The sequence below is a fragment of the Pseudomonas sp. PB103 genome (genome assembly GCF_009764635.1).
Lineage (GTDB): Bacteria > Pseudomonadota > Gammaproteobacteria > Pseudomonadales > Pseudomonadaceae > Aquipseudomonas.
This window is the reverse complement of record NZ_RWIL01000019.1, coordinates 1-112530: the sequence shown is the minus strand read 5'-3', so window position 1 is coordinate 112530 and position 112530 is coordinate 1. Positions and strand designations below refer to the sequence as shown.

Below are 112530 nucleotides of genomic sequence, written 5' to 3'. Positions count from 1 at the left end.
CCGCCGTGTGCATGATCGAACCGAGCCTGATTCTGGTGGGCCGTGGCGAAAAGCGCTTGTGGGTCGGTGGTGAGGGTTATAGCTATGACCCTTCGCGGTTTCTGGTCACTTCGCTGGATCTGCCCGCCAACTCCGAAGTGATGCTCGCCAGCCCCACACAGCCTTGTGTCGGCCTCGTGCTGAAACTGGATGTCAGCATGCTCGCCGAGGTCATCACCAAAAGTGGCTTGCCCGCCAAGCGCCAGCAATCAACGGGGACAGGCGCCGGGATTGGCAGCCTGTCGTCCGCCCTGGAAGGCGCGCTCGATCGCCTGCTGGCATTGCTCGATGAGCCGGAAGCGATCCCGGTGCTGGCGCCGCTGATTCTGCGCGAAATCCACTATCGACTGCTCAACACCGATCAAGGCGCGCGGGTGCGGCAGATCACTGCCGTCGACGGTCAGGGGTATCGCATCGCCAAAGCCATCGACTGGCTGAAGGTCAACTACACCGCTGCCCTGCGTATCGACGATCTGGCCGCGCGGGTGCAGATGAGCGCGCCTACTTTTCACCTGCACTTTCGCCAACTGACTGGCATGAGTCCGCTGCAGTACCAGAAGTGGATGCGTCTGAACGAGGCCCGTCGGCTGATGCTGATGGAACGCCTGGACGTTTCGCGGGCGGCATTTGCCGTCGGGTATGAAAGTCCTTCGCAGTTCAGCCGCGAATACGGCCGTCTGTTCGGCACCGCGCCAAGTCGTGACATGGCGCTGCTGCGTGGGCAACCACTTGAGGCAAAAGCGCTCGGCACCACAACGATTTGAGCGAACAACCAGCTTCACCGGTGATGCGCCTCGCCGCGTGTCACCGCTAATAACAAAGCACGTCAACCGATGATCAAGCGGGTGAACCATGGAACTACGAATCAACCAGAAGACCTATCAGGTCGATGCCGACGCCGATACGCCCCTGCTGTGGGTGATCCGCGATGATCTGGGCATGACTGGCACCAAGTACGGCTGCGGTCTGGCGCAATGCGGCGCCTGCTCGGTGCTGGTGGACGGCAATGTGGTGCGCTCATGCGTCACGCCGGTGGCCGGTGTGGTCGGCCGAGAAGTCACCACCATTGAGGCCATCGAAGACGATGAAGTGGGCAAACGGGTGGTCTCGACCTGGGTCGATCTGCAGGTCGCCCAATGCGGTTACTGCCAGTCCGGGCAGGTGATGGCCGCCACCGCGCTGCTCAAGCAAAACCCCACGCCGAGTGATGCGCAGATCGAAGCGGCGATGGTCAATCTGTGCCGGTGTGGCACGTACAACGCCATCCACGCTGCGGTGCATGAGCTTGCCGGCAAGGGAGAAGCGTGATGAACGTTCGTATCGACCCTTCACAGCAAGCCTCGGCGTTTGATCTGCACGAACCGATCAATGTTTCGCGCAGACGTTTCCTGACCGGCACCGCCGTCGGCGCACTGGTCCTCGGCTTTGGCCTGCCGCTCGGCTCGACACGCGTGCAAGCAGCAGCAGTGGCCAGTGCCGAGCGCGGCACGCAGGTCCCGGCGTTTCTGGAAATCCGCCCGGACAATCGCGTGCGCCTGCTCTGCCCGTTCATGGAAGGCGGACAAGGCACGTTCACCGCGATGGCGCAGATCGTCGGTGAAGAGCTGGATGCCGACCCGGCGACCTTCCTGGTCGAAGCCGCCCCACCCGGCGAGGCTTATGTGGTGATGGACAACGGCATGCGCATCACCGGCGGCAGCATGTCGGTGCGCATGAGTTACCCGGTCATGCGCCGCCTCGGCGCCCTCGCCCGCGCCATGTTGTTGCAGGCGGGCGCGCAGCAACTCGGGGTGCCGGTGAGTGAGTTGAGCACCGAGCCCGGCAAGGTTGTGCATGCCAAGTCGGGCCGCTCGCTGGCCTACGGTGAGCTGTCCGAGCGCGCGATGGATCTGCCGGTTCCCGATCCCGCCAGCGTGACGCTGCGGGATCCGAGCACGTTCCGCTGGATCGGCAAACCGGTGAAGCGCGTCGATGCCTACGATAAATCCACGGGCAAGGCGCTCTACAGCATTGATCTGAAAGTCGACGACATGCTCCATGCCGCCGTGCAACACGCCCCGCGCCTGGGGATGACGGTGGGCAAGCTACGCAACGAAGACCAGGTCAAGGCAATGAAAGGCGTGCATTCCGTGCATCGTCTGCCGGGCGCCGTGGCGGTGGTCGCCGAACGCTGGTGGCACGCCAAGCGTGCAGTCGAGGCGATTCAGGTCGACTGGCAAGAGCCAACGGCCGACAGCAACGTGCGGCCGATGCCCGCCGACTTTTCCAGCGATGCCTGGTTCAAGCGCCTCGCTGAAGATAAAGGCCCGGCCAAAGATGATGAAAACGAAGGCGATGTGGCGTCGATCCTCAAGGAAACCAAGACCCGCATCGACGCCACTTACCACAACCAATATCTGAACCACGGACAGTTGGAGCCACCTTCGGCACTGGCCCGATTCAATCCGGACGGCTCGCTGGAGATCTGGCTGCCGAATCAGGCGCCGGACATGTTCCGTGCCGACATCGCCAAACGCACAGGGCTGGATCCGTCGCGCATCACCTTGCATTCGCCGCTGTTGGGTGGGTTCTTCGGTCGGCATTTTCTCTACGACTCCGCCAGTCCCTACCCTCAGGCGATCGCGCTGGCCAAAACGGTCGGCCGACCGGTCAAACTGATCTGGAGTCGCGAGGAAGAGTTCCTGCGTGACGTGCTCCGCCCGGTTGCCGCGGTGAATTTTCGCGCTGCGCTGGACAACGACGGCTGGCCGCTGGCAATCGAAGCGGTCAGTGCCACCGAAGGTCCGACCGAGGCCCTCGCCGGCAAGCAAGGGGAGAAACTCGACCCTACGGCGCTTGAAGGCTTGTCCGGCAAGTCCTACGCGATCCCCAACAAACGCATCGCGCAGATCTACGTCAAAGGCCCGGCGATGCTCGGTTACTGGCGTTCGGTGGGCAACTCGCTGAACGACTTCTTCTATGAATCGTTCCTAGATGAACTCGCTGACAAGGGCGGCAAAGACCCGTTCGACTTGCGTCTGCATTTGTTGCGCGACAACAAACGCCTGACCACGCTGCTGCAAGCGGTGGGTGAACTGTCGGGCGGCTGGAAGCGCGGACCGTTTACCGCCGAGGACGGCAGCCGACGGGCGCGCGGCGTGGCCATGGCTTCGCCGTTTGGTACAGAGACGGCGGTGATCGCCGAGGTGTCCATCGAGAACGGCCAGGTCAAGGTACACGACATCTGGCAGGCAATTGATCCCGGCAGCATCGTCAACCCGGCGATTGTCGAGGCTCAGGTGAACGGCGCCGTGGCGCTGGGACTGTCGCAGACGCTGGTGGAAGAAGCCGTGTGGATTGATGGCAAACCCCGGGCGCGCAACTACGACCTGTATCCGATCCTGCCGCCTGCGCGGATGGCGCGGGTACACGTGCGTGTGGTCGAGAGTGGAGAAAAAATGGGTGGCATCGGCGAACCACCGTTGCCAGCGGTCGCACCCGCCGTCGCTAACGCGGTGGCAAGGCTAACCGGTCAGCGGGTGCGCAGCCTGCCCATGAGCCGACACACTTTCACCTGATCAGCGCCGGAGCGTTCATGAATAACAGCCGATTCGCAAGAACCGCTGGCTGGCTGGCAGTGCCGTGCCTGGTCGCGGCAGGCCTGCTGGCCTGGTATGTCACTCGCGAGCCCGCCTCGCCTCTCGAAAACCATCAGACGGCGGTGGCCGACATCGACCCGGCACTGATCGCAAGGGGCGAATACGTCGCCAGGCTCAGTGATTGTGTGGCCTGCCACAGTGTGCCGGGCGGTGCGCCATTTGCCGGTGGCCTGGAAATGGCCACGCCGCTGGGCGCAATCCATGCGACCAATATCACCCCGGACACGCAAACCGGTATCGGTCACTACAGCCTCGCGGACTTCGACCGCGCCGTGCGCCATGGCGTGGCACCCGACAGTCGCCGTCTGTACCCGGCGATGCCCTACCCGTCCTATGCCAAGCTCAGCGATGACGACGTGCGGGCGCTGTATGCGTTCTTCATGAAAGGCGTGGCGCCGGTGAAACAGGCGAACATCCCGAGTGCCATTCCCTTTCCGCTGAACCTGCGCTGGCCGATCGCACTGTGGAACGGCGTATTTGTCGATGCCCAACCGTATGCCGCCAAACCGTCGCAGGATGAAACGTGGAACCGCGGCGCTTACCTCGTTCAGGGCGCCGGGCATTGCGGCAGTTGCCATACCCCGCGCGGCCTGGCGTTCAACGAGAAGGCACTGGATGAATCCGCTGCGCCGTTCCTCGCCGGCGCCTTGCTCGATGGCTGGTACGCGCCGAGCCTGCGTGATGATCACAACACCGGCCTGGGCCGCTGGAGCGAGGCGCAGATCGTGCAGTTCCTCAAGACCGGTCGCAATAAACATGCGGTGGTCTACGGTTCGATGACCGAAGCGTTCAACAACTCCACGCAGTTCATGAGCGATGACGATCTGACGGCCATTGCCCGTTATCTGAAGTCGCTGCCCGGGGATCGCGAGCGGGATGGCGCACCTTGGCAGTATCAGGCGGTTTCGGCAGCGGAACGTCTGGACGCGTCCGGTGCTCATACCTACGTGACGCGCTGTGCTTCCTGCCATGGTCTGGACGGCAAAGGCCAAGCGCAATGGATGCCACCGCTGGCCGGCGCGACTTCTGCACTGGCCAAGGAAAGCGCCTCGGCGATCAACATCACCCTCAATGGTTCGCAGCGTGTTGTCGCTGCCGGGGTGCCGGACGCCTATCGCATGCCGGCCTTCCGTGAGCAGTTGTCGGATCAGCAGATTGCCGAAGTGCTGACCTTCATGCGCAGCACCTGGGGCAATCAGAGCGGTGATGTGGATGCGCAGACGGTTGCCAAGCTGCGTGAACACACCGATCCGGCCAGCAGCAGCCCGATCATCCTGCACATGCGTTAGAGGAGAGTGTGATGGAAAGCATCGACTTGCTGGTCCTGCGCACGGCGCGGGACTGGCTCGCCGCTGGCGAGCGTGTACTGCTCGCCACCGTGGCGCGTACATGGGGTTCTTCACCGCGTCCGACAGGGTCGATGATGGCCTTGCGTAACGACGGTCGCGTGGTCGGCAGCGTGTCCGGCGGCTGCATCGAGGACGATCTGATCCATCGCTACACCACCGCCCATGGGGGCACCGGCTTAAGCGACAGCGCACCGGATGTGGTGCGTTACGGCGTCAGTGCTGATGAGGCGCATCGCTTCGGCTTGCCCTGTGGCGGTACGCTTGAACTGGTCCTCGAGTTCAACCCCTGCTGGCAATCGCTGGATCAACTGTTGGCCCATCTGGATGCCGGACAACTGGTGCGTCGCAGCCTTGCCGTGGCGTCCGGTCAAATCACATTGCAACCCACGGTGACGCCGGAGCAGTTCAGTTTCGACGGCCAGCGGATGCTCAACACGCTGGGACCGGGTTACAGGATGCTGATGATCGGAGCCGGCGCGCTGGCCGAGTACCTGGCCACCATGGCGTTGTTCAACGGGTTCAAGGTCGCGGTGTGCGATCCCCGTCCGGAATACATCGAGACGTGGGCGGTGGACGGCGTCGAGCGCATCGTTGGCATGCCCGATGACGTGGTCCGCGACTTCGCGGTCGATCTCAGAACCTGCATCGTCGCCTTGAGTCATGACCCCAAACTCGACGATCTGGCGCTGCTCGAAGCCCTCCATGGCCCGGCGTTCTACATCGGCGCTATCGGCTCGCGGCGCAACAGCCAACTGCGCCGCGAACGCCTGATCGAGCACTTTGGCCAGACCCAGGCCTCACTCGCACGACTGCACGGACCGATCGGCATTTACATCGGCAGCAAGACACCGGCGGAAATCGCCGTCAGCGTGATGGCCGAAATTCTGGCGGCGAAGAATGGGGCGAGCTTGCGGAGTGAGCTTAGCGTTGCCCAGGGCAAGCACTCCGTTGAGTCTGCGGTCTCCTGATCGCAGATCTGTCTTTGACAGACGAAGCGCTGCAAACCTCAAGTCATACGATCTCTACCGCGTTCATCGGCACCCGCGAAAACAACCAAACCCCTTAAATTAGCAGCACCACTTCAGAAACCCGCTTGCCGACCCTAAATAAATGCGGTAAAAATCGACGAGGTTGTACGACAACATAATAAAAACCCACCCGCCAAACCCAGTGGCTTGGCACCGTTTGAGAGCTGCCATGTCCCGCCCTGTCTCCGCGCCAACCCTACCGCCGCCCTTCCCCCGCCATCTCGCCGTGATCATTCTGTTGTGCATGGGCTGTGCGTTCGCCGGTAATCATGTGGCGGCGCGGGTCGCTTTTGATGATGGCGCGGGCGTGTTGCTGGCGATTTTGCTGCGTTCTGGCGGGACCTTGCTGGTGCTCGCCATCCTGGTGCTGTGGCAGAGACAAAGCCTGCGGTTGCCGGCAGGTGCCTGGCGCTGGCAATTGCTCTTGGGTCTGCTGATTACCGCGCAAAGCCTGTGCCTGTACTCTGCCGTCGCGCGCGTCCCGGTGGCGGTGGCGGTGCTGGTGGCCAACGTGTTTCCGATCCTGCTGGCCTTGCTGACCTGGGCCACGGGCGGCCCAAGACCCACCGCACGCACCGCGGCGCTGATGGCCTTGATTCTGCTGGGCTTGGTGTTTGTGCTGGATGTCCCGGGGCGTCTGTCGAACGCAACCCAGGTCGGGACGCATTGGTGGCTGGGCATTGCGCTCGCGTTTTGCGCCGCCAGCGTGTTCGCGTGCGCGCTGTGGATCACCGATCACAAGTTGTCTCAGGTACGGGGCTCGGCGCGCAGTCTCTTGACCATTTTCATCGTCTTCAGCAGCGTCAATCTGGCGGGATTGACCGGCGCCTTGCCAGGCGGACTGAACCTGCCCGCGACCGCAACCGGATGGCTGGCCCTCGCCACTTTGGTGGTGCTGTACGGCACGGGATTTATCGTACTGTTCATTTCCGTGCCGCGGCTGGACATGCCACGCAATGCGCCGGTGATGAACATCGAGCCACTGGCGACGTTGTTGATGGGCTGGATGGTGCTGGATCAAATGCTCAGTGCGGGGCAGATTCTGGGCGGAGTGATTGTGGTCACCGGCATCGTATTGCTGACGTATCGCAAAACAGCTATCAAGGCGCAGGCCAAAGCTGTGGCGTGAGAATTGCTCAACAGGATAAAGCCCAGCCAGTGGCTGGGCTTTATCATCACTGCTGGCGGACTTCGCGAATGGTTGCGCCCGGATATTTCTCGAGGATTTTGCGCTCAGCGTCTCTCTGATCGGTGCCGTTCTGCAGCACATTACTCATGCCGTTGCCGCTCTTGGTTTTCAGGCTGAAGACAAACGTTTTCACTGCCATTGTGCGATTCCTTCGCTATTGGAGGTAGAACTGTAGCATCGCTGATGTTCGCCAGCTTGCGGCCCAAGAGACTTCAAGACTTCTCTATGCGCCCTTGCGCCAACTTGGTGTATGCAAAGTAACCACCGGCAATTTCGATAATTGCCAGCACCCCGAACATTGCGCCGAACATGAAAGAAGAAGCGATAAAGGCGATGGCAACAATGGCGATAAAAACCTTGATGATCTGATGCGTCTTTTCCTCGAAGGTAAATTTTCCACTCAGAAACAGACCGGCTGCCAGGCCGATCAAAACACCGACAATGATTCGCGCAAACATGACTCAACTCCCTTTGCTGATAAAGTCCGCAGCTTAACGTAAAACGCCTTTTCACCACACCGGGTGGTTTCTGTCGTCAAGGCCTGGAATGACGCACTCGCCCACCTGTAGGAGCTGCGGCACGCTGCGATCTTTTGACGTTGATCTTTTAAAGAACAGATCAAAAGATCGCAGCCTCGTTTCACTCGACAGCTCCTACAAAGAGATGAATCTTCGCGTCGTTCGGCAATGAGCTGAAGGCGATGGGGATGATTTTTCAACCCGCAAAATCAAGTTCGACGACAACACGCCGATACCCAACGCGACTAAGCCAGCAGGACGGTAACGCCATCCTGTCCACCTCTCAAGGAAGACCCGCATGAAAAGACTACTTATCGTCCTGGCCTCGGCAGGTTTACTCACTGCGTGTTCGGATGATGCCGGCAAACAGGAAATAAAAAATATCCTCGAGTGCTCAATGTCCGCCAAGTTGGTGGGAAAGCCGCAGATGATTGACGTGATCGCTGACCACGCCAATTGGGCATCGGCCAAGAGCGGTTACAAGCCATCAGTGGCCGAAACAAAGCAGATGCACGACGAAATCAAGGCCAAGTGGAATCTGAAATCAATGTCCAGACACGATCAGGACGTGGTGCTCGTTGGCATCTACAATTCCGCCCAATGTTCTGCGTTACATAAAGGTGACCCGATCACCGTGGACGATGTGCCACCGGACGCGTAACCCGCCAGAGCAGACCTACATCAAACACGCCGGCACCGAAAGCGTGTCGGCCACCAGGGTAAAGGGCAAGTCGATAATAATCAGCGGCCCTACCAAGGGCATCATGTCTTCGAACTCGGCTTTCGTGCCGTTGAAGCAGGTAATGGGACTGAGGGCATTGGCAGCTATCCATGCGCAGCCACTCAATTGCGAGATGGCCACAATCAACAAGAACTTCCTTAGCACGTAACTTCCTTATTACTTCCAGTGTGGTGGCTGTAGACGCTATTGCAAGCGGCAAGTCACCTGACCGATCAGTTCTCGTCACGCACTTGCATAAGTGCAAACCCGAGCAAGTTCAGCCCCTTCCACCGATTAGGATCATTGGCCTGTTCATCGTCCTTGGTCAGGCCGATGCCCCAAATGCTGTCGACCGGGCTGGCCTCGACAATAATCCGTGAACCCGTGTCCTTGAGAAACGCATTCAGCTCAGGATTCTGCGCAAACTTCGCCCGATTGGCCCGTACGACAATTGCATAACGCTGCTCCAACCATGCTTGCTCGTTGAACCCACGCACCTTGCGGCCCAGTGCTTTGGCGGCATTGGGCGTCGGCGCCTGAAGTACTTGCGCGCGAATGTCCTCGTCACCAAACAGCGCGGCTTTCTCAGCCATCATGAAATGTTCGGCGGTCAGGTAGCGCTGCCCGTCGACAGTGAATTCGGCTTCGTACCATTGGCTGAAACACGAAGCGCTGACGCCTTTCTTACTGCGTTGGTGGCCCCAGAAAAAAACAAACTCCAGGGGTTCTCCCGCATTGAACCGGCTGCAAAGATCGTCCAGATATTTAGAGTCGTGCAATGATGCCTCCTCGGCGAATAGAGTTGATGTAAGAAGGATTCACGAATGACGAAGAAACAGCCCGTCAGTAAAGAGGCCGCCACGGCGGCTGACATAGAGCGCTCCATCCAGGCCTTGAACAAAATGGCCGAACGTCTTTGGGGCGACGGTCGTGAGGCCGAAGCCAAAGCACTGCTCGACGCCCTTGATGCATTGAACCGGGCGCTCGACAGAATACGCATTGGCGAAAGTCGCAGGGTTGTCACGCTGCATTAAGCCCGTGCGATGCGTTCAGAGATTGCAACTGTACTGATACTCGAACGGATAAAACAGCGTATCGACTACCAAGGAAAACGGCGCGTCGATTAGCACAAAGGGAATCACTGTGCCGTTGGAAATTTCAACTAGCCACCAATCAAAGCGAACGCCGATGTAGGGGCATCGATGGATGTAATCCATGCGCGTGGCGGTCGCGGCGCAACCGCTCAAAGTGATCAGGGCCAACAGAATGGCTGTTCGAAACACGTAATGTCCTTATTACTTCTGAACCGCAGAGTTGCATAGACGCTGGTGCCATGCGCGAGTCACCCGTGCAATCAACCCGCCGCACGGAAGGTTTGAACTGCTTGTTCACCCGCTTATACAAAAGCCCCGCTGTTTTACCGCTGCGCCAACAGCCAAGTCCTGAAAGCCACGATCTTTTTCGTCTCTGCGGTTTCGCGGGGTGTTACCAGATAGAAGCCCAGATCGTCTTGCAAGCGCAGATCAAACGGCGCCACCAGACGACCCGCGCGCAAGTCATCATCCACATAAGTCGAACGCCCGATACACACGCCCTGCCCGTCAATCGCAGCCTGCACCGCCATCATCGCCAGGTCGAAAGTCAACCGAGGTCCAGCGGCCAATTGTGCGGGCTGACCAGCTGCACTGAGCCAAGTGCCCCAGTCATCAGTGGTCACGCCGCTGACTTGCAGCAGGGTGTGATGGGCCAGATCCGCCGGCACGCTCAAGGCTTTTGAGCCATTGAGCAATGCCGGGCTGCACACCGGAAAAATCTCGTCAGACATCAGAAAATCGGCGCGCAAGCCCTTCCAGTCACCGCGCCCATAACGAATCGCCGCATCAATGCCGCCCTTGCGAAAATCCACCAGGTCAGTGGAGGCGCTGACCCGCACATCGATATCGGCAAACGCCTGCTGAAACGACGGCAGCCGCGGCAGCAACCACTTCGATGCCACCGACACCAACGTATTGATGGTCAGCACGCTGTTGTTAGACGACGCCAACAGTTGCTCCGTCGAATAGCGCAGTTCATGAAACGCCGCGCGCACGCCGGGCAAATAAGCCTGCCCGTGCTCACTGAGCGTCAGCCCATCCTTGAGCCGCAGAAACAGTTGCACGCCCAACTCATCTTCGAGTCGACGAATCTGATGACTGATGGCGGTTTGCGTGACGTTCAACTCATCGGCAGCCTTGGTAAAGCTCATGTGGCGAGCTGCCGCTTCAAAGGCTCGCAATCCATTTAACGAGGGCAGTCGATCAACCATTGGCAATCCATTACTCATGAGATTTTGTCATACGCTAGCAGCATAAATGACCTTTGCGAATCCTTCGGCGGCAATAGATTCTGGCGGCCTGCCCTCAACAAGGAAGCGCCATGAAACTGTATTTCGCCCCGATGACCTGCTCGTTGTCGCCGCACATTGTGCTGCGGGAACTGGGTCTGCCCTTCGAGTTGGTTCGCGTCAATAACCAAAGCAAACGCACCGCCGATGGTCGCGACTTTCGAGAGATCAACCCCAAGGGTTACGTCGCAGCCTTGCAGTTGGACAATGGCGAAGTATTGACGGAGGGCCCGGCGATTGTGCAGTTCCTCGTCGATCAAGTCCCCGGCAACACGCTGGCTCCGGCAAACGGCACCTGGGAGCGCGCACGCTTGCAGGAACATCTGAATTTCATCAGCACGGAAATTCATGGCGCCAGCGCCCCGCTGTTCAATGCGCAGATTCCGCCCACGGTCAAAACGATTTTCCAGGACAAGCTGTTCAAGCGCCTGGACTACCTCAACCGCACGCTCGCTGATCAGGATTACCTGATGGGCACCTTCGGGGTGGCTGACGCTTATCTGTTTACCGTGCTGACGTGGCTGCCGACGTTCAACATCGACATCGAACACTGGCCTGCGCTCGCTGCCTACATGCAGCGCCTCGCCGCCCGGCCCAGCGTCCTTGCGGCCATGGCGGCAGAAGCGGCGACGCAGCCCGTCTGATCAAGCGCTAGACCTTCTGTGCAGCCGTGGCGACTGCGTCACCCATTACGCGTAGAAACAGGATGCCGAATGGGCAAACGGGCCATGTCCGCCGGGAATCTGTAAACTGGCGCGATTCTTAGTCGCTCACACAAGGGATCACCCATGGCCAACCAAGACATCACGTTCACTCCCGATCCGGACGCGGACTCCATCTCTTCGGACGTCACCACGTTCAACGGGATCATGATGTCCACACAGATTCCGACCCATGCCGATGGCAGCCTGGAACTGGGCGATATCACCCTGCAAAGCGAATGCACGCTGCAGGCGCTGAAGGTTGCCCTGGAGCGCGCCGGCAGCTCGATGGATCGCGTGATGCACCTGACCATCTACCTTACCGACATGGCCGACCGCGCTGCGTTCAACGAAGTGTACAAGCGCTTCTTCGCCAAACCATGGCCGGTACGCGCCGCCGTTGGCGTAGCCTCCCTGGCCGTTGAAGGCATGCGCGTAGAAGTCACCGCCATGGCCGCCAAGGCCTGACCCACCACTCCAGCCCCTGTAGGAGCTGCCGAGTGAAACGAGGCTGCGATCTTTTGATCTTGATCTGAAAAGGTCAAAAGATCGCAGCGTGCCGCAGCTCCTACAGATGCTCGGTGCCATCGGGCAGCACGGGCGTGCCGAGCACGCGATTCGGCGCTAGAATGCGCGCCTAACCGTGACAGCCTGACTAAAAAAACTATGTCCTTGCCCAAGCATCATCTGGAATTGCTCAGCCCTGCCCGCGATGTCGCCATCGCCCGCGAGGCGATCCTGCACGGCGCCGATGCCGTGTACATCGGCGGCCCGAGCTTCGGTGCGCGCCACAACGCTTGCAACGAAGTCGGTGAAATCGCCGAGCTGGTCGAATTCGCGCGCCGTTACCACGCGCGCATTTTCACCACCATCAACACCATCCTGCACGACAACGAACTGGAGCCGGCGCGCAAGCTGATCCATCAGTTGTACGATGCCGGTGTCGACGCGCTGATCGTTCAGGATCTGGGCGTGATGGAGCTGGACATTCCGCCGATCGAGCTGCACGCCTCGACCCAGACCGATATCCGCACCCTTGAGCGGGCGAAGTTCCTCGATCAGGCCGGCTTCTCGCAATTGGTATTGGCCCGTGAGCTGAACCTGCAAGAAATCCGCGCAATCGCCGACGAAACCGACGCTGCCATCGAATTCTTCATCCATGGCGCCTTGTGCGTGGCCTTCTCCGGCCAGTGCAACATTTCCCATGCGCAGACCGGGCGTAGCGCCAACCGTGGCGACTGCTCGCAAGCCTGCCGTTTGCCGTACACCCTCAAAGATGAAAAGGGTGGCGTGATCGCCTACGAAAAACACCTGCTGTCGATGAAAGACAACAACCAGAGCGCCAACATCCGCGCGCTGGTCGAAGCCGGCGTGCGTTCGTTCAAGATCGAAGGTCGCTACAAGGACATGGGCTATGTGAAGAACATCACCGCCTACTACCGCCAGCGCCTCGACGACGTCCTCGAAGATCGCCCGGACCTGGCCCGCGCTTCCAGCGGCCGCACCGCACACTTCTTTCTGCCCGACCCGGAAAAAACCTTCCACCGTGGCAGCACCGACTACTTTGTCACCGATCGCAAGATCGACATCGGCGCTTTCGACTCACCGACCTTCACCGGCCTGCCGGTGGGCACGGTCGAGAAAGTCGGCAAGCGTGACATGCAGGTCGTGACCCACGAACCGCTGTCCAACGGCGACGGCTTGAACGTGCTGGTCAAACGCGAAGTGGTCGGTTTCCGCGCCAACATCGCTGAAGCCAAAGGCGAGTTCGAAGAAGATGGCGAGAAGCGCTACCGCTATCGCGTCGAGCCGAACGAAATGCCCGAAGGCCTGTTCAAGCTGCGCCCGAATCACCCGCTCAATCGCAACCTCGATCACAACTGGCAACAGGCGCTGCAAAAGACCTCGTCCGAGCGTCGCGTAGCCCTGAGCTGGGTTGCACGCTTGCGTGAAGAACAGCTGGAAGTCACCGCCACCAGCGAAGAAGGCATCAGCGCCAGCATCACCCTCAACGGCCCGTTCGGCGTCGCCAACAAGCCTGAGCAAGCGCTGGAACAGTTGCGCGATCTGCTCGGCCAACTCGGCACCACGCAGTACCACGCCACCGACATCAAGCTGGATGCGCCACAAGCGTTCTTCATCCCCAACTCGCAGCTCAAAGCCCTGCGCCGTGAAGTGATCGAGAACCTGACTGCAGCGCGTGTCGCCGCTCACCCGCGTGGCGGCCGTAAAGCCGAAACCAGCCCGCCGCCGGTGTACCCGGATTCGCACCTGACCTTCCTCGCCAACGTCTACAACCAGAAGGCGCGCGACTTCTACCACCGTCACGGCGTCAAGCTGATCGACGCGGCGTACGAAGCGCACGAAGAAGCGGGCGAAGTGCCAGTGATGATCACCAAGCACTGCCTGCGCTTCTCCTTCAACCTGTGCCCGAAACAGGCCAAAGGCGTGACCGGCGTGCGCACCAAAGTCGCGCCGATGCAGTTGATCCACGGCGATGAAGTGCTGACGCTGAAGTTCGATTGCAAGCCGTGCGAAATGCACATCATCGGCAAGATGAAAGGCCACATCCTCAACCTGCCGCAACCGGGCAGCGTGGTTGGCCACATCAGCCCCGAAGACCTGATGAAAACCATTCCGCGCGCACCGCACTGAGTGGTTGGCGTGCGCGGTGCTTCGGCGCCGCGCACGCCCATTTCGCCAAGCCTGGCCAAATCGCAGGCATAAAAAAACGCCAACTTCTCGCGAAGTTGGCGTTTTTTCGAATATGGCAGGGGCGGCTGGATTCGAACCAACGCATGGCAGGATCAAAACCTGCTGCCTTACCGCTTGGCGACGCCCCTACTGCTCTTTCCAGCTACTTCGTTAGGTTCGCTGTGAGAACGGGGCGCAATTTACCAAGGTTCTTGAGATTTGGGAAGCACGAAGTGAAATATTTTTTGTTTTAAAACAGAGACTTCCAAAACACGCCTATTTCACCAAGCGTTTTTCCTTTGAAGGGCGATAACCAAAGAACGCGCTATAGCACTTACTGAAATGGCTCGGCGAGACGAATCCGCAAGCCACCAGCACCTCAACCTGCGACAACTCGGTGTGCTGCAACAACCGCCGCGCTTCGGTAATCCGCAGCTCCAGGTAATAGCGTTGCGGCGTGGTACCGAGTTGCTCCTTGAACAATCGCTCAAGTTGCCGACGCGAGCGCCCGGCGTACACCGCCAGTTGCTCCAGCTCCAACGGCTCTTCCAGATTGGCATCCATCAGCTTCACCACTTCACGCAGCGGCGCGCTGACGCAGATGTTTTCATCCGGTTTGATCCGCCGGTAACGCGATTCTTCAAACGCCAGAATGTCTTCGATGCCCTCGACCAACGCTTTGCCGTGCAAGCTTTTGATCCAGTCCAGCGCCATGTGAAACGCCCCGGACGGACTTGATGCCGTGAGGCGGTCACGATCAATCACGTAGGGTTCGCTGCTGACGTGGGTGCTCTTGGCGATTTCAGTCAGTGCCGGGCGATGTTCCGGGTGAATGGCGCAGCGATAGCCGTCGAGCAATCCGGCGCGCCCGAGGAACCACGAACCGTTCCACAACCCGGCAAGACTGGTACCGCGCTCCGCCGCCGCTTTGAGCAAATGAATGAACTCGTCACTCGCGCGCAACTCGGTGCGATAACCACCGCACACCACCAGCAGATCCAGTTCCTCAAGCGCCGATAAATCAAGCCGCGCATCGGGCCGAATCACCAGCCCCAGGTCACTGACGACTTCGCCGTCGCCGAGCCCGAACGTGCGCGAGGCAAACAACCCCGGCCGCAGCAGATTGGTGGTGACTACAGTGTCCAGCGCCTGAGTGAAGGCCGGCAGCGAAAAGTGTTCAAGCAGCAGAAAACCGGTGCGGGTCAGGCGTGGGCTATCCGGGCTTTGCTCATTCAGATAGCGGAGGTTTTTCCCCTTCATGCCTCCGCTGAATTGGCGTCGTTCGATCAAGTTCGGGTCCATCGGTCATGTTGTTATGCGCCGATAGTTGGCTTGATCCGCGTCAGAGTCAATCACGCCTGTGGTTGATGGCTGGTGACGCAGTGAATCCCGCCGCCACCGGCGGCGATGGCATCGATGTTCAATTGGACGATGTCGCGGTCCGGGTACAGTTCGGACAACAGGTCGAAGGCCTTCTTGTCCGCGGCTTTGTCGCCAAATTCCGGGGCGATGATCGCGCCGTTGATCACGAAGTAGTTGATGTAACCGGCGGCGAAGTCCGGGTTGTTTTTGCTGAACTTGCTCTTGCGCGGATTCAGCGGCGGCGAAATCGTGTGGATCTGCAGCTTGCGCCCGTCGGCATCGGTGGCGTTCTTGAGGATGTCCAGGTGCGCCAGCGTGACCTTGTGATCATAGGATTCAGGGTCGGTGTCGAGGTTGGCGATCACCACACCAAGCTTGATGAAGCGTGCGTAGAAGTCGACGTGGGCGTCGGTGATGTCCTTGCCCTTGATCCCCGGCAGCCAGATGATTTTGCGCAGACCCAGGCGTTCTTTCAGTTCCGCTTCAACATCGGCCTTGCTCCAGTCGGGATTGCGGTTGCGGTTGATCCAGCTGCTCTCGGTCATGATTGCGGTGCCGTGGCCGTCGACTTCGATGCCCCCGCCCTCGCCCACCAGATCAGTGCGGATGTAAGTGGCTTGCGCGTCGTTGGCGACCAATCGCGCAATCTTCGCGTCCTTGCTGTGCTGCTGCTTGTTGCCCCAACCGTTGAAGTTGAAATCAACTGCGCCCAAACCGCCCTTGTCATCGATGACGAAATTGGCGCCGATGTCGCGCATCCAGATGTCGTCGAGTGCTGCGGTGACATAGGTGATATTGCTCGTCCCACAATAATCTTCAGCAATGCTGCGCTCGTTCTTGCGGCAGAACACCGTGACCGGTTCATATCGGGCGATGGCGCGAGCAACACGGCCGAGGGCTTGCTGAACGTCTTCGGTGGAGTCTTCCCAGATCGCGTCCTGCGCACCGAAGGCGATATAAGCGCGTTCGTGTTTGTCGCCTTCGTCAGGCATGAACCAGCGACCCTGTGCGCCCGCCAGCACCTTGCTCGGCGAAAGACCGAGGCCTATAAAAGCGGCGCTCACACCAGCGGCAACCGTTACTTGTTTGATGAACTCACGACGAGTCGACATGCTCTTTATTCCTGTAAAAACATGGCCGGCGAACACGCCGGCCGTGGATCATTGGCCAGTGGCAGTCTTGAATTTGGTCCAGGTGCGCATGCGTGCGCGCATGTCGGCCTGGGGGATGTCCTTGCCCGGAATCAAACGCGCATAGGTCGCTTCGTCGAGGTAGATATCCGGGTTGTCGCGCATGCTTTCATCGACACTCGCCCGCGCCTTGGCATTGGAAGTCGGGTAACCGGTGAAGTTACTGATCGCGGCCATGTTCTGCGGACGCATGACGAAGTTGATGAACGCGTAGGCGTATTCCGGGTGTCTGGCGTCGACCGGAATGGCCATGGTGTCCATCCACACCGTGGTGCCCTCGCGAGGCACACGGAACTGAAACTTCGTGTGCTTGCCGGCGCTGTCCGAGGTGCGCTGGGCCTGGGTCATGTCGCCGCTGTAACCCAGCGACAGGCACAGGTTGCCATTGACCAGATCGGTCACCGGCTGCGACTGGAATTTGCGGATGTACGGACGCAACTTCATCAGCAACTCACTGGCCGCTGCCAGATCCTCGGCTTTGCCGCTGCGTGGATCGCGACCGAGGTAATTGAGCACCACCGCCAGTGCTTCGTCCGGCGAGTCGATCATTGAGATCCCGCAGTCGGCAAACTTCGCCGCCAGCTCGGGTTTGAACAACATGTCGAGGCTGTTCACCGGCGCATCAGCCATGCGCTTTTTGATCTGTTCTTCGTTGTAGGTCAGGCCGATGGTGCCCCAGGTATACGGCACCGTAGCTTTGCTGGAGTGCTCGTAGTGGCTGCGCAGTTTCTGCAAACCGGGTTCGATGTCGGCCAGTTCCGTCAGCTTCGATTGATCCAGCGGCATCAGGCTGCCGGCGCGCATCAAGCGCTCGGCCACGGTGTCGCCGGGGAAGATCAGGTCGTACCCGCTGCCGCCGGAAAGCATCTTCGCTTCCAGCGTTTCGCTGCCGTCCATGACGTCGTAAATCACCTTGATCCCGGTTTCGGCGGTAAAGCGGCTCAGCGTGTCTTCGGCAAAATAATCGGCCCAGTTGTACAGCCGCAGGGTTTTGTCTTCGGCGTGCAGCGACGGCATCACGCAGATCAATGCCAGGCCCAGCGCGCCGAACAAACACTTGTGATTGGTAGCCATGTCAAACCCCTTGAGTGTTCCAGCGTGCATGAAGGTGGCGCCCGTCCTGACTCAGCAGCGGCCCATACATTTCCGGACGACGGTCGCGGTAGATGCCCCAGCTCAAACGCTCTTCGCGCATGGCCGTCAGATCGACGCTTTGCAGTAAAAAGCCAGTGCTGTCGCGGTCGGCAGCGGCGAGTAACTGGCCCTTGTGATCGCTGATGAACGACGAGCCGTAGAAGCTCATTTGCAGGCTCGAATCAGTGGTCGCCGTTTCGCGACCAACGCGGTTCGACGCCACCACCGGCAGCAGATTGGCAGCGGCGTGGCCGCGCATGGTCATCTGCCAATGGTCGTGCGAATCCAGCGCCGCGCAGCCCGGTTCCGAACCGATGGCGGTCGGATACAGCAGCACCTCTGCCCCCATCAACGCCAGACAACGCGCGGTTTCCGGGAACCATTGATCCCAGCAGATGCCCACGCCGAGACGACCAAACGCGGTGTCCCAGACTTTGAAACCGGTATCGCCGGGGCTGAAATATTCCTTCTCCTGATAGCCGATGGCGTTGGGGATGTGGGTCTTGCGATACACGCCCAACAAACGCCCGTCGGCATCGGCCACGCTCAGCGAATTGAAGTAGGCGTTGCCGGCCTTCTCGAACCAGCTCAGCGGCAACACCACGCCCAACTCGCGGGCCAGTGCAGCGAAGCGCGCCAGCACGCGGCTGTCGCGATACTCCTCGGCCAACGCCATGTGTTTATGGCTTTGTTCGATGCAGAAATATGGCGTGGCGAACAGCTCTTGCAAGAGGATCACTTGCGCGCCCTGCTGCGCCGCGTCACGGACGAGCTGCTCGGCGCGATCAAGGTTGCCGGGTAAATCCCAGGTGCACGGCATCTGGGTGGTGGCAATGGTCAGGGTTGTCATGATTTCAACCCTTCACCGGCCAGGCCGGCTGCTGTTGGGTGATGCAATGCACACCGCCGCCGCCATGCGCCAAATGATTGATCTGCACCGGCACCACTTCGCGACCGGGGAAGGCTTTTTCCAGCACGTTCGCCGCGACGTTATCCGCCTCAATACCGTAAGCCGGCATGATGATCGCGCCGTTGGCGATGTAGAAATTGGTGTACGAGGCGCAGAACACTTCGGCTTCGCTGTCGACCGCGTCGGTGGCTTCGAACAGTTCGATCAGCGCGAATTTGCGTCCTTGCGCATCGGTGGCCAGCTCCAGCGCACGACGGTTTTCCCGCGCCACTTCGGCGTACACCGACGATTGATCGTGCGTTGCATCCACCAGCAACACGCCGGGGCGGGCAAAGGCGCAGACACCATCGACGTGGCCATCGGTCATGTCGCCGGTGACGTAATCCGGATCGCCCGGCAGCCAGATGGTTTTCTTCACGCCGAGCAGGCGGCTGAAAATCTCTTCCATCTCGGCTTTGCTCATGCCCGGATTACGGTTGGGATTGAGCAGCACGGATTCCGTGGTGATCAACGTGCCTTGGCCATCGACATGAATCGCCCCGCCCTCATTGCTTAGCGGCGTACCGAAGCATTCCAGGCCAAGGTGATTGAGCGCGCGGCGCGCCAGGCTTTCGTCCAGATCGTGCGCCGACTTGCCGCCCCAGGCGTTGAAGCGCCAGCTCACGCCAGCCAGTCCTTGCTGCGGATGGCAGACAAACGTCGGGCCAGAGTCACGGCACCAACTGTCATTCACCGCCAGCGCAATCAGCTCGATGTTCGGCCCGCACAACGCTCTGGCGCTGGCAATGGCCGATGGATCGACCACCAGTTTCACCGGTTCAAAGCGAGCGATGGCATTGGCGACGCGAGCGAAATCGTCCTGCACTTGCGCCAATGTCACGCGCCAACCCGATTCCCACAACGTCTTGTTGTGCGGCCAGACCATCCACGTCGCGGCATGGGTCACCCACTCTGCCGGCATCATCCAGGCGCTGTTTTTATTGTCGTTGTGCTGCATGATAAGCCTCGTTAGTTAAGCCACTGTGTTCAATGCGCTTATGCTACGGGCCGTAAAATCGGCAAACAAACGATGGATTTAGCAGACAACTGATTAGCGGAGCTTATCGATATGCTTAAACACTGGCCGCCGCTCAGCTCCCTGCGCGGCTTTGAAGCGGCCGCTCGACTGGGCAGTTTTCACAAGGCCGCTGAAGAGCTGAGCCTGACGCAGTCGGCGATCAGCCAGCAGATCCGCAGCCTTGAGGCGTACCTGGAGCAACCGCTGTTTTTCCGCAGCGGGCGCAGCGTGGCGCTGACCGATGCCGGCCACGATTTGCTCAGCACCACGCAAGCGATGCTGCAGCAACTGGCCGTGGGCATTCGTCGTTTGGGCCAGTATCAGAAGCCCAATCAACTGGTGCTCAACACCACACCAGCGTTTGCCCGGCATTGGTTGCTGCCGCGACTGGCGGACTTTCGCCAGCAACACCCCGAGGTTGATCTGTGGATCTACAGCACCGATGAAGTGCCGGACATGGCCACGCAGACCATCGATCTGGCGGTGCGCGACGACATCAGTTCACAGGCCGAATGCAGCTTCAAAGTGCTGCTCGCCGATCGCCTCTACCCGGCCTGTCATCCGCGTGTTATCGCGCTACCGGCGGCACAGCGCACAACATTGCATGGCGAGCGGGAAATGGACTGGAGTCACTGGGCGGTCGAGGCCGGAATCGATGTCGGCCAGCAGGATCAGGGGCTGAATTTCTCCGATCCGGGGTTGCTGCTCGACGCCGCGTGTTCGGGGCTCGGCATTGCCTTGGTGAGCCAGCTGCTCAGCCGTCAGGCACGCGCTGATGGTCTGTTGCAGCCCTTGGTCGAAGGCACCATTCGCGGGCCGAACTGGGCGTTGCTGACCCATCGCGACAGTGAACAGGAGCCGATGGCGCGCAGCTTCAGCGAGTGGCTGATCAATAAACTCAGCGATCAATAACCGGCGCATGCAGCGCCATCACCTCGACCACCCAATCAATGAACACGCGCAGCTTGAGGCTGACATGGCGGTTCGGCGGATACGCGACGTACAGCGGCATCGGCTCCAGCTGCCAGTCGGCGAACAGCGGCAGCAATTCGCCCCGCGCCTCGTGCTCGCCGGACATGTACTTGGGCAACCACAGCACCCCCATGCCGGCCAGCCCCGCCGCGAGATAGGCGTTGCCGTCGTCGACCGCCAACACGTGGCGGCCCTTGATGTGCAGGTTTTCGCTGGCCTTGTGCAAGGCGTAAGGTAACGGTTTGCCGGTGCGCGCCCAGAGAAAACCGACCACGCGATGATGGGAATCTTCCAGTTCGCGCGGATGCTCTGGCGTGCCTGATCGAGCCAGATAAGCCGGCGCGGCGAACACACCCAACGGCAGATCGGCGACCTTGCGCGCCCTCAACGACTGATCGAGTAATTCGCCGCCACGCACCACGCAATCGACGTTTTCATCGATGATGTCGACGATGCGGTCACTGACGCCCATGTCGATCTGGATATCCGGGTAGCGTGCGTGAAACTCGGGCAGCGCGGGGATCAGGATCAAGCGCGCCAACGGGCTCGGCACATCCACGCGCAATCGGCCTCTGGGCAATGCCGCCGCGCCGGGCAGGCTGGTTTCGGCATCATCAAGGTCGGCCAGCAGCTTGATCACCCGCTCGTAATAAGCGGCGCCATCGGCGGTGACATTGACCTTGCGCGTGGTGCGGTTGAGCAACTTCACCCGCAACCGCGCCTCCAGTTGCTGCACCAGTTGAGTGACGGTGGTCTTGCTCATGAGCAGGGTTTCGGCAGCCTTGGTGAAACTCCCCGCCTCGACTACCCGGGCAAACGCCTGCATTGCGTCAAATCGATCCAAGGTGCGCGCCTCGATTGTTCGGGATTCACAAACAGTGAACGCCAAGCTTGCGCGTTTATCGCCCGCCTGCAAATACCTAAAGTGGCTTCATCAACTCACTGATGGAGACACTCCCCATGACTCAGCGCGATGTGGTTTTCCCGCCCGCCCGGCGCACACTTTATGAGCGCAATCGCTACTCGCCAGCGATTCGCTCCAACGGTTTTCTGTTTGTCTCCGGCCAGGTCGGCAGCACCGAGGACGGCACACCAGAGCCCGATCTGCAGGATCAGGTGCGGCAAGCTTTTAATAACCTCAATGCAATTCTTGATGAGGCCGGTTGCAGCTTCGACGATGTGGTCGATGTCACCGTGTTCATCGTAGATCCGCAGTCGAAGTTCGAGACGATCTGGAATGTCGTGCTGACGGAGTTCTGGGGCAATGCGCCGCATCCGACCGTGACCGCGGTTGGCGTGACCTGGCTGTATGGTTTTGATTTCGAGATCAAGGTGATTGCCAGGCTGCCCGACGCGGCCTGATCGTCAGGTGGATTTGCAACGCAGGCCGGCGGTCTTCAGACTGTCGGCCCTTCAATCTGTCCCGACACCCGTCATGTCTGATTCATTGCTCAAACCCGCCCTGCCCGGCATCGCCCTGCGTCGCTGGCGTTTGTTGCATCGCGTCAAACAAAGCCACGCGGCCCAGCTGTTCAACGTCACCCAATCGACGATTTCCCGCTGGGAGAGTGGCGTGCAGTCGATGGAGCCGGCGGCGCATTTACAGCTTGAGCAACTGCTCGCCGCTCGTCTCGACACCGCCGCCGACCAAGCCCTCGCCCGGCTGGTGTGCGATAGCGCGCGACCGGTGCATCTGGTCTGCGACCTGACCCACCGTTTGCTCGCTTGCTCCCCGGCCCGTGCCGCGCAATTTGCCAGCCCGTTGAGCCAATTGCTCGGGCAATCACTGTGGCGTTTCGTCACTGCAGAAATCGCCAGCAACGAACAGGCGCTCGACACGCTGGGCTGGCGCGAACTTCAGGCACCGCCGGCGCTGGAATTCATCACCGGCAGCAACGACTCCGACCTCGTGCCGATCCGTCAAAGCCTGTGCCGCTGGACGCGTATCCCCTTGTCTGACGGCACTGCTGCGCGGCTGGTCGAGACGCTCTGAACGCATATTTTATGCGTGGACGCTCAATCGCATCGGCTCTAGGCTTGCTGCTCGGTTCCACCACCGGGCAAATTTATGGACCTCGAAAAAATCAGCGGACGCCTTGAATTCCTGCGTGAAGCAGAAAAGCTCAAGGACGTTCTCCGAAGCGCACACACCTCAAGCGGCCGCACCGAAAGCACCGCCGAACACAGTTGGCGCCTGTGCCTGATGGCGATTGTCTTCGCCGATGAACTGGCCGGGCTCGACCTGCTAAAAGTGCTGAAGATGTGCGTGATTCACGACTTGGGCGAAGCGATCAACGGTGACATCCCCGCAGTCAACCAGGCAGCCTTTCCCGACAAGAGCGAACACGAGCGCAACGACCTCCTGCTGCTCACCCGCGCGCTCGATGACGTTCTGAGAAACGAAATTCTCGCGTTGTGGGACGACTACGAACACGCCCAGTCAGCCGAGGCCAAAGCGGTCAAGGCGCTGGACAAGCTGGAGACCCTGCTGCAACACACTCAGGGCCAGAACCCGGCGGATTTCGACTACCGCTTCAATCTGACCTACGGGCAAAAACACACCAGCGCCGAACCGATCTTCGCCGCGCTGCGAGCGCTTATCGACCACGACACCCGGGAAAAAATCAGCATGAACCTGACTCTTCGCAACGAACACAGCGACGACCTCGACACCATCACCCAACTCACCGAGGCCGCATTCCGCAACGAAGAGCACTCCAGCCATACCGAGCAGTTCATCGTCACTGCACTGCGCAACGCAGGCCAACTGAGCGTGTCGCTGGTCGCCGTGGACGACGGCAAGATCATCGGCCACGTGGCGATTTCACCGGTGACGATTTCCTCTGGCGCTACCGGTTGGTACGGCCTTGGCCCGATTTCGGTCTGGCCTGAGCGTCAGCACCAGGGCATCGGTTCGACATTGATGAAAGCTGCACTGGCGCAACTGCAAAGCCTGGGCGGCGTCGGTTGTGTGGTATTGGGCAATCCCGACTATTACGGGCGCTTCGGCTTCAAGCATCAGCCTGAACTGACGTTGCCAGGCGTTCCGCAGGAATACTTCCAGGCGCTGTCATTCGGGGCTGACTTTCCGAGGGGCGAAGTCAAATATCACGCTGCGTTTGAAGCGACCGAATAACCTTTAGCCCGCGCTGAGCGCTGGTAAATATCCGGACACACCCATTCGTTTGCCATTTCAGAGGTCGTCTGTTTGCATGCTCACCCACATCAGTCAGCAGATCAGGGAGAGGATCGATGAACATTTTGGTGGTGGGTGCCAGTAAAGGATTGGGCAGGGCTTTGATTGAAGGCTTGGGCAACGCGGGAGACACGTTGATCGGAGTTTCCCGCACCCGCCCCGAGGGTTTGCTCAGCGCTGCCGGGCGTCAGCTGCGCTGGGTGGAAGCCAACCTGATGGACCCGGTCAAAGCCGCGCACGATATCGCGCAGGCTGTTGCCGACGACGGGCTGGATACACTGATTTACAACCTGGGGATCTGGGAGGAGTTTGCCTTCGATCCGGCGTATGAGTTTCTCGAAACCGCAGACGACGAACTGCAAGCCATCATCGGTTGCAACATCACTTCAACGATCCTGTTGATCAAACGCCTGCTCCCGCTTCTGCTGAAAAGCCCTCAACCTAGAATCATCCTCACAGGCTCAACCTCTGGGTTGCCGCAAAGCGGTCGCCCGGAAGTCGCCTTCGGCGCCTCGAAATTCGCCCTGCGCGGAATCGCTGACTCATTGCGCGAAGGCTACCGGCAACAGCGGCTGGCGGTGACTTGCCTCAATCTTGGGTATCTGAACACCGAAGACGCGCTGAGCACCCCACGAGACCTGGCGCAGCAGCGTGGCGAGGGGCAGCTGATTCCCGTGCACGATGTCGTCGAGGCGGTGCGCATGATCCTCAGCTTGTCGTCGGCCAGTTACGTCAAGAAACTCACCCTGCCGGCGATCCTCGATGAACGTTTTTGACGGCGCCAGCCCCATGGCGCTGGCCTTTGCGCGTGTGAGTACGTATAACCTCGCCGATTCGTCTACCCTCACGTAGCGCCCTTTTTCAGCTATTCACCCCTTTTGATGCCTATGAAACGGAGATTTCCATGTTCAAGCGAACCCTGGCACTGACCGCCGGCCTGGCCCTGTCCTTTTCTGCGCTGGTGACTCACGCCGCCGACGTTCTGCGCGTCAGCGCGATTCCCGATGAAGCCCCGACCGAATTGCTGCGCAAGTTCGAGCCGCTGGGTGCCTATCTGGAACAGCAATTGGGCATGAAGGTGCAGTTCGTGCCCGTGGCCGATTACCCGGCCGTGGTTGAAGCGCTGGCCACCGACCGTCTGGACATGGCCTGGCTGGGCGGTTTCACCTTTGTTCAGGCGCGTCTGAAGACTGATGCCACCACCCCGGTGATCCCGCTGGTGCAGCGTGAACAGGATGCGCAGTTCACCAGTAAATTCATCACCGCTGACCCGAACGTGAAAAGCCTCGCTGACCTGAAAGGCAAGACCTTCGCCTTCGGTTCGGTGTCGTCGACCTCGGGCAGCCTGATGCCGCGTTATTTCATGCTGAAAAACGACGGCATCAAGCCGGAAGCGTATTTCAGCCGCGTCGCCTACTCCGGCGCGCACGATGCGACCGTGGCCTGGGTGCAGGCCGGCAAGGTCGACGCCGGTGTACTCAACGCCAGCGTCTGGCAGAAACTGGTGGATGCCGGCAAGGTCGACACCAACAAGGTGAAAGTCTTCGCCACCACGCCGACCTACTTCGATTACAACTGGACCGTGCGTGGCACCCTTGATCCGGCGCTCGCAGCGAAGATCAAAAAAGCCTTCCTTGACCTGGACCCGGCCAACCCTGAGCAGAAGAAGATTCTGGACTTGCAGGCCGCCAGCCGTTTCATCGACACCAAGCCTGAAAACTACAAGGGCATCGAGGAAGCCGCCCGCGCCGCCGAACTGCTGAAATGACCCTGAGCCTCAAACAGGGCAGCCTGCGCCACGCCAATGGCGTCGACGCCCTGCGCGGTGTCGACGTACAGATCGGCGCCGGCGAACAGGTCGCCATCATCGGCCCGTCCGGGGCTGGCAAATCGAGTCTGCTCAACCTGCTGGCCACCGCATTGCGGCCCAGCAGCGGCGAAATCGAAGTGCTCGGCGAGCGCGCCTGGCACTTGTCCGCCCGCCTACGCCAACGCCTGCGTGCGCGCATCGGTCTGGTGCATCAGGCGCCGCCGCTGCCGCCACGTCAGCGCGTGGTCACGGCGGTGCTGGCCGGCAAGCTCGGTCAGTGGAGTCTGGGTAAAAGCCTGTTGAACCTGTTGCATCCATTGGACGTGGCAGGTGCGCGCGCGGCGTTGGCGCGACTGGATCTGGGCGACAAGCTGTTTGCCCATTGCCAGCAACTGTCGGGTGGCCAACTGCAACGCGTGGGCATTGCGCGGGTGTTGTATCAGGCGCCGGAAGTTCTGCTGGCGGACGAGCCGGTGTCGGCGATGGACCCGGTGATGGCCGGGCACACGCTGTCGATCCTTTCGCGCCACGCCCGTGAGCACAACGTCACACTGGTGGCGAGCTTGCACGCGGTGGACCTGGCGTTGTCGCACTTCCCGCGCATCATCGGCCTGCGCGACGGGCAGATCCTCTTCGACAGCCCTTCCGCGCAAGTCAGCCATGAGATGCTCGATGCGCTGTACGCCAACGAAAAACTGCAATCGCCGACCGCAGCACCTACGCCTTTGACTGTGCAGATTCCCCGATGCTGAAAGCCGATTCACGGGACCCGGCCGCGTGGCCAAGACTGATCCTGACGTTGCTGGCGATTGCCTTGCTGTGGCCGGGCATTCAGCTCAGCGAGTTGAACCTCGGCGTCCTGCTGCCGGACAGCCAAAATGAAATGGGCCGTTTTGTTGCGCAATTCTGGCCACCGGCGCACGACGAAGCATTTCTGCAGATACTGCTCAAAGCCACTTTGCAAACCCTGGCCATCGCCACCGCTGGCATGGCATTGGCGCTGTTGCTGGCGATACCGGCGGGCCTGCTTGCCAGTCGCGCGCTGTCGCTGTCCGCCGCGTCAAGGGGTGGCGTGCCCAGCCGGTTGGGGCGGTTGTTACGCTGGCCGGTTCGCGGCTTGCTGATCTTTTTGCGCAGCGTGCCGGAAATCGTCTGGGCGCTGTTGTTTGTGCGCGCCGTAGGGCTGGGACCGGCGGCCGGTGTGCTGGCCATTGCCATCACTTATAGCGGCATGCTCGGCAAGGTCTACGCGGAGATTTTCGAATCCACCGACCAACGTCCGGCCCACGCGTTGTTGCAGGCTGGCAGCGGTCGGCTGGCGGCGTTTGCTTACGGCACGTTGCCCAATGTCGCGGCGGAATTGCTGTCGTACACGGTTTATCGCTGGGAATGTGCGATCCGCGCTTCGGTGGTGATGGGCTTTGTCGGCGCCGGGGGATTGGGTCAGCAGATCGACCTGTCGATCCGCATGTTCGCCGGCGGTGAAGTCGCCAGTATTCTGCTGTCGTTCCTGATTCTGGTATTAGGCGCTGATCAGCTCAGCCGTTTGTTGCGCTGGAGGCTGACATGAATCGTCTGATCAACTTGCTGCTGATCGCCGCGATCGGTGCGGCGGTCATCGCTTCGTTCACTTATCTGGGGCTGGACCTCGGTGAACTCGGCAGCGCCACCAGCCTCAAGCAGATGGGCGCGTATGTGCAGCGTTTTCTCAGCCCGGACTTGAGCGCGGATTACCTCAAAGCGATCCTGCACGGTTCGATGGAAACCCTGGCCATGTCGGCCCTCGGCACACTGCTCGCGGCGGTGTTCGGCATCGTCCTTGCGCTGCCGGCTGCCGGGCGTTTTGGCTGGCCGCTGCAAAGCGCTTCGCGTCTGTTGCTCAATGGCCTGCGGGCAATTCCGGAACTGGTCTGGGCGGCGTTAATGGTGCTCGCGGCCGGCCTCGGCCCCAACGCTGGCACCCTCGCCCTCGCCCTGCACACCACCGGGGTACTTGGCCGGTTGTTCGCCGAAGCACTGGAAAACACCCCGACACAACCGGCCGAAGCAATCCGCTTGCAGGGCGGCAATCCGATTCTGGCTTTCTGCTACGGCACCCTGCCGAATCTCGCGCCACAATTGCTCGCCTACATTTTGTACCGCTGGGAAAACAACATCCGCATGGCCAGCGTGCTCGGTTTTGTCGGCGCCGGCGGGTTGGGACAAATGCTCTACGTGAGCCTGAGCCTGTTTCAGGAGGCGCAGGCCAGCACGGTGATTCTGGCGATGCTGGTGCTGGTGTTTGTGGTCGACTGGTTGAGTGCGTGGAGCCGCCAACGCTGGGTCAAGGCTTAGGCCGGCTCACCCACTCAGTTCAGCGAAAGGTTGTGTTGCGTGACATTGTCCATATTGAAATGGCTCAAGCGCCCCTGATCATCAAACAGCAGAAAATCGCTACCAACACAACGTACCCGCACACCGTGTCGAGGCCATTGCAGTGTCGCAACGAGGCGGTTGCTGGTCCTGGCGATAAAGTGCCAGCGCATGTCGTGGTCGTTGACCAGATAACCGATCAGCCGGCAGTGCTCCTGCAAATGCACTTCCACCAACTCCTCATGGTCTTGCTCTAAGTCACAATCGGGCAGGCTGTAGTTGTTGCAATCAGTCCCACCACCGAACAGCAGAATCGAAACCTCGTCGTTTTCACGATCCACACGCATGAACTCCAATCGCCCATCAGCGCTGAGCAGGTACTGCTGGTCAAACCCCACCGCAGGCACCGGCATTCGCTTCATCAGTCGCCGCTCGGGCAAGCGGTAATGCCATAACTCCAGGCCCGCTTGCGCATCACTCAGCCATAAAGATTCGTTGTACGTGTCATCCTTCATGCCAATGACCTCGCCGGGCAAATCGCTCACGTGCCACAGGGTTTCGAATCCACGATCGACATCCACCACACGCAGTTGTCGCCCACGGCCGATGGTCCAGTTCGAACCGTTGAATGTGCGGCTGAACACATTGAACATCTGCACTCCGAGATCCGTTGCGATGCGCGTGACCAGGTCCACTTTGCTGATACGCCACACTTCATTGCGCCGGGCGACCAGCAATGCCACCTGCCGCCCATGGGCCAGAACGATGTATTGCGCAGGCATCGCGAATTGGTAGAGCGTGTTGCCATGCGCGTCGACCACCACTGCGCCGGCCTCGCCCAATGCCAGCAAGTAGCGCTGATCATCGAGCGGCACAGCATCCCGGATCATCCGGCTGCCCATGGCCGGCGCAGTCCATTGCAGGGGTTCGCTGCCGGTGACCTGTGTGTAGGGCGCAGGTCGCGCGGGCAGTTGCTGCGGCAGGTCGGCCTGCAAGAGTTTGTCCTTGCTCATACTGACCAGTGCCTGCAATTGCACCAACGACAGGCGCCCCCGGCCGTCCATCTGATCGGCAATGATCGCGTGGACGGTGGCACCCGCCAGCCAGGCCAGCTCGCTGGCGTGCGCCTTATGCTGCAACAGACTGTCGGCCAGCGTCGCACGCTCGGCGAAGCGTTGCGGGTCATCGCGCAATTGTTCGACCTGATCGGCGTAAGCCAGCAAGGTGTCGGGTAGCAGAATCGCCCGTTTCACCAGCGCTCCAAGGGCGAGGCTGCCGCCGGCTTTTTCAGCATTCAACAGCCATTGCGTCGCCTGTCCGCGCTCGGCCGTCAGCGGCCAGACGGCCTCGACGGCTTGCAGCCAGAGGCCCTTGCGCGCCAATGATTCGGCCCACTCCAGGCGCAGACGCGCGGCGTGCTGCGGCCATTTATCCTGGAGCATCGTCACGGTGTCGGCAAACGCGTCGTCGCGCCGCGCTACCAGCAAGGCGCGCTGCCAGTTCCCGGCCAGGCACAGCAACCGCACGATGGTCGCGGCGGGCATGTCCCAGGCCAGAGCGAGGTCAGCGGCCTGTTGCTGGCGCCCGTGTTTTTCCAGGCAGTCGAGCGCTTCCTGCTGCGCCTTGAGCAATTCGGCGAGGACAAACACCGCCTCTTCGATGCGGCCTGCACGTTCCAGCCGTTCGAAGGTCTGTCGGTAGATCTGCCGCAGGTGCGCCTCGATGTCCTGTTCGAAGACCATTGAGCGCGCCAGGCCCTGGTGTTGGCTGATCGACAGATCCTGGCGTCGCTGTGGTGTGCCGAACGACTGCTCACCGCTGTGCGGCCCACCGCGCAACGGAATCGCATGGCGCAGCGCTTCTTCCAGATCACCGTTCTCGAACATCTCGAACATGCGCTGCATGTACGCCGCCTGGCGTCTGCCGTAAAGCGCAGACAGACGTGAATGTTGAGTCATGCGCGTCACCCAGCGCCGCCACAACGCTGGTTTGTGTTTCCCCGGTTGAGCACGCGCTGCGATGCCTGCGGGCGCTCGAGCACGCGTCTCGACGCCTGCGGGCGATCGGCTCGGCACGCTTTGCAGCGGCAGTGACGCCACGCGCCGCAACAGATGCCGCAGGCCCATCAGCAACAGGGTCAACGCCACCCCGCCGATCAGCGTGCCGAGCACCACGCCACTGATTTGCACGGACAGCGGCGTTTCTCGCGCAGGTGTCAAAGCATCCACAGCGCTGTGCTGGCCCTGCGTGCCCATCCAGAACACGGCCACCAGCAACACCAACGTCACACTGAGTTTCAACCACGGCAAGGGCCTGGTATCCGGCGGCGTCCAGCCAGCGCTCGCGGGTGACATCCCAGCATCGGGCGAGGCCGTCGACGCCTGCTGCTGACGCGCCAGCAGTGCCTGCAACGTCTTTTGCTGCTCGGGGCTGACCGGTTTCAGGTTTTTGCCGAGTATCTCGCGCACATCGGTAGTCACCTCAATCGGTTCGAGCACCGGTGGCGGCAGCGCCTGGCGACAGTCATAGGTGTCGAGCAACGTGAGGTGACTGACATCCAGCCACTCATCCGGCGCCAACGCCACGGCATCGCGCAGATGCAAGGCACTGACCTGGCTGCCGCGTACCAGCCACAGGTCGGCGCTCGGCAGGTCGCGTATTTCCTGCGGGTCGAACAACGCTGAACTCAGCGTGTGACCCTGACGAATCAACGGCCAGCCGCGCAAGGCTTCGCAGTGCACCGCCATGGGCTGACGTAGACGCAATAGGTCTCCGTCTGCAAAACGATAGGCACTGGCGCCGGTCTGCCAGTGTTCGAGGATCAACTGTGCGCGCTCGTCCGGCGCAAAGCGTGCAGCAGAAAACCACAACCCTTCAATGTGCTGGTGACCGGTCAAGGCCGGGCGACGGATCAATCCTGCTGCTTGTTCAAGCATCGCTGCCGTCCCTGTTTCCCGCTTGTTCATTACAAAACACCTGCAACCGCAGCAGGCGCTGGGGCACTGCGTACACCAGTAACTCGCGGCTGCTGGTCAGCGCCGCGACCACACCGCTCAACGGGCAGAAGCTGACCTTGGCAATCACATCGCTGGTGGTGAACAGGGTTTCCTGATCGCCACCGCGGTGCAGGACGATGGCCTGTTGATTGGGGCTGAGCATCAGCAGCGCAAAGCGCTCGTTGCCCTCATACAACAAACCGATGCCTTTCCAGCCCGGGGCCAGTTCAATACGTTGTACCTCTAGCGGTGACTCCTTGAGCAACATCACGCGCCAGCTCTCACATTGGTTTTTCAGCGTGAGCAACGCGCAGCCGCCGCAACCGTCGTGCCAGTGGTAACTGGCGGCAAACAACACTTGGCTGATGCCATCGGCAATTCCCGCCAGATGAGCAGACGAAACCTGCCCCTGCGAATTGACCGAATGGGCATACAGCCGATTATCTTCACGGCGCACGTAACCCATCGCATCGCGACCCACCCTGGCCATGCCGATCACCCCCTCCGCCAGACGATGCGTCTGCCCGGTGCCCGGCGTGGCCGTGTCTTTCGCGTTTTTCACCACCCAAAACGCCAGATGCCCTTGGGTATCGAGCAGATACAAACGGCTGCAGCCATGTCCTTGCAGACCAATGGCCGGGAGAAAGTTGGCCGTGCCCGGCGGCAGCTTCAACTGTTCCAGGCTCGGTTTATCGACCGGTTTCAGACCGGGCATACTCCAGAACGTCAGCCGAAACTGATCGCTCAACACCGCGCCGATTGCGCGCCCGAAGAACAGCGCTGTCAGCGGTGTACTCCCGACACGCCAGAGTTTGCAGCGCACTTCCAAGGGTTTTTTCTGATGCTTCGCCGGCAACTTGATGACGACCAGACCAGGCTCATCAAGCATCTTCAACGCGACATGGCTGCCGGCACTCGAAATCACCGGCTGCAACGTCAGCGAAACCCGCGGCACACTGCCCTTGGCGGCGGGGGCGGCGTTGACGACTTCGCCGGCGAACTGGCCTTTAAGCAGTTGCACTGCCGGGCGTTCATCGGGCATCGGCAGCACGACTCGACGGGTGTGCGTCGACTGCAAATGCACCGACAGACTCTGGCCATCCAGGCTGCGCGCGATCTGCACGCGATGGCTGCACGTCTGCCGATCGGTGGCCGGCAAGCGTTGCCCGACCAGCCAGCACTCGCCGACCGGCATGGCCGCACTGCGCAGCCAGTCGCGCCAGGCATGCCAGTGCTCGTCGCCGGCCGTGTGAAACGTGCGTGCGTTGAGCAGGTGTTTGAGCTGCGCCGCCGAATCGACGCCATGCAACTGCGGCGCCTGCTGCAAAATGCCCCAGCGCAGTTCGGCGCCCGCCTCTTTGGCGCGACGGGCCAGCAGGATCAGCAGCGCCAGATGCACCAGGCGTGGCGCGCCCAACTGCAATGGCCCGGCGTCGAACAGCACGACCATCTGGCGACTGGCTTGCTGCGCGCGGTATTGCGGCGCAAGAAACAGATGTTCGCCGACCACCGCGCGGCGCAGAAATTCTTCGGGGACTTCATCGGCCAACAGCCATTCACTGCCCAGCAGCCGCTCATACGGCCCGCGCCGCTGCAAATCGCCCAGGCCATCCGGCTCAGGTACGCCGCCCTGTTGCAGACCGCGCAACGGCCCCAGCACCGGATTGAGCCGCCCGAGCAGATCGGCGAACAGCGGCAGTTGCTCGGGGGCAAACCATTGCAGCCATTCGCGCCACGGTTGCAGGGATTCAGGTAACTGCATCAGCGTCCCGCCCAAAAATCGTCAATGCGTTGCAAGTGCTCGGCCGTCACCGGCAATTGCCGGTCGAGGGGCACCACGGCGGGAGGGTCACGCCACAGCAACAGCGGCGCCCGCGAGAATTTCTTCGACAACGCCATGGCCAGCAGGTCTGTCGGCACTTCGGGTTGCCAATGGGTCGGCAACCACAGCCCGGGCGCACGTTCGTCCATCGCCGCATAGGCGACGCCATCGACCCACGGCAGATCCGCCGCCGCACCGCTCACCAGCAACACATCGCGATTGGCCGTGGCGTTCAGGCGCGACGCCTGTTCAGCGGGCATCGATAACAATCGCGCATGCAGGCGCCGCGCGACTTCACCCCAGGCCACGGCAGCCTGCGGTTCAACCGGCACCGGGCGCGGGCGCCATTGATTGGCGTTGACGCTCATGCAGCCGTCGTCAGCAAACGTGCGAGCTGGCCGCGCACGTCCTGCAACGTTGCCGGAATGGTCAGGTCGTCGAAGTTGGCGTCAATCTCACGCAGCAGGCCTTCGAGCAAGGCGCTGGCCGGTGGTTCGCTGCGCGCCAGATAATCCTCGGCGGTTTCCACCAGGCGGCTGACCCGCGACATCGGTTGCAGGGTCGCCTCCTCCACCGCACTGAACAAATGCCGGTTGCTCGACTGCGTGAACATCTCGCGCAGCACTTCGCGGCCATGCTGCTGGGCTTCCTTGGTCGGCAGCACATACAGCAGCGGCCACAGATCGGCGGCGCTGGCGGCGAGACGGCCACCGAGCAACGCGGCGGCGGCGATCAGGCGCTGGGACTTGACGATGCGTCGGTCGGACAACTGAATGCCGGCTTCGCGCAACCGGCGGATGGCCTGGGCCAGCGCTGGGCGAACCATGCTCAGATCGACGCTTTTCAGGGCCTGGCCCAAGGTGTCCAGTTGGCTCAGGCCAAGCAACTGCTGAACCGGACGCTGTTCCGATTGCCAGCCGCCGGCGAGCATCGCTTCGAGCTGATTGTCCGGCACCGATTCAACAAACAGGTGCAGCAGGAAGCGATCACCAAACGCCGCCAGCGCTTCATCGTCCGGCAAGCCATTGGAGGCGCCGACGCACACGCGCAGCGGACACTGAATCTGCGTGTGCCCACGACGGAAGCGCCGTTCGTTGAGCACGCCGAGCAAGGTATTGAGAATCGCCGTCGAGCCGAGGAACACTTCATCGAGGAAGACGATGTCGGCTTCTGGCAGCATGCCGCTGACGTCGGTTTCAACCGTGCCTTCGCGAAGCTTTTTCAGGTCGACCGCACCGAACAGTTCCGACGGCTCGGTAAAACGCCCCAGCAGGTATTCGAAATAGCGCCCGCCCATGGACTGCGCCACGCGCCGCACGACCGCACTTTTGGCCGTGCCTGGCGGGCCGATGACCAGAATATGCTCCTGCGCCACAGCGGCCAGAACAATCAGTTCGGCCAACTGTTCGCGCCCCACCAGACCTTCGGTGGCAACTCGGACGGCCTGACGGATTTGCGCGGCAGCGCTCTGCAATGAAGCATTCATGGGCATCTTCCCTGAAAGGTGAATTCTGATTTAGGCGGATCGGCAGTTATCGACCGCAAGCCGGTGATCTTTAATTGCCACTACGGGCAAGTACACGAGTGGATATCTGCCAGAAGCTGATTATGCTTCAGGAAACCTTGCAGCAATGCGAGGCCGCCAGACTGTGCAAGTTTCACGCGAGAGCAATTGCGGCATTAGCCCCAAGGCCAGAGTGCGATAAGCAGTATCGGGGGACTCCGGCCTTCAACAATAAGCATGACGGAGAACACCCATGGCTACAATCGACACAGCGTCTACCGGCAGTCCACCGCATAGCGGCGGCATCACCAAGGAGGAGCGCAAGGTCATCTTCGCCTCGTCCCTCGGTACGGTTTTCGAGTGGTACGACTTTTACCTCTACGGCTCACTGGCGGCGATCATCGCCAAGCACTTCTTTGCCGGCGTCAACGAAACCACAGCGTTTATCTTCGCCCTGCTCGCCTTCGCCGCCGGGTTTGCGGTGCGGCCGTTCGGCGCGATTGTGTTCGGCCGGCTGGGCGACATGATCGGGCGCAAGCACACCTTCCTGATCACCATCGTCATCATGGGGGTCTCGACCGCGATTGTCGGCCTGTTGCCGGGCTACGCGACCATTGGCGTCGCCGCGCCAGTCATTCTGATCACCCTGCGCCTGCTGCAAGGCCTGGCGTTAGGCGGTGAGTACGGCGGCGCGGCAACCTACGTGGCCGAACACGCGCCACGCAATAGACGCGGCTTTTTCACCTCATGGATTCAAACCACTGCGACCCTGGGCCTGTTCCTCTCGCTGCTGGTGATTCTTGCCTGCCGCACGGCGCTGGGCACCGAAGCGTTCGAAGCCTGGGGCTGGCGGATTCCGTTTCTGTTGTCGATTCTGCTGCTGATCGTCTCGGTGTACATCCGCCTGCAATTGAGCGAGTCGCCGGCATTCCAGAAGATGAAGGCCGAAGGCAAGACATCCAAGGCGCCGCTGACCGAGTCCTTTGCTCGCTGGGACAACCTTAAAGTGGTGATCATGTCGTTGCTCGGCGGCACTGCCGGGCAAGCGGTGGTCTGGTACACCGGGCAGTTCTACGCGCTGTTCTTTCTGTTGCAGACGCTGAAGATCGACCCGCAAACCGCCAATTTGCTGATCGCCGGATCGTTGCTGATCGGTACGCCGTTTTTCGTGATTTTCGGCAGCCTCTCCGACCGCATCGGGCGCAAGCCGATCATCATGGTCGGCTGCATACTGGCGGCGCTGACGTACTTCCCGATCTTTCATGCGCTGACTCAGTATGGCAACCCCGATGTGTTCATCGCTCAGGAAAAAAATCCGGTCAAAGTCATCGCCAACCCGGATCAGTGCTCATTCCAGTTCGACCCGGTGGGCAAGGCCAAATTCACCAGTTCCTGTGACCTGGCGAAGACCCTGCTGGCGAAACGGGCGATCCCTTATGAGAACGTGATCGCCGAGCCGGGCACCGTTGCCCAGGTGCGCATTGGTGACAAAGTCGTCGAAAGTTTCGAGGGCAGCGCTTTGCCGGCAGCGGACTTCAAAACCCGCAACGACGCCTTCACCGCGACCCTCGGCAGCGCGCTCAAGGACGCCGGTTATCCCGAGAAAGCCGATCCGGCGAAAACCAACTATCCGATGGTGCTGCTCCTGCTGACGGTGCTGGTGATCTACGTGACCATGGTGTACGGCCCGATTGCCGCATGGCTGGTCGAACTGTTCCCGACCCGCATCCGCTACACCTCGATGTCGCTGCCGTATCACATCGGCAACGGCTGGTTTGGCGGGTTCCTGCCGACGGTGGCGTTCGCCATGGTCGCCGCCACCGGAGACATCTATTACGGCTTGTGGTACCCGATCGTGATCGCCGTGATGACCGCGGTACTCGGCATATTTTTCCTGCCGGAAACCAAGGATCGCGACATCCTCAAAGACTGACCCGTCCCGTGTAGGAGCTGCCGCAGGCTGCGATCTTTTGATCTGGATCTTTAAAAACAAGATCAAAAGATCGCAGCCTGCGGCAGCTCCTACAGGGGGGGTATGGGGTGGCAGAAATATCGAACGTCCGGTGAACCCGCTCCTCCAATGGTTACACCCTGGAGGTCAACGACATGAACAGCAATGACGATAAAAACCCGAATGCCCCGCCAACCGATACTTCCGGCAAACCGGTGAATGTAGTCGAGCGTGATCTTGAGGACCGCGATGACGACACCAAAGCCGTCGACGAAGTCATCACGCCGACCTCAACCCGCGTCAAAGAGCAGGATGCCGAAACGTTGCAGCGCAAGGTCGACGAGATCGAACGCAAAGTGGCAGACGGCAACTGAGATTTGTGGTGTTTGTTGGATTCCCCCCTCCCTCTGGAGCCATGAGCTGAGCGGGTGTAGTTAAAAACCTTGGTTTTCCTCGAAATCTCAGGACGGCGTACCCCGAAAGAACACCACGGTCAGTCCCCTCTCCCTCTGGGAGAGGGCTTCGACGTATTCAGCTTCACCGCTTCACGAATCAATGCCACCAAGGCATTTTCATCAATGACCTCGTCTTCATGCACATCAATCGCCCGCCGCGTATTGCCCTCAAGGCTTGCATTGAACAATCCCGCCGGATCCGCCAGCGACGCGCCCTTGGCAAAGGTCATTTTCACCACTGACTTGTAACTCTCACCCGTGCAGATAATCCCGCTGTGCGACCACGTCGGCACACGCCATTTCCACTCTTCCACCACGTCCGGATCAGCCTTGCGCATGATCAAACGGATCTTCGCGAGCGTTTCGCCGCGCCAGTCAGCCAGCGCCTCGATGCGCTGATCGATCAGCGCCGATGCTGACTCCGTGCCCTCTTCCTGCTTGTCCTTGTTCATGACAAGTCCTCTGCGGATACGCGTGGAAGAACTCTAGACTCGAGACTTTCCTCACGCCAGTTTCCGGCCTCAGCGCACGTTGCGGTACAACATCAATCGTGCACTTTCATGCAAGCCTCGGGTCAGCTCCACCAGCCGTTGAAATTCCTGCGGATTTTGTTCGGCGACGTTGTCCAGCGGCGTTGACGAGCGCAAATCGTGCAAGGTCGGCGCGCTGCCGTCGTGTTGCATTTGCAGCAGATAATCCTCGGTCACGCCGCCGATCAGCGGGAACGTTCCTTCGCGCAACACCAGCGGCACCACACGCTCACCTTCCGGCGCCGGCTGCTGGACGTCACGGCCCATTGCCCCGTTGGTAAACGCTATGCCGGCCATCCCGGCGACAGTCGGCAGCAGATCCGCCAGGCCCACGGCTTCATCAATCACCCGAGGTTTGAGCAACCCCGGCGCGTGAATCAACATCGGCACATGGTTGCTTTCAAGGCCCAGCAGTTCGAAGGCCGGCGGCATGTGCGGGATCTGGCTGATGCGCGTGTTGTGATCGCCGAAGAACACAAAAATCGTGTTGTCGTAATAACCGCCGGCCTTGGCCATCTCCATCAGCTTGCCAATGTTGAAGTCCAGCAGGCGCACGGCGTTGTACTGCTCGACACTGCGAGATCCGGCAGCCTGCACCTGTTCCAGCGTGAGACTGCTGATCTGGAAACCATCATTGTCGTTGGGGATGGTGAACGGCCGGTGGTTGCCCGAGGTTTGCACGTAGGCAAAGAATGGCCGGTCCTTGGGCAAGTCCCGCAAGATATGGTCGCTTTCCTTGAACAGGTCCAGATCGGAAATCCCCCACACGTCCACCAGTGGCGAACGCCAATCGCTTTCCTGATACAGGCGCACGCCATCGATGCTTTGCTGGATCAGCGCATTGATGTTTGCCCACCCGGCGTTGCCGCCGATCATGTAGAGCTTCTGATAATCGCTGAACGCGTTGATCAGCGTGTGCTGACGGGTGATCAGCGGATGGCGGGTTGCGGTTTCCTGACGCGTGACGTCGGGGACGCCGGTGATGCTCGCCCAGACGGTTTTTGCCGTGCCGGTCACCGGGACGTAAAAGTGTTTGAAGAACCAGCTCTCGCTGGCCAGTCGATCAAGGTTCGGAGTCGGATTCAACGGATTGCCGTAAGCACCCACCGCACTGGTGCCGAGCGATTCGAGCATGACGAACATCACGTTCGGCGTGCCGGCAACCCGGTACGGCTGCACGCCTTGCTGACGGTCGAAGGTCAGGGTCTGCGCATCTGGCTGATCGACGCCCAGATAGCGCGCCACCGCCGGGTAATGCTCGCGCACCTTGGCTTCATCGAACTGCGTTTGCCCGGTCTTCAGCGTGTCATAAAGGAACAGCACGGGGTTGAGGCCCAGGGCGGCGATCTGGCTGTTACCGGAAAAAAACGCGTCGCTCCAGCGCAGCGGCACCGGGTTTTCCAGGTTGAGGTTGTCCACTCGACCGAGCAGTGCGAGCAACACCGCCACCATCCCGAAACCGCTTCCGAGCGCAAGCGAAGTGCGCCCGATCACCTTGGCTTCACGCGTCAGGGTCAAGCGCTCCAGGCGCACAAATGCGTAAAACCACAAACCGAGTACTGCCAGCCAGCCGAGGGCAATCGACAGCACCGGATAGGTTTCCCAGACCATCTGCTGCGATATCTGCGCGTCCTGCAGATATCGCAGCACCGTGGCGTTGATCCGCACCCCAAGGTAGGCGTAATGACCAAAGTCGATGATGTAAATCAAACCGACCACGCCCAACGTCAGCAGCCAATACAACCGTGCGACACCGCGTAGCCACGGCAACCGCGTCAGGTTCCAGCGCGGCAGCCATGCGAGCACCGCCAACGGCAACATCAGCAACACCGCCAGACGCAGGTCGAAACGCAAACCGATGCCGAGGGTCTGCAGCCATTGCGGGTTGTCGGCAAATTCATTGAGATCAACGCCGGAAAAGCCGAGGACGAACACCAGCCGGAGCGTGGCAAACAACAAAAACGCCAAACCTGCCGCGCCCACGCCATAGCGCAGACGTCGCGATTGCAACCAACCCATCGTTGCCCCCTGTGTCATTCGTTCAAATAGAAGCTGTCGCGGCAACCGGGGTACGCCGTGGGCGGCGCCCGATGGCCTGGATCAACAGCGAGCAGCCGGCCACCAGGCAGTAGCCCACCAGCAGCGGATCGATCAGATAGTCCCAGTAGTTTTCCGACGCCTTGAGGCGTAGCGCGAAGGCCAGTGTGCCGAGGGCCAACAGAGTGACGGCCAACGTATTGCCCAGCCACAACAGTGCCAAAGCCAACACACCGATGCCGACAATCATCGGCCGCGGATTGAAACCCCAACGGTAAGGATCGGCATAGGTCAGGCCCATCGTCGCCGGGTACAGAATGGCCGCCAGGACGACAAACAACACCAGCACCTGAACCCGCGTCAGCGTTGCCAACGGCTGGACCACGCCCAAGCGCAGCAGGCTCACCCAGCCGAGCAAGACCAGCGTGGTGATCGCCAGATCATCGGTAAAGCTGCGCACATACGCCGCCAGCGGCAGGTCACTGATCGGGATGAAACTGACCAGCGCCAACACTGGCAACAGCCATGGGCGCCAGCGTTGGGTGAAGTGAAATGCGCTCAGTACAACGAAACCGAGCAGGATGAAACTCAAATGGGCTTGCCAGAGAATCAGCATCACAGGCGCTCCTCCAGCCAGGCTTCATTGAAGCTGACATGTTTGATAAAGGTGTTATTCCACGAATACACCAAGTGATAGAGGCCGTCCGTGCCACGGCTGAAGTACGGGTATTCGTACTCGAAATCACAACCCTGCGGCTTGCACACGCGGTAATCCAGGTTGCTCAGAAAACGCTGTTCCAGCGGTAACCGCCGGGCACCGCTGGAGGCGCGAAAGCCTTCACTGATGATTGCCTTGTAGGCCTCAGGCGCGAACGGCTGGCCGAGCGGATCTGGCGACTGATCGAGTTCGATCACGCTGCGCCAGTCGTTGAGGTTGGCATCGGTGCCGTACAGGCTGAGCTTGAAACGACCGTCCTGCAGGTCATTCAACGCCACCAGCAGACCGTTATCGTGAGTGCCGACGGCCGCCAGCGATGAGTTCGGGTTGGCCGGTTCCAGCGGGTACGGCTCGCTCCAGGTTTGCCCGGCATCTTCGGTGCGGCTGGCCAGCACGCGATGGTGAGTGTCACCGGCATAACGCAACATCGCCACCGCGCGACGCCCGTCGAGGGGCACGATGGTCGGTTGCAACGAGTGCTTGCCCCGGCTGATACGGAATTTGTCGACCACCGCGCCGTCGGCGCTCAGGTACAAGTATTCGGCGAACTTGCCCATGAACTCGTGGTAAACCGGCAAACCGATCGAGCCGTCGGCATGGAACACCGGCGCGGCGCGTACCAGCGTGCTGATGTTGAAGAATGGCGAGGTGATCAGTTGCCGAGGCGCCGTCCAGTTACGGCCGAGGTCATCGGAGACCATCACGTTGATCGCACTGGTGGCCCAGCCGCCCACGGACACCGAGACGTAGAACATCCACAAGCGCTGATCCGGCGCGAGGGCGATCACCGGGTTGCCGAGTTTGCGGATGTACCGCCGGGTGCCGTCACGCGTCGATTCACGGGTCGCGAGCACTTGCTCGGCGCCCCACTCGGCAGTTTTCGCATCGTAGCGCGCGGTGCGAATCTGGACGTCGGCGGCGCCCTCACGCGAGCCGGCAAACCAGACCGCCATCAAGTCACCGCCGGGCAGCGAGGTGACCGATGAAGAGTGGACGAAATCGTTCAGTTCCGAGGACACGAAACGGCTGCTGTACATCGGCCCGGGGGCTTGCAGCGCAGCGTCGACCGCTGGTGTCGACAGCGCAAACGGTGACAGTACGTGGGTGGGATGACTGCGCCACGCAGCCAGAAAAACCAGGATCACGGTCAGGCTGCCGAGAATCATTTTCAAGTGGAAGGACAACGCACGCATAGTGGGCTCGTGACAGAAACAGGATGGAAGACGTACGGCAAGACATCCTTGTCAGCGCGTCGGATCGTCCGGTAATCGGCGACGGCGTCCCGTGAGCATCGACAACGGCAAGTTGTCGCGAACCTGAAAACTTTCAAACAGCGCAGCGGCGATATGGATGCAAACCAGCACCAACAGGCCATCGGCAGCGGTTTCGTGCACCTGTAACGGCCAATCGGCTCCCCACAGGGCATCGACCTCCTCCATGGCCCAACCGCTTAGCCCCACAGTCAACAACGCCAGCAACATCAGAATCATCACCAGCGCGCCAATCGGTGAGTGGCCGAGGCGGTGCTCTGGCCGTCCGGCGAGCAGTGAGCGTGCATGTGCCAACAATCGGCTCGGCGTCGGCCAGAAGTCCGACCAACGCGCGCTGCGCGGTCCTGTGAAACCCCACACCGTGCGCACCAGCAGCCAGCCCATGGCGTAGTAACCGAGCCAGACATGCCAGTCGTCGCCGGCCTCATTGAAAAAATAATTGGCAACGAAAACCCCCGCGATGGACAGATGAAACAGTCGCACCACGGGGTCCCACAGGCGCAGGGACGCGCTCGGCATCAGCCCTTGATCTCGGTTTTCACCGCTTTACCGCTGACCGGATCGTGGTAGATCTCGACCTTGCGCTTGTCCTTGTCGAAACCGTAGATCTCATAGCAGTTGCCGTCAGTGACCTTGAACTTGCTGATCTCGTAACCCTGGGCTTTCAGTTGTTCCTGAAAGGCTTTCTGGTCTTGCCATTGCGAGCGCTCGGCGGTAGTGCATTGCGGACCGGCGACGGCCAGCGGGCTGGCAACGATGAGGGACAACAGCAGCAGTTTGCGCATGGAAACACTCTCGCTAGATGAGGAAGGCCCCACTGTGCAAAAGCAACCTTAGCGAAAGCTTAGTTGGCAACGAGTGGTTACATCTTTCCCGTCGGGCGGGCTGCCACGGCGGCCTGCGCAACGGCATCATGCCGCCGACCAACCCCCTTATTACCTCTAGAGAACTTCCATGCGCCTGCTTCTGGTCGAAGATGATCGTGCCCTCGGACAAGGCATCCGCGTTGCGCTGAGCAGCGAAGGTTATGCCCTCGACTGGTTGCAGGACGGAGTCAGCGCCTTGCATGCGTTGCGCACGGAAAGCTTTGATCTGCTGCTACTCGATCTTGGCCTGCCACGCCTCGACGGTCTGGCGCTGTTGCAGCAATTGCGCGGCGAGCAACATGACTTGCCGGTGCTGATCCTCACCGCTCGCGACGGCACTGCCGAGCGCATCGCGGGGCTCGATGCCGGCGCCGACGATTACCTGATCAAACCCTTCGATGTCGATGAGCTGAAGGCACGCATCCGCGCCTTGCTGCGACGCAGTCAGGGTCGCGCGCAACCGGTGCTGGAGCATGCGGGGGTGAGCCTCGATCCGGTCAGCCAGCAAGTGACCTGGCAAGGCAGTGATGTGGTGGTGACGCCGATGGAGTATCAGTTGCTCCATCAGTTGATGGCGCGCCCCGGCAAAGTGGTGACCCGCGAACGCTTGTCCCGGGCGTTGTATGGCTGGCAGGAGCGGGTCGAAAGCAACACCCTTGAAGTGCTGATTCACAACTTGCGCAAAAAACTCTCGGGCGAGTTGATCCGCACCGTGCGCGGCGTCGGCTACGTGCTGGAGCTCAAGCCATGAACTCGATACGGACACGGATTCTGCTGCCGGTGCTGATGCTGGTGTTGCTGGGTGATGTGCTGATCAGTTGGCTGGTGCTGCGCGACAGCCACCATGAAATCGAAGAGGTTTACGACGCGCAATTGGCGCAAAGCGCACGCCTGCTGCAAGGCGTGCTGGCGCAACGTGCGCCCGGCGACGACGACTGGCAACGGCTTCATCAGGCCTTCGACCAAGCGATGAGCCGGGTGGGCGATGGCGAGGCAGCGCATCCCTATGAGACCCGTCTGACGTTTCAGGTCTGGCGCAGCGACGGCCAATTGCTGATGCGTTCCGCCGAAGCGCCGGAGCTTGCGGCGCCGCCGACCACCGTGGGCTCTCACGATATTCTCGAGAACGGTCGCGACTGGTGTGCCTTTCTGCTCAAGGATCCGCAACAGGGATTGCTGATCTGGGTCGGTGAGCGTGACGACATTCGTCAGGATCTGATCCAACGCATCGTTGGCCATACGTTGTGGCCGAGTCTGATCGGGGTGCCGGCGCTCGCGGCACTGATCTGGCTGACCATCGGTTGGGGCCTGCAACCGCTGCGCGCGATGGCGCAATCGATCCGTGGACGCACCACCGAAACGCTGAAGCCACTCAATCTCAGCCCCCTGCCCCACGACCTCGAACCGATGCAGACGGCGCTCAATCGACTTTTGCAGCAGATCGACAATTTGCTCGCGCGGGAACGGCGCTTCATCGCCGACGCGGCCCATGAATTGCGCACGCCGCTGGCGATTCTGCGCATCCATGCGCAAAACGCGCAACTGGCCAGTACCGCGCAACAGCGCGACGAAGCCCTGGAGTTTCTGCTCAGCGCGGTGGATCGCGCCACACGCATTGCCAGCCAGTTGCTGACCATGGCGCGAATTGAACCGCGCCTGGCCAACCCACAGCGAAGTCCGGTGGAACTGACCGCACTGGTGCGTGAAGAACTCGCCGAGCTGGCGCCGCTGGCCATGGCAAAAGACATCGAACTGATCCTCGACAGCGACCACCACTGCCCGGTCGAAACCGACCCGGTGGCACTGGCCATCGCCCTGCAGAACCTGGTGACCAACGCACTGAACTTCGCCCCGCCCGGCAGCGAAGTGCGCGTTCAGGTGCAACCGCAAAGTGATGGCTCGGTGTACATCAGCGTCGAGGATGCCGGCCCGGGCATCAACGAAACTGATTACGCGCGACTGTTCGAACGTTTCTACAGCCAGGGCCACGCCAATGGCGCCGGACTGGGCCTGGCGATTGTGCAAATGATCGTCAGCAAGATCGGCAGCACCCTGCAGCTGTACAACCGGCCGCAGGGTGGCTTGTGCGCTGAACTGCGGATCAATCAGGCGCAACGCTGACCATCACAGAACATACTTTGTGTGCCGAAAGGACGTGGCTTGTGGAAAGGCCCCGGATCTCAGGGATTGAGGGGAGCATGTTCAAAGCACCACAAAAGCAATTCCCCACTGCAAAAGCAGCATCAGAACGCCGACATTTCTCTGCGCTTTTGACAAAATTTTCATGTTTGCCCGCATAAGATCCGCACCCTCGTTGGGGAGTAGCCTGTTTCCGAGCCTTTCGGAAGCGTTCGTATCAACATTCTCGGCAACATGCCGTGGTGCGAACACCTTTTGGTTGGTGAGACCGACGACACATCCATGCCTAAAGTCGGGCGTGTGGTTGTGTCGTTGACTCATAGCCCGACTGGAAGTACACCACCGTGAATCCCGTTTCCCTCATCTTCCTCGCGCTGGCCATGTCCACGGATGCGTTTGCAGCCGCCATCGGCAAAGGTTCCAGCCTGCACAAACCGCGCCTGACCGAAGCCCTGCGCACGGGTCTGATCTTCGGTGTGATCGAAGCCATCACCCCGATCATCGGCTGGTTGATCGGCCAGGCTGCCACTCGCTGGGTGTCCGAATGGGACCACTGGATCGCCTTCACCCTGCTGCTGATTCTCGGCTTGCACATGATTTACAACGGCCTCAAACACGAAGACGAAGCAGAGGAAAAACCGGGGCAACATTCCTTCCTGATCCTCGCGGTGACCGCGTTCGCCACCAGCATCGATGCGCTGGCAGTCGGCGTCGGCCTGGCGTTTGTCGACGTGAACATCTGGGTGGCAGCGGCCGCGATCGGTCTGGCAACCATGACCATGGTGACCATTGGCGTGATGCTCGGTCGGGTGCTGGGTGCGGTGGTCGGCAAACGCGCCGAAATCGTTGGTGGTGTGGTGCTGATGATTGTTGGTACGACGATTTTGTATGAGCACCTGTCAGTTTGATCCGACGCTATTGATGAGCTCTCCTCATGGGTTTATGCAGCGCCAACTCTATTGTTGAGCGGATAGCCGCCATATAAGGTGCTGCATTCACTAGAGGAGAGACGCCATGCCTACCCCGTCCGAGGTTATTGTCGTCATCGGTGCCGGCTCGATCGGTCAAGCCATCGCTCGCAGAGTCAGCGTTGGCAAACACGTCGTAGTGGCGGACTTGAAGCAAGAAAATGCCGATGCCGCTGCCCGCGTCCTGCTCGACGCCGGGTTCGCCGTCACGACCGCTGTGGTCGACGTGGCTTCGCGCGAATCGATCGAGGCGCTGGTGCGCACCGCCACTGCACTGGGCCCAGTCACCGGGGTCATTCACGCCGCTGGTGTTTCACCTTCGCAAGCGCCTGTGGCAACTATTCTTCGCGTTGATCTGTATGGCACCGCCGTAGTCCTCGAAGCGTTTGGCAACGTGATTGCCCCGGGCGGCAGCGCGATCGTCATCGCCTCGCAATCCGGGCACCGTTTGCCGGCCTTGAGTGCCGAGCAAAACAAGGCGCTGGCGACGACTCCTGCGGACGATCTGTTGGCTCTGCCGATGCTTCAGGCCGATCAGATCATTGATCCCCTGCACGCCTATCAAATCTCCAAACGCGGCAATTCATTGCGCGTGATGGCCGAAGCGGTGCGCTGGGGCAAACGCGGTGCGCGGGTCAACACGATCAGTCCGGGGATTATCTTCACGCCACTGGCGCGCGACGAATTGAATGGCCCCCGCGGTGCGGGTTACCGCCGCATGATCGAACTGAGCCCGGCCGGGCGCGGCGGTACGCCTGATGAAGTCGGTGCCGTTGGCGCGCTGCTCATGGGACCTGATGGTACGTTCATTACCGGCAGCGACTTTTTGATGGATGGCGGCGTTACCGCGGCCTATTGGTACGGTGATCTGGCGCCGCAATGATGCTCTCGTGAACCAGCGTCAAGGCGTTTCCGAGCGCTGCGCCGCTGGCAGTGTTGTCGAAAATGCACCAGATGGTGGCGCCCGCCGCCACCGCGGTTTGCAAGGCTTGCGCCAGTGTTTGCAGAAAGGGCAAATCGTAGGCGCTGTGGTAAATGCGCGGTGAGCCGTGCAGTCGCCAATAGCGCAAACCAGCCCAGCCACCCGCAGTTGCATCATTGCTGATGCGTGACGGATTGACGACTGCCTGGGCGATTTGGAAAGTGACGAGTAATGGCCCGGCATTCACCCACGATTCATGCCGGGGCTCCAGCACAACGGCGCCGTTGAAACGTTGACGCAACGCCTTGAAAAAGCCTTGGGCAATTGACGCGTCGAACGCCAGTGAAGGTGGCAGTTGCACCAGCAGGCACCCCAAGCGCTGACCCAATCCGCCGCATTGCGCGAAAAACGCCTCCAGCGCGGCTTCACAATCTACCAACCGCCGTTCATGGGTGATGTGCCTGGGCACCTTTACCGAAAACCGAAACGTCTCTGGAACCGAATCGGCCCAACGCTCGTAAGTCTGTCGACGGTGCGGACGATAGAACGAACTGTTGATTTCCACGCCGTCTAAGCGTGCTGCGTAGCGTTGCAAGTGCGTGCCTTCAAGCGGAAACACTGGCCAATATTCTCGCCCGAGACTCCATCCGGCACAGCCAATAAAAATCAAAACCCACCTCCAAAAGCCACCTGCAAGCGTTGCCCAAGGCCAGGGCCGCGATCGGCGGATCTTTTGCTTCCGGTTTTAAAAAACAAGTCAAAAGATCGCAGCCTGCGGCAACTCCTGGAGGGGTCTCCGTTTAGTGCGGAATCGGGTTATTTTTTGCCTGGCAGGACTGAGCTCAGCACCTGCTTGGCGGCTTGCACGATAATGCCCGCTTCGTCCGGATCGCCCTTGAGCAGCGTCGTGGCGAGTTTCTTCGCTTGCTCAAGCTTGATGTGCGGCGGCAGCGGCGGCACGTTCGGGTCGGTTTTGAACTCGATCACCACCGGCACATCCGACGCCAGAGCCTGCTCCCAGGCGCCGGCAACGTCTTCTTCGCGATCGACGAAAATACCTTTCAGGCCGATGGAAATCGCAAACAGGTGGTAAGGCACGTCCGGAATGCTCTGCGAAGCCTCGAATTTCGGATCGCCCTCCATCACACGTTGCTCCCACGTGACCTGATTGAGGTCTTCGTTGTTGAACACCGCACAGATCCATTTCGGGCTCGCCCACTGCCGCCAATATTTGGCCACGGTGATCAGCTCGGCCATGTTGTTCATCTGCATCGCGCCGTCGCCCACCAAGGCGATGACCGAGCGCTCGGGATAAGCGAATTTTGCAGCAATCGCATAAGGCACCGCCGCGCCCATCGAGGCCAGTCCACCGGACAGTGAGCACTGCATGCCTCGGCGGATCTTCAGGTCGCGGGCGTACCAGTTGGCACAGGAACCCGAGTCGCTGGTGATGATCGCCTGCTCCGGCAGGCGTGGCGACAGCTCATACACCACCCTTTGCGGATTGATCGGGTCGGCTTTGGCCATTGCGCGTTTTTCCAGGGTTTTCTCCCAGGTGCCGCGCCAGCCTTCGACCTTCTTGCGCCATTTGCCTGAGGTCTTCTGCTCCAGCAGCGGCAACAACGCCGCCAGGGTTTCCGCCGAATCCCCGACCAGATTGACCTCCATCGGATAGCGCAAGCTGAGCATGTCGGGCTGCAAATCGATCTGCACACCACGGGCGTGGCCTTCCTTGGGTAGAAATTCGGCGTACGGGAACCCCGAACCGATCATCAGCAAGGTGTCGCATTCGTTCATCAATTTGTAGCTGGGCTCGGTGCCGAGCAGGCCGATGCTGCCAGTGACCCACGGTAGATCGTCGGGTAACGCAGCTTTCCCCAGCAGTGCTTTGGCGACCCCGGCACCGAGCTTTTCCGCCACCGCAATCACTTGATCGGTCGCCTGCAAGGCGCCGGCACCAACCAGAATGGCGACCTTTTCACCGGCGTTCAAAACGTCGGCGGCACGTTGCAGATCCGCTTCGTAGGGCAACACTTTCGGTTTCGTGTAACCGACCCCGGAGTGCGCCGTGCCATGGGCGCGGGCCGGCGCTTCGTAAGGCAGATCCTGCAAATCGTTGGGCAGAATGATCGCCGTCACGCGGCGCTCGCCAACGGCCGTACGGACTGCGCGGTCGAGGAGATGGCGCACTTGCGACGGCACTGAAGCCTGCTGCACAAAGGCGCCAGCGACGTCCTTGAACATCGAGACCAGATCAAGCTCTTGTTGGTAATGACTGCCCAACGCAGTGCGCGCCTGCTGACCGACAATGGCCAGCACCGGCATGTGATCCATTCGCGCGTCGTAGAGCCCGGTGATCAAGTGCGACGCACCAGGGCCTGAGGTGGCGATGCAGACGCCCAACTCCCCCGTGAACTTGGCATGGGCCGAGGCCATGAATGCGGCCATTTCCTCATGGCGCGCCTGGACGAATTCGATCTTGCCCTTGGCCCGACTGAGCGCGCCGAACACGCCGTTGATGCCATCGCCCGGATAGCCAAAAATCCGCGTAACGCCCCATTCACTGAGCCGCTCAACCAGAAAATCTCCCACTGTCATCGTCATTTCGATCCTCATCCTTCACCAATGCATGGAGCGTTCCCGGCAGAACATTGACCGGGAGGTGTAAGGTCTGGACAGCCGCGCTGACGGCGAAGTTTCGATTGATTTGCGCGGTGCTGGCATAAGATGCGGCCGCTTTGCGCCCCAGCGGGAGCAAGCTCCCTCGCCACACTTGCCGGCAACACCCGTTACCGAGAAGCAAACAAGCGCCGGATCGCCTTTTATCAGTTGCTCGACGAGTTTTTCTGAGGCGCACGCCCTCCTTCGCTGTCCACCGATCAATGCAGATTGGAGGGGTGACGAATGACAGAAGCACGTGCGGTGTTGGTGCAAGCCTTGCGGCTTGAGTGCAACGACTGGGTGCCCAATAACCAGCGTTTGCCGGTATTGATTTATCCCAAGGCGATTGCCATCGAAGGGGACGAGCCGGCGGCTCTGTTCGAGCACACCTTCGACGCCAACGGCTGGCCCAGCCAATGGCGCTACGGAATTTACGATTTCCATCACTATCACACCGAAGGCCACGAAGTACTGGGGGTCGCCGTGGGCCATGCGCGGCTAATGCTCGGTGGCCCGCAAGGGCATGTGCTGGACGTCAGCGCCGGCGATGTGTTGCTGCTGCCCGCCGGCACCGGCCACTGCAATCTCGGCTCCAGCGCGGACTTTCTGGTGGTTGGCGCCTACCCGCCGGGGCAGCACGGCGATATTTGCCGCGAAGCGCCGAGCAAGGAGCAATTGGAGAGTATCGATAAGCTGCCGTTTCCCGAGCGGGATCCGGTGCAAGGCGCATACGGTGCAGTGAAACAGTATTGGCTCAAATAGGCTTTCAGCGATGCGGATGTACGGTCCATGCGACCAGTTTGATCACGATGGGCCGCACGACGAGAATGCACAGAAAGGCAATCGGCATGGCCAGTTTGTAAGCGTTCAGCACATTGCGCAGGTATTCGTTATCAATCCCTGAATTGGCCGCCGTGATCACCAGCGACATCAAAAATGCCATGATCGTCGCCATGTACAGGGCAAATACATACGGTGTGGCGCGCGGCGACAGTTTGCGACGGCTGACATAAGTGGCGGCGGGATTTGTTCTTTGATTCATGGCTTTTCCATCCATTGACAGGGAGCCGGCACCTTAACAAAGCCCAATAGGGCCAACTAGACGGCCAAACGCAGGTGCTTTATAAAGCACAACTTACGAATCAGTCCTTCTCGCAGGCCACGGATGAATCTGTTAGCGGCGATTGCCAGTTTTATAAAAGTGGTCGAATCCGGCTCGATTGTCGGTGCGGCCAAGACGCTGGGCGTCAGCGCCGCCGCTGTCAGCCAGACCCTCAGTCGCCTGGAAATGCATCTTGGCGTGCGTCTGTTGCAACGCACTACGCGCAGCATGGCGCTCACCGAAAATGGCAGGGTGTATTACGAGAAGGTCAAACGCATTGCAGCAGATCTGGAGTCGGCTCAAAGCTTGATCAGCGACGACGATAGCGAGTTGCAAGGTCGCCTGTGCATCGCCTCTACCTCCGCTTTCGGGCGACATGTATTGGCGCCGCTGATCGCCGGTTTTTCGGCGCAGCACCCGCGCCTGTTGCTTGAACTCTCCACCACCGACGGCAAGATCAGTCACATCCAGGACGGCATCGACCTGAGCCTGCGAATCAAGCCGCAACTGGAAGACGGCATCGTTGCGCGCCGGATCGTTTCGCTGCCCTTCGTCCTTTGCGCCTCGTCCGCCTATCTGCAACGCGCGGGCCGGCCGCAGTCGCCTGACGACCTGCAAAACCATGCCTGTCTGGCGTTTCGATACCCTCTGGATGGACGCTTTCTGCGCTGGAGTTTTATCCGCGACGGGCAGCGCTACGACGCACCGGTCAATGCAACGGCCATCAGCGATGACATTGACGCGCTGGCGCAAATGGCAATCAACGGCGCCGGCATCACCCGTCTCGCAGAGTTCGTCGCCGCGCCTTTTCTCGCCAGCGGTCAATTGCTGCCGCTGTTTGAACAGCACGCAGGCACGGCCCAAGCGGTTGTCGAACCGATGGAGATCTACGCTTGCGTGCAGGAACGCGCGGCACTGACGCCGAAGGTCAAAGCCTTTCTGGATTATCTGACTCAGCACCTGGCCACGCGCTGGCCAATGACAGACGCCTGAAACCGCGAACCTCACATGAAGAGACAAGCCGTGACTGAATTACGCTATGTAAAGGGCTCAGGCCGCCCCCCGCTGCATCTGGCCTCGATTGACTCGTCTGGCGCTGATGCCGGCGATCTGGTGTTTACTTTGACGAATGCCGCCGTGCTGCGCATTGCCTTCGCTTGCCACACTGAACGGGTCGGCATGCTCCAGCGCTTGATCGCTGAGCGGGTGCCCTTCGCGGTCGGCGGCATGTGTCCGGGGCCGGCCGACGAGGTCGGTTTGCTGATCGACAACGGAGCATTGACTGGCCCGCACCTCGAACTGTCCTGGTCGGGGCCGCAACAATGGGTGGTGCGCGAGATCGCAAAGAATGCACACGAATGGCTGCCGCAATCTGACATCAGCCAGATCACCAATCCCAGCTTCGATCCACATTCGCTCAGCGTCGATTGATGCCAGTCAGGACACACGCTTCATCCGTAAAATCCAGGCATCCGGCCCAGACATATCAAATTGCACATAAGCAACATGTTCTCCGCGACATGGGCGCGACGGGCTCGCGTCCCTAGCATGGGTCACGCACTCGTTGTCCGTCCGGCTGACCAAGCAGCCCTCGGATCGCTCGCGGACGCACTGCACTTCAGTGCCGATCCCACCCTAAGGAGAACTGAACATGACCCTGGCCGCCATCGCCTGCAAGGACATCACCTGGAACCCGATCACCAGGTCCAGCACCTTCACTGAACACGATCGTGAAATCCTCAAACACCATTGGCATCCCGTCGCTTTCTCGGCAGACGTTGCCGATAAACCGTTTGCCGTCACGCTGCTCGACGAGCCCATCGTGCTTTATCGCACCGGCGAAAAACTCAATGCTGCCCGTGATATTTGCAGCCATCGCGGGGCGCCGCTGAGCAAGGGTTGGGTACAGGGCGAAAACATTATTTGCCCTTACCACGGCCTGCATTTCGGCACCGATGGCCGCTGCACGCGCATTCCCTCGGAGCCGAACGCCAACCTCACCGAGCGCCATCGCATCCAGATGTATTCGACCCGCGAAGACTACGGCTTGATCTGGGTCTTGATGGCGGGCAGCAGTGCTCCCTTCGCTGAAATGCCGTCGTGGCATGACGAAGAATCCCAACGAATTCTGCCGCCGTCGCTCGACATCGCTGCCTCGGCCGGGCGTCAGGTAGAGGGCTTTATCGATGTGGCGCACTTCGCCTGGATTCACCACGAAGCGTTTGCCGAGCGCGACAATCCGGTGGTGCCAACGTACAAGGCCGAGGTCACGCCGTACGGCGTCCACGCCGAGTACGTGAGCAATGTCAGCAACTTCCCCAAGAGCATGCAGCACCGCGCCCCGGAAGATTTTTTGTGGAAGCGCACGTTCGATGTGTTTGCACCGTTTACCGCGCGCTTGACCGTGAACTTTCCCGATCCGCAGCACCGTTTGGTGATCCTCAACGCCGCCAGCCCGATCTCGGCACGCAAGACGCGGATGTTCTGCGCGATCACACGCAATTTCGACCAGGAGATGCCGCTGGAGGATGTCTACGCGTTCAACCAGCAGGTGTTTGAAGAGGATCGCGACATTGTCGAACTGTGTCGCCCGGAAGATCTGCCGTTGGATCTGTCGCTGGAAATCCATATTCCCGCCGACCGCTCTTCCACTGCCTATCGCCGCGCCTTGAGCGCCCTTGGCCTGGGACGCGCGTTCACCAGCTGAGGCTCGCGTTGTTTCCCCCATCGATAGGAGTGAGCAAAATGTTCAAGTGGGAATGTCTGGTGTGCGGTTTTATTTACGATGAAGCGGCGGGCCTGCCGGAAGACGGGATTGTGGCGGGCACACGTTGGGAGGACGTGCCTGAGGATTGGTACTGTCCGGAATGCGGCGTCGGCAAGTCCGACTTCGACATGATCCGGATACCGGCCTCGGCCGAGGCCAATCGCCCGGCCGCGCAACCGGATCCGGTCGTCATTGTCGGCTCAGGGCTGGCGGGCTACACCGTGGCACGCGAGCTGCGCAAACTGAACGCCGAGACACCGATCCTGATCGTTACCCGCGATGGCGGCGAGTTCTATTCAAAACCGGCGCTCTCCAACGCCTACCAGACCGGGCGCTTGCCCGATCAACTGGTCACCTCCAGTGCTGAGCAGATGGCCGCGCAGTTGCAGGCGCAGATCAAAACGCGCACCTCGATTGAGCGTATCGACACCCACGCGCAGGTGATTTATCTCGACGGCCAGCCGCTGCGCTATGGCTCGCTGGTACTGGCGCTGGGCGCTGACGCTCGCCGCCCGGAGCTGCAAGGCGATGGCGTGGCAGCGATCATTACGGTCAACGATCTGGAAGACTACCGGCGTTTCCGTCAGCAGATCGGCGTCGAAAGCCGCATCGCCATTTTGGGCGGTGGTTTGATCGGCTGCGAGTTCGCCAATGATCTGCGCCATGCGGGGCATGAGGTTTCGGTTATCGACCGCGCGACCTGGCCGCTGAGCCGGCTATTGCCGGTGGAGGCCGGTGATGCCATGGCCAGCGCGCTGCAATCGATCGGTGTCCACCTGGAACTGGGCAATGCGCCGATGGCTGTGCGCCGCGCCGACAGCGGGTTCGAGTTACAGCTAGCCGATGGTCGTGTGCTTGCGGTGGATCATGTGCTCAGCGCAATCGGTCTGGAGCCGCGCGTCGATCTGGCGCGAGCTGCCGGCATTGCCGTGGCCAACGGCGTCATTACCGATGCCTGCCTGCGCACCAGCACGCCGAATGTTTATGCCTTGGGCGACTGCGCGCGTGTTCACGATCTGGTCTTGCCGTACGTGATGCCGATCATGTTGCAGGCCCGCGCTCTGGCCCAGACCCTCGCAGGGCGGGCAACAGCGGTCGCCTATCCGGCAATGCCGGTGACGATCAAGACCAGCGTCCTGCCGACAATCGTAGCGTCGCCGCTGGACGGCGCCGGGCTGTGGTCGACCGAGTGGGCTGAGCGCTGCGACAAAGGCATCGCCAACGTCAAATCGCTCTACCATGATCCGCAGAGCCGCATGCTCGGCTTCGTGCTGATGGGCGCGGCGACGCAAGAAAAAGCCGAATTGCTGAAATCGCTGCCCGACTGGCGCTGACTCATTCTATTCACGGCCGAGCCTTTGCATAGACGCTTCCAGGCGTATCGCTATATAGTCATTTATATAGCGATACGCTTTTCACCCTCAGCCACTCAGGGACATGGACCGATCTGCAGTTGGCCGCCCAAGAAGAGAGCTTGCCGTGTCTAACGCCGTCCCCAACTGCGATGCACAACTGATTCGCACGCTATACACCTTGCTGACTGAATGCAGCGTTTCGCGTACGGCAGAGTTGCTCGGCCAATCGCAACCGGCGATCAGCGTTGCCCTGCGCCGGCTGCGAGAGCTGACCGGTGATCAACTGTTGGTGCGCAGCGGCAGCCGCATGGTGCTGACCACCCACGGGCTGACCCTGATCGATCCCGTTGCACAGGCGCTGAATGGCATCGAACAGATTCTGCACCCGGTCGACCGGTTCGACCCTGCCACTACCCGGCAAACTTTTCGCATCAGCACGCCGGATTATCTGAGTGTGTTTTTCGTTCCGGCGATCATCGAACGTTTCAACGCGCAGGCGCCGCTGGCCACGTTGGAGCTCAAGCACTTACAAGCCGAGGGCGGCTATTCGCGCGGACTTGAGGATGGATTTCTCGATCTGGTGATCGGCAATTGGCGAGCACCGGCAGAGCACCTGCACCTGCAAATGCTCTGCGACGATGATCTGGTGTGTCTGTTGCGCGAGGAACACCCGATCCCGCCCGGTGGCCTGACGCGCGAGGCTTACATGGACGCCGACCACTTGGCCGTCATGACCCACAACTCATCCGGCCAAGGCACCATCGGCGCCGAACTGGCCAGGAACGGCCTGGCCCGGCGAGTGACCACCACGCTGCCGTACTTCTGCATCGCGCCGTATGTGCTGGTGAAATCGAATCTGCTCTTCACCACCACACGTTCTTTTGCCAAGCACTACAGTGATTTGTTGCCGCTGCGCATCGAGCCCTTCCCCGTGCCTGCGCAACCGCTGCGCTATTACCAGTTGTGGCATGCGCGCAAACATCGTTCGCAGGCCTCGAAGTGGTTACGCAGCGTGGTGCTCTCTGCGGCCAGGGCGATTGCACCTGAGCCAACGGCAGTGAATCAGCGCGAAGCCTCCGGGCAATCTGCTTAACTGACTCATTGCTGTTCTTCAACCCGGAGGCCTGCAATGAAATCCAGATATCCACTCACGGCGTTATTGATCGCAGCAGGCCTGTTCGGCTGCGCCACATCGTCCAACCCTGGCGTGAACGTCACGCTCACCGCCACCCGGCAGAATGTCGGACAGATTGGCAACGTCAGCCTCGCTGACTGGGGCAAGGACACCGGTTTCAGCTTCTTCATCAGCGGTGCGCCCAGTGGCGCCTCCCTGCCCTTGCGCCTGTATGCCTTCGTCAATCAAGGGAGTTGCGCGCAACCCGGGCCGGTGGCTTATGCGATGAACGATAAAGTCAGCACCGAACGTCAGCCTGTACGCGGCTGGGCATTTTCGCGAAGTGCGCCGGTGGCCTTGTCGACATTGCTCGCCGCCGAGCATTCCGTGGTCGTGCGGACGGCCGCGACCGATGGCAGCGTAGACATTTTCTGTGGGGACATTCGCCAGGCCAACGTGAAATAACGTCGATCGCGCTGGCACGCGAGGAGAATTTTTCATACGGTGTCGGTCTCTTATCCGTCAGCATTCGACGAGGCCCACTACATGAGCAAAGCGCCCTACGTACCGCCCAAGGTCTGGAAAAATGAAGCGCCATCCGGCGGCCAGTTCGCCAGCATCAATCGCCCGATTGCCGGGCCGACGCATGACAAAGCGCTGCCAGTGGGCAAACATCCGCTGCAGCTGTATTCGCTGGCAACCCCCAACGGCGTGAAAGTGACGATTCTGCTCGAAGAACTGCTGGCGCTGGGACACACCGGCGCCGAGTACGACGCGTGGCTGATCCGCATTGGTGAAGGCGATCAGTTCTCCAGCGGGTTTGTCGAGATCAATCCGAATTCGAAGATTCCGGCGCTGCTGGATCGTAGTGTCGAGCCGCCAATTCGGGTGTTCGAGTCGGGTTCGATTCTGCTGTATCTGGCAGAGAAATTCGGCGCCTTGCTGCCCAAGGACCTGGCGGGACGCACCGAAACGCTGAACTGGCTGTTCTGGCAAATGGGCGCGGCGCCGTATCTGGGCGGGGGCTTCGGGCATTTCTATGCTTATGCGCCGGAGAAACTCGAGTACCCGATCAACCGTTTCACCATGGAAACCAAACGGCAGCTGGATGTGCTGGATCGACGCCTGGCCGAGAGCCCTTATCTGGCCGGCGACAGCTACACCATTGCCGACATCGCGATCTGGGCCTGGTACGGGCAACTGGTGCGCAATAACGTTTACTCGGCGGCGGAGTTCTTGTCCGCGCAGGAATACACCCATGTGCAACGCTGGGCACAAGTCATCGCCGATCGACCTGCAGTGATTCGCGGAATGCGCGTCAACCGCACATGGGGCGATGAAGACACGCAAGTGCCCGAGCGCCATCAGGCCCAAGACCTCGACTGACCCCGTCATCCCCCTGTAGGAGCTGCCGCAGGCTGCGATCTTTTGATCTTGCTTTCCCAAAATTGAACTGAAGATCAAAAGATCGCAGCCTGCGGCAGCTCCTACAGGGGATCGGTGGTGGTGCAAGGCTGCCATTCGGCAAATGTGAAAATTTCGTTAACTAACTGACTCGTGAGGCTTTCTTCAGGCAATTCAATCTGACATTCTAATGCGAATACTTCTTGTATGCGCCTGCATCAGATTCGTTTTGGTATTACCTGGGGAAGCAGATTGATGTCGTTTCACACCATTCACCGTCGTTCCAACCTTTCGCCCAACCTCCTGGCCGTCGCCATTTGTATGGCCAGCATCGCACCGGTCATGGCCGATGATGCGTCGCCCGCCACGCCGGCAAACCCTGCACCGGCCACCACGCTGGAACTCGGTGCCACCGAAATCGGCGCCACGCAGATGGGCAGCACCACTGAAGGCACGAACTCCTACACCACAGGTCCGATGCAGACGGCGACCAAGTTGTCGCTGACCATGCGTGAAACGCCGCAGGCGGTGACCGTTGTCACCCGCCAGCGCATGGACGATCAGGCCATGACCAGCATCAACGACGTGGTGAAGGCCACTCCGGGTCTGTTCCTCAATCAGTCCAGCGGCCCGGGGCGACAGACTTACAGTTCCCGCGGTTTCGACATCGACACCATCATGTACGACGGCCTGCCGAGCACTTACTCGCCATTCTCGATGGCCGTGCAGCCGAACCTGGCAATGTTCGACCGCGTCGAAATCGTGCGCGGTGCAACAGGCCTCGTCACAGGCGCCGGCAACCCTTCGGCGGCGATCAACATGGTGCGCAAGCGTCCGACGGCCGATCAGCAAGTGACCCTGACCGGCGCGGCTGGCAGCTGGGATGATTACCGTGGCGAAATCGACGCCTCCAGCCCGCTCAATGAAAGCGGTACGCTGCGCGGCCGGGTGGTGAGTTCCTATCAGGGCGCGGACAGCTTCCGCGACAAAGAACAAAACGAACACGGCCTGTTCTACGCCATCGGTGAAGCCGACCTGAGCGACAGCACCACAGCCACCCTGGGCTTCTCGCGCCAGAACGAACAGACCAACTATTTCTGGGGCGGCCTGCCGCTCGGGGCCGACGGCCACCACCTTGACCTGCCCCGCTCCACCTACCCGGGCACCGACTGGGAAAACAAGAAGCTGCAGATCGACACCGTGTTCGGTGAAATCGAACATCGCTTCGACAACGACTGGAAACTGCACCTGGCCGGCTCATCCTCGACCCTCAATGGCGAGTTCTCCGGCACCTACCTGTCGCGTTACAAAGGCCCGCTGGAAACCACCGCCTATCAGTCGCATAACACCGACAAGCAGACCGCGTTCGACGCCTTCGCCAGCGGCCCGTTCGAAGCCTTCGGCCGCACCCACGAACTGGTCGTCGGCGCCAGCGACCGTGTCTACGACGCGACCTCCAAAGAGTACGACCCGTACACCACTGCATGGCCAATCGGCGCGCCAAAACCGAACTTCGTGCGCGACAGCAAAACCCGCACGGTGACCACGCAAGATGCCGTCTACCTGACCACGCGCCTGAGCCTCGCCGATCCGTTGACGCTGATCCTCGGCGGTCGTCTGGACTGGTACGACTACGATGACCGCACCGGCGATGGCGACTACAAGGTCACCCGCAACCTGACGCGCTACTCCGGCCTGATCTACAAGCTCGACGATCACCATTCGGTATACGCCAGCTACACCGACATCTTCACCCCGCAGACCTCCAAAGACCTCTCCGGCAAAGTGCTCGACCCGATCGTCGGCGAGAACTACGAGGTCGGCATCAAGGGCGAATACTTCAATGGCGCGCTCAATGCCAGTCTGGCCGTGTTCCAGATGGACCAGACCAACCGCGCCGCCCTTGCCGCCACCCAACTCGGTTGCCCGGTCATGACCTGCTACCAGGCTTCCGGCAAGGTGCGCAGCCAAGGCGTGGACATGGAACTGCAAGGTGCCCTGACCGAAAACTGGCAAGTCGGCGCCGGCTACACCTTCACCCGCGCGCATTACATCAAGGATGAAAATCCCGACAACGATAACCAGCGCTTCAAAACCGACATCCCCGAGCACCTGTTCAAGGTTTCGACGATGTATCGCCTGCAAGGCCCACTGGAGAAATTCCGTATCGGTGGCAACGTCTACTGGCAGAGCCGCCTGTACAACGACGTTCCGGTCGCCAACAGCACCTACCGCGTCGAACAGGGCAGCTACGCCGTCACCGACTTGATGGCCGGTTATGAAGTCAACAAACACTTGGATCTGCAGGTCAACGCGAACAACATCTTCGACCGCGTCTACTACTCCTCCATTGGCTATAACACCACCTGGGGCTCCACCGACAACTACGGCAATCCACGCAGCTACATGCTGACGGCCAAATACAAGTTCTAAGTCCGACGCATTAGTCATGGCTGGCAATAAGGGATAGTCTCTGCCTCGATACCCACTCGAAGCGCCAGCCCATGACCAACCCAGCGTTCTTCTCCGACATTGAAGCCATCCGCAACATTGACTCGGTGCCCGTGATCCTGAGCATGGTCAAGCACCTCACGGGCATGCGCTTTGCAGCGGTGGCGCGGGTCACCGAGAAAAACTGGGTGGCCTGCGCGGTCGACGACTCGATCGATTTCGGGCTCAAGCCCGGTGGCGAATTGGTGCTCGAATCGACCATCTGCCATGAAATCCGCCAACACCAGCAGCCGGTCATCTTCGGCCATGCCAGCACCCACCCGATTTTTTCGCTGCACCACACGCCGAAAACCTATGGCCTGGAAAGCTACATCTCCATTCCCATCGTCAAAGCCAATGGCGACTTTTTCGGCACGCTGTGCGCCATCGACTCAATCCCGGCGAACCTCGACGAGCCGGCCATCGCGAAAACCCTGACCCTGTTCGCCCAACTGATTGCGATGAGCCTCGACACGCAAAGTCATCTCGAAGCGACCAAAGCCGAACTGAGCAATGCCAATGAGCTGGGCCGGCTGCGCGAACAGTTCATCGCGGTCCTCGGGCATGACCTGCGTACACCGTTGAGCGCGATTCGCATGAGCGCCGATCTGCTGGAAACCAGGACCGAAGAGAAACGCTCGCTCAATCTGCTGTCGGCGATCCGCAAAAGCTCGGTGCGCATGGGCGTATTGATCGAAAACATCCTCGACTTTGCCCGTGGACGCCTGGGCGACGGGATTCCGGTCCGGCGCAAACTGGTGGATGACCTGCAGCAGACGCTGCAGCAAACCCTTGAAGAGGTGCAGATTTCGCACCCGCGAGCGACGTTCACGCACTCGCTGAACGTGCCGAGCGGCGTCTATTGCGATGCGCTGCGCATCAGCCAGTTGCTGTCCAATCTGCTGGGCAACGCGGCCACCCATGGCTCGACCAGCGCGCCGATCATCCTCAACGCTTTCGCTGAGAACGACGAAATCGTGATTTCGCTGACCAATCAAGGCACACCGATTTCAGCGCAATTAATGCCACTGCTGTTCGAACCGTTTTCCCGGTCCGAAGCCGGGCAGCGTAACGAGGGATTGGGACTGGGGCTTTATATCGCCGCGCAGATTGCGGCGGCGCACAACGGCACGTTGAGCGTCACCTCAACCGCTGAATCGGGAACCTGCTTTGTCGCGCGGTTCCCGGCGCAGTTCAAGTGGGTATGAGTTGGCGCTGACGGTTACACCGTCTGCCGGCGCATGGTCAGAATCGCCGCGCCGAAACCAATGAACGTTGTGCCCACCACCCGGCTGACCCAACGCGACAGCGCCGGGCGGGTCAACACGCCCTTGGCGCGAGACGCCAATGCGGCATAGATACTCAACGACGACACCGACAACGCCATGAAGATCGAGGTCAGAATCAGGAACTGCGGCAGCAACGCGGCGCCCTGATCAATGAACTGCGGAAACAATGCAGTGAAAAACATCGTGGCCTTGGGGTTGGTCACCGCCGTCAAAAAAGCCGACTTGTAGAGTTTGCCGCGCGTTGGCCGGGCCTTGGTCGCCTCACCTTCGAGCCCCTCTGGCAGCATCGGGCCCTTTTTGGACAGCTGCTTGACCCCGAGATAAAACAGGTACCCGGCGCCGATGATCTTCACCGCGTTGAAAAGAATCTCCGAACTGGCCAGCAGCGCGCCCAACCCCAGCATCGCCGCCGCCGACAGGCAGAACAAACCGCTGGCATTGCCCAGCGAAGACCAAATCGTGCTGCGCTGCCCGTGCGCCAGACTGTTGTTGATCGCCATCAAGGTTGCCGGCCCGGGGCTGGCAATGGCAATCGCGCCAACCAGGGTGAATGCCAGTATCGAGTGAGAATCCATTTTCGCTGCTCGTGGTCAAAGTGGTGCTGCATGTTACAGCAGCCAGGCGGTTTATTGCTTGGGCGGCTATACCTTCTTGCGTAGCGAAGCCATCGCCCTGAGGACATCATGACCGACCGCCAACACCTGCATCGCGAGGGTTTTGCCCTGCTCCGCCAGGCTATCCCGTGGCAATGGCTGAATGAGTTGCGTGCGGTGTTCGAGGCCGGTGTAAAACCGTCGACGCAATGGCCGACACCTCGCGGGGTGGACTGGCGCCATTCACAGTTGGACCTCGACGTGCGAATTCAGGCGACGTGCCGCCTACCGCAGTTACTGGCAGTGGTCGGCGAACTGATTGGCGAGCGATTTTTTCTGGCGCAAGTGGAGGGTCGCGAGCCGCTCGGCGGTGGCGGCCATCAGCCGCTGCATCGCGACCTGTCGGCGCAACGCCCCGGCGACAGGGTCAACGCCCTGGCGTATCTCGACGATTACGGCCCCGCTAACGGGGCGACACGCATTGTGCCCGGCAGCCATCGCCCCGAGCCACAAGCAGCGCCGCTGGATATCAATGACACCGGCGAGTGTGTGCAGCTATCGGGCTGTGCCGGGGACATTCTGGTTTTTGATGTCGACCTGGTGCATGCGGGCAGTTCGAACCTGAGCGGCGCACGTCGACGCACCCTGCTGATCAGTTATTGCGCGCAGACGCTCTATGCCTCAGAGGTGCAAACGGCGCCCTTGCGCGGGGTACGCATGGACACCCGCGAGCACTTTCAACCGTCGGATTTTGCCTACAGCCTGCGTCCCGTTTCAGGGGTCGACAAACCGCCCAGCCGCTACCAACATAGCGGCTTCTCTGAAAATGACAGCGAGGCAAGGTAATGAGCCAACCGACTATTCGTGCGTTGATCCTCGATGACTACGCCGACAAGGTCTTCCGTGAAGCGCACATCGACCGTCCTCAGCCGCAAGCCCATGAAGTGTTGGTGCGGGTCATCGCCAGTGGCGTCAACCCGATCGACTACAAGATCCGCTCCGGCAACGCGCCGTACGCCACGCCCGAGCTGCCGGCGATACTCGGCACGGACATGGCCGGGGTGATCGAAGCCGTGGGCAGCGACGTCACGCATTTTGCCGTCGGCGATGAAGTCTACGGCATGGTCGGTGGCGTACGCGGCTTGCCGGGCTCGCTGGCCGAATACCTCGCGGTGGATGCCGATCTGGTCTCGCGCAAGCCGAAAAACCTCGGGTTTCGTGAAGCCGCAGCGATTCCGCTGGTATTCCTCACCGCCTGGGAAGGTCTGGTCGATCGCGCCCACGTCCACGCCGGTCAGAAAGTGCTGGTGCATGGCGGCGCGGGCGGTGTCGGCCACATGGCCGTGCAAATTGCCAAGGCGCTGGGCGCTGAAGTGTTCGCCACGGTGTCGCCGGGCAAGCGCGCGATTGTCGAAGGTTACGGCGCCACGGCGATCGACTATCGCAACGAGTCGGTCGAGCACTACGTAAACCAGTACACCGGCGGCAAAGGTTTCGACGTGATCTACGACACCGTCGGCGGCAAGAGCCTCGACGATTCGTTTGCCGCGATTGCTCTTTATGGTCACGTCAGCAGTTGCGCCGCGTTTGGCACCCACAACCTGGCCACCGGCTCACTGCGCAGTGCGACGCTGTCGGGGATTTTCGTGCTGTTGCCGATGCTCACCGGCACAGGCCGCAAGCACCACGCCGAAATTCTCGGTTATGCCACGCGGCTGATCGAAGAAGGCAAGGTCAAGCCATTGATGCATCCGCAGCGCTTCCCCCTCAGCGAAGCCCGCCAGGCCCACGATGCGGTCGAGCAAGGCACCGGCGTCGGCAAGGTCGTGATCGACATCGCCTGACCTGCGCAATCCCGAGGCAAAAAAAACCCCGCGACCGAATGAAGGCGCGGGGCAAAAAATTGGTTGGTTGCGGCCAACCAAAGGAGCTCTTTCACAGATGTGTACGGGGTTTAATCAGATGCAATCCTGAGCGGCGCGTTCAAAACTCGAAGGCAGGTAGTTCGAAGCCAGCAAGTGACGCTCATAGAGGAACACCTTGCCGCCAGTACCGGCCTTGTAGGCTTCCAGCACGTTGTCGGCGGAAATCTTGCTCGGCACGACAATCCGGTAGCTGCGCTGGGTTTGCGAGACGGTCGGATTCAGCGCGCTGCCCTGCAGCTTCGGCACCACACAATCGGCGTATTGCGCCGGGGTCTTGCTGGTCTGCAAGGTCAGGGTCGGGTTGTTCGGCGCAGAGGCACAACCGGCGAGCAACAAGGAAGCAACAGCCATGGCAGGCACAAATAAAGGACGCATCGGCGTAATCCTGAATATAAAGGTTCGGTTCAACCGGCAACGGTTCAGCCTCACGGAGCCGCCGTTGCCATTTATGTTTTAAGTGTTCAGCTCGACGCCACCAGCGCCTTGAGCGACACATCGAATTGCTTCAACGCGGCAAATTGCAGGTCACGCTGCTTGTCGATCTGTGCAGCGATCGCCGGTGCGGCCTGGTTGTGCACCCAGACCGAAGGCAACTGCTGTTCCACCGCGCCTTCGGCCTTGCCGATGTATTGCAGGTCAGCGTCGTAGAACCGCGCAGTAAATCGCGCTTCCACCAGGCTGTTGCGTCGGGTCAGCAAGCGGTTGAAAGTATCGAGCTTGACCACGATGTCAGGGTGGGCCTGGACCAGCGCATCAAGGCTGTCGTAGACGGTCACCGACAAAAATTGTTGCTGCAGCGAACTCATCAACCAATCGATGGCCAGTTCCGGATCGGAACTGCCGACGAAGGCTTCACGGATACGCGAGTCGAGCGCATCTTTTGCGCCGTTGGCGGCCATCGCGTGGTAACGCTCAAGGTATTGCAGGTTCTCCAGGGTGTTCTCGCTGTACACCACACCCACCGTTTGCGAATGCCGCAAGGTTGCACTGCTGCCTTCGATGGGTTGCAAATGACACGACCGGGCATCGTCTGCGTAGGCCGGTGCAGCGGCAACCGCTCCGCCCATCAGCAGGGCGACCAGAGCCAGTCGGGTCAAAGTGTTCATCGCGCAAATTCCTTGAGCTGCGTGTTCGATGGGGGCGATTTTCCGCCCATTGCCAACAAAGCAGAACTTGCGTTTATTGATGGTCACTATTACTTCTAGCAATAGTTGCGCGACGTACAGACTGATACACACTCACTACAACTAGAAAAACATGAATGAGGGCCCCCTCTTTGAGAACGTTCGACCTGATCCGAGACGCTGTCCTGCCCGACTTTCGCGAGCGAGTGGCGGAGTACCTGGTCCAGTACGAAAGCGTATTGCTGGACAAAAACCCCCAAGACCCGCAACTGATCCGCGACACCGCCCATCAGTTGCGCGGTTATCTGCGCGGTCTGAACACCACCCGGGTGTTGGGCATGGCGTACTGGGAAGAGCTGGATCGTCGGGTAGTGGACACCTGGCTCGCGCCGCAGCAATGACCGACTAGACTTGCCGGGCTGTCCCCGACTGTCGAACCGGAGGTGTCCCGATGAGCAACACCGAACTCACTACATTCAACGGCTGGGCCGCCACGGCTGCTGGCGCCCCACTTGAGCGTTATAGCTACGATCCCGGCGCATTGGGCGATGAAGACATCGAAATCGCCGTGGAGTACTGCGGCGTCTGCCACTCCGATCAATCGCTGATCGACAACGACTGGGGCATCAGTCGCTACCCGTTCGTACCCGGCCACGAGGCGGTCGGCAAAATCGTGCGCATGGGCGCGCAAGTGCGCGGGCTGAAAATGGGCCAGCGCGTGGGCATCGGCTGGTACAAGGGCAGTTGCATGCACTGCTCCTCCTGTATCTCGGGCTCGCAACAACTGTGCGGCACGGCGCAACCGACCATCATTGGCAGCAACGGCGGCTTTGCCGACCGTTTGCGTTCGCACTGGGCGTGGGCGATTCCGGTTCCGGACAATCTCGATCCAGCGATGGTCGGGCCACTGTTCTGCGCCGGTTCGACGGTGTTCAACCCGCTGCTGCAATTCGGCGTCAAACCCACTGATCGGGTCGGTGTGGTCGGCATTGGCGGCCTTGGCCATCTGGCGCTGCGGTTCCTCAATGCCTGGGGCTGTGAAGTCACCGCCTTCACCTCATCGCTGAACAAACAGGATGAAGCCAAGCGTCTTGGCGCGCACAACGTCGTCGCCTCGACCGACAGCAGCGCGCTGAAAGCGATTGCCGGCACCCTCGATTTTCTGTTGATCAGTGCCAACGCCGACCTCGATTGGCCTGCCATGCTCGGCACGCTGCGGGCCAATGGACGGCTGCATTTCGTCGGCATCGTGCCCAATGCGATTCCGGTGCACGTGTTTGATCTGATCCCTCAGCAAAAATCCTTGTCCGCCTCCCCCGTCGGCTCGCCGGGCACCATGGCGACCATGCTCGAATTTTGCGCGCGGCATCAGATTCTGCCGCAAGTGGAGATGTTTCCCATGAGCAAGGTCAACGAAGCAGTCGACCACTTGCGCAGCGGCAAGGCGCGTTATCGCGTGGTGCTCGACGCCAGTCAGTAAGCCATCGGCGCGGCGGCGCATGCCGTTCGCGCCCGCCTCGATGCCAGTGGTCTGCGCGGCAATACCGCCTCTGCGAAAAAACCCTGCAAACGCTTACAATCGCCCGTCTCACTGCCCCTCAGACAGGCTCGCCCAGAAATGCCGCTCGACCCGCCAACGATGCTGACCCTTTCCATCGCTCTCGCAGCCGCTGCCGCGCTGTACCTGGCGATCGAATGGCGGAGCATCCGTGAACCTTCGCTGCTGTTCTGGAGCGCCGGTTTCGCCACCATTACCGTCGGTTCCACCCTCGCCCTGCTGCGCAGCAGTGGCTTTTTGCTGATCGGCATCTGGTTCGCCAACGGCCTGCTGGTCACCGCGCACTTTCTGTTTCTGCTGGGCGTTGCGCGCTTCACCCAGATACGTCTGTCCCGCGGCTGGTACCTGATCTTCCTCACCTGGCTGGTGATGTTGTTATTGCCCGACGGGCCACTGTGGTCAAAAGTCATGCTCGCGGCCAACTCGCTGCTGGTGGCGCTGGCAACGCTCAAGGCGAGCACGCTGCTGCGCCCGCATGGCAAATCGCTGAGCGTGGGCGCGGTGCAACTGCGCTATGTGCTGCTGATTCACGGAAGCTTCTATGTCGCCAAGGCCCTGACGGTGGTCATCCCCGGCACGCTGATCGATCTGGCGGCATTTCGCGGCGAGATCATCCAGATTTCGCTGGTTGAAGGTGCCATGGCGATCATGTTGATCGCGCTGTCGATGACCGGCACCGAACGCTACCGCCGGGAAAAAGAGATCGCGCGCCTCGCCGAACGTGACCCGCTGACCGCCCTCTACAACCGCCGCGCCCTGGAGAAACGCGCCGCGCGCCTGCTCGCCGACGTCTGCGCAGAACGCCCCGGCGCCCTGCTGCTGATCGATATTGATAACTTCAAACTGGTCAATGACCAATATGGCCATACCGCGGGCGATCGTCTGCTGATTGCATTGAGCGAAATGATCCGCTCGCTGCTGCCGCGCAATGCATTGACCGCACGCCTGGGCGGCGACGAGTTTGTCATTCTGCTGGGCGGCGCCTCAAACGAGCGCATCGTCGAGCTGGGCAACAGCCTGCGCGAACAGTTTCTGCGCACCACCTCACAGACATTCCCCACGCCCGAAGCCGTCACGTTGAGCATCGGCGCCAGTCTGTTCGAACAACCGCCCAGCAGCCTCACGGCGTTGATCGAACAAGGCGATGTCGCGCTCTACGAGTCCAAACGCGGCGGTCGCAACCGCCTGCGCCTGACCGGGCTCCCCACACAAGGATGACCACCACCATGTCCAGCCTCGACACTTCCCTGCAAGACAGCGCCGCGCCAGAAGGCGTTTGCTATGGCTGCGGCAGCAGCAACCCCCATGGCCTGCACATCAAAAGCCACTGGCATGAAGATGGCGTGCACGTCCTCGCCGAGCACGTGCCAGACGCCAAATACTGCGGCTGGCCCGACCTGGTCTACGGCGGGCTGATCGCGATGCTGGTCGATTGCCACTCCAACTGGACGGCGATGGCCTACCACTACCGCGCCGAACAGCGCGAACCCGGCAGCCTGCCGCGCATCGATTGCGTGACCGGTAACCTGGGCATCAAATTCATCAAACCGACACCTATGGGCGTACCGTTGACCTTGCGGGCCAGGGTCGAGGGCGACATCGGGCGCAAGACTCGGGTGATCTGCGAGGTGTATGCGGGAGAGGTGCTGACAGCGGTGGGCGATTCAATCTTCGTGCGCGTGGACACCGGGCAACTGGCGGCGGCTGCGCACGGGCGCTGAAACCGGCGCGATGGCATCTGGCACCCGCCAGCCAAACAAAAACGCTCGCGATCAGCGAGCGTTTTTGAATACGGATAATTACAGACCGACTTGCTTCAAGCCGTGGCGCATGCCTTCGTCCGCCTGTTCGCACCATTGCTTGAGACTCAGCGACGCTGGCAGGCCGGTTTCAAGCTTCTGGTATTCACCCTCGACCAACACTTCGCCCTTACGGCCCTGCGCTTCGTTCTTGTCGCCGTCCTTCTTGTCTACTGGCCCCGGCATGCCCTCAACGAATGCGGCCATCTTGTCGGCATTCGCAGTGCTGTCAGCTTTGAGGAAACCCTTGTCGACGCAATGCTTGATCAGTCCGGTGGTGTTACGGCCCGAGTCGTAAACGCTTTTCAGCGTGGCGGCGTCGATTTCTTCGGCATGGGCAAGACTGGAAAAGCCGAAAGCGGCGGTCATGGCGAGGATCAAAGCGGTGTATTTCATATTTATTCCCTTAAATGTACAGCCACGGTTTCATTGATGAATTCGAGTGCGAGCGAATATCCAATCGCTCAAGCAAAAAAACAAGCGGTATTGCGCGATAACCCTCACGTTGAACGCACTGGCGACACCAACCGCTGCGTACGACAATCTTGCCGCCGCCAGCGCGCTTGCCGCAGACTCTGCGTCGCTCGCGACTCAACGCACAAGCGCATTAAGGACAATGAATGTCACTGATTTCACAACGTGTAGCACTGGCGCGCAATGGCGCCAACGACAAAGTGATCTGTCGGATGCCATCGGGCTGGGCCGTGATGGGGGATGTGCAGTTTTTGCCGGGCTACTGCCTGTTGCTGCCTGATCCGGTGGTACCGAGCCTCAACGATCTCGACGCCGAGGCCAGGGCGGCCTACCTGCTCGACATGGGCCGCCTCGGCGATGCGGTCTTGCAGGCCACCGACGCGCTGCGCATGAACTACGAAATCCTCGGCAATTCGGAACCGGAGCTGCACTGCCACCTGTTCCCCCGCTACGCCTCGGAACCGCAAGAGAAACGCAAAATGCCCGCGTGGTTCTACGACTGGAAAAACGCAGTGCCTTACGCCGAGGACGTGCATGGCCAACTGCGCATCCGCATTGCGCATTTGCTGAACGCCGTGAACCCATAGCCGAACACCTGCGCCACAGGTTTTCAGTTGATGTTCGGCTGGGCATTTCAGCCAGGCAAACCAGCCACTTTGGCCCGCGCCGTGTGCAGTTTCTGGTAGCTCTCGATCAAGCGCAAATGCCGGTCGAGGCCTTCCAGTTTCATGCTCGTCGGGGTCAGGCCGTAGAAGCGCACGCTGCCGTTGACCGAACCGATCGCCGCGTCCATGCGCTCGTTGCCGAACATGCGGCGGAAGTTGGCTTCGTAGTCTTCCAGTTGCAGATCCTCGTCCAGTTCCATCTCCAGCACCACGTTCACCGCTTGATAGAACAAGCCGCGCTCGACGGTGTTGTCGTTGTACTGCAGGAACGCTTCGACCAGATCCTTGGCCTGATCGTACTTCTGCAGTGCGAGGCAGATCAGCAGGCGCAGTTCCAGAATGGTCAGCTTGCCCCACGGCGTGTTGTCGTCGAACTCGACGCCGATCAGCGTGGTGATTTCGGTGTAATCGTCCAGCTCGCTGTTTTCCAGGCCTTGGGCGAGGTTGCGCAGGCCGACCTTGCTGAGGCTGTGCAGGTTGAGGATGTCGGCACGGAATTGCAGGGCTTTGTTGGTGTTGTCCCAGATCAGGTCTTCGACCGGGTAGATCTCCGAGTAATCCGGCACCAGAATCCGGCAGGCCTTGGCACCGATGTGCTCGTAGACCGCCATGTAGACTTCTTTACCCATGTCTTCAAGGATGGCGAACAGCGTCGCGGCTTCTTCGGCATTGGAGTTTTCACCCTGGCCCGAGAAGTCCCACTCGACGAATTCGAAATCAGGCTTGTCGCTGAAGAAACGCCACGACACCACACCGCTGGAATCGATGAAGTGCTCGACAAAGTTGTTCGGCTCGGTGACGGCCTGACCCGAGAACGTCGGCTGCGGCAAGTCATTCAAGCCTTCAAAACTGCGACCCTGGAGCAATTCAGTCAGGCTGCGTTCCAGCGCCACTTCAAGGCTCGGGTGCGCGCCGAACGAGGCGAATACGCCGCCGGTGCGCGGGTTCATCAGGGTCACGCACATCACCGGGAATTCACCGCCCAGCGAGGCGTCCTTGACCAGCACCGGGAAGCCCTGCTCTTCCAGGCCTTTGATGCCGGCGAGGATGCTTGGGTATTTTTCCAGGACTTCCTGCGGCACGTCCGGCAGGGCCATTTCGCCTTCAAGGATTTCGCGTTTGACCGCGCGTTCGAAGATTTCCGACAGGCACTGCACCTGCGCTTCGGCGAGCGTGTTGCCGGCGCTCATGCCGTTACTGAGGTAGAGGTTTTCGATCAGGTTGGACGGGAAGTACACCACTTCATTGTCCGACTGGCGCACAAACGGCAGCGAGCAGATGCCGCGCTGGGTGTTGCCGGAGTTGGTGTCGAACAGGTTCGAGCCACGCAGCTCACCGTCGCGGTTGTAAATCTTCAGGGTGTATTCATCGAGGATTTCGCTCGGCAACTCGTCTTTCGGCCCCGGCTTGAACCATTGTTCGTCCGGGTAATGGACGAACTCGGCGTTGGCGATCTCTTCGCCCCAGAACTGATCGTTATAGAAGAAGTTGCAGTTCAGACGCTCGATGAATTCGCCCAGCGCCGAGGCCAACGCGCCTTCTTTGGTCGCACCCTTGCCGTTGGTAAAGCACATCGGCGAATGCGCATCGCGAATGTGCAGCGACCAGACGTTGGGCACGATGTTGCGCCACGAAGCGATTTCGATCTTCATCCCGAGGTCGGCAAGGATGCCCGACATGTTGGCGATGGTCTGCTCCAGCGGCAGGTCCTTGCCGGCAATGTAAGTGCCCGCGTCGGAACTTGAAGCTGGCATCAACAAGGCCTGCGCATCGGCATCGAGGTTGTCGACTTCTTCGATGATGAACTCGGGGCCGGTCTGCACCACCTTCTTCACCGTGCAGCGGTCGATGGAGCGCAGGATGCCTTGGCGATCCTTGTCGGAGATGTCTGCCGGCAACTCGACCTGGATCTTGAAGATCTGGTTGTAGCGGTTTTCCGGGTCGACGATGTTGTTCTGCGACAGACGAATGTTCTCTGTCGGAATATTGCGGGTGTCGCAGTACAACTTCACGAAGTAAGCCGCGCACAAGGCCGACGACGCCAGGAAGTAGTCGAACGGCCCCGGTGCCGAGCCATCGCCCTTGTAGCGAATGGGCTGATCGGCGATCACCGTGAAGTCGTCGAACTTGGCTTCAAGTCGAAGGTTGTCGAGAAAGTTGACCTTGATTTCCATGCGGGATTACCAGAATACGGCTAAACGAATGGCGGCATTATCCGGTTTTTCAGCGGGAAGTCTTGTGCTTTCGGGTTTCGCCGCTGATCGGCAACCCAGCCTTTAACGGGCAAATTGCAGCGGGTTCACTACGCTTTTCAGGGAGTCGCGCAGAAGAATCTGAACATTGCGTGCGCGCCACGGTTCTAGATTCAACAGACAGCGGATCAAGGACGAGCACATGGACATTTCCAGCTATGCGGCGCCCCTTCCACCCCGGCAAAGCGCCGTCACCCGGCGTCTGGCCGTCGCTGTCGGCGCGCTGTTCGTCGCGGGTGTGGTGGCAGCGACCATCGCCCTCCTCGGCATCACCAACCGCCTCGACCGTGAGGACATCGACAAAACCCGGTTTTACTCGGCCCGCGCCTTGGAAAACCGCATCACCGCGTCGAAAAACTACATCACCAGCTACGCCAACTGGACCACGGCTTACGAACACTTGAGCGGTGAGGTCGACACAGACTGGGCCTACACCGAGCAAAATATCGGCAAGACCCTGTTCACTACCGACGGCTACGACGGCGTCTTCGTGCTTGATCGCGAGCGCAGCAAATATGCCGTGGTGCGCGGGCAAATGGTCGATGCCGCCCTGTCCACATTCCTGCAACTGTCCACCACCGAACTGGTGGATCAGGTTCAGGGGCAAAGTGACCTGAGCCAGCCCGTCAGCCGCTACTCACTGTTCGAGGGCTGGCCAGCGCTGGTCTCGGCCGCCGCGATCATCCCCAATGATGAACGGCCGCTCGGTGACCCAAGGCAAACCTCGGTACTGGTGTTCATCGACAAACTGACGCCGACCAAACTGCGCCTGATCGGCAGCGGTTATGGCCTCAAAAACCTGACCCTGGCCCCGGATGAAACCCTCGCTCCCGACCGTCCCAGGGTGGCGCTGGACAGCACCGGATACAGCCTGATCGCCGACCTGGAGCGGCCGGGGCAAAACCTGTTGTGGTCATTGTTGCCAACTCTGGGCGCGACGATGCTCGTGCTGATGCTGCTGACCGCGTATTTCTTGCGCCATGCCCTGCGCTCCTCGCAATACGTCGACCAGAGTTTTCAAGTGATGCAGGCCTCGAATCAGGCGCTGGAAACCGCCAACCGTGGACTTGAGGCCAGTGAAGAGCGCTTTCGCGCAGTGGCTGAAGCGGCCTCGGACTGGATCTGGGAAGTCGACCGCGACCTCTCGCTGACGTATTTGTCGGCACGCTTCAGCGAGGTCACCGGTTACCCGCAAACCCTGTGGCTGGGGCAAGACATCGGCCAACTGCTGTTCTGCGACACCACGCCGCTGGAGTTGTGGCTGCGCAAGCTCGCCGAAGAAAGCAATGCCAGCGACTTGCGCTGCACCTACCGCGATGACTCCGGCCAGCCACGGCATTGTCGTCTGTCCGCCCGTCCGATCTACGATAAACACAGCGTGACAGGCTATCGCGGCACGGCCAGCGACATCACCGACGAAGTCGCCGCCCACGCGCAAATCCAGCACCTGTCGATGCACGACGCGCTGACCGGCCTGCCCAACCGCAACAAGCTCGCGCGCTATCTGGATGACGCCCTGCTGCTCAAGGAACACGCGCCGGCGCTGGCGCTGTTGATGATCGATCTGGACAATTTCAAACCGATCAACGATTCACTCGGCCATCCGGCCGGCGACGCGGTGTTGCAGGAAGTCGCCGCGCGCCTGCGCGAATGCACCCGCGAACATGACATCGTCGCCCGGCTCGGCGGCGATGAGTTTGTCGTGGTGCTCAACGGCATGGACAGCCGCCACGAGATCGACAAGTTCTGCACGCGCCTGATCGGCAGCCTGCACCAGCCGATCGTCTTCGAGCATCACCCGCTGTACGTCGGCGCCAGCATCGGCATCGCCCTCAGCCGTCGCCACGGTTACGTGCCCAGTGAACTGATCCGCTACGCCGACATCGCGCTGTACCAGGCCAAGTCCGAAGGCAAAAACACCTGGTGCTATTTCGAAGCGCACATGAGCGACCAGATCCAGACGCGCCGGCAAATGGAAGATGACTTGCGCCATGCGCTGCAGCACGACGAATTCGTCCTGCACTATCAGCCGCGCTACAAGGTCGATGGCAAGCAGATTGTCTCGGTCGAAGCGCTGGTGCGCTGGCAGCATCCGAGCAAGGGCCTGCTCGGCCCGGACCTGTTCATTCCGCTGGCAGAGCAGACCGACCTGATTGTTCCGCTGGGCCGCTGGGTCTTGCGCGAAGCCTGCGAAACCGCACTTGCATGGCCGGAAGACATTCTGCTGTCGGTCAACCTGTCCCCCGCGCAATTTGCCGCCAGCGACGTGGTCGAAGAAGTCCGCGAAGTGCTGATCCAGACGCGCTTCCCGGCCAGTCGGCTGGAACTGGAGATCACCGAAAACGTCATGCTCAACGACACCGACGGCGCGCTGACCACCATGAATGCCCTCAAGGAACTGGGCGTGCGCCTGAACATGGATGACTTCGGCACTGGTTATTCATCCCTCGGCTACCTGCGTGCCTATCCGTTTGACGGGATCAAGATCGACAAGCGTTTCATCGCCTCGATCAGCAGCGGCACCAACGACCGCGCGGTGGTGCAAGCGATCATCGGATTGGGCAAAGCCATGGGCCTGACCGTTACCGCCGAAGGCGTCGAGACCGAAGAACAACTGGCGATTCTCGGCAAGGATCAGTGCAACGAAGTACAGGGTTACTTCATGAGCCGGCCGATCGACAAGGCCGCTTTCGCCGATCTGCTCAATGCCTCCAGAGACCCGCATTCGTCGGGCTCGGCCACCAGCCGAAAAGGTCGCGTGACCTGAATGGCCGCTGTCCGCAAAAACGCTTTCGGCCACCTTCGCCACGGTTATTTGCAACCTCCTCCGGCCCCCTTTCATGCAGGCTGCATGACGGCCAATGGCCCCGTGCGCGCGGCACTACCGACCTAGACACCTGCAACGAGCAGCCAGGGTTGGCATGACAAATGCGCAGGTTTACCAGCGTTAGCGTGTCGAAAACGACCGCCCGTGTTTATGCCATGACAGCAGAGGAATACCCCATGAATGCCATCGACCTGCTCAAAGCCGATCATGAAAAAGTCAAAGCGCTCCTCACTCAGCTCAGCGAATCGACTGAGCGGGCCCTGAAAAAACGCATGGAGCTGTTGGGCAAACTGGAGATGGAGATTTCAATTCACACGCGCCTCGAAGAAGAAATCCTCTACCCCGCCTTCAAAGCTGCCGGCACCAAGGAACAGGACATCATGTACTTCGAAGCGAAGGAAGAGCATCGCACCGTCGACTCGCTGGTGCTGCCGGATCTGAAAATCACCGATCCGGGTTCCCCTGAGTTTGCGGGACGGGTCAAGGTCGTCAAGGAGTTGCTGGAACATCACATCGAAGAGGAAGAAACCGAAATGTTCCCGCAAGCGAAAAAACTCTTGGGCAAAGCCAAACTCGATGAGCTGGGCGCTCAAATGGAAGCCATGAAAGCCAGCTGCAAGAAAGAAATGGCGGCGGGCAACATGGCAGCGTAAACCTCACCCCTATGAGGCTCGGCCATTGGCCGAGCCTTTTTTATTGCCGCGCCCGGCGCTATTGCGTACCGGTGAAGACGCTGCCGGCATCGCGCACCAACTGGCGCCACTCGGCGCTGGTGATCAGCCCCTGCTCTTCCATTTCGTCGGCGGCTTTGAGCAACTCGTCATATTGTTCTTCCGGGTCCAGGCGCATCTGCGATTGGGTTGCCAGTTTGCGCCATGCCGCCAGTGATTGTTTTTTTTGCTGATCGAACATAGGGACTCTCTCCTGAAGGCTCATTCGGTAGAGAGAGGTACGTTCGCGACGTTCAGCGCAGTCGACGGGTGGCGCCGTAGTGCCTTGCAACCATGGGTATTTTCAAACGTGCTCTTCCAGGCGCTCCAGTCGCTGGGACTGCCCTTGCCACTGCATCGCGTCGGCACAGCGAAAGGCGTGGCGGCCGTTGATTTCCAGTGCCGAGGTGAAGAAGAACTGCCCGACCGTGAGTTCGCCCACCGCATAGATCTGCCGCGTGCCTGCAGCCCGGCCCTCAAGGCGATAGCTGTCGGGGTCGACGCAGATGCCGCCCATGGCATGCGCCGTGGCCGTGCCGTTCTTGATCAGCGCAGCGAGCAACGCCGAGTCCAACAGTTGCGCATCACGCGGGAAACCTGTGGCGTGGATCAGCCGATCGTAAACGTGCGCCCAGCCTGCGCCCTTCAATGTCAGGCCCTGCGCATCTGCCGGCGCTGAAGCAAACGCTCCGGCGACGAATTCGAGCTGGCCGCTGCGCAGGTAGCTAAGGATCTTGCGCGCATTTTCGCTGGGGATCGACACGCGATAGGCCATGAAAAAGCTGAAATATTCGCTCATGAACCGCGCCTGCGCGCCGTCGTCCAGCGCTTGCCACACGTGTTCGATAAAGCCGTTGGTGGCATAGAGAATCGCCTGCCAGATGCGCGGCGCCCGGGAGACGTTGAGTTCGTCCTCGATAAAGCGCAGCACGTCCGTCGGTGGCGCCGGCATCGGGATCACCGCGGTGGTCGACGCCGGGTCATGCGCGGCCAGTTCCTTGCGAAACAGCGCAACCAGATCACTGATCTGCAGCGGCCCGTTTTGCGCAACCAGCGCACGCACGCCCTCGCGTGTCAGATACTTGAGTTCGACGCGCTCCTGGGTGCCGCGCACCACCGGAAAATAGCCGCTGCGCGAATGCATGCGAATTGGCCCACGGTGCCCACCTTCGACCAAGGCAATCACCGTGTCGATGGCGCTCAAGCGCGCACCGATCACCGCCACGCGCTCGTCCGGGTCGATAACCCTGAGCAGGCGCGATACCGGATAGGGCGTCGGCAAGACGCGTGCATCGTGCCGAGCCGGGTCGATTTTCTTGCCCAGCGGGCCACAGAACAACAAGACCTTTTGCGTGGCGATACTCACCCCGCAGCGCGTGCGCACGGTCTCGGTGCCGTCGATCGGATCGATGGCGCAGACTTCCGCGTGCATCAACACGATCTGGCAGCCGAGTGACGCGCCACGCAGGACGATTTTCCTGATCTGATGTTGCAGGTAGACACCGAACAATGCGCGCGGCGCAAAGCTTTCCGCCGCCGGTTGAAACGCGGGAAACGCGCTGCGCCAGGCGCTCGGGTGTTCTTCGAGCCAGCGCTGGAAATGCCCCGGCTGATCGGGATAAGGCGTGATGAAAGCGGTTTTGGTGTTGAGAATATTGCTCTGCAGGTCGGCTTCATAAGCAGCGCCCGGGCCAAAGTCCTGGCGTTTTTCGAACAGGTAAATCACCCCGGCCGGCGCACTGCCGGCAGCGACGCGGTCGAGATGACGTTGCAGGAATGCGACAGCCGTCGCGCCGCAGCCGACGATTGCAAAGGCACTTTTCATCAAGGTATTTCCTTATAGTGAACCGCTTCCAACGTTGGCTTCAGCCGCCCTGCCCGCACACTGTCACTCGAGGGCGCTGAGGAACGCTTTCAAACGCACGGCGCCGGCCTGGACCTGCTCCGGATCGCCCGAATAGGACAATCGCGCATGGCCCGGCGCGCCGAAAAAACTCCCCGGAATCAGCGCCACGCCGTACGCCTCAAGCAGCACCGAGCAGAACGCCTCGTCGTCTGCGATCAATTGACCGCGCAACGATTTGCCCAGCGCTTGGCGGATGTCCATGAACAGATAGAACGCTCCCCCAGGCGGGCAAAACCGCAGATGGGGCGCGTCTTCCAGTTCGTTGAGCAACGCTTGGCGCTGCGCGGCCAAACGATCTCGGGCCGCAAAAGAAAATCCCTGATCGCCATTGAACGCCGCAGCTGCGGCAGCAGCGGGAATCGGCGGGATGTTCGAGATCGAATTGGAGTTGAGCGTGGTCACCGCCGTGGCAATGCGCGCATCGGCCGCCAGCAATCCGACCCGCCAGCCCGGCATGCCATAGAGCTTGGAGACGCTGTCGATCTTGATGATGCGCGCGCTCAGGTCCGGTGCGACAGACAGCAGGTTTGGGCAACTGTCCATGTCGTAGACGAAGCGCTGATAGACATCGTCGGAGATGATCCACACGTCGTTCTTGCGCAAGACCTCGGCCAGTTGCGCCAATTCCCGCGCCGAATACACCGCACCGGTCGGGTTGCCCGGCGAGTTGAGCATGACCACGCGCACGTTGTGGGTCAGCGCCTTTTCCAGCGCCTGCGCAGTCATCTTGTAGCCGGTTTCGGCGGTGCAGACGACGTTGACCACGCCCGCCCCGACCAGGTCGGCAATGTCGAAATAGGTCGGCCAGCACGGCGTCGAGACAAGGATCTCGTCGCCCGGGCAAATGATCGCGCGCAAGACGCTGAACAACAGGTGCTTGGCGCCAAGGCCGGCGACCAGATTCTGCTTCGCGTAATGGGTAAAACCCTGCGCGTGCAGGTAACCCAGATACGCCGCGAGCAGCGCGTCGTCACCCTGGCTGGCGCCATAGCCGCCAGAGTGCTCGCAGGCGGCTTTGACCGCCGCTTCGATGATGTGCGGCGCCGGCAAAAAGCCTGGCACGCCGACACCCAGGTCGATGACCGGGTGTTCGGTTTCCCTGACTTTTTGCGCAACACCGAGGATCGGGCAGAACCGCGCAAATTCAAGATCGGGCGAAAGAGCAGGCATACAAGTCTCTCCGTGAGCCGAGGTCAGGCAGCGCGTTCGGCGACGCGACCGCGCGCCATGAGGGCGGCCATGTGCGTGGCCGTGGCAGTGATGATGTCGAGGTTGCCGGCGCTCGGATCGAGAAAATCCCCCGCGCCTTCGACGCGCACCATCGTGAACAGTCGACCCTCGCTGTAATGCAGATCGACGATCACTTCATAACCCGGCACCGCAGACTGCACCTGACTTACCGCGCGCTCGACTTCGCGGCGTGTCGCCGCCATATCAATGTTTTCGATCAGCGCCGACACCGCGGTCTGCATGTACACATTCGGCTTGGCCGGATTGATGTTGAGGATCGCCTTGACGTCGCCGCAGCCGGTGAAATGTTTCAGCGCATTTTCGGTGGTGGTGATGTAGTTGCTGAGGTTGCGGCGCGTCGCAGGACCTGCGCTTTCAGCGCTGATCGACGACACCACTTCGAGGTAGTGCAAACCCGGATTGGCCCGCGCAATGGCGGCCGCGAGCGGGATCGATGCCTGGCCGCCACACGTAATCATGTTGACGTTGGTCGCTTCGGTCAGCGCCAGACCGTTGAGCGACGGCACGCACAGGCTGCCGAGCGAGGCCGGGGTCAGGTTGATGATCGCCTTGCCGGCGTCGATCAGGCGCGGCGCATGGATTTCATGGTCGGTCGCCGACGTGGCATCGAACACCACGTCGAAGTCGTTGATGCGCGCGAACAGGCCTTCGATGCCGTCAGCGGTGGTGGCGACGCCGCGCTCACGGGCGAACGCGAGGCCGGCCGATTGCGGTGAGCGCCCGGCCACCAGCGTGCAGTCGAGATCCGGGTGGGCGAGTACTTTACAGAGGATGTCGCAGCCGATATTGCCGCTGCCGATAATCGCGGTTTTCAAAGTCATGTGGGGCTCCAGAGTCAGGCGACGGCGGGTTGAGAGAGGCGGCTGGCGACCGAAATGATCAGGTCTTCCTGACCGGCCACAGCGTTGCAACGGGCCAACTCTTCGTAGATTCTGCGCGGTTCGACGTGGAACTCGGCCGCCGCCCGGGCGACGTGCTTTTCAAAGCCGCTGCACACCCCGTAGAGGCCGCTGATCAGGTTGGCGGTCTTGACCACTGTCGGTGTCCTGACCGGGGTGAATTCTTCCAGGCTGTCGACGGCACGGCACAGCCCGAAGACGTCGACGCCGGTGTCGAACTGATAGCGTTCGAGGACGGCGCACAGCACTTCCAGCTGAGTATTGCCGGCACCGGCACCGAAGCCGCGCATGCAACCGTCGATGATGGTCGCCCCGGCCTGGGCCGCCGCCAGCGAGTTGGCCACTGCCAGGCCAAGGTTGTTGTGGCCATGAAAGCCCACCGGAATCGACAACTCACGGGCCAGCAGGCCGATCTTCTCGCGGGTACTGTCCGGGTCGAAGTGCCCGGCCGAATCCATCAGCACCAGCGCGTTGGCGCCGTAGCCTTGTTGCTTCAAGGCTTCTTCGAGCAAGCGCTCGGCACTGGCCATGTGGGTCATCATCAGCACACCGTGGACGAACGCGCCTTTGGCTCGCGCATGTTCGATGTAGCTTTCGGTCACGCTGGCCTCGGTGCAATGCGAGGCGATGCGCAGCACCTCGACGCCGATGCTCAGGGCCGTGTCGATGTCGCTCAAGCGCGCAAAGCCGGGGATCATGTGAATGCCCAGTTTCGACTGCGTCAGGTTGGCCCGCGCGGTTTCGAGCATTTCCGTGTCTTTGTAACGTGCCAACCCCAGTTGCAGCGAAGATGCGCCCAGGCCGTTGCCGTGGCCGACTTCCACCACATTCAGCCCACAGCCATCGACGGCGCGGCAGTAGGTGGCGATGTCTTCAAGGCTCAGCGAATGGGACACCGCGTGATTTCCGTCGCGCAGCGTAGGGTCATGAATTGCAATAGCAGTCATCGAGATCAAATCCTTGTCATTCGAAGGTAGGCAGCCGTTATTGCTCGGGCTGAGGTTGTTCCTGCAACAGACGCTTGGGCAAAAACACCGGGGAAATGTGGATGATCGACATCCGCACCACGTGGTTGAGCATGACGAAGGCCGGGTCGAGCTTGAGCAGCAGCGCGGCGGCGGTCATCACTTCGACGCCACCGGGCACCCACGACATGAACAGCGTGAGGAACGGTTTGCCGGTCAATTTGCTGAAGACGAACGCCACCAGCAGCGTCGTGCAGAACGTCAGTGCGGTGACCACCAGGCCGGCGCGGATGTAACGCACGACATCCTTGAAGGTGATGTCCTTGAGGCGAATGCCGATCAAGCCACCGAGCAGGATCAGCGCGACGATGGCGAAAGGATCCGGCACGTGCAGATTGGCCTGCGGAAACGCGACATTGACCCCGGCCGTGCAAATCAAACCGGTGAGCATGTACGGCGCCGGCACATCGAAACGTTCCAGCAGATAACCGAGCGCTACCGCAGCAATCGCGGGCGGGATCACGCCCAGGTAGTTGTCCAGGGTGCCCAGCACCGGGGTGACGCTGTCGGCGTGGCCGCCGGCGATAATCGTCACCACGGCCAACAGCGCAAGCAAGCGCACAATGTGTACGAACGCGATGCGCCCGGACGCCGGCCCCTGCTCGCCCGACACCGTCATCACCGCCGCCATCGCCCCGGGAATCGAGCCCAGCAGGCTTTCAATGTGGCCCCATTTCTCCATGCGCCGCAGCCAGTTGTAGCCGACGAAAATCTGCGTGGTCATGCAGATGACCAGACCGACCAGAATGCTGAAGTCGCTCAATTCCTTGATCATCGAGCCAGTGACAATGGAGCCGACGCTGATGCCCAGCAGCAACTGAACCGTGGCCACGAACGGATACGGCATGCGCATCGGCACGCCGAACTTGCTCAACGCGGTCACCGCGCAAATCGCGCCGATCAAATCGCCGAGGGGAAATCCGGTCAGATAGCCGAGCCATGCGCCGAGCGCCGCCACAGGAATCGGGATAAGGCTTTCGATCACTTTGTTCATGGGATATCCACTTTTCTGAGGGCGTGACCGTCCCGTCCAGCACGGGAAGGTCAGCTCAATTGATGTCGGAAGAATCGGCGCTGCGGTCTAGACCAGGGCAGCAACGGCGCTGGTGGACCAGTCGCAACTCTCGTGGAACCAGCGTTCGACCTGCTGCAGGTTGTCGCGCAGCTCAGCCTCGTTGCGCCCCGCCACAATGGCGTTGAGGATCTCCGAGTTGGTGAATTCCATGCTCGAATAAGACGTCATTTTCTTCGCCGAAATGCGGTATTCGAGAACGCTTGGCAACGTGCAGGTGTGCGGCACGTCACGCAGCAGACCGACACGCGGCGGGATGCTGATATGCCCGACCATCTGCAACGGCTCGACCATCGGCTCGGGGCGGTAGGTCGGATCCTGCAGCGCACGCAGGAAGCTCATGCGCGGATCGATGCCCCAGGCATGAGTCAGCTCCTGATTGAAGAACACCCCGCCCAACCGCGAAGCGATTTCACAGAGGATGATTTCACCGTTCTCGGCAACGAACAATTCCAGGTGAAACAGCATCGTCGGATCCGACGGTAAAACGTCTTCGACCAGCGAACGGGCGTACTGAACCAGCCGTTCGCGCAGCGGATTGCTCGCATCGAGCATGTGCAGGTCGTGGGACTTGCCGCCCAAAAAATCCAGCGCCGAGGTCATCACCCGCACCGGTGACACGAGGATCGGCTGCCCTTCGATGTACAAACCGTTGACGATGTAATGGCTGCCGCGCACGTAGCTTTCGATCATCAGGTTGTGGAAGGTGGTGGACGGACGCGCGGCCAGCCACTGTGTCAGTTGCCCAAGGTCCTTGAGCACTTCGACGCCGTTGGAACCACGACCATCGCGCGGTTTGACCACCACCGGAAAACCATGGCGTTCGCTGAAACGCACCGCTTCAGTGGCGTTGTGGATTTGCGCCATTTCGGCAATTGCAAAGCCACACTGGCGGGTCCGCTGTTTCATCAGGAACTTGTCCCGGTAAAACATCGCGCGCTCTTCCGCGCCCTGGGTGATGCCGAGGCGATCATTGATCCGCGCCACCCGCAACACGTCGATCTCGGCCAACGCCACGCACAGCGGCGCATGCAGTTCGCGGGCGATCTCATAGACATCGATCTCGACCAGCGCACTGTCATTGAAATTGTCGAAGAGCTGGAAGCGCACGCTCTCGCCCAAATGCGCGGCGATTTCCGCCATTCGCGAGGTGCAGCTCAACAGGACGCCCTCACGCCCCAGCGCGGCAGACCAGCTGTCGGCGCTGTGCTGGAGAATAATTTTCGGCGGGCAAAAAACAATGAGCTGCATACGGCCTTCCTTGCGATCTTCCGGGGTTCGTCGAACTTCGGACCGGCCAGTACAGGCCGGTCCTTGGCCACAACATCTTGATAAAAACCTGCGCTGCAGGCCAATACCGATTCCGTCGTTATTGATACTTTTCAGAACGTTTCAGCGATTTTCGGTCACTTAAACCAGATGTTCCGCGCAATCGCGCATGACCGTGGCCTTGCGTTGCAGGTACTCGCTGAAGATTTCCTGCGCCGCCGCCTGAACCACGGCGATGCCCATGACATCGACGAATTCCTCGACCGCTGCCACCGCGTGAGCGAAGTGATTGCTCTCGGTGCCACCGGTGTGCACGGTCACCCAGGCGACTGTCGAACGCACCTTCGCGGCCGGCACGCCCATGTCTCGCTCGAACCATTGCTTGAACAGCGGATGAATGAATTCGACTTCGCCGTGGGTGTAGACCTCATGCACCAGTGTGGTCAGCAGGCCTTCCAGCAGATCGCGATCGCGCAGGCGTCGGCTGTCCGCCCAGTCCTTGAAGGCTTGTGCCGACGGCAGGCAGTTTTCCTTGAGCAACCATTGATCGTCGCCGCAGATCGGTGTGGCCATGTTGTAGAACAGCTCGGAGTGCAGAATGTTGCCCAGCGCGCCGAGATCTTCGTCGGTGATCCGTTGCAGGCTGCTGCACACTTGATGCAGCCGTTGCGCCGCCTCCCCGCCCTGCTCCGAACGCGCGAGCAAGGTGATCCGGTTGGCCAGCCCCGAGACGCTGGCGGCTGAGTTATTGGTTTTCGACCAACTGCCGAAGAAGGTGCGCAACGGCACGGCGTCATGGCGACGCGAAGTGAGCAACTGGAACGACGCTTCGATGTCCAGCAGGGCCGCCTCTTCGCTGCGGAATGTCGCCACCAGCGCCTGCTTCAAAACACCGTCCGGCATGTCCTCGAGCACCGGCTCGATCACGTTCAACAACTGGCTTTGCAGCGTCTGCAGGTTACTCACGGTCATCTCACTTTTTCCTTGTTGGATGTTGAATCGAGCGCGTTCAGCGCGTGTGGGCCGGCGATCACCGGCAATGCAGAGACTTTCCAGCCGCTGCGGATCACCAGAAGTGGCAGCACCTGGAACATCACAATCAGCGCAATACAGGCCGGCCAGCCACCCAGCTCCCACAGCGTGCCCGGCACGAAAGCGCCGAAGCTGCCGCCCAGGTAATAACTGGTCAGGTACAGGCCGACGGCGCCGGCCTTGTCTTGCCGGGCGTGGGCGGTGATAAACGCATTGGCGGCGGCTTGTGCGAGGAACACCCCGGTGGAGCTGAGCGCCAGACCCAGGACGATCAGCCACAAGGACGACGTCAGCGTCAGCAGCGAGCCGGTCACCCCAAGGCACGCCGCCACTTTGATCAAATCGCTGCGCGGCCGCGCTTTACCGAGGCGCCCGGCCACCGGCACCACCACCAGCGCCAGCAGAAAGACTGAATAAATCGCACCAAGCTCACCGGTGCTCAACGAAAACGGTGCATGACTGAGGTGCAAGCCGACGTAGGTAAACATCGCGATTTGCGCAAACAGCACGCAAAAACCCACGGCATAAGCGGCCAGCAACGGCTTGCTGAATCGCTCGCTGGGCGTTGATTTGCGATCAGCGGGACTTTGCACTGGCGCGGGTGGATTGCGCGGCAACAACCAGGCAATCGCCAGGCCGAGAATCAGGCTCAACCCGGCGAGCAATGCCAGCGCCATACGCCAATCGGCAAGCTCGGTGGTCCAGCCGGTGAGAAAGCGTCCGCAAAAACCGCCCAGCACGGTGCCGGCAACGTACACGCTGGTCACTTCCGTGACCGCGCCGTCCTTCCAGCGCACGCCGATGTAGGCAATGCTGGTGGCGAACACCACCGGAATCAGCATGCCTTGCACGGATCGCCAGAGTAGAAACTCACTGAAACTGCCGGCCCATGCGGCCAATAACGCCGGCAGCGCCAAGAGGATAGCGGCCAGGGCGATGACCCGGTGCTGCTCGGCCCGCGCACTCAATCGACCGACAAACAGCGCCGTCAGGGCGACGGCCAGGGTGGTGACGGTAATGCTCCAGCTGGCTTGCCGGGCCGACACGTCAAAGTCAGCGGCCAACTCGTTGAGCAGGCCTTGTGTGGCATAAAGGTTGATGAAAGCCGCGCATCCCGACAGAAACAAGGCGACCCGAGGACAAAACACGCGAGGATTCATAAGAAAAGTTCGTAATGATTTCAAACACTTTTATAAGATGGGCTGTCGAAACGATCCAATACCTATTTCCGACCGATTGATACCCAAGGATGAACATGATCGATCTGCGCCGTCTGCGTTACTTCCTGGTCGTCAGCGACGAACTGCACTTTGGTCGTGCCGCCGCGCGCTTGCACATCGCCCAGCCACCGCTGACTCGACAGATCTCGGCACTGGAAACCGAATTGGGTTTTCGCCTGTTCGATCGCAGCACGCGCAACGTCACGCTGACGTCCGAGGGCCGGCACTTTCTGCCCTACGCCCGGGCGGTGCTGGAACAGGTTGATCTGACCGCCACCATCACCAGCAAACTGGCAGCGGGTTCAGCCGGCCATCTGGCGGTGGGCTATGCGAGTTCGATTGCGCTGTCGGACATTTTCAGCCAGACCATCCAGACCTTCTGTTCGTCGTATCCGGATGTGCAACTGACCGTCGAAGAAGGCGCGTCCAGCACGCAATGGGCGCAGATCATCGAGGGCCGCCTCGACATCGGCATGAGCCGCATGCAACCGCCCGGCGATGATTCCGAGGTGCAGGCGATCTGCCTGGACAACGAACCGCTAGTGGCTGCAATTGCCAGCGACAGCCCGCTGGCGCAACAGGATCAGGTGACCCTGGCCGAGTTGAGCGCGTACCCGTTGATCGCCTTCCCCAGCGATTACGGCTCGGGCCTGAACGACATCATTGCGGCGCTGTACCACCGCAACGGCCTGACCCCGCTGCCGGCACCGACCGGTAAACAGATCACCTCGATCATCGCGCTGGTCGCTGCCGGCCGTGGCGTGGCGGTGGTGCCGCAATGCACGCAGACCCTGGTGAAACGCGGCGTGACCTATCGCCCACTGGCCGAACCGGGTGCGACGGCGCCTTTGCTGGTGCTGACGCGCAAGCGCGAACGCAGTCCACTGGTGAAGGCGTTTGTCGAGGTTATTGAACAGACGTTGCGGGCAAAGTGATCAGGCCTTATGGCAAACTTCGCCGCTGATTTTTACCTAGCAAGGAACGCCCGTGGAATTCTTTAAAAAGCTGTTCGCCTCGAAGAAAAAACCCGAGTTGCCGTCGGCACAACCCGTCGACGAATCGTTCTCGGAGCTCGACCTGAGCGAGGCGGAAAAAGCCAACCTGGCGGCGCGTGAAGCCAGCCAGGCGTGCCTTGATCGGCACTGGAATGCGGTCGGTGTGAGTGAGCGCGATGTGCTGGGTTACATGATCAGCCCGAGCTTCATGGGCGGCCCGGACTGGCCTTCGACCCGGCAGGCGTATCGCATCGTGCGCCGTGGTGATTCGATCATTCTCGCCAGCGAGGGCCTGTCGGACCCGTTCGATGATCCTGAAGGCCGGAGCAATGGTTTCGAAATGGAATTGTTCGTCGAAACCGCCGACATTCCCGAGCATGCACGCGGTGCGCTGGGCGATGTCGCCCCGCTCCAGCAAAGCTGGGCCTTTGAAATGCTCAAGCACATCGCCGCGACGGTGGCGAACGCTGGCGGCATCACCGGCCAGTTGCAACAGTACGGCGCACTGTCGCTGGAGCTTCCGGGGTTCAGTCAATCGCATTACATGAGCGATCAGTTGCCTGCACAGTTCGTCACCGAGGACGACATGGTCGGCGTCCTGCTCGGCGCGCCGCAGCCGGACTTCCCGACGCTGCTGGAAGACATGCCGCTGTCGCCGGTGAAACTCGTGCCGGTGGTGCTGATCACCGCCGCTGAACTGGAATACGTCCGCGCGGGCGGGCAAACCGCGCGCCAGGACCTCATCGCGCGCTTGCAGGCAGCAGGTGCCGGCCACCTCAGCAACCTCAACCGCGCCAGCGTCATCTAACCGAAAAAACCTCCCCAAAAAGCACGTCGAATTTTTCCGCAAGACCGGTAGGAGCTGCCGAAGGCTGCGATCTTTTGATTTTGTTTTTCAGGATCAAGGTCAAAAGATCGCAGCCTTCGGCAGCTCCTACAGAGGGGGACTAGAATTTTTCGGCTACGCGCTGGTAGGGGTAATCCGGCTCGCGGTATTTGCCGGGTTTCTGCCGTTTGGGCAATTCCACCTTTTCGCGTTTCACCTCCTCATAGGGAATGCGGCTGAGCACGTCGGTGATGATGTTCAGCCGCGCCCGGCGCTTGTCGTTCGAATCAGCTACGCGCCACGGCGCATGTTCGGTGTCGGTGTGTTTGAACATCTCGTCGCGCGCGCGGGAATAGTCGTACCAGCGGCTGTAGGACTTGAGGTCCATCGGCGTCAGTTTCCAGATCTTGCGGCCATCGTTGATCCGCGCCTCCAGCCGACGGGTCTGCTCTTCGGGACTGACCTCCAGCCAATACTTGAGCAGGATCACCCCCGACTGAACGATGGCGTGCTCGACCCACGGGATCGACTTGAGAAACTTGTCGGCCTGATCCTCCGTGCAAAAGCCCATCACCCGCTCAACCCCGGCGCGGTTGTACCAACTGCGATCAAAGATCACCACCTCGCCCCCTGCCGGCAGATAAGGCAGATAACGCTGCACATGCATCTGGCTCTTCTCGCGATCCGTCGGCGCAGGCAACGCCACCACCCGAAAGACGCGCGGGCTGACACGCTCGGTGAGGGCCTTGATCGTCCCGCCCTTGCCGGCGCCATCGCGGCCCTCGAAAACGATGCAGACCTTGACGCCCTTGGCGATCACCCACTCCTGCAGCTTGACCAGTTCGACGTGCAGCTTGCGCAACTGATCGAGGTAATCCTTGTTTTTCAGCTTGGGACTTTCAGGCGCCTTGGCGGCCTTTTTCTTGTCTTTTGCCATGATCGAGCCCTCACGAATGAATGCGGAAACAAAGCGTTTATTGACGCGGCAAACCAGACACGTGAGGTTAGCCCACGACTTGCGGTTTGCCATTGCCGGGCAAAAAGCAAAATTGCCATGTGTTTCCTTCGTTCTTTGTTACGTCGCACTGTTCATTGTCCGCCCCTTGTTTGCTGGAGTTTCCCGATGCCGTCGCCCAAATCCCTGCCCACCGCCCTGCTCGGGCTGGCCCTCGCCTGCCCGGCGATGGCCGACACTCAAGGGCTGGAGCTTGGGCAAGTACTGATTTCGGCGGATGAGCGCAGTGGTTCGGATGCCAGCGTTGAAGAAGCCAAGGCCCGCCTCGAACAAGTGCCCGGCGCCACCAATGTGGTCGACATGCGCCAACCCTTGCAGGGCCGTGTCGCCAGCAATCAGGACGTGCTGGCCTATCAGCCGGGGGTCTATGCGCAGTCGGCGGGCAACGAAGGCGTGAAAATCTCGATTCGGGGCTCGGGCATCAACCGCGCGCCGGGCGCCCATGCCTCGGGGCTGTACACGATGCTCGATGGCCTGCCATTGACCGGCCCCGGCGGCACGCCGTACGAATTGCTCGAACCGCTGTGGGTCGATCACGTAGAAGTGCTGCGCGGTGCCAACGGTTTTGATCGCGGTTCGCTGGCACTGGGCGGCGCCATCGATTACGTCAGCCACACCGGCTACAACGCGCCGAAACTGCAAGTGCGCTACGCCACCGGCAGCCACGGTTATCAGCAGCGTCAGGTCAGTTCGGGGCAAGTGCTCGGCGACTTCGACTACTACGTATCGCTCACCGACTCCAACGCCGACGGCTATCAGGACCACACCGCCAGCGAAAGCAAAGGCCTGATCGCCAACTTCGGTTATCGCTTCAACCCGAATCTGGAAACGCGCTTCTACATCCGCTACCGCGAGACCGACAACGACCTCGCCGGGCGTGTGACCAAGCATTCCATCGAACACGATCCACGCGCCGCCAACCCGTCTTATGTGGCGCGCGACGACAGCCGCAAACAGCCAGGCAGCACCTTCATCGGCAACAAGACCACCTTCTACATCGACGACGATTCAAGCATCCAGACCGGCCTCGTCTACCACGATTACCCGATGGATCTGCGCGAAGGCCCCAACCGCCTGAAAGTTGCCTACAGCGACGTCAGCGGCACCTTCGACTACAAACGCCGCGACACTCTTTTCGGTATGGAAAGCCGCAGCAACGTCGGCCTGCGCGTGACCAAACACCTGCCGAACGACGGCGCCAGCGAGCTGGTGCGCATCCCCACCGGTAATACCGCCGGCTACGCTCCCGGCACACACATGCGCAACTTCACCTATCAAGGCTCGGACACCGTCCTGCACTTTGGCAACGATCTGGAAATCGCCGACGACCTCTGGCTGACCACCGGCCTCGCCGCCATCTACACCCGTCGCGAAAGCGACGTGACCTACCCGCAAAGCGGCGGCAAAACCAGCCTGAACGACTGGGACTACGCACCGCGCATCGGTCTGCGCTATCAGATCACGCCCGACCTGCAAGTGTTCGGCAACCTCAGTCGCTCGGTCGAAGCACCGCACCCGTGGTCGCTGATCTACAGCTCCAACGTGCGCTTCCCGGCGGGCAACGGCCCGGCCACCGGCACCCAGAAAGACCCGATCACCCTGCAAAACCAGACCGCGACCACCCTCGAACTCGGTGGCCGCGGCGACAGCGCCATCGGCGAATGGAGCCTGGCCTGGTACTACGCGCAAGTGCGCCACGAACTGCTCTCGGTATTGCCGGACGCCAGCGCCGTCACCCCGTATGAACTCAACGCCAGCCCGACCGTACACCAAGGCGTCGAGGCCAGCCTGAACAGCAAACTCTGGTCCGCCGCCGACGGCCGCCAGTTGAGCCTGCGCCAGGCTTACACCTTCAGCGACTTCCACTATCGCGACGACGAGCGCTTCGGCGACAACCTCCTCCCCGGCCTGCCGATGCATTACTACCAGGGCGAATTGCGCTATGACTGGCCACAGGGCTTCTTCGCCGCCGTGAATACGCAACTGGTCTCGAAAGTGGCGGTGGATTACGCCGACAGCTATTACGCCGATCCTTACGCCCTGTTCGGCGCAACGCTGGGCTACAACGCGCCGAAGGGCGACTGGCAAACGTGGCTGGACATGCGCAATCTGACCAACAAACACTATGCGGCGACGGTTACACCGGGCTATGACGACAAAGGGCTGGATGCCGCGCGGTCTACGCCGGGTGAAGGGATGGGTGTGTATGTCGGGGTTTCGTGGAGTCTGTTGTGAGGCCAACTTTGCTTGCGCCACTGGAGATCGAACGCGCTGCGTTTGATGACTTTTTCAGCCAGTGGGACGCGGGGACGTTTGAGGGGCAGCGTCTGGGACAGGCGTTCTATAACCATTTCCGCCTGCACCGCTTGACGGATCAAACGCCTTTGTCGGGACTTTATGCAGCGGATGGCAAAAAGGCGCGGAAGTTGATTGGCGCGCTGATTGGCGTGGAAATCTCTGCAGCCCACGGAGACCGGCCCATTGCGGGCAACTGAACGAATACCTGGCCATCAGCTAATCTACGTCGACAATACCGACTCTGTTAGCAATGCAAGGGAGTTCAAATGGTCTTCAGGGACGATTTAGCCTACTCGATGGTGTTGGTCACGCTTGTTCTCGTTTACGCAGCCATTGCTGGCAACACGCTGTATTTTGGCTATTGGTACCTCGTTGGGGCCCCGGCGCTCATTGTGCTCCCCGGCTTGATTCTACGGGCACGCTCTCTGTTTCTCACCGGTACGACAGCGGCCGCGATCATGACCCTTCTGATCTACATGGCCGCCATCACGCACTTGGGCCGCGACGGTGGTCTCGTCGGGCTGGGCCATTTATTTTCCCTTCCTGGGATGTTCGTCGGTGCAAGCGTGGCGGCGTGGTTGTTGAGAGGCCGCGTGAATGCGAGCTTGCCATGGCTAGTGGCAGGCTTTGCGTTTCTGGGCGCCAGCCTCGGTTTCATGATTGCGCAAATGATCGTTTGCAACACCGTGATGTATTGCGGCGCGTTATCTTTGGAACTTACGCCGTTCAAACAATGATTTCGCACCTCGCTTCGGCACCCTGTATCCGTAGTAACAGACGAGACTCGAGGCACAGGAACAAATGATGATCTGGTTGGATGTGATCTGTCAGGAAGAATATTTAGTCTCACCATCGGACTCCAAAACGCCAATCGAGTTGATTACACACTCAAGGTAGCGCATGAATTGTAGACCGCACTGCTGCACACCCGACTTTAGTTGAAACCCCATCAACCAAACGATTAACGATTAACGATTAACGAATACAGGAGATTAGCGACTAAAAAATCATCTTATAGCTGACCACCCCCGCCGCTTCGATTAAAAGTCGAAGCATGGACTAATAAATGGATTACAGCTATCATCCCAATGCCTCAAAAAACCTTAAGAGACGACAGGGAGAATTTATGTTATTTCTTGTGACGAATAAAAACTCTACTACGCCTGGCCGCTATATAAAGACCAGCAAAACAACTTCTGAAGCTATTGCCGACATAGCCAACGCCTTAATTTCAAAAGAGACGCTAAAAGAATATTTTTCTCTGAGAAGTCACAATACAGCGCAACGTCTTTATGAAGCTGGCTCAGGAGGTGGTTCAAGCGTAAAAGCGGTCATCAGCAAAGAAAATGATTTAGCCACTATTAATGCGATCGACAAAAAAACGATCATGGAATGCTACATTTCGCACGATGACAGCCTATTTAAAGGAATATTTTCATCAAAAAAACAGTACGAATTACTGTTGAAAAATCTACCATCTGACGACAGCGACATCTTCATAGGTGGCATTGAACATGTACGCGCTATTTTTCAAGACTCACGTATTACAAGCGGCGTACATTTCTTGCACGGCGAAAAACTTGTGAATTCAACAGATTTTTCACGCTCTGTTTTAGAGAATTTGAGAGCAGCCATAATTGACATATTCTCTAAGCTCGGCGCAAAAAAAATAAAAATCACTGATACAACAAATATTAATTTAACAACCGATATCAGCATAAGCAAAGAAATAGTTTTACTTGCGCCACACTTAGGTCTGGACCTCAAAAAAACAACTCGATTCAGCATTGATGCGATATTGAACGGCGTCAGAACAGAGCATACCGACGCACTAATACCCCACATCAGAACACAATTAAACCATGCACCAGAACTATTAAAGCTAGCAGAGCATGCCGCGCTTAACCCAAGCGCCTTGGTTAGCATAGAAAAGGAAATCACTCTTGACATCGCGTTTGGCATGAATGCAAATCTACTTTCCCTTTTTCAAGGGGCTTTCAAAGGTGGTTATGAACGCGCTTTTACGGTAAATATAAATTTTTAAACTTTCCAACCTCTAACAAAAAACTTAACTACCATACAACTCAATTGACAGATTTACTGCTGATACTGCTCCAGATAAATATTGATACAATCGGCCAAGCGAATTATACCGATTATCAACCCTATTTAAATGAACGAGTGATAAACACTTTTGTTCAGGGAGGGTGGAGAAAGCTGCCCTTGGCCGATGGCACGCCGCACTAATGGATGCAACCGGCCAAAAGCGGAACTACGGCTCAATCCCTTACTGATTTTGCTCAATTTTTTATCGACAGCAAATCAAACCTAGAGCACCGCAGCTATCAAGAAATCAATTGAGCATTCGGACTGTTTCGGGAATGTGATCGTAAATGTGATCGATCACTGCGTGTAGATTGTATTTATGAAGCGCGCTGTAAAATACCGGGCGTTGGATATTCAACCCGGTCGAATCTTTAATACGATTCTCTATCGACTTCGCTTTTTCATTTAGGAAGTCCAATAACGCTGACTCGGGTCGACACGTAACAAAATCCCAATGACGCCCTTTCATAGCCATGTCGGCTTGATTGATGGCGACAATTACCCGATCAGAGTCGATTGACTTCAGAATGACTTTCTCAAGCAAGCTGAAGGTCGTTCCTAGATCCCTTGATCCTCCATCCAGCAGGACGAGAACCAAGTCGATGAATCCTTGATTTTGATTTTGTGTGGACCGATTCAATATTTCGGTTATCGACTTGGCGTGGTTCAAGTCAGCGGCCTTGCCATCCCCCAATCCGGCAGAGTCGTGAAAACGAAGATACTGGTGGACCTGATGTGAACTCAGCGCCTGAGTTTCCGGTTCGACTCCATACCCAACCTTGGCCACTACCTCCCCGAATAGAGCGTTCAAGGTTGAGCTTTTTCCAGTTCCAGTTCCCCCTACCAGCAATACATCCAAGGGCATCAATAGCTCATTTTGCTCAAGCTTCGTTCGGATATCGTCGTATCGGTACATAGGCCCAAGTTCGGCCCATTGTAGGAATCTGGACGTTTGAAGAATATTCAGCCCCATACTTCCCTCCTCTCAGTCTTAAACAGCGAAGCGAGTTGTTACTCGCCTCACTAAAAGCCTTTTCGTTTAGAAGAAGCTGCGAAAGAAGCCCACTACCCCACCGATTAATGCGCCCGCTACCTTCCCGCCTACTTCACCAAGAATTTGCCCTTTTTTTCCAAGCAAACTACCGATTGCACTACCAATTTCTCCGCCCATATCAGAGCCTATAGAAGCGTTAATTTTTATGGAATCTATGACTGTAAGCTGAATTTCTTTTCTATAGTCTAAAAGGCGGTCGTCGTCCCTCCACATTTGCTCATCGGTATTAACGTCCTGAGCGAAGACCGCACGTTTTTCAGCTTTGGTATGCCGAAGGATCTGGAGAAGCAACTTGGAAAGGTTATACGGTTTCTGAGCTTGGCCTGCATCTTTATACCCTGCCGAGTAGTAGATCGGATCTACGTCAACATCGGTAGCTTCCTTGATGCGTCGTTTGGTAGACGTCACTTTCTCCTCAAGAAAACTGACTAACGCTGATTCTGGTTGATTGGTCTCCTGATTCCAAAAGCGGCCTTTCATCGCCATGTCAGCTTGGTTAATCGCCACCAACAAACGGCTGTGATCATCCCCGAGGTTAGGAATGATCACACTGTTTATTAATTCAAACGAGGTCCCCAGATCGCGACTGGAGCCATCAAGTATGACCAACACCAAGTCGATTAAAGGCACACCACGCTCATCTTTTTCGAAAAGCTTTTCGATGATCCCTTTTGAATGGCGAATATCGGCATCTTTGCCGTCACCCAAGCCTGGCGAGTCAAATAAAACAATGTTATCGAGTTCGTATCTGGTGATCTCCATCGTTTCTGGGTCAACACCTTGACCGACTTTGGCGTGGTCTGTGTTGAATAGCGCATTGATCGTCGACGACTTACCGCATCCAGTGGCGCCTGTAATAAGCAGATTGACTTTCGTATCTTTCAACTTCGTGAAATTGCGGTAGACCGCTGCTTTTGCAGCCTCGTCGAGGGCGCTATCTTGTTGAATTGTTTCAACCAGATCATCAAAAAATTTTTTGCCCTTCATCCTTGATTCCTAAAGTTTGTGATTCCATCAGTACAGGACCCGCCTCGACAGAAGCATGTCCAGGCACCCGATATACGCATAAGGTTATCGGCTGGAAGACGATTTTCTGAAGGAGCGGCAAACACTCTCCTCTCATGAATCAAGCTCATTAGCCTACGCAGTGGCATCAACTTACGCCTGATTCGTGGAAGCTGAGCAAGAGAGGCCAGTTTTCCGGTGCCAAGCTGTTATGAGACGTACGATGCATGAACGCGTCGTAAGGTACCGATGGCGGATGGCAGAAATCGGCCATAGGAGCCACCCAATCAATACAATACCTCCAACAGTCTGCAGCAACGGCGATATGAGATATCTTGTTGCCCTGCCAACCCATTCGCAATCCCAGGGAATCCAATGCTGAGTTCACTTGTATTGAACGGCCAGCCTCCAGCAACTGACCACTCAGACCTCTTGGCCCCGTGGTGGAGTTTTACAAAAACAGTCCTGGCGGCAACAGCCCTGACATTAGTGCGCGACAGACTGGTCAGCCTGGACGCCCCCATCCTTGATCAACCCTTCACACTGCGCCAACTATTGCGCCATGAAGCAGGCCTCGCCGACTACAGCGAATTGGCCGACTATCACGCCGCCGTCGCTAACCATCAGGCAGCCTGGTCCGCCGATGAAATGATGCAACGCCTTGACGGTAACCGACTTCGATATAGCCCCGGAAGCGGATGGCGCTACTCGAACGTGGGTTACCTGCTCGTCGGCAGGCTGATTGAGCGAGTGACTGATCTGTCGCTTGAAGACGCAGTCAATCAACGCGTTCTCGGCGCTTTAGGCCTGTCGAACGTTCGCTTCGCTAAAACGCGAAACGACGTGCAGGATACCTACTCGGCAAGCACCTCGAATTATGACCCTGGCTGGGTCTATCACGGCCTGCTGATCGGCCCCCTTTCGCAAGCTGCGCTGTTGCTTGATCGACTACTCGCGGGCCACCTCCTTCCCACAGACTTGCTCGAAGAAATGCAGGCAGCAAAAACACTGGGCGGCCCGATTCCGGGACGTCCGTGGATTACGCCGGGGTATGGGCTGGGTTTGATGCAGGGATCGATCGAAGGGGGTTATACCCTTAGCGGACACACGGGCTGCGGGCCTGGCAGTGTCATTGCCGTTTACCGCGTGAGCGACGGCGACGCATCGGTTTGTTGCGCAGGTTTTGAAGCGGGCGCCAGTGAAGGTGCGGTTGAAGCGTATGTCGTTCGAAGTCTGATGCAGGCCCTACAGGGTGCGGACGCTCAACCCCGCAACCTGAAGTAGTTTCATTTGGGCCGGTCATCCTGCCCCGGGACGATCACGCTCACCGCCACTGATAAGAAGCCCCATTAACAAGCTGCCGCCGGGCCACAGTTGTAAGCCAGGGAAATCCGGACGCGAGGCGAGCATTTGCCAACGAGCTGGCATCAGCAAAATCCTTGCTCGCCCTCCAACCTTCACTTTCCATGGCGACTTCCCAAACGCGATTTAGCGTTTCGCGGTCATTCGAATCGAGAGTGGGTGCGGAAGATACGGACTCATAAAATGTCCAGGGCTGCTCCCAGCAATCAAACGATTCTATTGCTGAAATCAGGTCGCGATGACAATCCATCTCAGCGCCTCAAGGTTATCGAAAAGGGATCACTGTGCCGTCAGCGCCAATCCTTGAAACAGTGCATGCATTGCCGCGCACGCCAGGTCCTCAACCGCCCGCCGCAGTAGGAGCAGTGGGCGACCTTTTGTTCGCAACATGGCTTCATCCGATGACGGAAATACTCCCAGACAATAACCGGGTCGATACTTTCCCGACGGGCGATTTCATCTACCACGGCCTGATCACCCTTGCCGTGGAAGTCCGTTAGCGCCACAAGTGTCTGCAGTGACGGACAGTAGGCGGTAATCGAATCACCGCATCGATTACAAATGCGTTGCCCGTAGTCAGTCGTCATAAATCGTTCAGTGTTGGTCATTTGAAGTGAGCTTTTTACTAGACGCGGAGGGCTGTGACAAATACGCCTGTACTGCCAACAACCGCAAAGGGCCCGAAAGCCCGCTCAATTCAAGGCTTGCCGAATCATCCACGACGCCGTTGAAACGCTGTGGGCTGAACGCGTTACCGCGTTCGATGTTTCGTATGAGGAAATGGGCAGCGCCTGAAAAAGAACCTCATCCACCGCTCGAATCGACGTGAAAGAGCGCTGACACTAGCCCTAAAGGTAATGTTGTTTTGATATCAATTATGGCACTCTCAGAACCCGCGCTCGGCCGTGAACACGTCACTGATTAAAATCTACGAATGGAATTCGGTATGACCCAAGTAAAAGAAGAAAGCAGTTCCTCTTTGATGAAGATGGTAGAAGCCATCGCCATCAGCCCGCAAGATGCCCGCGAACTGGTCACCCAGTACGAATCGCAAGCCCGCAAATCGGCGCCTACCGCGTCAGATGAAAAGATTCAAGATGCCGTCGTCGACAAGATCATCAGCCGCTACTCGAAATTGGCCGCAACGTCTGGCGCCGCTACGGCCCTGCCGGGCGTTATTCCCGGTATCGGCACGGCGGTCAGTGCTGTCGGTGGCGGGCTGGCGGATATCTCGGTGTGCATGAAGCTGCAGATCGACATGACCATGTGCCTGGCGGTCGCCATCAACGGCAACATGTCCAACGAAGATGCCAAGCACATGTCGTACATCATCGCGTTGTACGGCTCGCTTGAGCAGATGGGTTCGACCGGCGCCACCCGAATCGCCAGCAAGGCCGGCGTGCGCATGGTTCAGCAGTATTTGAAAGGCCCAACGCTGCAGATCATCAAGGAACTGTTCGCAAAAATCGGCATTTCGTTTACTCAGAAAGCCGCCGCGAAAGTGATCCCGTTCGGGATTGGCGTGATCATTGGTGGCACAGCGAATTACGCGCTCACCACTTACGTCGGAAAAACCGCGCGCGATGCATTCCGCCTGAACCTGAAGGAAGAGGCGGCGACGGAGTAATTGCATCGGTTTTGGGGCTGAAAAAATGCCCCATAGTCACCGAGCAAAATTGCAAATGTATTGGGGCTGAGTATCGCGTCGCGCGCAACCAGCCCGATCATTTTTCCCAGTTACAAGAAACATCCTCATGGATATATTAATCCGGGATCAAAGCAAGGAGCACCCCCGTGGCAGTCATCGAACGTTACACCTCTTCTCCCAGCCCTGAAATCTATGATCAGATTATAGAAATCACAATGGAGTACGCCAGCGAACTGAGTCTCGAAGGCATTGCTGCGAATAATCCTCTACATTCTGTTCTGCAGTGCTCACTCGGACTTGAGGTTGCGATTTATCTGAGCAGAATGGATGAGTCGTCAGAAAGTAAGACTGAATTAGTCGTGGCTTTGGATGAAAACGACCGCAGCAAGGTCGTGGGATACAACTTATATCTCCCGCTTCGATCCGCCTCCGACGCTTGCGGCATCTGTTACATGGCCGTGCTGGAAAGCCATCGCAACCAAGGCGTGGGAGGAGCAATGATGCATGAAGTGCTCGCACACTACCCACATGCAGAGCTGAGTTGTTTTATCGAGAAGGTACCGTTTTATCAGAAGTTCGGATTCGAATTGATCGGCACGAGAGAGACTCAAGTGCGTCTGAACACGAGAGGGAAAAGTGCAGATGACTTCATGAGCCATATAATTGCCGGCCGATTGGCTGAGAATCCGGTTGTTATAGAGCAATACAATGCTCAATTGGCGCTATCAGGCAAGCTCGCAATGGATCACGGACAAAGAGAACACGCTCGCCAATTCGCCCAACTGAAACTTAGAGCTATTGCCTACGTGCAAGAGCATGGGGTAACGGCATAGCGAAAACTGGTTATTCGCGGTGTGACTGCCGGATCTTGTCAACGCCCGGTGGCCAGACCTCATACAAATGGCAACCAATCGGAATAGGTTGGCCATCCATCTGATGGGCCGCCCAGGCCAAGACGTGCGCCATGCGTTCTGCCGCCAGTGGCGACAGCCCGCAAGACTCCGCCACCTCGTCCAGCCTCGCCCGGCACACATCGAGGTGGCGTCGTACGCCTGAGAATCCACCGAGATAGTGATAGAACTCGTCGAGCAAGATGCCCACCCCGGAAATACCGTAGGTCCCCGCCACGCCGGGGGCCTCCTCATAGATGGCCATGACATCATGCCCCTCCAGAGCCGCGACGGCGGTGAGCACCTCGCAAAACGTATCTTTCATGCTGTTGCTGACCCACAGGTCATAGCTGTCGCCAATGATAATGGGCGCGCCCATGAGTCCTGCCTCCATCGCCCGTGGAATGCCTCGCGAAAGCGCCAGGTCCGTCACTGGCCAGCACCCGGTGTCGATCATTTTTATGCTGGAAATAAACGTAGTCCATGATCGCTTTGAAGCCTTCCTATGATCAGCCGCCAATCCACAACATGGTCTGAACCGTAATTTGCGGATGACTCTCCAACGGCTCCCACTCATCCACAAAAACAAAACCCTGCTTCAGGTAGAAGTTCGCAGCTCTGGCATTGTCCGGTGAAACGTCGAGAAAAACCCGATCAAAGCCCTTCGCCAATGCGCGAGCTTTCACCGCGTCGACCAGTTGCGTAGCCACGCCAGAACCCCGTGCAGCGGGCTCAATCCACATCCCTATCAAGTTAAAGCGGTTGGCGCTATTGACCGCCGCGCCGATCATGCCCACAGGCCGATCTTGCTCAAACGCCAGCCAGAACGCGGTGGTGGCAGACGAAGCGCGGGATTGCCATTGTTGATCCGTGTAATCGGCGGCGGTTTGATAACTCACACCGAACGCCGTCGGCGCGTCCCGCAGTGCGGCCAGCCGGACGTGCTTGAGCAGCTTCCAGTCTTGGGTTTGGGTCAATCGAATGGTCATGTTCGTCCCTGAAAAATAAACAGCGCCCTCAACGTCTCACACGGACGTCGAGGGGGCAATTTGATTTTCAGGCACGCTTGGGCAGCTTCCAGTTCGGGCGGATGAAGTGGCAGGTGTAGCCATTCGGAATGCGCTCCAGGTAATCCTGGTGCTCCGGCTCCGCTTCCCAGAACGGGCCTGCCGGCTCGATTTCGGTGACCACCCTCCCCGGCCACAATTTCGAAGCGTCGACGTCGGCAGCGGTGTCCTCGGCGACATCGCGCTGCGCTTCGCTGAGGTAGTAAATCGCCGAACGATAGCTTGGGCCGAGGTCGTTGCCCTGGCGGTTGGGTGTGCTCGGGTCGTGGATCTGGAAGAAGAACTCAAGGATCTGTCGGTAGCTGATCACGGCCGGGGCGAAGACGATTTCGATGGCTTCGGCGTGGTTGCCGTGGTTGCGGTAAGTCGCGTTCGGTACATCGCCGCCGGTGTATCCGACTCGCGTCTGCAGCACACCGGGATAGCGCCGCAGCAGGTCCTGCATGCCCCAGAAGCAGCCGCCGGCAAGAATGGCAGTTTCGGTTTGCGTGGTCATGGTGTGTCCTTCCTCTCGGAGACGTGGGGATAGCTGATGTTATGAGGGCGTATTGGCAAATTCCAAGGTTGCGTGTAAACAAGCTGACCGGCGCCGAAAACGACGCCTGGGCAGACCCTCACGGAAGAAGCAATGAGCAAACGGATCAGCAGACTTCTCTTGGCCTTTGCGTGCATGTTTGCCGGCTGCGCCATGGCTGAGCCGCGATGCGCAGACTTCCTCGCGACACTCAGCAACAAGCCTCCATTCGTCGAGTTTCTGCAGTGCAGCCAAGACCTCGACGCGCAGGGAAAACCTTTCGTCGCGCGCTACCGCGTCAGAGGCACCGATGCCCCTGCGGCTGAGCGCTACCTGAACCACCGCTTCGGATTGCCAATGCTGCGGTATATCTGCTGTGGTTGGGATTCGACGTTTTATTCCTATCGGGATAAAAAAACCCGGCACTGGTATCTGCTCGGAATGGGCTCCGAGGAAACGCCCATCAACACGCGCAAGGCTTGGCCGCAGATAGAGTACTTCTACCTCCAGGTGTCCCTCGCGACCGAAGATCCTTGAGCGCAATTGCACAGCCTTTCACCTGATCTCAGTAGTCCGTTCGGGCTCATGGAATGCAAGTCGTCGGCAAGTTCCAGGCTCTGCACCTCCACCTCAACCAAGGAAGATAACTCCATTGAAAACTGTCATCAGTGCCCTGTTGTTAACCTGCCTGGCGACCCACGCCCTCGCTGACGTCAACGCGGTCGGCATCCAATCCCTGAAACTCGCGGACGCGCAAAATCAGCGGCCGCTGGACTTGGTCGTCTGGTACCCCACAGCCGCCAAAACCCCTGCCCAGATGATCGCCGATGACGTGGTGTTTGTCGGCGCGGCGGCCGTGCGCGACGCGCCACCGGTGGCGGGCGAGCATCCTTTGGTCGTGCTCTCCCACGGTTACCGAGGCAATTGGGGCAATCAGATCTGGCTTGCAAATGCGCTGGCCGAAAAGGGTTACATCGTTGCAGCGGTCAACCACCCCGGCACCACAACTCATGACCGCAGCCCGCAAGCAGCCGCGCAGTTGTGGCAGCGGCCGGTTGATTTAGGTCGGGCGATTGCAGCGGTGACCTCCCAGCCTGAAAAATTTGGTGGGGTCGCGCCGCGCGAGATTGCCGTGGTCGGCCATTCACTCGGCGGCTGGACCGCCATGGAAATCGCCGGCGCGCGTTTCGACCCGGACCTGTTCGCGCGTGACTGCACAGTTCATCCGCAACTGGCCAGTTGCATCAACTACCAAAAGATCAACCCGGCGAGCACACCGGCATTGAAAGATGGCCTGGCCAGTGACTTGCGCGATAAACGCGTCACGGCGGTGGTGGCACTGGATCTGGGATTTTCACGCGGCATGACCGACGCGAGCCTCGCCGCATTGCCAGTACCGGCGCTGGTGATCGCGGCGGGCGCACCGTCGCTGGATCTGCCTGCAGCGTTGGAGTCGGCCGACCTCGCCAAACGCCTGCCGGCGGCGTCAAGCCACTATGTCGAGATCAACGACGCCAGCCACTTCAGCTTCCTGCAACAGTGCAAACCGGGAGCAGTGGCACTGCTCGAAGAAGACGTGCCGGGCGATGGCATCATTTGCGGGGATGGTGACGCGGCGCGGCCACGGGAAGAAATTCAGCAACAAGTGACCGCGCTGATCAGCGAATTTCTGCAGAAGGAGTGGAAACAGGCAGGCGGTTTGGTCAACCGTTGAGGACGATGGTCACGCCGCCAACATCGCGGCGTGCCCTACTGACATCCGGTCTCAGGAAGCCGTTTGCGGGTAGCTGCAACCGACATAAAGATCGACATCTTTGTCTTCGGTCGACAGCACGCGCAGCGTTGCGCCATTGTCGAGGCTGCGTTGATAGTCGACATAGCCGCCGGTATCGAGGACTTTTTTCAGTTTCAGCGTGCTGGCGAGCTTCTCTGCGTCCGCCGCCGGGGTGCTGCTTTTGGTCTGGAGGAAGAAGCCGAAGCGATCAATCATCACCGCCGTGGACGACGACACACCGCTGACCGACAGCGCAGGCGTCACCTGCCAGGCACCGCCGCCCCACGGGGTGTGCGCGGCATCTTTGGCCAAGGTCAACTGCTTGGCATCCACCAGCGCATTGAACTCGCCGACCTGCTGCGCATTGCCTTTGCACTCGGCCAACGCCTGGAACATTTCGCCGTGAGTCGGCGCCGCCGTAGCGGCAAAACTGAACAAGCATCCAGCGAGAGTGAAAAGACCCAAAGCGACTTTCATGACGACTTCCTTGTTGAGTTGAACCCGATGTAAAGATCACCGAAGTTCCATGGCTGATATTCCGTATTGCGCGACTTGCCTAATGGCACAGGCCTGCGCAGGGGGCAAAAGTTTGCCATGTTGCAAACCACTTAGCGATCAGGGAAACCCTTAAACGGCGCGCATAAAAAAGCGCACGCAAGTCCTGAGACTCCACGTGCGCCGTTTTCAAGCTGTGTATTTAGTGCAACGTAATCAACGCAAACAGCCCGACAATAACCATCAGCACAGACATGTACTGCATCGGCACAAAGAACAATGTGTGTTTTTTGCGGAAGACAACTTCACCGCCGGTGGCTGGATCAATGTAGGTCTTGCCCGGCTGATTGTTCAGCTTGTGGCCGATAAAGGCGTTAGCGGCCGCTGCAACCAACAAACCCACGCCTACACCCATCCCGTTAGGAAGGCCGGCGAAAGAAATCAGCCCCACCAGCGGAATCAAAACCGAAAGAATGCCCCAGCCTTGCCAAATAAGAAACATAACGCGTCCCTGCCAAATTTTCGAAGGCGCGCAATTTAACAAACTACTTGATGCTGCGGCAACATTTTGTAATATTTTCCCGATAGTGAACTATCGATACCCTTCAATTCATTGCGGCCATTCAGAGTAGTCACGTAATGTCAGTTCTATGGAAGAGCTGAAAAGACTTTATGGATAATCCTCCCGAAAACGGCCGGGTATTACTTACGCTTGTGCTGTTTCAGTTTGGCACAAGCCACTCTGCGATGAGACCAACACATACAACATCGATATCGACTGCCCCACCGCCATCGCTGGCAAGCCAGCTCCCACAGGGATTTGGGCGCGGCGTGGATTCTGGTTTCACCGCATAACTACTGTAGGAGTGAGCCTGCTCGCGATAGCGTCCGTCCCGGCAACAACAATATTGACTGCCTCACCGCCATCGCGAGCAGGCTCACTCCTACAGGACTTTGCGCACAGACACAGATTTTTGAGCACACCGCCGAAACTGTGGGAGCTGGCTCGCCAGCGATGAGGCCAGCACATCCAACACCACGTCGACTGCCCCACCGCCATCGCGAGCAGGCTCACTCCTACAGGATTTTGCACACAGACATAGATTTTTGAGCACACCGCCGAAACTGTGGGAGCTGGCTCGCCAGCGATGAGGCCAGCACATCCAACACCATCTCGACTGCCCCACCGCCATCGCTGGCAAGCCAGCCCACACTTTTTTGTGCCTAAACCACCACCCCCTGTAGGAGTGAGCCTGCTCGCGATAGCGTCCGTCCCGGCAACATCAACATTGACTGCCCCACCGCCATCGCGAGCAGGCTCACTCCTACAGGATTTTGCACACAGACACAGGTTTTTGAGCACACCGCTGACACTGTGGGAGCTGGCTCGCCAGCGATGAGGCCAGCACATCCAACACCATCTCGACTGTCCCACCGCCATCGCTGGCAAGCCAGCTCCCACAGGGATTTGGGCGCGGCGTGGATTCTGGTTTCACCGCATAACTACTGTAGGAGTGAGCCTGCTCGCGATAGCGTTCGTCCCGGCAACATCAACATTGACTGAACCACCGCCATCGCGAGCAGGCTCACTCCTACAGGATCTTGCGCACAGACAAAGATTTTTGAGCACACCGCCGAAACTGTGGGAGCTGGCTTGCCAGCGATGGCGTCCGCCCATCCAACCGCTATGCAGAATTAGACGCAAGCTCGAGCATCTTGGTGAATCGAGTAATCGCCAAGTGGATCTCATCCTGAGTATCGCCATCCCAATCCTCAACGGTCAGCAACTCTGCCCTCAGCGCGTCAATTCGATCGCGTATTTCAGCCATCTCTGCGTCCCCACACTGCCGCGCAATGGCCGCCCATTTTTCATCCGAAATACGCTGCTGCACGGAAAGCCCCGCACGTGCTTGCGCGATCATCGCTGACAATTTACTCATCAAATGCCCCTCTCCTGTTCACGCATCCACCTCAACGTAACTCGACTCCCCGCCCCCACTCGCCCCCGACAGCCACCCCCAGACAAAACTCAACGTGGTTCGCCCTGCGTCATCCACGCCAACAATGCCCCGCGACCAACCCGACAGAATCTCGTCCTCAGTCGTCAGGCAATGGAACAACAACTCAAGCGTGTCAGGCCCCGTCACACGCCCCACCTGGTGCCCCGCGCGAATCCGACCGCCCTGATAAGTACTCGAAATACCCACGCCATCAACACGGTAGTGAAACACCGTCCCACTACCCGACAGCCCTTGCGAGTTATCCGCCACCGCGAATCGACGATCGTGCAAACGCTCGTTGACTAGAGAAAAGAGGGTTTCCATAAATGTCACGTCCTTGGTCGAGAGAGGCTATTCCAGTGTGCAAGCATCCTACCCGATCGTTTCGCGGCAAAGGCCATCTCGAATACGTCAGTGCCCCGCCACTGCAGGTCGCCCGTCCCCGCGCGGTCCGGACTTGAAACCATGCCCGCGCGCCCGCCAGGCAATCACAAACCCTACGCCCACCAACGCCACCATCGCCCATGGAAACGAGGCGACGCCCCAGCGGTCGAGCAACACGCCGCCGAGCACACCGCTGCCGGCAATTGCGCCGTTCCAGGCCACCACATTCAGCGACAACGCCACGTCCGCGCCGTCACCCGCCGCGTCGGCCAAAGCCGTTTGCAGCAAGGTCGCCGCGCCGCCAAAACTCAATCCCCACACCGCCACACCGAGGTAGATCACCTCCGGCAGACGGCCTAGAAAACCCAGCGCCACGCACACCAGCGCAAAGGTTGCCAGGCTCACCAGCGTGGTGGTGCGCAGCAGCGGCTCGACCAGTTTCGCCGTCAGCCAGATGCCCAACAGTGCGGCGATTCCAAACACCAGCAAGACCAGATCCACGCGATCCGCCAGCCCTGCCGGCGCTACGAACGGTGCGATGTAGGTGTAGAGAATGTTGTGCGCCAGCATCCAGCTGATCACCACCGCCAGCACCGGCCGCACACCCGGCGTGGCCAGTACGTTGCGTAGCGAAATGCGTTGATGCGCGGGTTGCGGTGGGTAGTCGGGCACTTTCACCAGCACCCAGACGATCAGCATCAACGTCAGTGCCGACATGATCCCGAACGCGGTGCGCCAGCCCACCAGCCCGCCCAGCCACGTACCGAGCGGCACGCCGAGTGACAGCGCAATCGGCGTGCCGACCATGGCCAGCGCCAACGCTTTGCCCTGTTGCTCGGGCTCGACCATCCGCCGCGCGTAACCGGCCAACAGACTCCACGCGAGCCCCGCCGAAACACCGGCAAAAAAGCGCGCCACCAGCGTCACACCGTAGTCGGACGACAGCGCCGTGATGGAGTTGAACAGCAGGAAACCGACAATCGTCAGCAACAGCACATTGCGCCGCCGCCAGCCACGGGTGGCGATGGTCATGGGGATCACCGCGAGTACCGAACCCAGCGCATACGCGGTCACCATCTGGCCGGCCATCGAAGGGGAAATCGCCAACCCTTCGCTGATCAGCGGCAACAGGCCGGCCGGCAGGGTTTCGGTGACGATGCAGATGAAGCCCGTCATGGCCAGCGCGAGCAACGCGCCGATGGGCAGGCTTTTCGGCGCGGCCGATAAAGTGAGTGAGGGTGTCACTGGGGGTACTCCTTGAGAAGAGAAATTCAGACTTAAATACCGATCGATATAAAATACTGGCGGCAGGCGCCGGTCGTTGTCAACGATTTATGTATCGACTAGTATTCAAATCACTTTCCGAGGAGTGTTTGATATGGCGAGAACCGGTCGCCCCCGCGCATTCGATCGCGACGACGCCGTCGACCAGGCCATGCAACTGTTTTGGCAACACGGCTACGACTCGACCTCCCTCGCCCTGTTGAAGGCAGAACTGGGCGGCGGCATATCCGCGCCGAGCTTCTACGCCGCATTCGGTTCCAAAGAAGCCCTGTTCGATGAGTGCGTGCAGCGTTACCTGGCGACCTTCGCCCAAGTCACCGAATGCCTGTGGGACGCAAGCCTGCCGCCGCGCCAAGCCATCGAAACCGCACTGCGCCAGTCGGCGCGCATGCAATGTGACGACGGCCATCCCAAGGGCTGCATGGTCACCCTCGGCGTGATGAGCGCGCCCGGCCCGGAAAACGCCCGCGTCGTCGAAGCCCTCACCCAGTCCCGCGCCCGCACGCGTGCGGGGATTCTGGCGTGTGTCGAGCGTGGTATCGCTGCCGGCCAATTACCCGACCAACCTGAGTCCCGCGCCATTGCAACGGCGTTCGACAGCTTCCTCCAAGGCATCTCCATCCTCGCCCGGGACGACACGCCGCTTGATCGCGTTGATGCGGCGATCACCCAAGTCATGCGGGCGTGGGACGTGATAGCTACCCCGCAAGACTGAACACGCAAATTCAACTGTGGCGAGGGAGCTTGCTCCCGCTGGACTGCGCAGCAGGACCGCTTTTGCGAGTTGCAACTCGCCCACGTCAATGAGGCTGACCACATCAGTGCCTGATGATACGTAAAGGGGCACCCGGGTTATCCGGTTTTCTGGGAGTTTGCCTACGACGTACACGCGCAAGGCAAACGCTGGACTCTGCTAGGGTGCAGCAACGACTGACCTGCTCTCTGCCATTCACTTACTGTCTGTTTTTATGGAACGATCGATGGACATCACCAATACCCAGGAAGAAAACGCCCTCGAACAATCACTGCGCCTGGCGGCGGATGAGCCTGCGCACCGACCGGATTTTTTCAAAACCCTGCTGAGTTCAACCATCTACGTGCTCGGCACCACCGGCACCGGCGAAGGTCCGGCCCATCTTGAGGCCGGCAGCAACATCAGCATCGCCCATTGGCAAAAACCCGACGGTTCCCCCGTCATCCCGTTTTTCTCTTCACTGCAAACCCTGCAAAAGTCGATCGACAGCGAACAGTCCTACATCGAAATCCCGGCCAGAGCCCTGTTTGAAATCACCCTCGGCGCACAGCTTTTCCTCAACCCAAAGTCGCCGTATGGCAAAGAGTTTTACCCGGAAGAAGTGCGCAATCTGCTCTCCGATGCGATCGGCCAAAAACCGACACAACGCACCGTCGAAAAAGACACCCAAGTGCTGCTCGGCCAACCGTCGGAGTACCCGACGCAGATGATCAACTCGCTCACGCAACTGCTCGCCAAACACCGCAACGTAAAACGTGCGTTTCTGGCGTTGATGCACGACGCCTCGACGGATCAAAAGCCTCACCTGATCGTCGGCATGGAAGCGGACGGCGACATTGAATTGATCATGCGCGAAGCCGGTAACGTCGCCGGCGACACCGCGCCGGATGGCGAACCCGTTGATCTGTACCGCGTCAGCGAAGGTGAAACCGGCCTGAGCGATTACTTCCTCAAGCAAACTGCGCCCTTCTATGAACGCAAATCGGCAGGCTGGCTGCGTTCATTGTTTGGCTTTGGCAACGCATGAGTGAGCGCAACGCCGCGATAACCGCAGATCAGGCGTGCGCCATCGTGCTCGCCTTGTTTGACGGTGTCATGCGAGATGGCAAACCCGAGCGCTTTGTCATTCAGAATTGTGAGCTGTCCGCCCACAGCGATTACTGGGTCATCCGCTGCAACAGCGAGGATTACGTCGTCCACGGCATGACGGAGTTCTGCTACGTCGGTGTGAATGCCCACCTGATCAACGTAGTGAGCGGCGAGCACGAGGCGGTCGCCAGTTGCATCAGTGTCGAGGAGTATCTGCAGGACAAATACGACCTGGATGCAGCGGCGGGCAAACAGTATGTGCTGACCCCGGCATTGGACCCTGCTGATAAACCGGCGCTGATCAATCTGCGCCAAAAACTGCTGTGCACCTACCCGCAAACCCTCGCGTTGCTGAAAGGCCCGCAACGGTTATGGCTCACGGGCACACGCAGGCTCCTGGAAGACGCGCAGCGACTGCTTGGCGAACAAGGCATCACTACGCAAATCGAGTTGTTGCCTGATGTCGGTGAAGCCATCGTCATCGGCGTCGAAACCTGGCACATCGAAGCGGTGCTGAAGGCGCTGCGCAAGCGGTTGAGTTGAGTGAGGAATGACCCGCTGCCACAGTGCTTGATCAGGCAACAGAACCCCTCCCGACGAGAAAGGTCTGCTCTAGTACCACTCTCGGGAATAGATCCAATGTCCACGCAACGCAGCCTTGTAATACTCGCTCGGGGAGGATATGCCGCTCGAGGCGTGCTCTATCTGATCATCGGCATTTTCGCCTTGCTGGCAGCCCATGATTCGACAAAACCGAAGGACAGCCACCGGAGCCTCGAAGCACTGCTGGCCCAGCCGTTCGGCTATTTTTTAGTGGGACTTGTGGTGGTGGGTCTGCTCGCCTTTGGCGCCTGGCGTGTTTTGCAAGCCACGCGTGATGTCGATCATCACGGTAAAAACTTCAAAGGCCTGGTGATCCGTGCCGGCCTGTTGGCGGGAGGTGTCGTCAACAGCGCTCTGGCGTTTTTTGCATTGGGCCTGCTGATCAGCGGCATCAAAAGCTCGGGCAATTCGGCGGGGCAAACCAAAGACTGGCTGGCCCATCTTTTATCCTGGGAATACTCGAACGTGTTGGTGTACCTGATCGCCCTCGTTCCGCTGGGTGTAGGGATTGCCCACCTGATCAAGGGATGGAAAGCGTCGTTCGAAAAGTATTTTGAAGCCGACGAGGACGTCATGCGCTACGTCCGGCCGGTGTCGCGGTTCGGCCTGATAGCCCGTGGCGTGGTGTTTATAGAGATTGCCTTGCTACTGGCACTCAGCGGTTCCGCTTATCAAGCGATGGACCCACCCGGTATGAAGGAAGCCCTCGACGCCTTGCAGAACTTGCCTGCTGGATGGCTGATTTTGATGGTGATGGCCTTGGGGCTGATTGCTTTCTCGGTTTACAGCTTCTCTGAAGCTTTCTGGCGCAAGATCAACATGGACGTGCCCGGCGTATCGAGAGCTTAGGTTGAAGCCATCACGGCGCTCAATCGTTCGGATTAGAGCAGGCGTGGCGTTAACCGGCGGTTGGCGAGCCTGGGTGCCGGCTCTTCCTCAGCGTATGGGCGGCAGAGGAATTCGCGTATCAGCTCTGCTGTTCGCCTGGCGCTGGTGACCACGAAAAAATGCCCTTCCCCCTTCAATACATTCACTTCGGCATGGCGAAGGGAACGGCGCAGGATATGTGCGTTGTACACCTGCACCAACGTGTCGCGATCACCCGTGAGGATCAGCGTGCGCTGGCGCAGACGAAACAGGCGCAGCAGACTCGTCCATCCGACCAACGCCGCGAGCTGATAATAGTAAGTCCGCGGATTAACCGAGAGCATGCCTTTCACCACACCAAAGCGCAGCAGCGTCTGGATCGAATGGCGGTTCCCTTCGCGCTTGCGCGGCCTGGCGGTTTTGCTTCGAGCAAAAAACTCCATGATGTCGGCGGGCTTCACCAGCATCACCGGGCCGGCGGAGGTAGCGGCGAGGATCAGCCGGCGCACCCTTCCTGGATGACGCAGGGCGAACTCTTGCGCCAGTGCCCCGCCCCAGCTCACGCCGAAGACATCGACCTGAGCCAATCCCAGTTGCTCGAGCATCTCGGCGATCAGGTCGGCATGGCGTGGCAGCCGCATCGGCCAGCGAGGCATGTGCGATTGGCCGACGCCTGGCACGTCCAGGGTAACGGTCGTGTAATCGCCCAGTTCAGCGCGCAGCGCATCGAAGGTACGGATCAAGCCACCCAGGCCATTGAGGAGCAGCAGCGGCGAGCCTTGTCCGCAGATCGAAACGTTCAACTGCAAACCTTGTACGGTTAGCGTGTGTGTTGTCATGGCGTTCCCTTGCTGCAACCTCAGTTCAAACAGAGATGCCCCCGCTCACCTGTGAATCAACCGCGGGCAATCCCAGCGACACCCCCAGATTAGCCAAGTATTCGCCAAACCCTCCGCGACATTTGTAATCCTTGCGGGCGCTGGTGATCACTGGGTTCGTTGCCGTCCAGACGATATGGGCGCCCACCCTCTTCAGGTCAGCAACCAAATGGACGTCTTCGTGCGCAGTAAGGTGCTGGAAGCCGCCGGCGTTCCGATAGGCCTCGGCACTCAGGCCGAGGTTGGCGCCGTGGATGTGCCGGTGATTCTCGATGAACTGATAATGCTCCATGTACGCTGAGCGAACCCAATCACCATGGTCATTCCAGCTATCCACCTCGACCGTCCCACAGACAGCATCAGCGTTGAACTCAATCTGCCGTGCCAACCAATCGGGTGGCACAACGGTGTCGGCATCGGTGAAGGCAAGCCATTTCGCCCCAGCGGCGAGCAAGTGATCTGCACCGGTGGCTCTCGCCTTGCCCACGTTCTGAAAACACACTTCAATCCCGTCGACACCGTGCGCTGAAACAATCTGTTGGGTCTGATCAGTGCAATCGTCTAAAACCACGACTACGCAAACTGGCTGTCCCGCCAATGCAGGATGTTCAGCGGCGAACAGCACAGACGTCAGGCAGGCAGTGATGTGCCGCTCTTCATTATGGGCAGGTATCACAACACCGATCATACGTAACCTCCGACTACCAAAGTGACAGACTCCAGCAGTCGACCTGCTTGCGCTCCAATAGGTTTAAAAAATGATAAGAGCGCCCGCATCGCCGACCGCTAGTCATCTGCGCCGCCAACACTCTGAACTTCCGTTCGAGGTTGCTCCTCTCCCACTTACCATTCCGCTGAAGCAGGTAAGACGTCATGAGAGCACTCACCTACCACGGCGCGCACAGCGTCAAAGTCGACACGGTTCCTGACCCGGTGATCGAGGAGAACGACGATCTCATTCTGCGCGTCACCGCGACGGCGATTTGTGGATCTGACCTGCACCTCTATCGGGGAAAGATTCCAACCGTCGAGCATGGCGATATCTTCGGCCATGAGTTCATGGGGATCGTCGAAGAGACAGGTTCAGCGGTGACCGCCGTGCAACCCGGCGACCGAGTGGTGATCCCTTTCGTCATTGCCTGTGGCAGCTGTTTTTTCTGTCAGATGGACTTGTTCGCAGCCTGTGAAACAACCAATACCGGTCGCGGAGCGATCCTCAACAAAAAGGCGATTCCGTCCGGCGCTGCGCTCTTCGGCTACAGCCATATGTACGGTGGAGTGCCGGGTGGCCAAGCGGAATACGTGCGCGTACCCAAGGCCAACACTGGGCCTTTCAAGGTGCCGGGGACGTTGTCGGATGAAAAGGTTCTGTTCCTTTCCGACATCCTGCCTACCGCCTGGCAAGCGGTCACCAATGCAGGGATTGGCCAGGGTTCGAGCCTCGCCATCTACGGTGCCGGGCCTGTCGGTTTGTTGAGCGCCGCGTGCGCGCGGATGCTCGGCGCCGAGCAGATTTTCATGGTCGATCACCACCCCTACCGTCTGGCCTACGCGCAAAAAACCTATGGCGTGATCCCGATCAACTTCGATGAGGATGATGATCCGGCCGACACCATCATTCGCCAGACCAAAGGCATGCGCGGCGTCGATGGCGCCGTCGATGCGGTGGGTTTTGAAGCGAAAGGCAGCACCACCGAAACAGTGCTCGCCACACTGAAACTGGAAGGCAGCAGCGGCAAAGCCCTGCGCCAATGCATTGCTGCGGTAAGGCGCGGCGGAACCGTGAGCGTGCCGGGCGTGTATTCCGGCTTCATCCACGGTTTTCTGTTTGGCGACGCGTTCGACAAGGGCCTGACCTTCAAAATGGGCCAGACCCATGTGCAGCGGTTTCTGCCAGAGCTGCTGGGGCACATCGAGACAGGTCGTCTCGCCCCCGAAGTCATCATCAGCCACCGCATGTCGCTGGAGCAGGCTGCTGAGGGCTACAGGATTTTCGATAAACGAGAGGAAGATTGCCGCAAGGTGATCCTGACCCCCGGAAGTCCTCATGTCGCTGTACCGGAGATCGACGATAGCGCAGCGGTTCTGGCTACCTAGCGTGGTTGTTACGTAGCAACGACGAGATTGCTCGGGCATTTAACGAGGGGTCTCGTCGTTTTCCAATGCCATGGGAGCTTTTTGCTACCCTCCCTGATATGTCGAAGCTCAAGGGCGGAGATCATCGCGTTTTTCCAAGTAGCAATCTGCGTTCATTGTTGTCCATCAGGAGGTCGCAGGCGTAGGCTTCCGGACGTGTCGTCAGCGATAGGCATGCGCTCAATGACCTCAGTGATAATCCTCACCGGCGACTGCACGCCGATACGCTTCGTCCGCATCCCTTCGCAGGTCGCGCCATTCGCTCAGCGTCAACAGCCCCAACCGATCCATCTCATCGGATTGGCGCAACAGTTCGTCGTGGTAGGCATCCGGGCAGTCCATGCGCAGCGCCCGATTGTCCAGCGCACGGTGCCAGGCATCCAAGGCAAGCAATCTAGATTCCTGCTCAGGCGTCAGCTGATTCTTGAAAGCATTCATGACACGCACCCCGAAGATTTCCCTGAAAACGTTAACGGGACTGCGCAGCAACATTGCCCTGAGCCCCTCAGAGCAGAGGACGGATGCGTTGACACGAGAGTTCAACGTGGTTGATGAGCGTTCATCCGGCGGTTCACACGCGGGATGGAAATGTGCCGATCCACGCATTGATCCGAGCCACCCGGACGCTCAACGTTAAGGTGATTTTCGGCAGCTGCAAATGACTGCCTCAGCGCCCTTCGCTGGTCGACATCGAGCTGATGCGATCACTTGGAGAGTCACACTTTGAAACTTGCGAGCGCCAGAACCTACGACAGGCGCGTTGATCTTGTGGCCAGGGAGCTCGCTCCCTGGCCGTTTATCCCGAATTAGCCAGGCACAAGCACTAAGCCGGCTGCTTCAACTCGACGTTATCCAGCGCCTTGTTCACCGCCAACTCCCCCAACATCACCACCTGCGCAATCCCCAACAGCGTATTGCGGTTCGGCCCTTCCAGCATCCCGGCAAAATCACCGAGCATCACCGTCGCCGAGGCCAAAGACTCACAGGCATTGACCAACAAGGTTTCCGTGTCGGATTGCGGGTTAACCATGAACAAAGTGCTGGGGCTGTACGGCGTCGCCATGATCTTCTCAGGCGCAAGATAATGATCAAGCGCCCGCTCTGCCGCCGCATGAAGCTTCTTCGAATCGAATGATTCATACGGCGACGCCGGATCTGTCACCGGCGGACTGTTAGTGGTTTCGGACATCAACTGAAACTCCACAAGCACCCATCAAGGCACTCCAAAAGAAATATGAATCCCCACCATGTAGGAGCTGCCGCAGGCTGCGATCCCTTGAT

At 59.6% G+C, this 112530-nt stretch carries 115 protein-coding genes, 1 tRNA gene, 2 pseudogenes and 1 riboswitch (1 of these 119 only partly in view); of the genes and pseudogenes, 63 read left to right on the top strand and 55 right to left on the bottom strand.

What is annotated here, in order from left to right:
* From EJA70_RS03965 to EJA70_RS03940, 6 genes are all read left to right on the top strand, one after another.
* On the top strand, window positions 1–803 hold the 3' portion of the coding sequence (locus tag EJA70_RS03965) for an AraC family transcriptional regulator (protein ID WP_158829810.1). 130 nt of this gene lie to the left of the window's left edge; only the last 803 of its 933 coding nucleotides appear in the window; its start codon lies beyond the left edge, outside the window; it ends in the stop codon at window positions 801–803.
* A gap of 88 nt (window positions 804–891) precedes the next feature.
* Entirely contained in the window at window positions 892–1347 is a 456-nt protein-coding gene (locus EJA70_RS03960) for a (2Fe-2S)-binding protein (RefSeq protein ID WP_158829808.1), read from the top strand.
* On the top strand, window positions 1347–3596 hold the full coding sequence (locus tag EJA70_RS03955; RefSeq protein ID WP_158829806.1) for a xanthine dehydrogenase family protein molybdopterin-binding subunit: 2250 nt from the start codon (window positions 1347–1349) through the stop codon (window positions 3594–3596). Before EJA70_RS03960 ends, EJA70_RS03955 begins: the two co-directional genes overlap by 1 nt.
* Before the next feature lie 17 nt (window positions 3597–3613).
* The gene (locus EJA70_RS03950; protein ID WP_158829804.1) at window positions 3614–4966 is read left to right on the top strand and encodes a cytochrome c; all 1353 of its coding nucleotides are present in this window, start codon (window positions 3614–3616) and stop codon (window positions 4964–4966) included.
* Between the two features lie 11 nt (window positions 4967–4977).
* Window positions 4978–5994 carry an XdhC family protein gene (locus EJA70_RS03945; RefSeq protein WP_158829802.1) on the top strand — a complete coding sequence of 339 codons (1017 nt, stop codon included), beginning with the start codon at window positions 4978–4980 and terminating at the stop codon, window positions 5992–5994.
* Window positions 5995–6223: 229 nt separating this feature from the next.
* Window positions 6224–7183, top strand: a complete 960-nt coding sequence (locus EJA70_RS03940) for an EamA family transporter (protein WP_158829800.1) — start codon at window positions 6224–6226, stop codon at window positions 7181–7183.
* Window positions 7184–7229: 46 nt separating this feature from the next.
* Here EJA70_RS03940 and EJA70_RS03935 read toward each other — a convergent pair whose 3' ends face one another.
* Both EJA70_RS03935 and EJA70_RS03930 read right to left on the bottom strand, forming a co-directional pair.
* Entirely contained in the window at window positions 7230–7382 is a 153-nt protein-coding gene (locus tag EJA70_RS03935) for a hypothetical protein (RefSeq protein WP_158829799.1), read from the bottom strand.
* A 73-nt stretch (window positions 7383–7455) separates the two neighbouring features.
* Window positions 7456–7701 carry a hypothetical protein gene (locus tag EJA70_RS03930; RefSeq protein WP_158829797.1) on the bottom strand — a complete coding sequence of 82 codons (246 nt, stop codon included), beginning with the start codon at window positions 7699–7701 and terminating at the stop codon, window positions 7456–7458.
* Between the two features lie 358 nt (window positions 7702–8059).
* Here EJA70_RS03930 and EJA70_RS03925 point away from each other — a divergent pair, with 358 nt between their 5' ends.
* The gene (locus tag EJA70_RS03925) at window positions 8060–8422 is read left to right on the top strand and encodes a hypothetical protein (protein ID WP_158829795.1); all 363 of its coding nucleotides are present in this window, start codon (window positions 8060–8062) and stop codon (window positions 8420–8422) included.
* 15 nt (window positions 8423–8437) lie between these two features.
* On the opposite strand, the gene EJA70_RS03920 is transcribed toward EJA70_RS03925, so the two are convergent.
* Together EJA70_RS03920 and EJA70_RS03915 are read right to left on the bottom strand one after the other, a co-directional pair.
* Window positions 8438–8623, bottom strand: coding sequence for a YceK/YidQ family lipoprotein (locus EJA70_RS03920; RefSeq protein ID WP_238552702.1), 186 nt, complete (start codon window positions 8621–8623; stop codon window positions 8438–8440).
* Between the two features lie 92 nt (window positions 8624–8715).
* Window positions 8716–9261, bottom strand: a complete 546-nt coding sequence (locus EJA70_RS03915; protein ID WP_158829793.1) for an NADAR family protein — start codon at window positions 9259–9261, stop codon at window positions 8716–8718.
* Window positions 9262–9306: 45 nt separating this feature from the next.
* Here EJA70_RS03915 and EJA70_RS03910 point away from each other — a divergent pair, with 45 nt between their 5' ends.
* Window positions 9307–9516, top strand: a complete 210-nt coding sequence (locus tag EJA70_RS03910) for a hypothetical protein (protein ID WP_158829791.1) — start codon at window positions 9307–9309, stop codon at window positions 9514–9516.
* Between the two features lie 15 nt (window positions 9517–9531).
* On the opposite strand, the gene EJA70_RS03905 is transcribed toward EJA70_RS03910, so the two are convergent.
* Together EJA70_RS03905 and EJA70_RS03900 are read right to left on the bottom strand one after the other, a co-directional pair.
* The gene (locus tag EJA70_RS03905) at window positions 9532–9765 is read right to left on the bottom strand and encodes a YceK/YidQ family lipoprotein (RefSeq protein WP_158829789.1); all 234 of its coding nucleotides are present in this window, start codon (window positions 9763–9765) and stop codon (window positions 9532–9534) included.
* 134 nt (window positions 9766–9899) lie between these two features.
* Complete coding sequence (locus EJA70_RS03900; protein ID WP_178116830.1) at window positions 9900–10787, bottom strand: transcriptional regulator GcvA; 888 nt, start codon at window positions 10785–10787, stop codon at window positions 9900–9902.
* A 110-nt stretch (window positions 10788–10897) separates the two neighbouring features.
* Here EJA70_RS03900 and gstA point away from each other — a divergent pair, with 110 nt between their 5' ends.
* From gstA to EJA70_RS03885, 3 genes are all read left to right on the top strand, one after another.
* Window positions 10898–11509 (top strand): glutathione transferase GstA, encoded by a 612-nt coding sequence (gene gstA / locus EJA70_RS03895; protein WP_158829785.1) that lies wholly within the window; start codon window positions 10898–10900, stop codon window positions 11507–11509.
* Window positions 11510–11653: 144 nt separating this feature from the next.
* On the top strand, window positions 11654–12034 hold the full coding sequence (locus EJA70_RS03890; protein WP_158829783.1) for a RidA family protein: 381 nt from the start codon (window positions 11654–11656) through the stop codon (window positions 12032–12034).
* A gap of 198 nt (window positions 12035–12232) precedes the next feature.
* A complete protein-coding gene (locus tag EJA70_RS03885; RefSeq protein ID WP_158829781.1) occupies window positions 12233–14221 on the top strand; it encodes a U32 family peptidase in 1989 nt (662 codons plus the stop codon).
* Between the two features lie 113 nt (window positions 14222–14334).
* On the opposite strand, the gene EJA70_RS03880 is transcribed toward EJA70_RS03885, so the two are convergent.
* From EJA70_RS03880 to EJA70_RS03855, 6 genes are all read right to left on the bottom strand, one after another.
* A tRNA-Gln gene (locus EJA70_RS03880) sits at window positions 14335–14409 on the bottom strand.
* 127 nt (window positions 14410–14536) lie between these two features.
* Entirely contained in the window at window positions 14537–15562 is a 1026-nt protein-coding gene (locus tag EJA70_RS03875; protein ID WP_158829779.1) for a GlxA family transcriptional regulator, read from the bottom strand.
* Window positions 15563–15612: 50 nt separating this feature from the next.
* Window positions 15613–16734, bottom strand: coding sequence for an agmatine/peptidylarginine deiminase (locus tag EJA70_RS03870; protein WP_158829777.1), 1122 nt, complete (start codon window positions 16732–16734; stop codon window positions 15613–15615).
* 48 nt (window positions 16735–16782) lie between these two features.
* Window positions 16783–17886 (bottom strand): extracellular solute-binding protein, encoded by a 1104-nt coding sequence (locus EJA70_RS03865; RefSeq protein WP_158829775.1) that lies wholly within the window; start codon window positions 17884–17886, stop codon window positions 16783–16785.
* A gap of 1 nt (window position 17887) precedes the next feature.
* A complete protein-coding gene (gene aguB, locus EJA70_RS03860) occupies window positions 17888–18796 on the bottom strand; it encodes an N-carbamoylputrescine amidase (protein ID WP_158829773.1) in 909 nt (302 codons plus the stop codon).
* Between the two features lie 4 nt (window positions 18797–18800).
* Window positions 18801–19853 carry an agmatine/peptidylarginine deiminase gene (locus EJA70_RS03855; RefSeq protein WP_158829771.1) on the bottom strand — a complete coding sequence of 351 codons (1053 nt, stop codon included), beginning with the start codon at window positions 19851–19853 and terminating at the stop codon, window positions 18801–18803.
* Between the two features lie 111 nt (window positions 19854–19964).
* Here EJA70_RS03855 and EJA70_RS03850 point away from each other — a divergent pair, with 111 nt between their 5' ends.
* Entirely contained in the window at window positions 19965–20825 is an 861-nt protein-coding gene (locus EJA70_RS03850) for a LysR substrate-binding domain-containing protein (protein WP_158829769.1), read from the top strand.
* On the opposite strand, the gene EJA70_RS03845 is transcribed toward EJA70_RS03850, so the two are convergent.
* Window positions 20812–21729, bottom strand: coding sequence for a LysR family transcriptional regulator (locus EJA70_RS03845; protein ID WP_158829767.1), 918 nt, complete (start codon window positions 21727–21729; stop codon window positions 20812–20814). The two genes, EJA70_RS03850 and EJA70_RS03845, sit on opposite strands and share 14 nt — an antisense overlap.
* 116 nt (window positions 21730–21845) lie before the next feature.
* Between EJA70_RS03845 and EJA70_RS03840 the strand changes: the two genes are divergently transcribed.
* The 9 genes and pseudogenes from EJA70_RS03840 to phnE all read left to right on the top strand — a co-directional run bounded on the left by EJA70_RS03840 (window position 21846) and on the right by phnE (window position 28225).
* The gene (locus EJA70_RS03840; protein WP_158829765.1) at window positions 21846–22247 is read left to right on the top strand and encodes a RidA family protein; all 402 of its coding nucleotides are present in this window, start codon (window positions 21846–21848) and stop codon (window positions 22245–22247) included.
* A 73-nt stretch (window positions 22248–22320) separates the two neighbouring features.
* On the top strand, window positions 22321–22878 hold the full coding sequence (locus EJA70_RS03835; protein WP_158829763.1) for a helix-turn-helix transcriptional regulator: 558 nt from the start codon (window positions 22321–22323) through the stop codon (window positions 22876–22878).
* 75 nt (window positions 22879–22953) lie between these two features.
* A pseudogene (locus EJA70_RS31035) lies at window positions 22954–23514 on the top strand (HD domain-containing protein); the annotation flags it as partial.
* On the top strand, window positions 23515–24021 hold the full coding sequence (locus EJA70_RS31030) for a GNAT family N-acetyltransferase (RefSeq protein ID WP_256677625.1): 507 nt from the start codon (window positions 23515–23517) through the stop codon (window positions 24019–24021). It begins immediately after the preceding pseudogene.
* 116 nt (window positions 24022–24137) lie between these two features.
* Complete coding sequence (locus EJA70_RS03825) at window positions 24138–24857, top strand: SDR family oxidoreductase (RefSeq protein ID WP_158829759.1); 720 nt, start codon at window positions 24138–24140, stop codon at window positions 24855–24857.
* Between the two features lie 128 nt (window positions 24858–24985).
* Window positions 24986–25849 (top strand): putative selenate ABC transporter substrate-binding protein, encoded by an 864-nt coding sequence (locus EJA70_RS03820; RefSeq protein ID WP_008080671.1) that lies wholly within the window; start codon window positions 24986–24988, stop codon window positions 25847–25849.
* On the top strand, window positions 25846–26643 hold the full coding sequence (locus tag EJA70_RS03815) for a phosphonate ABC transporter ATP-binding protein (RefSeq protein WP_158829757.1): 798 nt from the start codon (window positions 25846–25848) through the stop codon (window positions 26641–26643). The genes EJA70_RS03820 and EJA70_RS03815 overlap by 4 nt, the downstream gene beginning before the upstream one ends.
* Window positions 26637–27461, top strand: a complete 825-nt coding sequence (locus EJA70_RS03810) for an ABC transporter permease (protein ID WP_008080661.1) — start codon at window positions 26637–26639, stop codon at window positions 27459–27461. The genes EJA70_RS03815 and EJA70_RS03810 overlap by 7 nt, the downstream gene beginning before the upstream one ends.
* The gene (phnE, locus tag EJA70_RS03805) at window positions 27458–28225 is read left to right on the top strand and encodes a phosphonate ABC transporter, permease protein PhnE (protein WP_158829755.1); all 768 of its coding nucleotides are present in this window, start codon (window positions 27458–27460) and stop codon (window positions 28223–28225) included. The genes EJA70_RS03810 and phnE overlap by 4 nt, the downstream gene beginning before the upstream one ends.
* Before the next feature lie 14 nt (window positions 28226–28239).
* Here the strand turns inward: phnE and EJA70_RS03800 are convergent, their stop codons facing one another.
* From EJA70_RS03800 to EJA70_RS03785, 4 genes are read right to left on the bottom strand one after another with little or no spacing between them, the layout of a single operon-like run.
* Complete coding sequence (locus tag EJA70_RS03800; RefSeq protein WP_158829753.1) at window positions 28240–31179, bottom strand: bpX6 domain-containing protein; 2940 nt, start codon at window positions 31177–31179, stop codon at window positions 28240–28242.
* The gene (locus tag EJA70_RS03795) at window positions 31172–33001 is read right to left on the bottom strand and encodes a hypothetical protein (RefSeq protein ID WP_158829751.1); all 1830 of its coding nucleotides are present in this window, start codon (window positions 32999–33001) and stop codon (window positions 31172–31174) included. The genes EJA70_RS03800 and EJA70_RS03795 overlap by 8 nt, the downstream gene beginning before the upstream one ends.
* On the bottom strand, window positions 33001–33429 hold the full coding sequence (locus EJA70_RS03790) for a hypothetical protein (protein WP_158829749.1): 429 nt from the start codon (window positions 33427–33429) through the stop codon (window positions 33001–33003). Before EJA70_RS03790 ends, EJA70_RS03795 begins: the two co-directional genes overlap by 1 nt.
* The gene (locus EJA70_RS03785; RefSeq protein ID WP_158829747.1) at window positions 33426–34547 is read right to left on the bottom strand and encodes an AAA family ATPase; all 1122 of its coding nucleotides are present in this window, start codon (window positions 34545–34547) and stop codon (window positions 33426–33428) included. Before EJA70_RS03785 ends, EJA70_RS03790 begins: the two co-directional genes overlap by 4 nt.
* 271 nt (window positions 34548–34818) lie before the next feature.
* On the opposite strand from EJA70_RS03785, the gene EJA70_RS03780 reads away from it, so the two are divergent.
* Together EJA70_RS03780 and EJA70_RS03775 are read left to right on the top strand one after the other, a co-directional pair.
* Window positions 34819–36498 carry an MFS transporter gene (locus EJA70_RS03780; protein WP_158829745.1) on the top strand — a complete coding sequence of 560 codons (1680 nt, stop codon included), beginning with the start codon at window positions 34819–34821 and terminating at the stop codon, window positions 36496–36498.
* Window positions 36499–36671: 173 nt separating this feature from the next.
* A complete protein-coding gene (locus tag EJA70_RS03775; RefSeq protein ID WP_158829743.1) occupies window positions 36672–36890 on the top strand; it encodes a hypothetical protein in 219 nt (72 codons plus the stop codon).
* A 119-nt stretch (window positions 36891–37009) separates the two neighbouring features.
* On the opposite strand, the gene EJA70_RS03770 is transcribed toward EJA70_RS03775, so the two are convergent.
* The 6 genes from EJA70_RS03770 to EJA70_RS03745 all read right to left on the bottom strand — a co-directional run bounded on the left by EJA70_RS03770 (window position 37010) and on the right by EJA70_RS03745 (window position 42312).
* Window positions 37010–37423, bottom strand: a complete 414-nt coding sequence (locus EJA70_RS03770) for a DUF1801 domain-containing protein (protein WP_158829741.1) — start codon at window positions 37421–37423, stop codon at window positions 37010–37012.
* 69 nt (window positions 37424–37492) lie between these two features.
* Window positions 37493–39520: an LTA synthase family protein gene (locus EJA70_RS03765; RefSeq protein ID WP_158829739.1), complete on the bottom strand. Its 2028-nt coding sequence runs from the start codon at window positions 39518–39520 to the stop codon at window positions 37493–37495.
* Between the two features lie 22 nt (window positions 39521–39542).
* On the bottom strand, window positions 39543–40154 hold the full coding sequence (locus EJA70_RS03760) for a hypothetical protein (protein ID WP_158829737.1): 612 nt from the start codon (window positions 40152–40154) through the stop codon (window positions 39543–39545).
* On the bottom strand, window positions 40154–41449 hold the full coding sequence (locus EJA70_RS03755) for an exo-alpha-sialidase (RefSeq protein ID WP_158829735.1): 1296 nt from the start codon (window positions 41447–41449) through the stop codon (window positions 40154–40156). The genes EJA70_RS03760 and EJA70_RS03755 overlap by 1 nt, the downstream gene beginning before the upstream one ends.
* A gap of 51 nt (window positions 41450–41500) precedes the next feature.
* Window positions 41501–42046: a cytochrome b/b6 domain-containing protein gene (locus EJA70_RS03750; protein ID WP_158829733.1), complete on the bottom strand. Its 546-nt coding sequence runs from the start codon at window positions 42044–42046 to the stop codon at window positions 41501–41503.
* A complete protein-coding gene (locus EJA70_RS03745) occupies window positions 42046–42312 on the bottom strand; it encodes a PepSY domain-containing protein (protein ID WP_007960465.1) in 267 nt (88 codons plus the stop codon). The genes EJA70_RS03750 and EJA70_RS03745 overlap by 1 nt, the downstream gene beginning before the upstream one ends.
* A gap of 169 nt (window positions 42313–42481) precedes the next feature.
* On the opposite strand from EJA70_RS03745, the gene EJA70_RS03740 reads away from it, so the two are divergent.
* From EJA70_RS03740 to EJA70_RS03725, 4 genes are all read left to right on the top strand, one after another.
* The gene (locus EJA70_RS03740) at window positions 42482–43144 is read left to right on the top strand and encodes a response regulator (RefSeq protein WP_158829731.1); all 663 of its coding nucleotides are present in this window, start codon (window positions 42482–42484) and stop codon (window positions 43142–43144) included.
* Window positions 43141–44514, top strand: a complete 1374-nt coding sequence (locus EJA70_RS03735; protein ID WP_158829729.1) for an ATP-binding protein — start codon at window positions 43141–43143, stop codon at window positions 44512–44514. Before EJA70_RS03740 ends, EJA70_RS03735 begins: the two co-directional genes overlap by 4 nt.
* Window positions 44515–44697: 183 nt before the next feature.
* A riboswitch (yybP-ykoY riboswitch) is annotated at window positions 44698–44867 on the top strand.
* Between the two features lie 9 nt (window positions 44868–44876).
* Complete coding sequence (gene mntP / locus EJA70_RS03730) at window positions 44877–45440, top strand: manganese efflux pump MntP (RefSeq protein ID WP_158829727.1); 564 nt, start codon at window positions 44877–44879, stop codon at window positions 45438–45440.
* Window positions 45441–45546: 106 nt separating this feature from the next.
* Window positions 45547–46383: an SDR family oxidoreductase gene (locus tag EJA70_RS03725; RefSeq protein ID WP_158829725.1), complete on the top strand. Its 837-nt coding sequence runs from the start codon at window positions 45547–45549 to the stop codon at window positions 46381–46383.
* On the opposite strand, the gene EJA70_RS03720 is transcribed toward EJA70_RS03725, so the two are convergent.
* Window positions 46343–47092, bottom strand: coding sequence for a DUF72 domain-containing protein (locus EJA70_RS03720; RefSeq protein ID WP_158829724.1), 750 nt, complete (start codon window positions 47090–47092; stop codon window positions 46343–46345). The two genes, EJA70_RS03725 and EJA70_RS03720, sit on opposite strands and share 41 nt — an antisense overlap.
* Window positions 47093–47238: 146 nt before the next feature.
* The gene (locus tag EJA70_RS03715; RefSeq protein ID WP_158829722.1) at window positions 47239–49026 is read right to left on the bottom strand and encodes a thiamine pyrophosphate-requiring protein; all 1788 of its coding nucleotides are present in this window, start codon (window positions 49024–49026) and stop codon (window positions 47239–47241) included.
* 300 nt (window positions 49027–49326) lie between these two features.
* Between EJA70_RS03715 and EJA70_RS03710 the strand changes: the two genes are divergently transcribed.
* Window positions 49327–49845, top strand: coding sequence for a cupin (locus EJA70_RS03710; protein WP_158829720.1), 519 nt, complete (start codon window positions 49327–49329; stop codon window positions 49843–49845).
* A 4-nt stretch (window positions 49846–49849) separates the two neighbouring features.
* Here the strand turns inward: EJA70_RS03710 and EJA70_RS03705 are convergent, their stop codons facing one another.
* Window positions 49850–50125 carry a DUF2798 domain-containing protein gene (locus EJA70_RS03705; RefSeq protein ID WP_158829718.1) on the bottom strand — a complete coding sequence of 92 codons (276 nt, stop codon included), beginning with the start codon at window positions 50123–50125 and terminating at the stop codon, window positions 49850–49852.
* 123 nt (window positions 50126–50248) lie between these two features.
* Between EJA70_RS03705 and EJA70_RS03700 the strand changes: the two genes are divergently transcribed.
* The 10 genes and pseudogenes from EJA70_RS03700 to EJA70_RS03660 all read left to right on the top strand — a co-directional run bounded on the left by EJA70_RS03700 (window position 50249) and on the right by EJA70_RS03660 (window position 60523).
* Window positions 50249–51178, top strand: coding sequence for a LysR family transcriptional regulator (locus EJA70_RS03700; protein ID WP_158829716.1), 930 nt, complete (start codon window positions 50249–50251; stop codon window positions 51176–51178).
* Window positions 51179–51208: 30 nt separating this feature from the next.
* Window positions 51209–51616 carry a hypothetical protein gene (locus EJA70_RS03695; protein WP_256677621.1) on the top strand — a complete coding sequence of 136 codons (408 nt, stop codon included), beginning with the start codon at window positions 51209–51211 and terminating at the stop codon, window positions 51614–51616.
* A 220-nt stretch (window positions 51617–51836) separates the two neighbouring features.
* Window positions 51837–52892 (top strand): aromatic ring-hydroxylating dioxygenase subunit alpha, encoded by a 1056-nt coding sequence (locus EJA70_RS03690; RefSeq protein WP_158829712.1) that lies wholly within the window; start codon window positions 51837–51839, stop codon window positions 52890–52892.
* 38 nt (window positions 52893–52930) lie between these two features.
* A pseudogene (locus tag EJA70_RS31025) lies at window positions 52931–53092 on the top strand (rubredoxin); the annotation flags it as partial.
* Window positions 53081–54286 (top strand): FAD-dependent oxidoreductase, encoded by a 1206-nt coding sequence (locus EJA70_RS03685; protein ID WP_256677624.1) that lies wholly within the window; start codon window positions 53081–53083, stop codon window positions 54284–54286. The pseudogene EJA70_RS31025 and the gene EJA70_RS03685, both read left to right, overlap by 12 nt.
* A gap of 145 nt (window positions 54287–54431) precedes the next feature.
* On the top strand, window positions 54432–55400 hold the full coding sequence (locus tag EJA70_RS03680; RefSeq protein ID WP_201226161.1) for a LysR family transcriptional regulator: 969 nt from the start codon (window positions 54432–54434) through the stop codon (window positions 55398–55400).
* Between the two features lie 36 nt (window positions 55401–55436).
* A complete protein-coding gene (locus EJA70_RS03675) occupies window positions 55437–55886 on the top strand; it encodes a hypothetical protein (protein ID WP_158829706.1) in 450 nt (149 codons plus the stop codon).
* A gap of 81 nt (window positions 55887–55967) precedes the next feature.
* Window positions 55968–56807, top strand: coding sequence for a glutathione-dependent disulfide-bond oxidoreductase (gene yghU, locus EJA70_RS03670; protein WP_158829704.1), 840 nt, complete (start codon window positions 55968–55970; stop codon window positions 56805–56807).
* 273 nt (window positions 56808–57080) lie between these two features.
* Window positions 57081–59258, top strand: a complete 2178-nt coding sequence (locus EJA70_RS03665; RefSeq protein WP_158829702.1) for a TonB-dependent siderophore receptor — start codon at window positions 57081–57083, stop codon at window positions 59256–59258.
* Window positions 59259–59329: 71 nt separating this feature from the next.
* Window positions 59330–60523 carry a GAF domain-containing sensor histidine kinase gene (locus EJA70_RS03660; protein WP_158829700.1) on the top strand — a complete coding sequence of 398 codons (1194 nt, stop codon included), beginning with the start codon at window positions 59330–59332 and terminating at the stop codon, window positions 60521–60523.
* A 14-nt stretch (window positions 60524–60537) separates the two neighbouring features.
* Here the strand turns inward: EJA70_RS03660 and EJA70_RS03655 are convergent, their stop codons facing one another.
* Entirely contained in the window at window positions 60538–61179 is a 642-nt protein-coding gene (locus EJA70_RS03655) for a LysE family translocator (RefSeq protein WP_158829698.1), read from the bottom strand.
* A gap of 108 nt (window positions 61180–61287) precedes the next feature.
* Here EJA70_RS03655 and EJA70_RS03650 point away from each other — a divergent pair, with 108 nt between their 5' ends.
* Window positions 61288–62043: a phytanoyl-CoA dioxygenase family protein gene (locus tag EJA70_RS03650; protein WP_158829696.1), complete on the top strand. Its 756-nt coding sequence runs from the start codon at window positions 61288–61290 to the stop codon at window positions 62041–62043.
* Complete coding sequence (locus EJA70_RS03645; protein ID WP_158829694.1) at window positions 62043–63041, top strand: zinc-dependent alcohol dehydrogenase family protein; 999 nt, start codon at window positions 62043–62045, stop codon at window positions 63039–63041. The genes EJA70_RS03650 and EJA70_RS03645 overlap by 1 nt, the downstream gene beginning before the upstream one ends.
* A gap of 114 nt (window positions 63042–63155) precedes the next feature.
* On the opposite strand, the gene EJA70_RS03640 is transcribed toward EJA70_RS03645, so the two are convergent.
* Together EJA70_RS03640 and EJA70_RS03635 are read right to left on the bottom strand one after the other, a co-directional pair.
* Entirely contained in the window at window positions 63156–63497 is a 342-nt protein-coding gene (locus EJA70_RS03640) for a hypothetical protein (protein WP_158829692.1), read from the bottom strand.
* Window positions 63498–63583: 86 nt separating this feature from the next.
* Window positions 63584–64228: a class II glutamine amidotransferase gene (locus EJA70_RS03635; RefSeq protein ID WP_158829690.1), complete on the bottom strand. Its 645-nt coding sequence runs from the start codon at window positions 64226–64228 to the stop codon at window positions 63584–63586.
* A gap of 170 nt (window positions 64229–64398) precedes the next feature.
* Between EJA70_RS03635 and EJA70_RS03630 the strand changes: the two genes are divergently transcribed.
* The 4 genes from EJA70_RS03630 (at window position 64399) to EJA70_RS03615 (ending at window position 67525) form a co-directional block, all read left to right on the top strand.
* The gene (locus tag EJA70_RS03630) at window positions 64399–64647 is read left to right on the top strand and encodes a hypothetical protein (protein WP_008086367.1); all 249 of its coding nucleotides are present in this window, start codon (window positions 64399–64401) and stop codon (window positions 64645–64647) included.
* Window positions 64648–64697: 50 nt separating this feature from the next.
* Window positions 64698–65726: an NAD(P)-dependent alcohol dehydrogenase gene (locus EJA70_RS03625; protein ID WP_158829688.1), complete on the top strand. Its 1029-nt coding sequence runs from the start codon at window positions 64698–64700 to the stop codon at window positions 65724–65726.
* A gap of 138 nt (window positions 65727–65864) precedes the next feature.
* Window positions 65865–67022, top strand: coding sequence for a GGDEF domain-containing protein (locus EJA70_RS03620; protein WP_158829686.1), 1158 nt, complete (start codon window positions 65865–65867; stop codon window positions 67020–67022).
* A gap of 8 nt (window positions 67023–67030) precedes the next feature.
* Complete coding sequence (locus EJA70_RS03615; RefSeq protein ID WP_158829684.1) at window positions 67031–67525, top strand: PaaI family thioesterase; 495 nt, start codon at window positions 67031–67033, stop codon at window positions 67523–67525.
* A 78-nt stretch (window positions 67526–67603) separates the two neighbouring features.
* On the opposite strand, the gene EJA70_RS03610 is transcribed toward EJA70_RS03615, so the two are convergent.
* Window positions 67604–67999: a hypothetical protein gene (locus tag EJA70_RS03610; RefSeq protein ID WP_158829682.1), complete on the bottom strand. Its 396-nt coding sequence runs from the start codon at window positions 67997–67999 to the stop codon at window positions 67604–67606.
* A 224-nt stretch (window positions 68000–68223) separates the two neighbouring features.
* Here EJA70_RS03610 and EJA70_RS03605 point away from each other — a divergent pair, with 224 nt between their 5' ends.
* A complete protein-coding gene (locus tag EJA70_RS03605; RefSeq protein ID WP_158829680.1) occupies window positions 68224–68664 on the top strand; it encodes an HIT family protein in 441 nt (146 codons plus the stop codon).
* Window positions 68665–68711: 47 nt separating this feature from the next.
* Here the strand turns inward: EJA70_RS03605 and EJA70_RS03600 are convergent, their stop codons facing one another.
* Window positions 68712–70916, bottom strand: a complete 2205-nt coding sequence (locus EJA70_RS03600) for an OsmC domain/YcaO domain-containing protein (protein ID WP_158829678.1) — start codon at window positions 70914–70916, stop codon at window positions 68712–68714.
* A gap of 220 nt (window positions 70917–71136) precedes the next feature.
* On the opposite strand from EJA70_RS03600, the gene EJA70_RS03595 reads away from it, so the two are divergent.
* Both EJA70_RS03595 and EJA70_RS03590 read left to right on the top strand, forming a co-directional pair.
* Entirely contained in the window at window positions 71137–73761 is a 2625-nt protein-coding gene (locus EJA70_RS03595; RefSeq protein ID WP_158829676.1) for an EAL domain-containing protein, read from the top strand.
* A gap of 236 nt (window positions 73762–73997) precedes the next feature.
* Entirely contained in the window at window positions 73998–74474 is a 477-nt protein-coding gene (locus EJA70_RS03590) for a hemerythrin domain-containing protein (protein ID WP_008086384.1), read from the top strand.
* Between the two features lie 58 nt (window positions 74475–74532).
* Here EJA70_RS03590 and EJA70_RS03585 read toward each other — a convergent pair whose 3' ends face one another.
* From EJA70_RS03585 to EJA70_RS03545, 9 genes are all read right to left on the bottom strand, one after another.
* Window positions 74533–74733: a hypothetical protein gene (locus tag EJA70_RS03585; protein ID WP_008086386.1), complete on the bottom strand. Its 201-nt coding sequence runs from the start codon at window positions 74731–74733 to the stop codon at window positions 74533–74535.
* Window positions 74734–74835: 102 nt separating this feature from the next.
* Complete coding sequence (locus EJA70_RS03580; protein ID WP_158829674.1) at window positions 74836–76356, bottom strand: FAD/NAD(P)-binding protein; 1521 nt, start codon at window positions 76354–76356, stop codon at window positions 74836–74838.
* 63 nt (window positions 76357–76419) lie between these two features.
* Window positions 76420–77607 (bottom strand): pyridoxal phosphate-dependent aminotransferase, encoded by a 1188-nt coding sequence (locus EJA70_RS03575; protein WP_158829672.1) that lies wholly within the window; start codon window positions 77605–77607, stop codon window positions 76420–76422.
* Between the two features lie 23 nt (window positions 77608–77630).
* On the bottom strand, window positions 77631–78509 hold the full coding sequence (locus EJA70_RS03570) for an acetaldehyde dehydrogenase (acetylating) (RefSeq protein ID WP_008086392.1): 879 nt from the start codon (window positions 78507–78509) through the stop codon (window positions 77631–77633).
* A gap of 14 nt (window positions 78510–78523) precedes the next feature.
* Window positions 78524–79534: a 4-hydroxy-2-oxovalerate aldolase gene (gene dmpG, locus EJA70_RS03565; RefSeq protein ID WP_008086394.1), complete on the bottom strand. Its 1011-nt coding sequence runs from the start codon at window positions 79532–79534 to the stop codon at window positions 78524–78526.
* Between the two features lie 37 nt (window positions 79535–79571).
* Entirely contained in the window at window positions 79572–80606 is a 1035-nt protein-coding gene (locus EJA70_RS03560; protein ID WP_008086397.1) for an AbrB family transcriptional regulator, read from the bottom strand.
* Window positions 80607–80693: 87 nt separating this feature from the next.
* Window positions 80694–81935: an acetyl-CoA carboxylase biotin carboxylase subunit family protein gene (locus EJA70_RS03555; protein ID WP_158829670.1), complete on the bottom strand. Its 1242-nt coding sequence runs from the start codon at window positions 81933–81935 to the stop codon at window positions 80694–80696.
* Window positions 81936–82094: 159 nt separating this feature from the next.
* Window positions 82095–82925 carry a hypothetical protein gene (locus tag EJA70_RS03550; RefSeq protein ID WP_158829668.1) on the bottom strand — a complete coding sequence of 277 codons (831 nt, stop codon included), beginning with the start codon at window positions 82923–82925 and terminating at the stop codon, window positions 82095–82097.
* A complete protein-coding gene (locus EJA70_RS03545) occupies window positions 82922–84145 on the bottom strand; it encodes an MFS transporter (protein ID WP_158829666.1) in 1224 nt (407 codons plus the stop codon). The genes EJA70_RS03550 and EJA70_RS03545 overlap by 4 nt, the downstream gene beginning before the upstream one ends.
* Before the next feature lie 95 nt (window positions 84146–84240).
* Here EJA70_RS03545 and EJA70_RS03540 point away from each other — a divergent pair, with 95 nt between their 5' ends.
* Both EJA70_RS03540 and EJA70_RS03535 read left to right on the top strand, forming a co-directional pair.
* Complete coding sequence (locus EJA70_RS03540; protein WP_008086404.1) at window positions 84241–85140, top strand: LysR family transcriptional regulator; 900 nt, start codon at window positions 84241–84243, stop codon at window positions 85138–85140.
* 52 nt (window positions 85141–85192) lie between these two features.
* Window positions 85193–86008, top strand: coding sequence for a suppressor of fused domain protein (locus tag EJA70_RS03535; protein WP_158829664.1), 816 nt, complete (start codon window positions 85193–85195; stop codon window positions 86006–86008).
* Window positions 86009–86147: 139 nt separating this feature from the next.
* Here the strand turns inward: EJA70_RS03535 and ppk2 are convergent, their stop codons facing one another.
* Window positions 86148–86963 carry a polyphosphate kinase 2 gene (gene ppk2 / locus EJA70_RS03530; RefSeq protein ID WP_008088565.1) on the bottom strand — a complete coding sequence of 272 codons (816 nt, stop codon included), beginning with the start codon at window positions 86961–86963 and terminating at the stop codon, window positions 86148–86150.
* A gap of 186 nt (window positions 86964–87149) precedes the next feature.
* On the opposite strand from ppk2, the gene EJA70_RS03525 reads away from it, so the two are divergent.
* From EJA70_RS03525 to EJA70_RS03510, 4 genes are all read left to right on the top strand, one after another.
* Complete coding sequence (locus EJA70_RS03525) at window positions 87150–89276, top strand: TonB-dependent receptor domain-containing protein (protein ID WP_158829662.1); 2127 nt, start codon at window positions 87150–87152, stop codon at window positions 89274–89276.
* 8 nt (window positions 89277–89284) lie between these two features.
* Window positions 89285–89536: a hypothetical protein gene (locus EJA70_RS03520; protein ID WP_256677620.1), complete on the top strand. Its 252-nt coding sequence runs from the start codon at window positions 89285–89287 to the stop codon at window positions 89534–89536.
* 69 nt (window positions 89537–89605) lie between these two features.
* Window positions 89606–90076, top strand: a complete 471-nt coding sequence (locus EJA70_RS03515) for a hypothetical protein (protein WP_158829660.1) — start codon at window positions 89606–89608, stop codon at window positions 90074–90076.
* A gap of 329 nt (window positions 90077–90405) precedes the next feature.
* A complete protein-coding gene (locus EJA70_RS03510) occupies window positions 90406–91383 on the top strand; it encodes a hypothetical protein (protein ID WP_158829658.1) in 978 nt (325 codons plus the stop codon).
* 309 nt (window positions 91384–91692) lie between these two features.
* Here the strand turns inward: EJA70_RS03510 and EJA70_RS03505 are convergent, their stop codons facing one another.
* Window positions 91693–92418, bottom strand: coding sequence for a GTPase family protein (locus EJA70_RS03505; protein WP_256677619.1), 726 nt, complete (start codon window positions 92416–92418; stop codon window positions 91693–91695).
* Between the two features lie 66 nt (window positions 92419–92484).
* Entirely contained in the window at window positions 92485–93486 is a 1002-nt protein-coding gene (locus tag EJA70_RS03500) for a GTPase (RefSeq protein ID WP_158829656.1), read from the bottom strand.
* 393 nt (window positions 93487–93879) lie between these two features.
* On the opposite strand from EJA70_RS03500, the gene EJA70_RS03495 reads away from it, so the two are divergent.
* From EJA70_RS03495 to EJA70_RS03485, 3 genes are all read left to right on the top strand, one after another.
* Window positions 93880–94788, top strand: a complete 909-nt coding sequence (locus EJA70_RS03495; protein ID WP_158829654.1) for a serine hydrolase — start codon at window positions 93880–93882, stop codon at window positions 94786–94788.
* 1024 nt (window positions 94789–95812) lie between these two features.
* A complete protein-coding gene (locus tag EJA70_RS03490; protein WP_158829652.1) occupies window positions 95813–96493 on the top strand; it encodes an EcsC family protein in 681 nt (226 codons plus the stop codon).
* 167 nt (window positions 96494–96660) lie between these two features.
* Window positions 96661–97347 carry a GNAT family N-acetyltransferase gene (locus EJA70_RS03485; protein ID WP_158829650.1) on the top strand — a complete coding sequence of 229 codons (687 nt, stop codon included), beginning with the start codon at window positions 96661–96663 and terminating at the stop codon, window positions 97345–97347.
* A gap of 10 nt (window positions 97348–97357) precedes the next feature.
* Here EJA70_RS03485 and EJA70_RS03480 read toward each other — a convergent pair whose 3' ends face one another.
* From EJA70_RS03480 to msrA, 3 genes are all read right to left on the bottom strand, one after another.
* A complete protein-coding gene (locus EJA70_RS03480; protein ID WP_158829648.1) occupies window positions 97358–97783 on the bottom strand; it encodes a hypothetical protein in 426 nt (141 codons plus the stop codon).
* Between the two features lie 130 nt (window positions 97784–97913).
* Window positions 97914–98393, bottom strand: coding sequence for a GNAT family N-acetyltransferase (locus tag EJA70_RS03475; RefSeq protein WP_158829646.1), 480 nt, complete (start codon window positions 98391–98393; stop codon window positions 97914–97916).
* 67 nt (window positions 98394–98460) lie between these two features.
* Complete coding sequence (gene msrA, locus EJA70_RS03470; RefSeq protein ID WP_158829644.1) at window positions 98461–98967, bottom strand: peptide-methionine (S)-S-oxide reductase MsrA; 507 nt, start codon at window positions 98965–98967, stop codon at window positions 98461–98463.
* Window positions 98968–99099: 132 nt separating this feature from the next.
* Here msrA and EJA70_RS03465 point away from each other — a divergent pair, with 132 nt between their 5' ends.
* Window positions 99100–99522 (top strand): DUF4952 domain-containing protein, encoded by a 423-nt coding sequence (locus tag EJA70_RS03465; protein ID WP_158829642.1) that lies wholly within the window; start codon window positions 99100–99102, stop codon window positions 99520–99522.
* A gap of 115 nt (window positions 99523–99637) precedes the next feature.
* Window positions 99638–100699, top strand: coding sequence for an alpha/beta fold hydrolase (locus EJA70_RS03460; RefSeq protein WP_158829640.1), 1062 nt, complete (start codon window positions 99638–99640; stop codon window positions 100697–100699).
* A gap of 51 nt (window positions 100700–100750) precedes the next feature.
* Here EJA70_RS03460 and EJA70_RS03455 read toward each other — a convergent pair whose 3' ends face one another.
* The 5 genes from EJA70_RS03455 to EJA70_RS03435 form a co-directional block, all read right to left on the bottom strand.
* A complete protein-coding gene (locus EJA70_RS03455; RefSeq protein ID WP_158829638.1) occupies window positions 100751–101236 on the bottom strand; it encodes a hypothetical protein in 486 nt (161 codons plus the stop codon).
* A gap of 220 nt (window positions 101237–101456) precedes the next feature.
* Window positions 101457–101756: a hypothetical protein gene (locus EJA70_RS03450; RefSeq protein WP_008088537.1), complete on the bottom strand. Its 300-nt coding sequence runs from the start codon at window positions 101754–101756 to the stop codon at window positions 101457–101459.
* A 1183-nt stretch (window positions 101757–102939) separates the two neighbouring features.
* Window positions 102940–103194 carry a hypothetical protein gene (locus tag EJA70_RS03445; RefSeq protein WP_158829636.1) on the bottom strand — a complete coding sequence of 85 codons (255 nt, stop codon included), beginning with the start codon at window positions 103192–103194 and terminating at the stop codon, window positions 102940–102942.
* 18 nt (window positions 103195–103212) lie between these two features.
* Window positions 103213–103578: a hypothetical protein gene (locus tag EJA70_RS03440; RefSeq protein WP_158829836.1), complete on the bottom strand. Its 366-nt coding sequence runs from the start codon at window positions 103576–103578 to the stop codon at window positions 103213–103215.
* Between the two features lie 87 nt (window positions 103579–103665).
* Window positions 103666–104883, bottom strand: a complete 1218-nt coding sequence (locus EJA70_RS03435; protein ID WP_158829634.1) for an MFS transporter — start codon at window positions 104881–104883, stop codon at window positions 103666–103668.
* A 133-nt stretch (window positions 104884–105016) separates the two neighbouring features.
* Here EJA70_RS03435 and EJA70_RS03430 point away from each other — a divergent pair, with 133 nt between their 5' ends.
* From EJA70_RS03430 to EJA70_RS03415, 4 genes are all read left to right on the top strand, one after another.
* Window positions 105017–105637, top strand: a complete 621-nt coding sequence (locus EJA70_RS03430; protein ID WP_158829633.1) for a TetR/AcrR family transcriptional regulator — start codon at window positions 105017–105019, stop codon at window positions 105635–105637.
* 265 nt (window positions 105638–105902) lie between these two features.
* Window positions 105903–106703, top strand: a complete 801-nt coding sequence (sseB, locus tag EJA70_RS03425) for an enhanced serine sensitivity protein SseB (protein ID WP_158829631.1) — start codon at window positions 105903–105905, stop codon at window positions 106701–106703.
* Window positions 106700–107308: a hypothetical protein gene (locus EJA70_RS03420; RefSeq protein ID WP_158829629.1), complete on the top strand. Its 609-nt coding sequence runs from the start codon at window positions 106700–106702 to the stop codon at window positions 107306–107308. The genes sseB and EJA70_RS03420 overlap by 4 nt, the downstream gene beginning before the upstream one ends.
* A 96-nt stretch (window positions 107309–107404) precedes the next feature.
* Window positions 107405–108217 carry a DUF1206 domain-containing protein gene (locus EJA70_RS03415; RefSeq protein ID WP_158829627.1) on the top strand — a complete coding sequence of 271 codons (813 nt, stop codon included), beginning with the start codon at window positions 107405–107407 and terminating at the stop codon, window positions 108215–108217.
* Between the two features lie 32 nt (window positions 108218–108249).
* Here EJA70_RS03415 and EJA70_RS03410 read toward each other — a convergent pair whose 3' ends face one another.
* Both EJA70_RS03410 and EJA70_RS03405 read right to left on the bottom strand, forming a co-directional pair.
* Window positions 108250–109038 carry an alpha/beta fold hydrolase gene (locus tag EJA70_RS03410; protein WP_256677618.1) on the bottom strand — a complete coding sequence of 263 codons (789 nt, stop codon included), beginning with the start codon at window positions 109036–109038 and terminating at the stop codon, window positions 108250–108252.
* A 61-nt stretch (window positions 109039–109099) separates the two neighbouring features.
* On the bottom strand, window positions 109100–109801 hold the full coding sequence (locus EJA70_RS03405) for a glycosyltransferase family 2 protein (protein WP_158829623.1): 702 nt from the start codon (window positions 109799–109801) through the stop codon (window positions 109100–109102).
* 185 nt (window positions 109802–109986) lie between these two features.
* Between EJA70_RS03405 and EJA70_RS03400 the strand changes: the two genes are divergently transcribed.
* Window positions 109987–111210 (top strand): zinc-dependent alcohol dehydrogenase, encoded by a 1224-nt coding sequence (locus EJA70_RS03400; RefSeq protein ID WP_158829621.1) that lies wholly within the window; start codon window positions 109987–109989, stop codon window positions 111208–111210.
* Window positions 111211–111438: 228 nt separating this feature from the next.
* Here EJA70_RS03400 and EJA70_RS03395 read toward each other — a convergent pair whose 3' ends face one another.
* On the bottom strand, window positions 111439–111687 hold the full coding sequence (locus EJA70_RS03395) for a hypothetical protein (protein WP_178116829.1): 249 nt from the start codon (window positions 111685–111687) through the stop codon (window positions 111439–111441).
* Between the two features lie 385 nt (window positions 111688–112072).
* Complete coding sequence (locus EJA70_RS03390) at window positions 112073–112438, bottom strand: DUF6124 family protein (protein WP_158829619.1); 366 nt, start codon at window positions 112436–112438, stop codon at window positions 112073–112075.
* Window positions 112439–112530 lie beyond the last annotated feature (92 nt).

Bases quoted from the DNA above. Each gene is read 5' to 3' on its own strand.
- EJA70_RS03825 (WP_158829759.1), top strand. From the start codon at position 24,138: ATGAACATTTTGGTGGTGGGTGCCAGTAAAGGATTGGGCAGGGCTTTG.
- EJA70_RS03665 (WP_158829702.1), top strand. From the start codon at position 57,081: ATGTCGTTTCACACCATTCACCGTCGTTCCAACCTTTCGCCCAACCTC.
- sseB (WP_158829631.1), top strand. From the start codon at position 105,903: ATGGACATCACCAATACCCAGGAAGAAAACGCCCTCGAACAATCACTG.
- EJA70_RS03595 (WP_158829676.1), top strand. From the start codon at position 71,137: ATGGACATTTCCAGCTATGCGGCGCCCCTTCCACCCCGGCAAAGCGCC.
- yghU (WP_158829704.1), top strand. From the start codon at position 55,968: ATGAGCAAAGCGCCCTACGTACCGCCCAAGGTCTGGAAAAATGAAGCG.
- EJA70_RS03635 (WP_158829690.1), bottom strand. From the start codon at position 64,228: ATGAACACTTTGACCCGACTGGCTCTGGTCGCCCTGCTGATGGGCGGA.
- EJA70_RS03510 (WP_158829658.1), top strand. From the start codon at position 90,406: ATGGATTACAGCTATCATCCCAATGCCTCAAAAAACCTTAAGAGACGA.
- EJA70_RS03495 (WP_158829654.1), top strand. From the start codon at position 93,880: ATGCTGAGTTCACTTGTATTGAACGGCCAGCCTCCAGCAACTGACCAC.
- EJA70_RS03430 (WP_158829633.1), top strand. From the start codon at position 105,017: ATGGCGAGAACCGGTCGCCCCCGCGCATTCGATCGCGACGACGCCGTC.
- EJA70_RS03950 (WP_158829804.1), top strand. From the start codon at position 3,614: ATGAATAACAGCCGATTCGCAAGAACCGCTGGCTGGCTGGCAGTGCCG.
- EJA70_RS03445 (WP_158829636.1), bottom strand. From the start codon at position 103,194: ATGAGTAAATTGTCAGCGATGATCGCGCAAGCACGTGCGGGGCTTTCC.
- EJA70_RS03455 (WP_158829638.1), bottom strand. From the start codon at position 101,236: ATGAAAGTCGCTTTGGGTCTTTTCACTCTCGCTGGATGCTTGTTCAGT.
- phnE (WP_158829755.1), top strand. From the start codon at position 27,458: ATGAATCGTCTGATCAACTTGCTGCTGATCGCCGCGATCGGTGCGGCG.
- EJA70_RS03820 (WP_008080671.1), top strand. From the start codon at position 24,986: ATGTTCAAGCGAACCCTGGCACTGACCGCCGGCCTGGCCCTGTCCTTT.
- EJA70_RS03835 (WP_158829763.1), top strand. From the start codon at position 22,321: ATGTCTGATTCATTGCTCAAACCCGCCCTGCCCGGCATCGCCCTGCGT.
- EJA70_RS03715 (WP_158829722.1), bottom strand. From the start codon at position 49,026: ATGACGATGACAGTGGGAGATTTTCTGGTTGAGCGGCTCAGTGAATGG.
- EJA70_RS03705 (WP_158829718.1), bottom strand. From the start codon at position 50,125: ATGAATCAAAGAACAAATCCCGCCGCCACTTATGTCAGCCGTCGCAAA.
- EJA70_RS03605 (WP_158829680.1), top strand. From the start codon at position 68,224: ATGTCACTGATTTCACAACGTGTAGCACTGGCGCGCAATGGCGCCAAC.
- EJA70_RS03540 (WP_008086404.1), top strand. From the start codon at position 84,241: ATGATCGATCTGCGCCGTCTGCGTTACTTCCTGGTCGTCAGCGACGAA.
- EJA70_RS03685 (WP_256677624.1), top strand. From the start codon at position 53,081: ATGATCCGGATACCGGCCTCGGCCGAGGCCAATCGCCCGGCCGCGCAA.
- EJA70_RS03580 (WP_158829674.1), bottom strand. From the start codon at position 76,356: ATGAAAAGTGCCTTTGCAATCGTCGGCTGCGGCGCGACGGCTGTCGCA.
- EJA70_RS03620 (WP_158829686.1), top strand. From the start codon at position 65,865: ATGCCGCTCGACCCGCCAACGATGCTGACCCTTTCCATCGCTCTCGCA.
- EJA70_RS03515 (WP_158829660.1), top strand. From the start codon at position 89,606: ATGGTCTTCAGGGACGATTTAGCCTACTCGATGGTGTTGGTCACGCTT.
- EJA70_RS03775 (WP_158829743.1), top strand. From the start codon at position 36,672: ATGAACAGCAATGACGATAAAAACCCGAATGCCCCGCCAACCGATACT.
- EJA70_RS03960 (WP_158829808.1), top strand. From the start codon at position 892: ATGGAACTACGAATCAACCAGAAGACCTATCAGGTCGATGCCGACGCC.
- EJA70_RS03450 (WP_008088537.1), bottom strand. From the start codon at position 101,756: ATGTTTCTTATTTGGCAAGGCTGGGGCATTCTTTCGGTTTTGATTCCG.
- EJA70_RS03855 (WP_158829771.1), bottom strand. From the start codon at position 19,853: ATGCAGCACAACGACAATAAAAACAGCGCCTGGATGATGCCGGCAGAG.
- EJA70_RS03640 (WP_158829692.1), bottom strand. From the start codon at position 63,497: ATGCGTCCTTTATTTGTGCCTGCCATGGCTGTTGCTTCCTTGTTGCTC.
- EJA70_RS03910 (WP_158829791.1), top strand. From the start codon at position 9,307: ATGACGAAGAAACAGCCCGTCAGTAAAGAGGCCGCCACGGCGGCTGAC.
- EJA70_RS03870 (WP_158829777.1), bottom strand. From the start codon at position 16,734: ATGTCGACTCGTCGTGAGTTCATCAAACAAGTAACGGTTGCCGCTGGT.
- EJA70_RS03555 (WP_158829670.1), bottom strand. From the start codon at position 81,935: ATGCAGCTCATTGTTTTTTGCCCGCCGAAAATTATTCTCCAGCACAGC.
- EJA70_RS03930 (WP_158829797.1), bottom strand. From the start codon at position 7,701: ATGTTTGCGCGAATCATTGTCGGTGTTTTGATCGGCCTGGCAGCCGGT.
- EJA70_RS03575 (WP_158829672.1), bottom strand. From the start codon at position 77,607: ATGCCTGCTCTTTCGCCCGATCTTGAATTTGCGCGGTTCTGCCCGATC.
- EJA70_RS03615 (WP_158829684.1), top strand. From the start codon at position 67,031: ATGTCCAGCCTCGACACTTCCCTGCAAGACAGCGCCGCGCCAGAAGGC.
- EJA70_RS03505 (WP_256677619.1), bottom strand. From the start codon at position 92,418: ATGGGGCTGAATATTCTTCAAACGTCCAGATTCCTACAATGGGCCGAA.
- EJA70_RS03735 (WP_158829729.1), top strand. From the start codon at position 43,141: ATGAACTCGATACGGACACGGATTCTGCTGCCGGTGCTGATGCTGGTG.
- EJA70_RS03560 (WP_008086397.1), bottom strand. From the start codon at position 80,606: ATGAACAAAGTGATCGAAAGCCTTATCCCGATTCCTGTGGCGGCGCTC.
- EJA70_RS03480 (WP_158829648.1), bottom strand. From the start codon at position 97,783: ATGGGCGCGCCCATTATCATTGGCGACAGCTATGACCTGTGGGTCAGC.
- EJA70_RS03525 (WP_158829662.1), top strand. From the start codon at position 87,150: ATGCCGTCGCCCAAATCCCTGCCCACCGCCCTGCTCGGGCTGGCCCTC.
- EJA70_RS31030 (WP_256677625.1), top strand. From the start codon at position 23,515: ATGAACCTGACTCTTCGCAACGAACACAGCGACGACCTCGACACCATC.
- EJA70_RS03660 (WP_158829700.1), top strand. From the start codon at position 59,330: ATGACCAACCCAGCGTTCTTCTCCGACATTGAAGCCATCCGCAACATT.
- EJA70_RS03875 (WP_158829779.1), bottom strand. From the start codon at position 15,562: ATGGACCCGAACTTGATCGAACGACGCCAATTCAGCGGAGGCATGAAG.
- gstA (WP_158829785.1), top strand. From the start codon at position 10,898: ATGAAACTGTATTTCGCCCCGATGACCTGCTCGTTGTCGCCGCACATT.
- EJA70_RS03570 (WP_008086392.1), bottom strand. From the start codon at position 78,509: ATGACTTTGAAAACCGCGATTATCGGCAGCGGCAATATCGGCTGCGAC.
- EJA70_RS03710 (WP_158829720.1), top strand. From the start codon at position 49,327: ATGACAGAAGCACGTGCGGTGTTGGTGCAAGCCTTGCGGCTTGAGTGC.
- EJA70_RS03890 (WP_158829783.1), top strand. From the start codon at position 11,654: ATGGCCAACCAAGACATCACGTTCACTCCCGATCCGGACGCGGACTCC.
- EJA70_RS03400 (WP_158829621.1), top strand. From the start codon at position 109,987: ATGAGAGCACTCACCTACCACGGCGCGCACAGCGTCAAAGTCGACACG.
- EJA70_RS03925 (WP_158829795.1), top strand. From the start codon at position 8,060: ATGAAAAGACTACTTATCGTCCTGGCCTCGGCAGGTTTACTCACTGCG.
- EJA70_RS03600 (WP_158829678.1), bottom strand. From the start codon at position 70,916: ATGGAAATCAAGGTCAACTTTCTCGACAACCTTCGACTTGAAGCCAAG.
- EJA70_RS03740 (WP_158829731.1), top strand. From the start codon at position 42,482: ATGCGCCTGCTTCTGGTCGAAGATGATCGTGCCCTCGGACAAGGCATC.
- EJA70_RS03475 (WP_158829646.1), bottom strand. From the start codon at position 98,393: ATGACCATTCGATTGACCCAAACCCAAGACTGGAAGCTGCTCAAGCAC.
- EJA70_RS03785 (WP_158829747.1), bottom strand. From the start codon at position 34,547: ATGAATGCTTCATTGCAGAGCGCTGCCGCGCAAATCCGTCAGGCCGTC.
- EJA70_RS03770 (WP_158829741.1), bottom strand. From the start codon at position 37,423: ATGAACAAGGACAAGCAGGAAGAGGGCACGGAGTCAGCATCGGCGCTG.
- EJA70_RS03465 (WP_158829642.1), top strand. From the start codon at position 99,100: ATGAGCAAACGGATCAGCAGACTTCTCTTGGCCTTTGCGTGCATGTTT.
- EJA70_RS03945 (WP_158829802.1), top strand. From the start codon at position 4,978: ATGGAAAGCATCGACTTGCTGGTCCTGCGCACGGCGCGGGACTGGCTC.
- EJA70_RS03585 (WP_008086386.1), bottom strand. From the start codon at position 74,733: ATGTTCGATCAGCAAAAAAAACAATCACTGGCGGCATGGCGCAAACTG.
- EJA70_RS03395 (WP_178116829.1), bottom strand. From the start codon at position 111,687: ATGAATGCTTTCAAGAATCAGCTGACGCCTGAGCAGGAATCTAGATTG.
- EJA70_RS03795 (WP_158829751.1), bottom strand. From the start codon at position 33,001: ATGCAGTTACCTGAATCCCTGCAACCGTGGCGCGAATGGCTGCAATGG.
- dmpG (WP_008086394.1), bottom strand. From the start codon at position 79,534: ATGACTGCTATTGCAATTCATGACCCTACGCTGCGCGACGGAAATCAC.
- EJA70_RS03780 (WP_158829745.1), top strand. From the start codon at position 34,819: ATGGCTACAATCGACACAGCGTCTACCGGCAGTCCACCGCATAGCGGC.
- EJA70_RS03810 (WP_008080661.1), top strand. From the start codon at position 26,637: ATGCTGAAAGCCGATTCACGGGACCCGGCCGCGTGGCCAAGACTGATC.
- EJA70_RS03610 (WP_158829682.1), bottom strand. From the start codon at position 67,999: ATGAAATACACCGCTTTGATCCTCGCCATGACCGCCGCTTTCGGCTTT.
- EJA70_RS03750 (WP_158829733.1), bottom strand. From the start codon at position 42,046: ATGCCGAGCGCGTCCCTGCGCCTGTGGGACCCCGTGGTGCGACTGTTT.
- EJA70_RS03885 (WP_158829781.1), top strand. From the start codon at position 12,233: ATGTCCTTGCCCAAGCATCATCTGGAATTGCTCAGCCCTGCCCGCGAT.
- EJA70_RS03900 (WP_178116830.1), bottom strand. From the start codon at position 10,787: ATGGTTGATCGACTGCCCTCGTTAAATGGATTGCGAGCCTTTGAAGCG.
- EJA70_RS03440 (WP_158829836.1), bottom strand. From the start codon at position 103,578: ATGGAAACCCTCTTTTCTCTAGTCAACGAGCGTTTGCACGATCGTCGA.
- ppk2 (WP_008088565.1), bottom strand. From the start codon at position 86,963: ATGGCAAAAGACAAGAAAAAGGCCGCCAAGGCGCCTGAAAGTCCCAAG.
- EJA70_RS03545 (WP_158829666.1), bottom strand. From the start codon at position 84,145: ATGAATCCTCGCGTGTTTTGTCCTCGGGTCGCCTTGTTTCTGTCGGGA.
- EJA70_RS03625 (WP_158829688.1), top strand. From the start codon at position 64,698: ATGAGCAACACCGAACTCACTACATTCAACGGCTGGGCCGCCACGGCT.
- EJA70_RS03940 (WP_158829800.1), top strand. From the start codon at position 6,224: ATGTCCCGCCCTGTCTCCGCGCCAACCCTACCGCCGCCCTTCCCCCGC.
- EJA70_RS03755 (WP_158829735.1), bottom strand. From the start codon at position 41,449: ATGCGTGCGTTGTCCTTCCACTTGAAAATGATTCTCGGCAGCCTGACC.
- EJA70_RS03655 (WP_158829698.1), bottom strand. From the start codon at position 61,179: ATGGATTCTCACTCGATACTGGCATTCACCCTGGTTGGCGCGATTGCC.
- EJA70_RS03815 (WP_158829757.1), top strand. From the start codon at position 25,846: ATGACCCTGAGCCTCAAACAGGGCAGCCTGCGCCACGCCAATGGCGTC.
- EJA70_RS03490 (WP_158829652.1), top strand. From the start codon at position 95,813: ATGACCCAAGTAAAAGAAGAAAGCAGTTCCTCTTTGATGAAGATGGTA.
- EJA70_RS03865 (WP_158829775.1), bottom strand. From the start codon at position 17,886: ATGGCTACCAATCACAAGTGTTTGTTCGGCGCGCTGGGCCTGGCATTG.
- EJA70_RS03840 (WP_158829765.1), top strand. From the start codon at position 21,846: ATGACTCAGCGCGATGTGGTTTTCCCGCCCGCCCGGCGCACACTTTAT.
- EJA70_RS03405 (WP_158829623.1), bottom strand. From the start codon at position 109,801: ATGATCGGTGTTGTGATACCTGCCCATAATGAAGAGCGGCACATCACT.
- EJA70_RS03675 (WP_158829706.1), top strand. From the start codon at position 55,437: ATGAAATCCAGATATCCACTCACGGCGTTATTGATCGCAGCAGGCCTG.
- EJA70_RS03745 (WP_007960465.1), bottom strand. From the start codon at position 42,312: ATGCGCAAACTGCTGCTGTTGTCCCTCATCGTTGCCAGCCCGCTGGCC.
- msrA (WP_158829644.1), bottom strand. From the start codon at position 98,967: ATGACCACGCAAACCGAAACTGCCATTCTTGCCGGCGGCTGCTTCTGG.
- aguB (WP_158829773.1), bottom strand. From the start codon at position 18,796: ATGACAACCCTGACCATTGCCACCACCCAGATGCCGTGCACCTGGGAT.
- EJA70_RS03955 (WP_158829806.1), top strand. From the start codon at position 1,347: ATGAACGTTCGTATCGACCCTTCACAGCAAGCCTCGGCGTTTGATCTG.
- EJA70_RS03700 (WP_158829716.1), top strand. From the start codon at position 50,249: ATGAATCTGTTAGCGGCGATTGCCAGTTTTATAAAAGTGGTCGAATCC.
- EJA70_RS03725 (WP_158829725.1), top strand. From the start codon at position 45,547: ATGCCTACCCCGTCCGAGGTTATTGTCGTCATCGGTGCCGGCTCGATC.
- EJA70_RS03690 (WP_158829712.1), top strand. From the start codon at position 51,837: ATGACCCTGGCCGCCATCGCCTGCAAGGACATCACCTGGAACCCGATC.
- EJA70_RS03645 (WP_158829694.1), top strand. From the start codon at position 62,043: ATGAGCCAACCGACTATTCGTGCGTTGATCCTCGATGACTACGCCGAC.
- EJA70_RS03500 (WP_158829656.1), bottom strand. From the start codon at position 93,486: ATGAAGGGCAAAAAATTTTTTGATGATCTGGTTGAAACAATTCAACAA.
- EJA70_RS03760 (WP_158829737.1), bottom strand. From the start codon at position 40,154: ATGCTGATTCTCTGGCAAGCCCATTTGAGTTTCATCCTGCTCGGTTTC.
- EJA70_RS03420 (WP_158829629.1), top strand. From the start codon at position 106,700: ATGAGTGAGCGCAACGCCGCGATAACCGCAGATCAGGCGTGCGCCATC.
- EJA70_RS03935 (WP_158829799.1), bottom strand. From the start codon at position 7,382: ATGGCAGTGAAAACGTTTGTCTTCAGCCTGAAAACCAAGAGCGGCAAC.
- EJA70_RS03800 (WP_158829753.1), bottom strand. From the start codon at position 31,179: ATGCTTGAACAAGCAGCAGGATTGATCCGTCGCCCGGCCTTGACCGGT.
- EJA70_RS03550 (WP_158829668.1), bottom strand. From the start codon at position 82,925: ATGACCGTGAGTAACCTGCAGACGCTGCAAAGCCAGTTGTTGAACGTG.
- EJA70_RS03590 (WP_008086384.1), top strand. From the start codon at position 73,998: ATGAATGCCATCGACCTGCTCAAAGCCGATCATGAAAAAGTCAAAGCG.
- EJA70_RS03765 (WP_158829739.1), bottom strand. From the start codon at position 39,520: ATGGGTTGGTTGCAATCGCGACGTCTGCGCTATGGCGTGGGCGCGGCA.
- EJA70_RS03650 (WP_158829696.1), top strand. From the start codon at position 61,288: ATGACCGACCGCCAACACCTGCATCGCGAGGGTTTTGCCCTGCTCCGC.
- EJA70_RS03390 (WP_158829619.1), bottom strand. From the start codon at position 112,438: ATGTCCGAAACCACTAACAGTCCGCCGGTGACAGATCCGGCGTCGCCG.
- EJA70_RS03850 (WP_158829769.1), top strand. From the start codon at position 19,965: ATGCTTAAACACTGGCCGCCGCTCAGCTCCCTGCGCGGCTTTGAAGCG.
- EJA70_RS03415 (WP_158829627.1), top strand. From the start codon at position 107,405: ATGTCCACGCAACGCAGCCTTGTAATACTCGCTCGGGGAGGATATGCC.
- EJA70_RS03790 (WP_158829749.1), bottom strand. From the start codon at position 33,429: ATGAGCGTCAACGCCAATCAATGGCGCCCGCGCCCGGTGCCGGTTGAA.